The organism is Cohnella sp. SGD-V74, assembly GCF_003001675.1.
Taxonomy (GTDB): domain Bacteria; phylum Bacillota; class Bacilli; order Paenibacillales; family Paenibacillaceae; genus Cohnella.
This window is the reverse complement of sequence record NZ_PVYW01000015.1, coordinates 115344-230686: the sequence shown is the minus strand read 5'-3', so window position 1 is coordinate 230686 and position 115343 is coordinate 115344. Positions and strand designations below refer to the sequence as shown.

The following is a 115343-nucleotide window of genomic DNA, read 5'->3' as shown; positions in this document are numbered from 1 at the left end:
CATCGGCCAAGCGAGTATTCACGAAGATCACTAATCGATATGGATTCACTCTAATTAAAATAAACCCTACATTCCCGAGGAGGATTTACAAATGGTATACGGTCTGTTGGCAGCGGCAATTGTTTTTGGTCTTGGTGCGTTCGGCGCGAGTATCGGTAACGGTATGATCTTCAGCAAAACAATCGAAGGTATCTCCCGTCAGCCTGAGCTGCGCGGTTCTCTGCAAACGACGGCGTTCATCGGCGTAGGTCTGGTCGAAGCCCTTCCGATCATCTCCCTCGTTCTTGCGTTCATCTTGATGGGTCAAGCCGAGTAGTACGGAATAGGAACAAGGCGGGGAGTGCCGTTGCCTCCACGCCTTCGTTTTGCAAGGCACGAAACTAAGTTCACGAAAGCCGTATGAAAGGAGAGCGGATCCCCCTAATGAACATCGTATGGTCTAACTTTTTCGTTCAGTTGGTCGCGTTCTTGATCTTGTTCTTCCTGCTGCAGCGCTTTGCGTTCAAGCCGTTGTTCGGCATCATGGAAAAAAGACGCCAAATGGTCTTGGAGCAAATGGACAGCGCGAAGAAAAATCGCGAGGAAGCGGATCAATTCATAGAAGAGCAGAAGCAAGCGCTTCAGCAAGCTCGCAAGGAAGCTCACGACATTATCGAGCAAGCGAGAATCACGAGTTCCAGACAGGCGGACGATATTATCCAAACCGCCCGCAGCGAGTCCGACCGCCTCAAGGAAGAAGCGCGTCGCGAAATCGAAGCCGAGAAGAACAAGGCGCTTGCTGCCCTTAAGGCGCAAGTCAGCGGCTTGTCCGTATTGATCGCTTCGAAGATTATCGAGAAACAAGTCGACGAGCAGTCCCAGAAGGAGCTTGTCGAACAATACCTGCAGAATGTAGGGAATAAATCATGAGCCGCGGTTCGGTAATCGCCAAACGCTATGCGAAGGCGCTCTTCCAAGCCGCGAACGACAAAGGGCTCGTAGCCGAAACGGAAAGCCAGCTTAAGCTGATCGTGGACGTCGTAGAAAGCAGCGCGGAACTGCGCGCGTTTCTCTCGGCCCCGAACATTACGCTGGAGACGAAAAAGCAGACTCTGATCCAAGCGTTCGGAGCGGAAGCTTCTCCGATCGTTCTCGGAACGGTCAACCTGCTGATCGAACGCGGACGCGAGGGCGAGCTTGCTTCCGTGCTTGCCGCCTACTTGCAGGTCGCGGGCGAAGCGCTCGGGCGCGCGGACGCGCATGTCACTTCGTCGAAGCCGCTCAGCGCGGACGAGCAGGCCAGGCTGGCCGACAAGTTCGGCGCGCTGCTCGGCAAGACCGTCCGGGTTACGAATTCCGTTAATCCCGAACTGCTTGGAGGCTTGACCGTTCGCATCGGCGATACGCTGTACGACGGCAGTCTGAAGGGCAAACTCGAACGTCTGGACAAAACGCTGCAAACCGCGGCGATCTAACGAATAACAATACCATTTGCAAGCAATGGAGACAGGGGTGAACGAATTGAGTATTAGGCCCGAAGAGATCAGTACTCTGATCAAGAAGCAGATCGAGCAATATCAATCCGATATTCAAGTCGTCGACGTCGGCACCGTCATCCAGGTCGGTGACGGAATCGCGCGCGTGCACGGTTTGGAAAAATGTATGGCGGGAGAGCTTCTCGAGTTCGAAGGCGGCGTTATCGGCATGGCCCTCAACTTGGAAGAAGACAACGTCGGTGTCGTCATCATGGGTCCTTACACAGGCATCCGCGAAGGCGACCAAGTCAAGAGAACCGGCCGCATCATGGAAGTTCCGGTCGGCGAGCAATTGCTCGGCCGCGTCGTGAACGCTCTGGGACAGCCGGTTGACGGCAACGGACCGATCAACACGACGAAGACTCGTCCTATCGAATCCCCGGCTCCGGGCGTTATGGATCGTAAATCCGTTCACGAGCCGATGCAGACCGGTATCAAAGCGATCGACGCGATGATTCCGATCGGCCGCGGCCAACGGGAATTGATCATCGGCGACCGTCAAACGGGTAAGACGACGATCGCGGTCGATACGATCGTTAACCAGAAGGGCAACGGAGTTATCTGTATCTACGTTGCGATCGGTCAGAAGCAATCGACCGTGCGCGGTCTGGTTGAAACGCTGCGCAAACATGGCGCTCTCGAATACACGATCGTCGTAACGGCGAACGCGTCCGAACCGGCTCCATTGCTCTATCTCGCTCCTTATACGGGCGTATCGATGGGCGAAGAATTCATGTACAACGGCAAGCACGTTCTGATCATCTATGATGACCTGACGAAGCAAGCCGCCGCATACCGCGAACTTTCCCTCTTGCTTCGCCGTCCTCCGGGCCGTGAAGCTTATCCGGGCGACGTATTCTACTTGCACTCCCGTCTTCTCGAGCGCGCTGCCAAGCTGAGCGACGAGAAGGGCGGCGGTTCGATGACCGCTCTGCCGTTCATCGAGACGCAAGCGGGCGACGTCTCCGCTTATATTCCGACCAACGTAATCTCGATTACCGACGGTCAAATCTTCCTTGAAGCAGACCTGTTCTACTCCGGTCAACGTCCGGCGGTTAACGTCGGTATTTCCGTATCCCGGGTAGGCAGCTCCGCTCAGATCAAAGCGATGAAGAAGGTTGCGGGCACGCTCAAAACCGACCTCGCGCAATACCGTGAATTGGCTGCGTTCGCGCAATTCGGCTCCGACCTCGACAAAGTGACGAAGTCGCGTCTGGATCGCGGAATCCGCACGCTCGAAATTCTGAAGCAAGGCGTTAACCAGCCGCTTCCGGTCGAGCGTCAAGTCGTATCTCTGTATATCGTAACCAAAGGCCATCTGGACACGATTCCCGTACAGGACGTTCGCCGCTTCGAAGCGGAGTTCCTTGCTTACGTGGAAGCGAATCGTCCGGAAATCTTCCAGTCGATCCGCGATACGAAGGATTTGACTGCCGACACCGACAGCGCTCTGATCGACGCAATCACGACGTTCAAGAAGGGCTTTAACGCATCGGCATAATATAGAGTCGGAACATGGAACTCGAATCGCAACAATAAGCTTGAGCCGGGTTTGCCGTCGGCAAGCCTGGCAATAAGGTGGTGAAACGATTGGCTAAAGGGATGCGCGAGATCAAGCGCTCGATCAAGAGCAAGCAGAATACGAAGCAGATTACGAAAGCGATGGAGATGGTCGCCGCTTCGCGGCTGAGAAGAGCCCAGGAAGCAGCCGTCTCCGCTCGACCTTACACGGATAAGCTGAAGGAAGTCGTATCCAGCATTGCGTCCGCCTCGGGAGGCAGCAAGCATCCGATGCTCCAGAGCCGTCCGATCAAGAGAACGGCGTACCTGGTAATTACCTCGGATCGCGGTCTGGCCGGAGGCTACAACGCCAACATTTTGCGTAAAGTGCTGTTGACGATTAAAGAGAAGCATAACTCGAAGGACGAGTACGCCGTATTCGTGATCGGCCGCAAAGGGCGCGACTTCTTCCAGCGACGCGGAATTCCGATCGTCGAGGAAGTGACTGGACTGTCTGATTCCCCTAAGTTCTCGGACATTAAAGAGGTTGCGGCCAAAGCGGTTCGAGGCTTCGAAGAAGGCAAGTACGACGAGCTGCACCTGGCGTACAACGAATTCAGGAACGCGGTCACGCAAATTCCGACGCTTAAACGCCTGCTTCCGCTTGGCGATATCGCCGCGGGAGGCGAGAAAGCCGAATACGAATACGAGCCGTCCGCCGAAGAAGTGCTTAACGTGCTTCTGCCTAAATATGCGGAGACGCTCGTGTTCAGCGCGGTACTCGAGGGCAAAGCCAGCGAGTTCGGGGCACGGATGACGGCAATGGGCAATGCGACGAAGAACGCGACGAAGATGATCGCCGATTTGACGCTGCACTACAACCGTGCTCGTCAAGCCGCGATTACGCAGGAAATCTCGGAGATCGTCGCGGGAGCGAACGCACAGCAATAACAATCGTGACGATTGCTCACTGATCGCACTATTTTTAGGAGGTAAATCCATGAGCAAAGGGCGCGTTGTTCAGGTTCTGGGGCCTGTTGTCGACATCGAGTTCGACCACGGTCATCTGCCTGACATTCTCAATGCGATTAAAATTGAAGCGAAGGCCGAGAGCGCTAGCGGCACCGACGTCAGCCTTACGGTTGAAGTCGCGCAGCACCTTGGCGACAATCTGGTTCGCGCGGTCGCGATGTCCTCTACCGACGGTTTGGTCAGAGGAACGGAAGCGGTCGACTTGGGCGTACCGATCACGATTCCTGTAGGTCCTGCGACATTGGGCCGGGTTTTCAACGTATTGGGCGACTCGATCGACGGCAAAGGCGAAGTCGATCGCACGCATACGAACCCGATTCACCGTCAAGCTCCTTCTTTCGAAGATTTGACTACCCAGACGGAAATGCTGGAGACGGGAATCAAAGTCGTCGACTTGCTCGCGCCTTACACCAAGGGCGGTAAGATCGGTCTGTTCGGCGGCGCAGGCGTAGGTAAAACCGTTCTGATGCAAGAGCTGATTCACAACATCGCATCCGAGCACGGCGGTATTTCCGTATTCGCCGGCGTAGGGGAGCGTACCCGCGAAGGTAACGACCTCTACCACGAGATGACGGAATCCGGCGTTATCGCGAAGCTGGCGATGGTGTTCGGTCAGATGAACGAGCCTCCGGGCGCGCGTATGCGCGTTGCTCTGACGGGGCTGACGATGGCGGAATACTTCCGCGATCAAGAAGGCCGCGACGTTCTTCTGTTCGTCGACAACATTTTCCGCTTTACCCAAGCGGGCTCCGAAGTATCGGCGCTTCTCGGCCGTATGCCTTCCGCGGTTGGTTACCAACCTACGCTGGCTACCGAGATGGGTCAACTTCAAGAGCGTATTACCTCTACGAAAAAAGGTTCCGTAACGTCGATCCAGGCGATCTACGTTCCAGCGGATGACTATACCGACCCGGCTCCGGCTACGGCGTTCGCCCACTTGGACGCAACGACGAACTTGGAGCGTAACATCGCTGCGATGGGGATTTTCCCGGCGGTTGACCCGCTGGCTTCCTCTTCCCGGATTCTTGCTCCGGAAATCGTCGGCGAGGAGCACTACAACGTAGCGCAAGGCGTTAAGAAATTGCTGCAGCGTTACAAAGAGCTTCAAGACATCATCGCCATCCTCGGTATGGACGAGTTGTCCGATGAAGACAAACAGGTCGTTCAACGCGCTCGTCGCATTCAACTGTTCCTGTCCCAACCGCTGCACGTCGCAGAGGCGTTCAACGGCATCCCGGGCGTCTATGCTCCGATCAAAGAAACGATCCGCAGCTTTAAGGAAATCCTCGAAGGCAAGCACGACGATCTTCCGGAACCGGCTTTCCACAACGTCGGCGTTATCGAGGAAGCGGTCGAGAAAGCGAAGAAACTCGCTGCTGAGGTTTAATCCGGCGGCTGGTTTGGAGGGATCGATATGAGTACCTTACGGTTAGAGATCGTCACTCCGGAGCACAAGGTTTACGAGAAAGACGTGAATATGGTCGTCGTTAAAGGCGTGGCCGGCGAGCTCGGCATTCTGCCCAACCATATTCCTCTGGTTACGCCGCTGAAAGTGGCTCCGGTTAAAGCCAAGATCGGCAATACGAACGAATTCATTGCCGTTCACGGCGGTTTTATGGAAGTGCGCAAGGACAAAGTCGTTATTCTCGCCGAAGCTGCCGAGCTTGAGTCGGACATCGACGTTTCCCGCGCGCGTCTTGCGAAGGAACGGGCTGAGCGCCGTCTCGCGCAGAAGCAAGCGGACATCAGTGCGGCTCGCGCCGAACTGGCGCTGCAACGGGCCATCTTGCGGCTGGAAACGGTCAACGAGAAGGAACACCAGCATCGGAACCAATAATGGGCTTTATCGGCCGCCTGGCGGAGGATCGGAAACGATCTTTCGCCGGGCGGCTTTTTTTATCGTGCAAACCTCCTGTTATCCCACTGGGTCAGAAACCCTGTCGCAGACGATCTTCTTCATGTTTCGCGTTCTCGACCATTCGCACGGCTGCAGCGCGATTGGCCGCCGGCAGCTTGTTCAGCACCAGCGTTACGTAATTGGACACGGTTTTTGCCGACAGGCCCAGCGCCTCGCTGATCTCGGCGTTCGAGCATCCGTCGGCCATATAAGCGAGCACCTCTTTCTCCCGCACGGTCAATTGGGTGAATCGTTCGAGAGGGAAGGAAGACCGGGTCGCATAGTCGATCATCCGCGCAGCCACTTCCGCGCTGAAGATCGCTTCCCCCGCCGCTACCGCGCGAATTGCCCGAAGGATCTCGTCCTTGTCCGCATCCTTGAGAAAGTAGCCTCTTGCCCCCGTCTTCATCGCGGTAATGACCGACGCATCGTCCTGGTGCATCGTCAGGAACAGAATATGCACGCCAGGATGATCCTGCTTGATCTGTCTGGCTGCTTCTACGCCGTTCAAGCCGGGCATCCGGATATCCATAAGGATGACGTCGGGCGACGATGATTCGCAAAGGTCGACCGCTTCCTGACCGTTCGCAGCCTCGCCCACGACTTCCATATCGTCTGCCGTCTCCAGAATCGTTCGCAGTCCTTTGCGGTACATCGGATGATCGTCGGCGATCAGTATTTTCCACACCTTCACTCTGCTGCACTCCAATCGGTATGAATTTGCATAGGCAGCCAAGCGGCTACCTGGGTTCCTGCGCCCTCCAGCCGGGCAATCCGGCTCCGTCCGCCCAATTCGGCGGCTCTCTCCCGGATCGACATCAGACCGACTCCGGCTTCCCGGAATTCTGAAGCCGTCCAGTCGCCGGCCGCGTCCGAGAGGCCTATGCCGTCATCCGCAACCTCCACATAGAGTTCATCGGACTGATCTTCCGTCTGCAGGGCAAGCGTCACCGCGCAAGTGCTGGCGCGGGAATGCTTGACGACATTGACTAACGCCTCGGATACGATACGATAGGCGGCAACTTCCACGGCAGCCGGAAGCGGGGGCAGCTCGCCGGGCGACAACAGAACGAAGCGAATCGGCTTGTCGGGGCGGCCGCCGTGCGCGTTCTGTACATACATCAGACGATCCGCGCGCTGGCGTATAGCTTCGATGAGTCCGTACTGATCCAAAGCCGGAGGCCGAAGGTTATGGACGAATTCCCGAATGTCGCTTACGGTAACCCGAATATCGGCTTCAAGCTCCGCGATAATCGTCTCGGCCCGCTCGGGGTTCTTACGAATGTAACCGCCCGCCGCCGAAGCGGTGAGCGCGAGCGAAGCAAGCCGGGGAGCCAGGTCGTCATGCAGATTGTTGCGTATGGACCGCCTCTCCTCTTCCCGTGCGAAGATGAGCTTCTCTCGCGACGTCTGCAGTTCCTTCATCAGACGGCCGATATCGAGCGACTGCTTCAGCCCGTGGACGATTCGGGCGGATTCCCTCGCAAGCAGCTGAAGAAGCCGCTGATCGGCCTTGCGCAGCGGTTCATCGGGCGATCGCGGCAGTATATATAAGCTGCCGAGCTGGTCTCCTCCCATCACCAGCGGGAATCGGATGGCCTGCGGCTCGCGCGGCGAACCTGCCGCTGCCGCGTCCTGTTCGCGGCCGTTTACCAGAATCGTAATAGAGGCATGCGGCAGATGAAGCATGTCCTTCACCGTCGTCACAACCGTGGCGAGCACTTGCTCCGGCGCATGAGGCTCCTTCAATCGATCGCCCAATCCGACGAGGAAGGATACCGGATTCTCTCCCTTGCCGTACATGGTCCGGTTAATCAGCCGCTCCATAAGCACTTTCAGCGGGCTGAACAAGACGGCGACCAGTCCCGTCGCGATCAGCGAGTAGAAGCCGCTCCGGGCTTGGAACACCAGGGCGAGGTACCATACCGTGGCCATGTAGATCACGAAGAGGATAAAAAGCAGTCCGGCGTAAACGGCGCTTCGGCGCACGATAGGGGGAACGTTCCATAACCGGTCCTTCAACAAGGCGGAGCCGATCGTGATCGGAATCGGCAGTATCGTGAGACGGATCGCGAGATCGAGCGCGAAGCTGTCGCTCTTGTAGAGCTGCGGCCATACGAGAAGCGAGAGATTGACGCAGATGAGCGCGGCGAAAGCGCCGATAATACCGAACGCCACTTTACGGACCGCTTGCCTCGCTTCCGCTGAAGCATTGTCGCGGTACTGCGTATATTGGCTGTAAGCCAGTGTGCCGAAAAAGACGATCAGCCAGCCAAACGACAGCCCCAGCGGCCACTTGTCGACATGAACGGCCGGCAGCGGCAGATGGGCGGGCACATAACGGATGAGGAATGCGGCGACGGCGACCCAGCCGACCCACGCGTGAGTGATGCGGCCGCTCGGGAACCACAGCGCGAAGCACATGATTCCGAGTATCCCGGCGCTCTGCGCGAAGGGGACGAGAATGTCAGAGCCTGCCCACTGCTTGAAGACGAGGTCGCCGAAGGCAAACGAGACAAGCGTGAACGCCGTAACGGAGCCCAGGATGTCCTTCGGCTTCAAGAGCAGGATCAGCGCAGCCGTGAACGCATAGCAGCAGAAGAAGAACAGATCGATGCCGATATGCAGCATGGCCGCTCCCGAAGCCGTCAGCCCGAGCGCATCGCGCCATTCCCCGGAGAGGACGGATATCGACGCGTTCGGACAGCCTTGCGCCGAACCGATGCAGGTCTCATGCAGATATTCATAATACGAAGGCAAGGAAGCCAGGTAACATAAGACCAAGAACAGATTCAGGGCAGCGATTCCGACATAAAGCGCCAACAGCCGCCGGGAACGGCGGCGGCCGGACTTGCGATGCTGCGCTTGGAGGAATGGCTTAAACAAGGCCTTCAAGAACGGATTCACCTCGGTCGATTGCCGAATATCGTAGCGGCGGCGAAGATCGCGCCGTAGAGAAGGGACGCGGTTCCCCCTGCGATGCCCCAGCTTCCCGGATGTTCCGGAACCGCAAGGGCCGAAGCGCCAAGGTACAGATAGGTCAAGCTTACAATAAGGCCGAGCGCCGACGAGCCGGCCCGCCGCGAGGCGGTCAACACACCGCCGTACAGCAGGGTCAGCACCATCGCCGTGTGTTCTCCCCAGCGGAACTGCCCCGCCGTCTCCGACCATTGCTGGATGCCGGCATTAATCGCAACCGGCAGCAGGAAGATTGCCGCGATCGCCGTCAGCGCGAGAAGCGGGCGGGAATATTTGCCGGGCGGGTCAAGCCGGATCGCGCTGGACCGGTTGTGATAGAACGCGAACAGGATCGTCAGTGTGAGCAGGAACAGGACGAATATGAAGGCTTTCTCAAGTGCAAGGGCAGGCGCGGTAGCCGCCAATGCCGCCAGGAAGATGAGATGGCCGGCTGCATAGAAGTGAAGCAGCATCGGCTTCTCGAACGGGCGGCGCAACAGTGCGATCAGACTGCCGCCGAACAAGAAAGCGAGCAGCCCGCCGTGCGAAGTCGCGAGCCAGCGATAGGAATCGGGTACGGCGGTTTCGGCGCTGCAGCCTTCGCAATCGGAAGGCTGCCAAGGCTCCAGCGCCTCCGTAGCCCCCTCCAGGAAAAAGAAGCCGAATAACGTAAACAGTATTGCGAGAATAGGGAACCCGATTATTTTCCAGCGCTGCGGTCCCCCATTGACATGCACATCCGTTACATTCAAATTCATAACGCGCTATCCCCTCTCATTGGTCATGCAATCAGCTTAACGAAACGCTGTCCGCAACGAATAGAGGGGATATTCCCGATTGTCCGGGAAAAGGCGCTGGGAAAGTTATTCGCGTTCGCCAGGGCATTCTCCTGCCGCTCCGCCAGCGGTTGGCTCTGCAAGCTGGCTGCGCTGCGAGCGAATTCCCCGACCAACTTCCCGATTATCCGGGAACGTGTCTCTAGTGTGCGGGAATCGTCACAGCGTACGATGAAGGTACTGCTTGGCAGGCGATTCGGTTAGGTGGAGGGAAGCGCGGGCATGAGACAATTCGTATTCAAGACGGTCGCGATGCTGATGGTGATCAGTCTATTGGCAGGATTCGTTCCAGCCGCAAAGTATGGGGCGTTCGAGAGCGGCTACGCATGGGCGGCGGAGGAGAACACGACGAACGAAGGGCAGCAGGTGACGATCACGCAGCAGATTACGGCTGATGGAGACGCAGGAGAAGCCGCACTGGCGCCTCCTGAACTGGATGCGATCTCCCCTTATGTCAACACGCCAGATTATGCCGTTACAGGACGAGCGGCGGAAGGCGCCGAGGTTACGGTTGCGGTGATCTTCGGGGAAGAGGCTCCGATGCTGTTCTCCGGGGAGGCGTCGGAGCCCTCCGGGGAGCCGGGAATCGCGACGTTCCGCATCATGATCGCATTCACGGGAGAAGGAAGCTACGAGATCGCGGCATACGCCGTGAAGGACGAGGAGCGCAGCGTCGATTCGCTCGCGCAGCGAGTCTTCTTCGATAGGACAGCGCCGAATCCGCCGTTCAATGCGTTCGCGATCCTGGGCTCCCCGGATCAAGTCGTTTTGCAATGGGAGCCTGCCATGACGATGGATCCCGAAGGGAGCATCGTGCCCGATCCGTCAGTGAATCGATATCGGATTATTCGGGACGGCCAGCCGGTCGGGGAGACGGCGGATCTGATGTTCATCGACCCGAATCTGCCGGAGACGGCGCTGTTTCATTATGGAATTGAGGCGATCGACCATGCGGGCAACATCTCGAATCCTTATCGGGTGATCGCATCGACGTTCCATAAGAATGCTGTGAAAATTGCCGGCGTACCTGAAAATAATTCGCAAGGTCATATGGTGACCATGCCGGTTATGAGCAAGAACGGTTCAACGGTGCTATTCGTGTCCGATCTTCCGGATTTGCCGGGCGCCGGAGCTCCGGAGGCAGGGGATGTCGGCCTATACGCTTACGAGGTTGGTACAGGGGCAATCGCCCGGATCGGGAATACGGATTACTACCGGGACAATGTGCGGGGGATGGCTGACGTCAGCGCGAACGGACGTTATGCAGCTTACGTCGATATCAGCCGGAACATTATGCTGCATGATCGGCAATCCGGGCTCACGGTTCCTGTAACGAATACGGAGAACGGCCGAATCGATCGTGTATCGATGAGCGGCGACGGAATCTGGCTTGCTTTCTCTTCAGATGCAGATGGGATTACGCCGGGCGATAGGGACGGGCTGACCGATATTTTCCTCTATCATACCGGTACCAAGACGATAACGCGCCTTACGCCTGTTGCGGAAGGGGCGGAATCGATCGGGGAATACAGGGACCCGGTCGTCAGCGGAGGCGGCAGCTACGTCATGTTCACGGCAGTCTCCGATGCGTCGCCCGGACGGATGAGGGAATTATTCGTGTACAGCATCGCCGCCGATCGGACGGACAGGGCGGACATTCGGAACGAATCGAACGCGCCTTACGACGTGAGCCAATTCAGCGTCTCACAGGACGGGCGCTATGTAGCCTTCCTGGGAGCACTCCAGAATGGCCCGTATCGCATCTATGTCCATGATCGTCAGGAGAGGCTCACTCGCAGCCTGTATAACGGGCCTCCGCTGTCATCGACGATCGACATGAGCAGTCCGGTGTTCAGCGAAGACGGACGATACGTGGCAATGAGCTACATTAACAGGAATCCTGCAGCCGATCCTTCGACCGGACCGTTCGATTCGGCCTGGGGGGCGATCCGGTTCGAATGGCAGACGGGAGCCTATGCATATCTGGGCGATCGGGGCAAAATGACGAGGCAGCCCGGGTTAAGCGCGGACGGGAACCGAGCCGTGTTCCTGCTGGGCAGTCAGCAGGAAATCTATCTCGCCTGTCTGACGGATGTCTGCTCGGAGCAGCAGCCGGAGGACAAGATCGATCGCGTCATCCTCTCGGTACCGTCGCCCGTCGGCCGGCAGATTCCGCTAGAGGGCAGCCTCCAGATTACGGCGATCGGCGGTCCGGGTCAAGCGCTCCGCGCCTTGGTTGCCTATGAGACAGCGGGCGGAATGCGAACGGGCGAATTGCCGTTGACGGAGCGGATGGACGCATCGGGCATTTACAGCGGTACCTGGCAGATGCCGGACGGCGCGTTTCAGATTACCGGCGTCAGAGCGGAATCTGCAGCCAACCCGAGCGTCGCGCGAGAGGCGGATGCGGGAAGGCTGCCGCTGCGCGTCGCCGGCGAGCTGCGCGTCTTGCTCGATACGAGCTACTTGTCTCATCTGGGGGGATCGGTTATCGCGGCTGTAAGCGCTTCGGGCAAGGGAGGGGCCAGCGCCGTCATCGGCAGCGATACGCTGTATCGGCTGGCGCTGGCCGGCTCGGACGATTATCGTCTGACGGTTCGCGATCCGAACGGGGTTCAACTGCTGGATATGCAGTCTATTGCGGTTGTCGACGGACAACGCAGGGAGATTACGGTATCTCCAGTCCCATCGGCCAGGCTGGAGGTGCTGCTGGAGGATGATAAGGGCCGGCCTGTGGCCGCGGGAGCGGAAGTTCGATTTCGGAAAGGCTCTTCGGGAACGGAATTGTCGGCGCGAGCAGACGCATCGGGAAGCTTCCGCCTTCCGGGAGAACTCCGGGCGGGCGAAACATGGACCGTGACAGCTGTAGTCCCCGAGCCTTATATTGCCCCGGCCGCGAAGGAGCTGACGCTCGGCGCCGGCCGGAATACGCTGACGCTGGCGCTGGAGCGGGTCGCGGACGGCAGCGTGGAGGGGACCGTTGCGTATGAAGACGGAACGGCGGCTCCAGGAGTAACGGTCAAGCTTATTCATACGCTGCGGGGAACCGTCGATGCGGAGGCCGAGACGGATGCGAACGGGCGGTATTCGTTATCTGCGCCGCAAGGTCTGTACCGGTTCGAGGCCGCGCGTACGAAGCCGCCTCTCCTGCAAGTCGTCGGATTGCTGGGCAACATAACGCTGACGCCGGGAACGAATGCGACGCGCAACGTCACCGTCACCGCTCTTGGCGGCGCCCGGATCGAGATTAACGCGCGGGTGAAGCCGGTGGACGGCGACTGGCGCAAGATCGACCTATGGGAGAGGCGGACGGCGTCCGAATACGGCTTGAAGATTACCGGCAGCAATCCGGCCGCTTCCGTCTACCCGGGGATGATTACCCGCAACACGTATCATACGCGCGGCGTGGCCGGTGATGTCATGAAGGTTTGTATCGGCGGGGGGCATACCGATTATTCAACTGCCTGCAGTGAAGCGGTGCTGGATGACTATCTCCAGGCCAATGTGCACTTGGATATGATGGAGAAGGCGAGGATTACCGGCACGATCGCCGGGTATCTTCCGGGCGACGACGTGCGGATTGGCGTCGAGCTCGAGGAGGGCGGCAAGTTCCGCAACCTGCACACGATACCTGTCACCACGGGAGGGCGCTTGTCCGTGTCCCTGCATGAGACAGGAAAGATTCGTCTGCGCATTCAGAAGACCTTCCCGAACCGCAACGTGCCGCCCTACTATCCGACGGCTGTCGTCCAATACGTCGACGTCGATGTGGCAGAGGGCCAACTGGTGGAACTGCCGCCGATTGTGCTGCGGGACACGACGGACTGGTTCTACGGCGTGCCTGGCAACGGGCTGACGGCGCGCCGGGAAGCGATCGCGGGCGACAGCGTCAGCTTGCGGGGCAGCTACAGGCTCTCCGAAGATCGGCAAGCGTTGAAGAACGTGAAGCTGCGAATCGAAGTGCCGGCGGGCACGGAGATGCTCGAGGACAGCGTCGTCCTGAACGGCTCGCCGGTTGGCGCGCAGCGGACGGAGACGAACGTCTACGAGCTGCCGGTCGGGGACTTGATGCCGGGCGCCTTCGGGTCGCTCAACTACCGCTTGAAGCTGGAAGCAAGCGCGACGGAACGATTCGAGGCCTCGCTGCGAATTGCCTATGAGCGTGCGGATAACGGCGAGCGGCGGGAAGAATGGATCGGCACGACCTATGTGTACCCCGTGCAGTTGACCTTGACGGCGCCGGGACAGGTCGTTCACGACCAGGTGCCGGTCAGCGGCCGAGCGCCAGCCGGAGTCCGCGTATCGATATATGCGAATGACGAGCTTGCGGGAGAAGCCATCGCAACGGCAGGAGGGCTGTGGTTCGCCAAGGTCCGGCTGCCGCAGTCGCCGAGCGCCAAGGTGTGGGGAGACGAGGCGGTCTATCGCATGACGGCCGTTATGAAGAGCGACGACGTATTGATCCGATCGAATCCGGTATCCGTCTCGTACGATAAGGATCATGCGGTCATTACCGAAGTGAATATGACATCCATCTACAGCAATGTCAGCTTCGACCCTGCGGAAGGAGTGGCCCGATTCCCGTTCGTGGCCGATATGGGTCTCCCCCTCACCTTCCGGGTGAAATTCAACAACAGCGAGCGCGTCTCCAACGTTCGGATTCAGTTCGAGGACGGCGAACTGCGCGCCACTTATATCGCAGCAGAAGATGTATTCAGGGCCACGACGACAATGAAGGCGAATAAGCTTGGCGGCATCTACGTCACCTACGATACGGCGACTGAGGAGCTGTCGCCCGTACCGAGGCCGGACCCGGCCGACTTGGGCAAGGCCGTATCCGGCCTCCCGGACGCATGGCGGCTTGCTCAGTATGAGCTGGCGGACGAGGCGGAGGCGGCGAAGCATCTGGGAGCCAATCCGCTCATGGATCTGAGCAGCGGCGCCTATAATTCGCCTCTGGTCAAGGTGACGATGGGCAATAGCGACAAGTACACGGGCTATATGCGGGTCACGGCAAGACGCGCGACCGGTCCTGCCGGGGGGAAGCCGTACCGGGACGTGTCGAACGGCTTTGCGCAGACGGCCAGGGGCGTTGCGCTCACGACGCGGGCCACATTGTCGGAGAGCTTGCTGACGCCGACGGAGAAGGCGGCGTTCGCCGCTCTTCTGACCGGGCATAACAAGGACGATGTCGATCAACTCATTATTGGGCTTACGACCGCCTTCCCGGACAGTCTCAACGCGAAGGTCATGGATATTGCGAACAACCTGCGCAGCTATGTGACCGATGCGATGGATTTCAGCGATTATGCCGACGAGTTGATCTCGTTCCAGGATTATGTCATTCAGAACGAATGCCACGGTCCGACCAAAAACCACTATATCAACATGACGAATCTGCTGTATGAATCGGCGACCGACGGACTGCTGGCGAAGAACACGATTACCGGATACGCGCTCATCGCCACGCATCTGAACATTCCGCCCATGCTGGGCTTCGGAATCGGGGAAGGGCTGCTGGGGCTCGGCAATACGGTGAAGAATCAATGGAAGGAACGGTTGGACGCGTTAAAAGAGGATTTCAAGAAGGACCAGGAATGGCGGGATCGGATGGCTGCTGCCGGAGCCATCGATCGGTGCAAGACGCCGGAGGAAGTGGAGGAAGCGGAGAGGTTCGAGGAAGAGAACATGGTGGCCGACCCGACCTGGATCTACGACCCTAGCGGGTATGTCTACGAAGCCGTGCCGAGCAACCGCTTGGAAGGCGTTCAGGCGTCGTTGTACCGGCAAGATCCGCAGAGCGGAGAGTGGCGGTTCTGGGATGCGGAATGGTATCTGCAGCGGAACCCGCTGATGACGGATACGGAAGGTCGATACGGTTGGGACGTTCCGGAAGGCAAATGGCAGGTGCGCTATGAGAAGGAAGGCTACCAGACGGCGTACAGCGATGAGCTTATCGTGCTCCCGCCTCACTTTGACGTCAATATTCCGATGGTGTCTTACCAGCCGCCGACGGTCCAGGAGGTCGTCGCGGACGAGGCGAGGGGCGTATACCTCTCCTTCAGCAAGCCGATGCGCACGAGTTCCGTGACGACGGTCTCCGTGCTGATGGAGTCGGAGCGCGGCGAGCCGGTCGAAGGAGCGGTTGAGGCGATCCGGCCGGAGCGGACGGCGGAAGGCGTAGAGGTGGCGAAGCATTATCGCTTCATACCAAGCGGGACGCTTGCGGCCGGATCGGCCTATCGGTTCACGGTGCTGCCCGAAGCGCTAAGCTACGCGGAGGTGCCGATGCTGGCAGCCGAGAAGCGGGACTTGACCGTATTGCCGGGCGACGCGGCTCCGAAGGAAGCGGGAGCGGACTTGCAGGCGCTCCCGGGATCACGGTCGGTCACGCTGACCTGGCGGGCCGAGCAGTCGCCGCTTGTGAAGGCCATGAAGCTCTATTGGCGGGAGGCAGGCAAGTCCAACGACGCGTATACGAATGAAGCCGAGCTTCCGCCGGGCCAGAGATCGTATGCGCTGACCGGGCTGAACGCCGATACATCTTACGAGATCAAGCTGGTTACAGTCGGGGTGAACGAGAAGGAATCGGCGGGCCTGACCGCGAAGGCGCAGACGCCGTCCGAGGAACCGCTTGTGATGGACGCGACGCCTGCCGGGGATGTGACGAACGCAGTTGCGGCGAGGACCGGCGCGCAGTCGCTCGGCGTGAGGTGGACCGACCCGTCCGATGCCGATCTTCGGAGCGTCATGCTGGCATGGCGCAAGAAGGGCGACTCCGAATTCGGTGCGCAGGTTTCTGCGGCCCCGGGCGTCCAGCGAATGGATATCGCCGGTCTGGCGCCCAATACCGTCTACGAGATTCGCATTTCGACAGCGGATACGTATTGGAACGAGTCAGCCGGCATTGTACTGGAAGGCAGCACGCAAGCCTCGGTTAACCAGACCGGCGGCGGAGGCGGGAGCGGGACCGGTGCTGGGAACGTGTCAAACCCGCCGAGCGATGAGGAAGTGCTGGATGTGGGAGCGGGCGAGCTGATCTGGAGCTGGTTCGAAGACGATATTCTGCTGCGGATCGCGCCGGGCACGCTTCCGGCCGGCTCTAAGATCGCGATTCGCAAGCTGGGGGCAGGGCCGGAGACGGTGCTTCCTGCGCCGCTCGGCAGCTACAGTGATCTATTCCGGATCGCGGTCGACGGCTCGAATCGCTTCTCGCAGCCGGTGAAGCTGTCGATGCGCTATAGAACCGCTGCCGGCAGCGAATTCGATCTCCGCAAAGTCGGCGTGTTCCGGCGCAATGATCGCGATGGCAGTTGGTCGTATGTCGGCGGAACGCTGAACCGGCGAGCCGGCATCGTGACAGCAGAGATCGGCGAGCCGGGCATTTATGCCCTGCTGTCGGCGGGCACGCGCTTCAAGGACTTAAACGGGCATTGGGCGCAGGAGATGGTCGAAGTGCTGGCAGGCCGAACGATCGTAAGCGGCAGAAGCCGGGATGTATTCGCTCCGTCTGCGCGGCTTACCCGTGCAGAAGCGACGAAGCTGCTGGTGGAAACGATGCGTGGGAAGGCGACGTCACCGCAAGGAAGCCGTTCGTTCTCCGACGTTCGGTCCGAGGACTGGTTCTATCCGTATCTCGTTACTGCGGCTGCTGCCGGCTGGATCGAGGGCAGCGGAGACCGCTTCCGCCCCAACGATCCGATCAGCAGGGAGGAGCTTGCAGCGCTGTTCATCCGGGCGCTTGGCTGGCAGGAAGAGGCGGAAGCGCGGGCTGAGCAGCTGGCGAATACCGGGGGCACGGCGGCATTCGCCGACGGCAAGCAAGTCGCCCCTTGGGCGGCAGGCTACGTGGAGGTTGCGCGAGAGAAGGGGCTTATGCAGGGCAGTCGCGGCGGGCAATTCCTCCCGAAAGCGAACGCTACGCGAGCGGAAGGGGCGGTATTGCTGTTCAGGGCAATCCAGGGCATGGGATGGATTGAAGAATAGAATGAAGTCAACGGTTGGCGGGAGCTTGATCCCGGCCAACCGTTTTTCTGCGGAGAAGAGGAGACCTGGCCGTAAGAGCGGGAAGTGACGGTTATCACTGATTCTTTTTGGCGAGGAGGGGTACATTAGAGGGAGGAAGGAAAAGTTTAACGAAGGAGGGGCTGAGATGAGCGCGTTGACGGATTCGTTGAACGTTCAGCTGTCGAATTGGGCTGTGCTGTACATTAAGCTTCACCATTATCATTGGTATGTGAAAGGGCCGCATTTCCCCGTGCTGCACGCGAAGTTCGAGGAACTGTACGATATGGCGGCGCTGAAGCTGGACGATCTTGCGGAGCGGATTCTCTCAATCGAGGGAAGCCCATTGTCTACGATGAAGGAGTTTCTGGCGCATGCCACGATCAAGGAAGCGGATAAAGCGAAGAGCGAGAACGATATGTTAACGGCGACGATCGAGGATCTGAAAGAGCTGATCCAGGGGTTGAAAGAAGCTGCGGCTACGGCCGAGGAAGCCGAAGATACGGCGACTTCGGATATGCTGATCGGTCAGGTAGAGGAGCTTCAAAAACAGGTCTGGATGCTGAAGTCGACGCTGGCATAAACAAGGCGAGCGTTAGAGAGAACCGCTGAGGATACAGGCTCGGCGGTTCTTGCGCGCTCTGGACTAGGGAGGAGGAAGAAGCATATACATGTAATAGACAGCCCTGATATCCCGCGGCGATCCGTCCATGATCCGGGACATGCGGCGGTGTCGAGAAACGGGCGGGAGTTCGACAAATTCGGACAGCTTCCAATGAAAACGCTTTTTTCATGGACTTGAATGGGAGCATTTGTTATAATTATGGGGTAAATTTACCTGTTTGCGGAGGCGTTGCAGTGGAGAATTATATCAACTCATACGTCATTGTTACCGTCTTCCTGGTGCTCGGTATCGCTTTTCCGATCTTCGTTCTGTGGCTCGGCTCTACTCTTAGGCCTCGCAAGCCTACCGAAGAGAAGATGACCACCTACGAGAGCGGCAACGAGCCGGTGGGAGACAGCCAGATCCGCTTTAACGTCCGGTATTATTTGTACGCGCTTATGTTTGTTGTTTTCGACGTGGAAACTGTATTTCTGTACCCTTGGGCCGTAGCTTACAATCAGCTTGGTCTCTTTGCGTTGATCGAGATGTTGATTTTCGCGGGCTTGCTGCTCGTCGGCCTGGTGTATGCATGGAGAAAGAAGGTGTTCAAATGGAACTCGATTTAGCGAACGTATCTCCGGAGGACCGGAAGGAAGTGGAGCGCAACGTTTTCTTTGGCACCATTGAACAACTGAAAGGGTGGGCGCGAAGCAACTCGCTGTGGCCGCTCACCTTCGGTTTGGCATGCTGCGCGATCGAAATGATGGCCGCGGGCGGGGCTCACTACGATTTGGACCGTTTCGGGGTTATGTTTCGGACATCTCCCCGGCAGGCCGACGTCATGATCGTCTCGGGAACGGTAACGAAGAAAATGGCGCCGCTGCTCAAGCGTCTGTACGATCAGATGCCTGAGCCGAAATGGGTGATTGCGATGGGTTCCTGCGCGACCGCGGGAGGCCCGTATGTGAAGTCTTATTCCGTCGTGAAGGGCGTCGATCAGATCGTCCCCGTGGATGTGTACATACCCGGCTGTCCGCCGAACCCTGCCGCCCTGATCTACGGCATCAATAAACTGCAGGCGAAAATACGCTACGAGGCGAAAACCGGGAAGCAGGTGACTAGCCGATGAGCGAAGAAAACAAGCGGGACGACCGTTCCGCTGAAAATAAACCTCCGGAATCGGAAACGTCCGCTCAACCGCCGACTGAAGCCGGGGCGGAAGCGCCGGTGGAGCAGACGAAGGAAGAGGTAACGGAACCGCCAAGCGAAGGCGATGCGCCAGTTCCGGAACGTCGCAAGGAGACGGACGAGGAGAAGGCGGCGCGGCGTAAAGCTACGCTGGAGGCGCGCGAAGCGGCGAAGGCAGCAGCGGCACTGGCGGCGGCTGAGGCGGCGAAAGGCGGCTCGTCAGCGAGTGCGCAGCCGGCGGGAGAGAGCGCGCAGGGAGCGACAGAGGCTCCGGCCGCTGCGGCAGCAGGCGGATCATCGGCCAGCGAGGGCGATGCGCCGGTCCGCCGCAAGGAGACGGACGAGGAGAAGGCAGCCCGGCGCAAAGCCGCGCTGGAGGCGCGCGAAGCGGCGAAGGCGGCCGCGGCCCAAGCGGCGGCGCAAGGAGGCGCTCCGGCGGGAGCGGCTGGGGTCGGAGAGGGCGCGGGAGCGGATGCGCCGCCGCCGAAGCCGCCGTCGCCGAGCCAGCCCAGGCTCGACCGCGTTGCGGCGATGCTGCGCGAGCTGGTGGCGGAGGATGCGGTCGAGGAAGCTTATATCAATGAAGCGAACGATCACCTGCCGACGCTGGTCATCAAGAATGAGCGGTGGGGCCAGGCGGCGAGGTTGCTTCGCGACCATGCGGAACTGGCTTGCGCTTATTTGCGCAATGTGTCCGGAGTAGATTACGAGACTCATATGGAAGTCGTCTATTACCCTTGGAACATGAACGCTCGAGAAGGTTATTGCATCAAGGTGCGCACGGACCGGGAAAGTCCGTCCGTCGCGTCCGTTACTCCGATCTGGGAGACGGCGAACTGGAACGAGAGAGAGATTTACGATCTGCTGGGCGTCGATTTTCCGGGACATCCGGATCTGAGACGCATCATGATGCCCGACGACTGGGTCGGCCATCCGCTTCGCAAAGACTACGTTCCGCTGGACCCGGAGGTGTAAGATCACGTGATTCGTACTGAAGAGCTGCTGCTCAACGTAGGTCCGCAGCATCCGAGCACGCACGGCGTGTTCCGGATCATCGTCAAGCTGGACGGGGAAGTCATCACGGAAGCAACCCCCGTGATGGGGTATCTGCATCGCGGTACGGAGAAACTGGCGGAGAATTTGAATTTTACGCAGATCATCCCTTATACGGACCGGATGGACTACGTCTCCGCGATGACGAACAACTATGTTCTCTGCCACGCGGTAGAGAAGATGATGGGGCTGGAAATTCCCGAAAGGGCGGAGTTTCTGCGTCTGATCGTCATGGAACTGCAGCGCGTCGCCAGCCATCTCGTCTGGTGGGGAACTTATTTGCTGGACATCGGAGCCCTTAGTCCGTTCCTGTACGCTTTCAGCGACCGGGAACGCGTACTGGGGCTGTTCAATGAATTGTGCGGGGCGAGGCTGACGTACAATTACATGCGCGTCGGCGGCGTGAAATGGGACGCGCCCGAGGGCTGGATCGATCGGGTCAAGACGTTCGTCAAAGACATGCATTTCCGGCTGGACGAATATCACAACCTCGTCAGCGGCAACGAAATTTTCTTGTCGCGGGTCAAAGGGATCGGCAAGTACGACGCGGAGACGGCGATCAGCTACGGCTTGTCCGGGGCAAACCTGCGATGCACGGGCGTGCAGTGGGATCTGCGCAAGGCGGAGCCGTACAGCCTGTACGACCGCTTCCAATTCGACGTGCCGGTCGGCAAAAACGGAGACTGCTACGACCGTTATCTAATTCGCATAGCCGAGCTCGAGCAAAGCCTGCGCATTCTGGAACAGGCGCTGGAGCAATTCCCGGGCGACGGAGATACGATGGGGAAGGTGCCGCGCGCGATCCGGCCGCCGGCCGGAGAGATCTACGTCCGCATCGAATCGCCGCGCGGAGAGATCGGCTGCCACATCGTCTCCAAGGGAAAAGCCGAGCCTTACCGGCTCAAGTTCCGCAGACCTTCTTTCGTAAACCTGCAGATTTTGCCTAAGCTGCTCGTAGGGGAGAGTATGACAAACCTCGTTACGATTCTCGGCGGCATCGATATCGTGCTGGGGGAGGTTGACTGCTGATGCAACGCTTCTGGGATGAGCCCCTGAGCTGGGGCAATGCGGCGATCTTCGTTGCCGGGGGAATCGGCGTGCTGGCCGTCGTGATCCTGTTCGTTACCTATGCGATTTACTTCGAGCGCAAGGTCATCGGCTGGATGCAGTACCGCAAAGGTCCGAACCGCACGGGGCCGCTCGGCTTGCTGCAGACGGTGGCGGACGTTGCCAAGCTGCTGCTGAAGGAGGATACGATTCCTCGGAAAGCCGACAGAGGGCTGTTTATTTTGGCTCCGGTAATGGCGTTCGTTCCTTCGTTCCTCGTGCTCGCTTTCATTCCTTATTCGATGAATTTGCAATTCGCGGACCTGAACGTCGGCTTTCTCTATTACATCGCGCTCTCCGGAATTACGACGATCGCGATCGTCATCGCCGGCTGGGCGTCGAACAATAAGTACTCCCTGCTCGGGGGGATGCGTTCCGCGGCGCAGATGATCAGCTACGAGGTGCCGCTCGTCATGTCGGTCGTCGGCGTCGTCATGATGACCGGCAGTCTGAACCTGAGGGAGATTGTACTGGCGCAAAGCGGCTACTTCTGGGAGTGGAACTTCCTGCCCCAGATTCTCGGCTTCGGCATCTTCATCGTTGCGGCGGTGTCCGAGCTCAATCGCACGCCGTTCGACTTGCCGGAGGCGGAGTCCGAGCTGGTCGCCGGCTATCACGTCGAGTACAGCGGCTTCCGTTTCGCATTTTTCATGCTGTCGGAATACGTGTACGTGTACGCCATCGCCTGCTTGACGACGATTTTGTTCCTCGGCGGCTGGAACGCTCCGTTCCCGCAGCTTGATTTTATTCCGGGGCTGGTCTGGTTTTTCCTGAAGTTCGCGTTTATCGTCTTCTTCTTGTTCTGGATGCGGGCGACGTTCCCGCGGCTCCGCGTTGACCAACTGATGGGAATGGCGTGGAAGGTGTTGCTGCCGCTGGCGATTCTCAATATATTCTTGACGGCAATTGGCATTGAATTGATGGGATAGGGAGGCGGTCGCCATGAAAGGCATGCTCAAAGGATTAGGCGTGACCCTAAAAACGATGGGAACCAAGAAGGTGACGTACGCGTATCCCGACATCCCGATCCAGATGCCGGAAAGGTTTCGCGGGATTCAGTATTTCGACCCGGAGAAATGCATCGTGTGCAATCAATGCGCGCGCATCTGTCCGACGGACTGCATCACGCTGTCGGGCAAGCCGAATCCGGATCCGGAGAAAAAGGGCAAAGTCATCGATACGTTCGACGTCAATTTCGAAATCTGCATCCTCTGCGATCTGTGCACGGAGGTGTGTCCGACCGAGGCGATCGTCATGACGAACAATTTCGAGCTGGCGGCTTACAGCCGGGACGAACTGTTCAAGGATAAGGAGTGGCTGTTCGACAACAGCACGAACATTCGCCTGGACAACAACAACATCGGCTCTCCGAAAGGAGGCGCCAAATAAACGGTGTTCAACTTCAACATTGAATTCACGGGAGAATTCGTCGCGTTCTTCCTGCTGTCGGTGTGCGCGATCGTCGGCGCGGTGCTGGCGATTAATTTCACGAAGGTTGTGCACACGACTCTCTCGGTCGCTTTCACGTTTATCGCCCTGGCCGGGCTGTACGTCGTGCTGGAAGCGGAGTTTATCGCCTTCGTGCAGGTGCTTCTGTACGTGGGCGCCATCACGATTCTGATGATCTTCGGCATCATGATGACGAAGCACGACGGAGAAGGGCGCGAGCCGGCGAGGCCGCTGCTTGAGACGCTGTCGGCCGTCGGCTGCATCTGCTTGTTCGGCATTCTCTTCTTCGGAATCCGCAACGCGACTTTCCCGGTCCAGACGGTCTCTCTGGCAGAAGAGAATACGAGGGAAATCGGCATTCTCATGTTTACCCAATACGCGATTCCGTTCGAGCTGACTTCCGTTCTGCTGACGGTCGCCTTCATCGGAGCGATCGCTCTGGCGAAGAGAGAGGAGGACGCGGAATGAGCATGCTGTCCTCTTACTTGACGCTGGCGGCGGTTTTGTTCTGCATCGGGCTGTACGGCGTGCTGACGAAGCGCAACGCGATCATCGTGCTGCTCTCGATCGAGCTGATGCTCAACGCCGCGAACCTCAACCTGATCGCTTTCTCCAAATACGGAGCGCTCCCGTCGCTGACGGGACAAATCTTCTCCTTGTTCACCATCTCGGTCGCGGCGGCGGAAGCCGCGGTCGGCATCGCGATATTGATCGTCTTCTATCGCAGCCGCGTTACGGTGAACGTGGACGAATTCGACGAGTTGAGGAGGTAACTTCATGAGCACCTTCTTTACCGAATACGCCTGGCTGATTCCGCTGTTTCCGTTCGCCGCGTTCATTATATTGACGGGGATGGGCAAGTCGCTGGGCAAGGCGGGAGCCTGGATTGCCACGGTCGCTTCGTTCGTCTCCCTGGTGCTGGCCGTATGTCTCGCCACGGAGAGAATGTCGGGCAACGCGCCGGAGTACAGCAAGCAGTTCGAATGGATCTCGATCGGCAAGCTGAAGCTGATGGCCGGCTTCGAGGTGACGAACCTGTCCACGCTGATGCTGGTCGTCGTCACGCTGGTGGCGTTCCTAGTCAATCTGTACTCGCAAGGTTATATGAAGAAAGACGAGAGAATTTCCACTTTCTATGCGTACGTGGCCCTGTTTACGAGCTCGATGCTGGGCTTGGTGCTGGCCGACAATCTCTTAACCTTCTATATTTTCTGGGAGCTGGTGGGCGTATGCTCGTTCCTGCTCGTCGGATTCTGGTATCGCAAGCCGGAGGCGAAGGCAGCGGCCAAGAAAGCTTTCATCGTGACCCGGATCGGGGATCTGGGCCTCCTGATCGCTATCCTGCTGCTGTTCTGGTACATGCCGGGCAACGCGCTCGACTTCACGGCAATTCATAACGTGTTCGATACGCAAGGAGGCGTCATCTCCACGGGAATCACGACGTTGATCGCTCTGCTGATCTTCCTTGGAGCGGTCGGCAAGTCCGGTCAATTCCCGCTGCACGTCTGGTTGCCGGACGCGATGGAAGGTCCGACGCCGATCAGCGCTTTGATTCACGCGGCGACGATGGTCGCGGCCGGCGTGTTCCTCGTGGCCCGTACGTTCGATATTTTCGAGGCTTCGCAGGTCGCGATGAATACGGTGGCGATCATCGGCGCGTTCACGGCGATTTTCGCCGCGACGATCGGACTGGCGCAGAACGATATCAAACGGATTCTCGCGTTCTCCACGGTCAGCCAGCTCGGCTACATGATGCTCGCGCTCGGCGTCGGCTCCGTCGGGGGAGCGATGTTCCACCTGTTTACGCACGCGTTCTTCAAAGCGCTGTTGTTCCTCGGAGCGGGCAGCGTCATTCATAGCGTACATACGCAGGATATCCGGGAGATGGGCGGCCTCGGCGGCAAGATGAAGATCACGGCATGGACGTTCGGCATCGGAGCGCTGGCCTTGTCGGGCATTCCTCCGCTGTCGGGCTTCTGGTCCAAGGACGCGATTCTGACCGTCGCCTTGGAGGAGCAGCCGATTCTGTTCGTCGTCGGTCTGGTCGCGGCGTTCTTCACCGCCCTGTATATGGCAAGGCTGTTCTTCCTCGTCTTCGCGGGCAAGCCCAGGGAGGGGCAAGCGGCGAAGGAGTCTTCGGCCGTCATGACGATCCCGTTGATTGTGCTGGCGGTGCTGGCGGTTGTCTCGGGCTTCGTGGAGACGCCGTTCAACGGTTGGCTTGGAGGATGGCTGCTCGGAGGGGAAGCGGAGCATCATGTCAGCGGTCTCGTCATGATCGTCTCGGCGGCCGTCGGTCTGCTGGGCATCTATATCGGCTGGCTGATGTACGCCAAAGGAACGATCCGCAGAGACGCCGTCTCCTCGCGTGTTCCGGGACTCGTTAAAGTGCTGGAGAGAAAATATTATATCGACGAGCTCTACCAGGCCGCGTTCGTCAAGCCGCTTCAGGGGCTCGGCAAGCTGCTGGAACTGTTCGACGAATATGTGATCGACGGCCTTGTCCGGCTGTCCGGCCATGCGGTCGGCGCGGTCGGCAGGCTGAATACGAGGCTGCAGAGCGGGCAAGTTCAAGCTTACGCGCTGACCGCCGTGATCGGCATCGTGATTCTGATGCTCGCGATCGCCGGAAGGAGGTTCTGGTAATGCTGGAAGACTTGCCGGTTCTATCTCTGATTGCGTTCGCGCCGCTGCTTGGCGCCCTCGTCGTGCTCCTGCTGCCTGGCGGCAGAAGTCATTGGATTCGCGGAACCGCGATCGTATTCACGCTCATTCCGCTCGCTCTGACCTTATGGCTGTACGCTTCCTACAACCCTTCGGCGGGTGGGGCGGCGTTCTCGGAACAGGCCGAGTGGTTGGCGATTCCGCTGAACATCGAAGCGTTCGGAGAGGGAATCCAATCCTTGAAGCTGAGCTTCCAATACCATCTCGCGGTGGACGGCATCTCGATGCCGATGCTGCTGCTGACGAGCATCGTCTCGACGATGGCCGCGCTCGCTTCGGTGCACATCCGCAAACGGTGGAAAACGTACTATTTTCTGTTTCTCCTGCTGCTGACGGGAATCTACGGCGTTTTCCTGGCGCGGGATCTGGTCTTGTTCTTTATTTTCTTCGAAGTGACGCTTATTCCGATGTTCTTCCTGATCGGTATATGGGGATATTACGGCCGGGAGAAGGCGGCGACCCGGTTTCTCGTCTACAACGGATTGGGCTCGGCGGCGATGCTGTTCGCGTTCCTGATCCTGATCGCGACGCTTGGCTTCGGATCGTCCGACAACGCGAACTGGACGTTCTCCGGCAATTACGACGTTCTGCTCGGCAATTTGCGGGACGCAGGCGCCTATGCAAACAACGCCATGGAAACGATGTGGTTCCTGTCGGACAATATGCGCTGGGCGGCGTTCATCCTGCTGCTCGTCGCCTTCGGAATCAAGGTGCCGATCTTCCCGTTCCATACGTGGATGCTGAAGGTTCATACCGAGGCGCCTCCGGCGATCGTCATGATTCACTCCGGCATTTTGCTGAAGATGGGCGTGTACGGATTGATTCGCTTCGCGCTGTATCTGTTCCCGGAGCAAGCGAATTCGTGGACGACGGTGCTGGCCGTTCTCGGCGTCGTCAACATCGTGTACGGGGCGATTCTCGCCTGCGTGCAGAGAGAGTTCAAGCTGGTACTGGCCTACTCGAGCATCAGTCATATGGGCATCGTGCTGCTCGGCATCGCTTCTCTGGGAGAGGTCGGCCTGCAAGGCGCGATCTTCCAATCGGTGTCGCACGGCTTGATCTCGGCGCTGCTCTTCCTGATCGTCGGAAGCCTGTACGAACGGACGGGCACGACGGAGCTGAGCGAGCTGGGCGGATTGGCCAAGGTAATGCCGTTCACCTCCGGCATTTTGCTGCTGGCGGGTCTGGCATCCTTGGGGCTTCCGGGATTGTCCGGCTTCGTCGGCGAGTTCCTCTCGTTCCTCGGACTGTTCGGATCGATGAAGGTGCTGACGGCGATAGGCGTACTCGGAATTCTGTTCGCCGCGATCTACGTGCTGCGAAGCGTGCTGGCCATTACTTACGGGGAGCTGGACGAGAAGCATGCGGAATTGAAGGACGCCCGATTCGTCGAGGCTCTGCCGATGGTCGCCCTGTCCGCTCTGATCGTACTGCTCGGCGTATACCCTTCCTTGCTGACCGATCTGATGCAGAACGGCTTCGGCGCACTGCTGGAACAATTACAGACGAGGGTGGGGGGTTGACATGGAAACTAAGCTCGCTTTAACTTGGAGCGATTTGTGGTACGTGACCCCCGAACTGGTGTTGACCGGGTTTGCCGTATTCCTGACGCTGCTGGATTTGGTTCTGCCGCGCAGGGTGAGCCAGATCGCGATCGGGTGGCTGACGTTTGTCGGCCTGCTGGTCTCGGGCGTATTCGTCGTACTGCTCATGAACGAGCTGCCGGGAACCGATGACGGCGTCGTTCAGCTGCTGGCGGGAAGCTATCGCATCGACGACTTTGGCAATCTCTTGAAACTCGTGTTCCTCGGGTCGGCCGCGTTTATCGTCTTCTCGTCGCTCGGGGCGGTCAAGGACGAGGATGTCCCGATCAAGGGAGAGATGTACTCGCTCGTGCTTCCGGCAACGCTCGGAGCGATGGTCATGTCCTCGTCCGGAGACTTGATTACACTGTTCGTCGGACTGGAGCTTCTCAGCATTACTTCTTATATTCTGGTAGCCGTGAGGAAGAAAAACAGACTGTCCAGCGAAGCGGCGTTTAAGTATTTCGTTACGGGGGGGACGGCATCGGCGTTTATTCTGTACGGCATGTCCTTCCTGTACGGCATAACGGGATCGACGAACATCGAGTTGATCCGCGAGGGCTTCGGCTACGCGATGGAGAACGCGGAAGCGCTGCTCTACATCAGCTTCTTCCTGATGATCGCGGGTTTCGCGGTGAAGCTGGCGCTGGCGCCGTTCCATGCCTGGTCGCCCGACGTGTACCAAGGAGCTCCGACTCCGGTGACGGCGTTCCTGGCGGTCGTCGCCAAAGGAGCGGCGTTCGCGATGCTGTACCGCATTTTCGTCAACTCCGCGTATCTCGTTCCACCGGGCGAAACGTTCCTGCAGCAGGACGTGTTCCTCGGACTGAGCGTCCTTGCCGGCGCGGCGATGATCGTCGGTACGGCGGGCGCGCTGCGCCAGCGGAACGTCAAACGGCTGCTCGCGCTGTCCGGCGTTGCCAACGCAGGCATTCTGTTGATTCCGCTCGCGCTCGGCTTTGACGGGCTTCACACTTCGATGTTTTCGGAGTTCGTGTACTATCTGATCGCTTACGCATTCATGAACATCGGAGCTTTCTCGGTGCTCATGATCGTGACCCGAGACTCCGGCAACGAGACGGTGTCCGGCTTCGCGGGGCTGTATCACAGGGCTCCCTGGACGGCCGCGGCGATGACCGTGCTGCTGTGCTCGTTGGCGGGCCTGCCGGTGACCGGAGGCTTCTTCGGAAAGCTGTTCATCCTGTTCGGCACGATTCAGACGAAGACGTACTGGCTGGCGGCGATTCTGCTCGTCACGACGGTCGTGTCTTACGCGGTGTATTTTACGATCATTCGCCAGATGTACATGAGAAGCGGTTCGGCGGATTCGGGACTGAAGCTGACGGCGCCTGCGGCGATTACGATCTGGATCTGCGCGGCCGCGACGCTGGCGCTCGGATTCCTGCCGGTGCCGATTCTCGATTGGATCGACAGCGTGTTCTCCATAAGGCTGGATTTTCTGATCCAGTAATAAGGTAGCCGGGCGTGAAGCTTGGCGGAGGGGTTGTCTCGAAAGTCGTCACTGACTTGGGGACGGCCCCTGTTTTTATAATTATCTTGCCCACCGCCCTGCGAACACGCGGATTAAGCTCGGGCCGCGCGCTTATCGTAGTTGGCGGTTCCGTTCGCAGAACGACAAATTGCGACCTTAGTCCCTATTTTTCCGCAAGCGGCAGGGAATCAGCGGTTCGCAAGCGAAATTAGGAGAAGACGGAAGTTGAAAAAATTCTGAAAATCTAAGCTGCGCGAGGCCTATTCAGAAATTTGTCAGGCGGCGCAGATACAATAGTCCGTAAGCGATGGGGAAGACGAAAGGCGGGGATGCGAGATGGAGAGGACAGATGCGAAGATTGGCGCGACGAATAGCCAGTCCGGCTCGGGCAGACGCGCCGCGATAGCGGCCGTGTCCGCCATCTTGCTGGTCTCCGCCGTGCTCGCGTCTCCCCGGACGCAAGAGATCGAGAGCGCGAAATCGTGGACGAGCGTCCATACGCAAGCGATCGGAACGGACATGATCCGGAACGCGCCGGCGCTTATCCCGCCTCTGCCCGAATTTATCGGGCTGACCGGCATCGACGAAGCTTGGGCATGGCTGGACAGGGACGTGACGTCTACGATCGCGATTATCGATACGGGGATCGATTTTAACCACCCGGATCTAAAGCCCTACTTGCTGCCCGGCATTAATCTTGTCAACGGCCGAAAGTCCGCGCAGGACGACAACGGCCATGGGACGGCGGTCGCGGGCGTGATCGTTTCCGCCGCCAAGGCCGGGGACTTCTCCCCGGGCCGGGGCAGATGGAAGGGCAAGCTCATGCCGATCAAGGCGCTCGACGAATTCGGCGCGGGCAATGAGGAGAAGCTGACGCAGGGCATTCGCTACGCGGTCAACCAAGGCGCCGACATCGTCGTGCTGTCCCTGGGCCTCAGGCGCGATGCGCAGAGTTTGCGCGAAGCGGTCGCTTACGCGGAAAGCCGCGGCGTACTGCTCATCGCCGCAAGCGGCAACGATGCGGCGATCTTCGGCGATACGGCCGCCGTGCAGTATCCGGCAGCCTATCCGAGCGTCATTTCCGTTGCCGGCATCGAAGGGATGAGGAACATCTCGTCTTCGACCTCCGGACCGGAGAACGACATCGGAGCCGCCTGGAGGGTGCAGACGATGGCGATCGGCGGCGGGGGAATCGAGATGGAAGGCACGTCGATGGGCGCGCCGCAAGTCGCGATGGCGGCCGCGATGCTTAAGGCTGCCTATCCGGAGTGGGAGCCGCTGCGCGTCCGGGAGACGCTGCGAAGAACGGCCACTCCGCTGAACGTGCTCAAGCCTTGGACGCCGAACTCGGGCTACGGCCTGCTGTCGGCGGTGAACGCATTGCTGGCCGGCGACGCCTCCGATTGGCGGGAGCCGAACAATATGCGCTCTCAGGCAAGCGAGCTGCCGCTCGGCAAGGAGGTCGCAGGCAGATGGGACGGCAAATCGGATGCGGACTGGTTCGTCTTCGACGCGAAGTACGACGGCTTGTTCAGCCTCTCCGGCGATCGGGGCAAGTTCTCGCTGTACGACGGCGACGGCAAGCTGGTCAGGCCGAAGCCCGCGGAAGCCGTGCCGGATGGCGTGCTGATGCAATGGCCGGTGAAAAAAGGACGCAACTGGCTGCTGACGCAGCTGCCGGACAATTCGAAGGCGGAAGCCCAGGACTATCGTCTTGTATCCGGGTTCTCGATGAATCCCGACGCGAGCGAGCCGAACGATACGTCCGCATCGGCGGCCACGCTTCCCGCCCGCAGTCAGAAGTGGACGGGAACGTTCCACAAGCGGGGCGACGTCGATTGGTTCGCGGTGACGCTTCCCAAGCCGGGCAGCCTTAAGCTGACGGTGACGCCGGACACGACGCGAATCGATCCGGAGCTGCGCATCTATCCGGCCGGAGGCAAAATGGTTCTCGTCGACGAGCGCGGAGACGGGGGCATCGAGTACGGGGCGGTCTCCAATGCCAAGGCGGGCAAGTATTATTTCCGCATCTCCAACGCGGTATCGTCGAATCCGGAAGCGGTAATCGGGACATATACCGTCTCTCTGGAATACATTACCGAGAAGGAGGATTTATACGAACCGAACGAAAGCGCGCTTACGTCGACACCGCTCGTGATCGGGAAAACCTACCAAGGTCTGATCCAGACGACCAAAGACGAGGATTGGTACCGATTCGTGCTGACGAAGAAGACGAAGGTGAAGCTCGGCGTCGCGAACATCCCGTCCCCGATGGTCATGAACGTTGAATTGCGCGATAAAAAGCTGCAAACGCTAGAGCAATGGATCAACGGGAAGGAACAGAAAACGATAAGCGGAGAAATAATGCTGCCGCCCGGCACATATTATGTTCAGGTGACTGCGGACAGGTACAACCGCGGTCAGCATTACAGTCTTAAGCTGGAAACGGCGAACGAATAGCAAGGGGAAGGCTCGAATCGGGGCGAGGAAGCTCCGGTGAGGGCGGAAGGAGTCGGGAATGGGGAATGATTCGGGTTTGTTCGAGCTGGCGGGATGGAACGGGCTATTTTCGATCTTCGTGACGTTAGGTTGCGTCGTCATCGCTTGGATCGTCCTGCAGGAAGTCAGATGGGAAAAAATCGCTCGCGATCCGCGGGGCCCGAAGGTTCGGGTGCTGCAGCTGCTGACGGCGATCGGACTGGGGCATCTTGTCGCCCGGTTCGTGCTGGATTACTGGACTTGGGTCGGCACGCTTAAATGGCTGTTCGGCGGCGGTTAGCTTCTTTTTGCCTGGACGACCGTGATATTTCGCGATATTGGGCAATAATATACAAACCCAAGCATTCGTCCATCAGGGCTCGAACGAAGTCGAATGGCGGCTGAACGTCCCAAAAAATGCCGCTTGTGTCAATGTTGTGCGAAGTGGTATGATAAAATTTGGGTTTTTCGGAGTCGGGTACTTTTGCCAGTGCTTCGGAATGAATCTATTACGCGCGGAGGGAACCACCCATGAGCAAAATCATCGTCCGCGGCGGACGCACCCTATCGGGAACAGTCCGCGTGCACGGCGCTAAAAATTCCGTCCTTCCGATCCTGGCCGCATCTCTGCTTGCGGAGCAAGGATCAAGCGTCATTCATGACGTTCCCGCCCTGGACGATGTTAAGAATATCCTTCAAGTGCTCGCGGCTTTGGGGGTTTACGCGCAGCATCAAGACGATAGCGTACGACTGGACGCCGAGTCGCTGACCGCCTGGGAAGCGCCTTACGAACTGGTCCGCAAAATGCGCGCTTCGTTCCTGGTCATGGGGCCGTTGCTGGCTCGCGTGGGCCAGGTGCGGATCTCGTTGCCCGGAGGCTGCGCCATCGGCACTCGTCCGATCGACCAGCATCTGAAGGGGTTCGAGGCGATGGGAGCGGAGATCGGCTTCGGCCAAGGCTCCATCGAAGCGAAAGTGAACGGCAAATTGCGCGGAGCCAGAATTTATCTGGATATTGCGAGCGTCGGCGCCACGGAGAACATCATGATGGCGGCAACGACGGCGGTCGGAACGACCGTGATTGAAAATGCGGCCAAAGAGCCGGAGATCGTCGATCTGGCCAATTTCCTGAACGCGATGGGAGCCAAAGTCCGCGGAGCGGGCACCGGCGTTATTCGCATCGAGGGCGTGGAGCGGCTTCATGCGGCCGAGCATCAGGTGATCCCCGATCGGGTCGAAGCCGGAACGTACATGATCGCTGCCGCGATTACGGGCGGAGACGTCTACGTCGAAGGCGCGATTCGCGATCATCTCGGTCCGATCATCGCCAAGATGGAAGAAATGGGCGTACAAGTTGACTGCGACGAGAACGGCATCCGCGTATGCGCGGCGAAGCCGCTTCGCGCCGTTGATGTGAAAACTTTGCCTTATCCGGGTTTCCCGACCGACATGCAGGCGCAGATGATGACGCTGCTGCTGGTCGCGGACGGAACGAGCATCGTGACGGAGACGGTATTCGAGAACCGGTTCATGCATGTCGACGAATTGATCAAGATGGGCGCCGAGATTAAAGTGGACGGACGCACCGCGATCGTTACGGGCGGCACGAAGCTCTCCGGAGCAAGCGTGTGCGCGACGGACCTGCGGGCCGGAGCTGCGCTGATCTGCGCCGCATTGGCGGCCGACGGCAGCACGGAGGTCGGCGGCATCCACCATATCGAGCGGGGTTACGTAAATATCGTCAATAAGCTGGCGGGTCTGGGAGCGGATGTCTATCGCGCGCCATCGCCGGAAGACGTCCTCGAGGAGTCGGAAAAGGCGGCTCTGCAGCCGGACAACTTGATGAAGCAGTTCGAACAGCGCGCTGCGGCGTCGGCGGAAGTCGTCATCCGCAACATACAACCGACGCTGGCCTAATCAGCCGCGTTACGGAAGCTTATGGATTAACGGATCTTATACTTAGCCGCTATCGAATGTACTGCCCCCGGGCCTTTGTGGTCCGGGGGCTTTTGCGTGTGTTCTACCCTCTCACACTCTCGCATATTTTGAAAGCATCGGTTGGTAGCGGCGATCCGACGCCGCTTGCCGAAATACGGCCGAGCGGGGTGGACGGGTGAGAAGGAAGGCATACGGCCGAAAAGGTTGGGCTCGCAGAGGAAAGGTGTCTTGGGCGGTCATCGGGATGGCGTACGCCGCGGGCGCGATGATCGCGCTCTGCCTCTGGGTATCGCTTCATGGAGGCGCCGGCGATGCGGCGGGACAAGCTCCTCTGGCAGTACGGGACGAGGGGATCGGGGCGGCCGCGGGCTTATCTGGGCGCGCAGGCATTCGCGATACGGCCAATGAGGCGGGAGAGCGGGCGAAGGCGGACGGAGGGAATAAGGGGCGGATCGGCGCGGACGAAGAGACGTCCGAAGCAGAGGGCGGTGCTAAGAGTGAAGAGCGAGCCTCCTATGAGCAGCCTCGGATCTCCATATACTTGTCGAAGACGGGGAAGGTAGAGACGGTGTCGCTGGAGACGTACGTTCAAGGCGTGGTGGCGGCGGAGATGCCGCTCGAGTTCCGTCCGGCGGCGCTGGAGGCGCAGGCGATCGCGGCCAGGACGTATGCGGCGCGCAGGCTGTGGCTGGGAGAGCGTGCGGGAGAGGCGGCGCACGGGGCCGACGTGACGGATACGCAGGAGCACCAAGTTTATCTGTCCGTCGCGGAGATGAAAAGGTTGAAGGCGGACGATAGAGAAGGTTGGGAGAAGGTCCGCGCCGCCGCCGAAGCTACGGAAGGCCGGATTCTCGTATACGGGGACGAGCCGATCGAGGCGCTATTTTTCTCCACGAGCAACGGTTATACGGAAAATTCCGAGGAAGTGTTTTCGACCAAGCGTCCGTATTTGCGTTCGGTAGAGAGTCCGTGGGATTCGGCGATCTCCGATAGAGCCAAGGAAACGGTAGAGATGGAACTGGCGGAGGTGTACGATCTACTGGGGGTAAAAACGGCGCCGGTCAGCGGCGCGGGCGCTTCGGGTGATCTCATTCGGGTGCTGGAGCGGACGGAGGGACGAAGGGTGAAGACGATGCTGGCGGGCGATCGGCGTCTTGCCGGGACGGAGGTCAGGCGGCTGCTCGGGCTTCGCTCGGCTTCGTTCGAATGGAAAGCCGATCGCGGCAAGCTGAAGATAACCGTCTACGGGTACGGGCACGGCGTAGGCATGAGCCAGTGGGGCGCGGAAGGAATGGCGAGAGAAGGGTATGACGCGCCGCGCATTCTGGCACACTATTATACGGGAGCGCGGTTGGAGCAAGTTTCTAAGCTTGCGATTCCGTCCAATAAACGTCCATAGGTAAGGTAGAACTATAAAAATTGTAATCTTCCAGCGAATTCAGGTATAAAACCTCTTCACCTGGTAACAATGGCTTACTGAGGTGATGAAAACCATGAATGAAGGAAACAAAACGCCACGCAAAATCGAAGAATCCCACAAGTCGATTGCGGGCACGTCTCCCGCTGTTAGGCCTACCGGATGGAAGAAATTTCTCTCCAAGCGCTGGGTATTCCCTGCAGCGTACATGGCCGCGGCAGCAATTATCGTAACGATTCTCTGGCTGAACACGGGCAAGGATCAGCAAGATCCGGCAATCCCCGGTCAAGCAGGAGTCGAGAGCGAAGCCGCCTCGAGCGGACAGGAAAGTCCGGAAGCATCGGCCGTACTCGCGAACGGTGAAACGCTTCGCTGGCCGGTAGAGAAGATCGAAGACATGACGACGCTGATGCCTTTCTACGATGCTTCGGCATCCGTGGAAGAGCGCGCAGCCGCCACCGTCGAGTATCAGAACACGTTCACGCCGCATATGGCGACCGACTTGGCCCGCGAAGACGGACAGTCGTTCGAGGTTCTGGCGGCGCTGAGCGGAACCGTCAAAGTCGCCGCCCAATCGCCGACCAACGGCTATGAGGTGCAAATCGAGCACCCGAACGGTTTGGTGACCGTCTATCAAAGCCTTACGGATCTGAAAGTGAAAGCGGGAGACGAAGTAGAGCAAGGCGACGTAATCGCATCGGCGGGCCACAGCGAGCTTGAGCCGGGCGAAGGCGCCCACGTGCACTTCGAAGTTCGGGAGAACGGCGTATCCGTTAATCCGAACGAGCTGATCAAGTCGGAAGAGTAACAGGGCAGTCTAGAAAGGTAGAACATGAAAACGGTCGGTCAGGAGGTCTACTCCTGACCGACCGTTTTTGCTGTACGTGCTTAATGGCTTGGGGTGGGTCCCGGTGCGAGTGATAAGCACGCTGGACGTGCTTAATGGCCCGATCGTGCCTTAAGGTACAGCCCCTGCAGAGGTTGCTCTCGACATGAAACGGGGAGATATGTCATAATTTTGCAATAACGACATGGCAGGAATTCGATCAGGCGAAGGGGAGTACGGGGATGAGGATCGTGGGTGCCGCGGAACTGAAGCCCGGGGACGTACTGGAGAGAGCGGTGCTGAACCACAACGGTATGGTCATGCTGGAGGCTGGAACCGTTCTCACGGAGAACTATATTCAGAGATTAAAGACTCTTAGAATCAAGTACGTACATCTGTCCAGCCGCCACGGCCAATCCGACGAAGGCTACGAGAAGAAGAAGCGGAGCGGCAGCGCGCTCGCTTGGGAGCGGCCGGACATCGCGGAGATGAAGAACGACGATAAGCCCCGCAAGGAAGCGGGGAGGATTATCGGCGAGTTCGTAAGCCGAGGAGCGATGATGGAACAGATCGTGCTGCCGTTCCCGGAGGCCAACTTCCGCCAGGAGTTCCGCGAGATGGTGCTGGAGATCTCCCGCCAGCCGGCGCTCGCGGAGGAACTGGGCGTCATGCTGCAGACGGACCGGATGCTGTTCGAGCATGCTCTGAACGTTACGCTGTGCTCGAGCATCATGGGGGCCGTGCGGGGGCTGGACAAATCGCAGAAGTACGAGCTGGCGATGGGCGCGATGTTTTGCGACGTCGGCATGACGAGATTGCCTGCGGATTTCACGAAAGTGAACCGGAGCTTGAACGAAGAAGAGCAGCAGCTTTTGCGCCAGCATACGAGCGAAGGCTACCGGGTGCTCAAGGGGATGAAGGAGGTTCCGCTGCTGTCCGCGCAATGCGCCTTGCTCCATCATGAACGGTATCGCGGCTCCGGCTATCCTCTCGGCATGACGAACGATAAAATTCCGGAGTACGCGCAGATCGTCGCGATCGCGGACGTCTACAACGCGCTCGGCTCCCCTCGCCATCATCGAAACGCGTACGGGCCAGCGGAGGCGATCGAATATTTGTCGGCGTCGGGCAATTACGATTTTGATTGGGAGCTGATTCGCTCGTTCCTGGGACACGTCATCATCTATCCGGTCTCGACTAAGGTACAGTTGAGCACGGGTCAGCTTGCGACCGTCATGGAGACGGCAGGCCGTCCGATTCAACGACCGCTCGTCCAAGTGTACCGCGAGAGCGACGGAAGAGACGTCATTGTCCCGTATTCTTTGGAATTGCAATCGCATACGAACGTCGTCATCGTCAGCAAAGCCGACAAATAGCCGCCAAACCGCTCCACAGACGGAAGGGGAAAGTCCCTTCCGTCTTTTTTTCTAGGGCTAAAGATTCAGCTTTTCCGCCGTCGGACCTATGTTTTCCGTCAAAAAAGGGACTTTCCTAGCTTGTCAGGCTTGGCAATCTAGAATAAGTGACCGCGCCCCTCATATACTGTACCAATCTATTTCAGCAGGGAGGCGGGAGCGTGCACGATTATATCAAGGAACGCACGATCAAGATTGGCCGCTGCATCGTGGAGACGCGCAACACGGTTCGTACGATCGCCAAGGAGTTCGGCGTTTCCAAGAGCACGGTGCATAAAGACCTGACAGAACGGCTGCCCGAGATCAACCCCGATCTGGCGGACCAGGTCAAGCACATCCTTGAGTACCACAAGTCGATCCGGCACCTGAGAGGAGGAGAGGCGACGAAGATCAAGTACAAGAAGACGACCGTCAAAAAGCGGGAGGTCATGACCGCAGGAAAAGCGTAATTTGGCCGACGATGTCGAAAAAGCAAAGGCGTTATCGGCGTTCTGCGGGCGTTGAAGCGGCTTGGCGGAGACGATTCGGAGAAGGATGTCGGATTTTATCCTTTCCGAATCGTTGAAAAGAAGGATTTGCCGTGCATGCATCGAATATTATACTATTACAATATTAGACACTCCATTTTGGCGAGGGATAAAAGACGCATGTTTAGCAAAGACATCGGCATCGATCTGGGTACGGCGAACGTATCCATTCATGTAAAAGGCAAGGGAGTCGTACTCGACGAGCCTTCCGTGGTAGCCATTGAAAGCGATAGTCGCAAAGTGCTTGCGGTGGGGGGAGAAGCCCATCGGATGGTTGGACGTACGCCGGGCAATATTATCGCCATTCGTCCTCTTAAGGACGGCGTAATTGCCGACTTCGAAGTGACGGATATGATGCTGAAGGCTTTTATCCAGCGCGTCGGAGGCAAGAACTGGTACAGCAGGCCGCGCATTCTGATCTGCGCCCCTACGAACATTACGTCGGTGGAGCAGAAGGCCATTCGGGAGGCAGCGGAGAGAAGCGGCGCTAAGGAAGTGTTCCTCGAAGAGGAAGCGAAAGCGGCCGCGATCGGAGCGGGGATGGATATTTTCGAGCCCAGCGGCAATATGGTGGTTGATATAGGCGGAGGTACGACGGATGTCGCCGTTCTATCCATGGGCGACGTCGTAACCGCCTCTTCTCTTAAAGTCGCGGGGGACAAGTTCGACGCCGCGATCATGAGATACATAAAGAACAAATATAAATTATTGATCGGCGAACGGACGAGCGAGGATATCAAGATCAAGATCGGCACCGTCTACATGGGCGGCCGCCGCGAAGAGATGGATATCCGGGGCCGGGATATGGTCAGCGGCCTGCCGCTCACGGTCACGATCCATTCGGACGAAGTGCGGGAAGCGCTGTGGGAGCCGATCATGTCGATCATCGCTTCCGCGAAGTCCGTGCTGGAGCGCACGCCGCCGGAGCTGTCCGCGGACATTATCGACCGCGGTGTCATTCTGACCGGGGGCGGCGCGCTGCTCGACGGGCTGGATGCGCTGCTCGCGGACGAGATCAAGGTGCCGGTGCTTATCGCGGAAAACCCGATGCATTGCGTCGTTAAGGGAACCGGAATCATGCTCGATCATTTGGACAAGATGACCCGCAAGCTGGGATAAGCGGAACGCTCCGCGACCGGCCGGGGCTGCGAGCGGCTCAGGGAGCCGCGGCGGCCGCCGGTCAGTCGGGGCGGAAGCAACCGAGACCAAGCATACGCGAGGAGGACAGGCTTCATGTTAAGAGGGCTGTATACGGCCGCTTCGGGAATGATCGCCCAGCAGCGGCGGCACGACGTGATCACGAACAATATCGCCAATATCAATACGGTCGGCTTCAAGGGCGGCAATGCGGTCAATCGCACGTTTCCGGAGATGCTCGTCTATGCCATGGGCGGACCGAATCCCTCGGACGGCAAGCTGGGCAAGCTCAGCACAGGCGTATTCGCGGAGGAGAACCTGCTGAGCATGGCGCAGGGCGATCTTAGGGAAACTTACCGCAGCCAGGACTTGGCGCTCGTATCGGATATTTTCGTGGACGGAGTGAACTTCGACCAATCGGGCAAGTTCGTCGACGCGAACGGGCAGATTACGTATCAGCCCCAAGCCTTCTTCGCCGTGAACGTCGCGGGACAGGAACGTTATACGCGCGACGGCAGCTTCAAGACCGCGCCGGACGGCACGCTGGTGACGTCGGATGGTTATCCGGTGACGGGTGCGGACGGACAGCCGATCGTCGTGGATCGGCCGTGGGATGCGATTACCGTAACGGCGAACGGCCGGTTGGTCAACGGCGAGACGAGCGAGCCGCTGCCCGGCGCCCCTCAGCTTCGCATCATGCGCGTGGATAATCCGAATCTGCTCGTTCGCGAAGGAGACGGCCGCTTCCGCTACGCGGGAGAAGCGAACGGCCTCCGGCAGATCGAAGCGGAAGACCAGGTCGAGGTGCGGCAGGGCTTCCTGGAACGTTCCAACGTGGACATTACGCAGGCCTCGATCGATCTGATGGCCGCGTTCAGGGCATACGAAGCGAATCAGAAGGTCATTCAAGCGTACGATCGCAGCTTGGAGAAAGCCGTTAACGAGATTGGCAGAGTGTAGGAGGGGCATAGTAAATGAATAGTTCCATGATTACCGCATCCGTATCCATGGGTTCGTTGCAGCAGAAGCTGGATATGCTCGCCGACAACTTCGCCAACGCGAATACGGTAGGCTATAAGCGCAAGACGGCCGTGTTCGAGGACATTTTGACGAGTGTCAACAATCAGCTGAACGACTTCAACCAGCCGGGGAGAAAATCCCCGCTCGGTCTCGTCGAAGGCTGGGGAACGCGTCTGATGTCGATGCGTACGGATATGACCCAAGGCGCTCTTCAGGAAACCGGCGTCATGACGGACGTCGCGATCGAGGGCAACGGATTGTTCGAAGTCCGCACGGTCGACGGAGCTCGGGCGTTCACGCGCCATGGCCCGTTCCAACTGCTTCCCGACGGGGAGAACGAACGAGTTCTCGTCACGAATACCGGGCAGCGGGTGATCGGGGTCGGAGACGAGCCGGTCCGCATACAGAATGGCTACGACCTGCGGATCTCGGAAGACGGTACGCTGACCGCGGTTGCCGCCGACGGCATCGAGACCGTCGCGCTGGGGCAGCTTAAAGTGGTCGAACTGACCAACGCCGAGCTGCTGCAGACGCTGGCGGACAACCTGTACGGCATTCCGATCGGCGTGGATCCGAACGGCGTCGTTAGGGAACCGGCCGACGTGAATGCAGCCGGCATAGCGGTTCGTCAAGGTTTCGTGGAGCAATCCAACGTGAACATGGCGGATGAGATGAGCGATTTGATGATGGTGCAACGCGCATACCAATTGAGCGCCAGGGCGCTGTCCTCCAGCGAACAGATGATGGGGCTGGCGAACAACCTGCGCGCTTGATGCGAGAGGCGGGTCGGAATTAGACCAAGATCCGCGGCGTTGCTCGTCGAAGGAGACGAATTTTTCATGAAAGCACCTTCCCGTTCGAACGGCAAGAGCAAACCTTCCGCAGGCAAGGTCATCGCCCGAGTCGTTTGGATGAGCGTAAAGCTATTGATTATACCTGTTCTATGCGTTGCCGCACTTATCGTTGGACTCGCGATCGGATTTTCCGTCCTGGGGGACAAGCCCATGTCGGAAGTGTTCGATATGAAAACCTGGAAGCATATGTATGATCTCGTGTTCGCGGAGGGCGCTTAACGCATGGTCTGCGCCTAGCAACCGGGACTGCGACTCCCCGGCTTCTGCTCGGGGAGTTTTCATTTGTAGGGGTGAGCGTTATAATGGTGGGGAACTTGAGAGAAACGGGGGGAACGCGGGAATGAACGTGCCAAATCTGCTTACGATGTCCCGCTTCGTTTTAATTCCCGTGTTTTTGGTGCTGTATTTCGAAGGCTATGCGATCGCGGCGCTGCTCACGCTGCTGCTGGCCGGGTTTACCGACTTCCTCGACGGTTATATCGCCCGTCGCAAAGGACAAGTTACCGTAACGGGCAGCATGCTGGACCCGCTTGCCGACAAGCTGATGATGCTGGCCGTCATTCTCGCCCTGCTGATCAAGAGCGCGCTTCCTCTGGCCGCCTTCGTCGCGATGGCTTTCCGGGAGCTGGGGATGATCATCGGTTCGGCTATTTTTTATTTCCGCGGGCTCAAGACGGTACCCGCCAACGGAGTGGGCAAAGCGACGACGATCATCTACTATTTGGCGATTACGCTGCTGTTGCTGGATCAGCCGGGAGGCGTTCCAGTGCTGTGGGGAGGAATCGTTCTGTCTTTTGTGGCGTCGTTCATTTATTTCATGAAATTCAAGAGAATAAACGGGGTATCCTGAGGAGCAAGCAACAACCCGCCGCCGGATTGGACGTGTTCAACCGGCGGCTGGCGGCTTATATCAACCCCGGCTGCTGCAGCTCGTCCGAGGGATGCCTGTATTATTCGCCGCGCAGTTTAGGCTTATGCGCACGGACACCGTATATTTAGGAGGAATTGCCAATGCTCGATATCGTACAAATTCAAGAACTGATCCCGCATCGTCCGCCGTTTCTGCTTATTGACCGGATTTTGGAGCTTGAGCCAGGCAAGAGGGCGGTCGGCCTTAAGAACGTCACGATGAACGAACCGCATTTTGTCGGGCATTTTCCGGAGTATCCGGTCATGCCGGGCGTGCTGATCGTCGAAGCGCTGGCGCAGGTCGGCACGGTGGCCATGCTGGCTCTGGAGGAAAACCGGGGCAAGCTCGGCTTCTTCGCCGGCATCGACGGCTTCCGCTTCCGCGACCAGGTCAAGCCGGGCGACACGCTCATCCTCGAGCTGGAAGTGACGCGGCTTAAAGGCCCGATCGGCAAAGGCCGCGGCGTCGCTCGCGTGGGCGACAAGGTCGTCGCCGAGGGCGAGCTGATGTTTGCTCTTTCGGATCCTTCCAAGTAGAGCGACCTCGAAGCAACGTTACCTACGATGTCGGGAACCCTAAGCCGATTGAGTCGGGTTGCAGCAGCAAATGGTGGTACGTCGTGTGCTGTAAGCTGGCTCAGTCGGGTTACAGCAGCAAACGGTGGTACGTGGGGCTGTAAGCTTGTTCAGTCGGGTTGCAGCAGCGAACTGCGGTGCGTGGGGGTTGTAAGCCGGCTCAGTCGGGTTGCAGCAGCAAATGGTGGTACATCGTGTGCTCTAAGCTGGTTCAGTCGGGTTGCAGTAGCAAACGGTGGTACGTGGGGGGTGTAAGCCGGCTCAGTCGGGTTACAGCAGCAAATGGTGGTACATCGTGTGCTGTAAGCCGGCTCAGTCGGGTTGCAGCAGCAAATGGTGGTACGTGGGGGTTGTAAGCCGGCTCAGTCGGGTTGCAGCAGCAAATGGTGGTGCGTGTGGGTTGTAAGCTGGCTCAGTCGGGTTGCAGCAGCAAATGGTGGTACATCGTGTGCTGTAAGCTGGCTCAGTCGGGTTGCAGCAGCAAACTGTGGTACGTGGGGGTTGTAAGCCGGCTCAGTCGGGTTGCAGCAGCAAATGGTGGTGCATCGGTGCTGTAAGCTGGCTCAGTCGGGTTACAGCAGCAAATGGTGGTGCATCGTGTGCTCTAAGCTGGTTCAGTCGGGTTGCAGCAGCAAACTGCGGTACGTGGGGGTTGTAAGCCGGCTCAGTCGGGTTGCAGCAGCAAATGGTGGTGCATCGGTGCTGTAAGCTGGCTCAGTCGGGTTGCAGCAGCAAATGGTGGTGCGTGTGGGTTGTAAGCTGGCTCAGTCGGGTTGCAGCAGCAAATGGTGGTACATCGTGTGCTCTAAGCTGGTTCAGTCGGGTTGCGGCAGCAAACTGCGGTACGTGTGGGTTGTAAGCCGGCTCAGTCGGGTTGCAGTAGCAAACTGTGGTATAGCCAGGCTGCAGGCCGGCAGTATCGGGTTAGAACAGCTGCATCCCGAACAGCTTCGTGATCAAAAACGGACTTTTTGAATTACCTTTATAAGAGAAAGGATGGGGATTGATGTCTGCTGTAAATGAACTGTACCAAGGATGGTTAAACGACGCCAATATAGATGAAGCGACGAAAGAGGAGCTTAGAGGAATCGCCGGACAAGCCGGGGAAATCGAGGATCGCTTCTACCGGGAGCTGGAGTTCGGCACAGGAGGCCTGCGCGGCGTCATGGGAGCCGGAACGAACCGGATGAACCGTTACGTGATCGGCAAAGCGACGCAAGGCTTTGCGAACTTTCTCCGCACCCAGTCCTCGTCCCCTTCCGTGGTTATCGCGCACGACTCCCGCGGCAACTCCGACGTGTTCTCGCTGGAGGCGGCTTGCGTTTTGGCGGCCAATGGTATTCGTACTTATCTGTTCCCGTCTTTGAGACCGACTCCGCAGCTGTCGTTCGCGGTTCGGGATCTGGGAGCGACGGGCGGCGTAGTCGTGACGGCCAGCCATAACCCGCCGGAATATAACGGATACAAAGTATACGGCGCGGACGGTGGACAGCTCGTTCCCGATCAGGCGGAGCAGGTGATCTCGGAAATTCGTTCGATCGCTTCCTTCGATCAGGTGAAGAGGCTGTCCCGCGAAGAGGCGGAGGCGCAAGGATTGCTCGTGTGGCTGGGTGAAGAGGCCGATCAGCGTTTCGTTGACGCGGTGGCGGCTCAGGTCGTGCAGCCGGAGCTGATTCAAGGCGGCGCCGGAGCGGAGCTGGGCATCGTGTTCACGCCGCTGCACGGTGCGGGTAATGTGCCGATTCAACGCGTGCTGGCGCAAGCCGGGTTTACGAAGGTGAGCGTCGTGAGCGAGCAGGAGCAGCCGGACGGGATGTTCCCGACGGTCAAGTCTCCGAATCCGGAGGAGCAGGAAGCTTTTACGCTGGCGATCAAGCTGGCGGGCGAAGTCGGAGCCGATCTCATTATCGGCACGGACCCGGATTGCGACCGGATGGGCGCGGTCGTGAAGAACGACAAAGGCGAGTTCGTCGTGTTGACGGGCAACCAATCGGGCGCGCTGATGGTTCATTATTTGTTGTCGAATCTGAAAGCCAAGGGCAAGCTGCCTGGCAACGGAGCGGTCATCAAGACGATCGTAACGAGCCAGATGGGAGCGGACATCGCCGCCTCATACGGTTGCAAGGTGTTCAGCACGCTGACGGGCTTCAAATATATCGGAGAGCTGATGACGCAGTTCGAGAAGGACGGCTCTCATGAGTTTCTTTTCGGCTACGAGGAAAGCTATGGATACTTGACGGGAACTTACGCGCGGGATAAGGATGCGGTAGTCGCCTCCTTGCTGATTAGCGAAGCGGCCGCGTATTACAAGTCCCAAGGCAAGACGCTGTACGACGTGCTGCTGGAGCTGTATGCGCAGTATGGCACGTATCTGGAGAAGCTTGAATCCCGGACGCTCAAGGGCAAGGACGGCGTAGCGAAGATCGGCGCGATCATGAACGATTGGCGCGAAGCTCCGCCGGAAGAGATCGCGGGCGTTCGCGTGTCGAAGGTGCTGGACTACTCGCAGGGTCTGGACGGCTTGCCGGCCGAGAACGTGCTGAAGTTCCTGCTGGAGGACGACTCGTGGTTCTGCTTGCGTCCTTCGGGAACGGAACCGAAGATCAAGATTTATTTTGCGGTGCGCGGTCAAGGGCTGGACGAGGCTTCGGCTTCGCTGGAGAAGCTGACGGCGGCAGTAATGGCTCGCGTCGATTCGCTGGCTTAGGCGGAACGGCGAAACGCACGGTTTGTGCGGGATAGCGGTCTGAGGGGCCGGTAAGGCTTGTCAGAGGGAAGTTAGAAATGAAGGAGTGACTGTTGTGCCTCAGTGGCTGAATACATGGAACGCAAAAATGGCGAAATGGCTATGGTGGGTCGTGCTAGTTGGCGTCGTGGCGTCTTTACCGGTCGTCTACGCTAGGGAGCAGACGGAGACGTCGGCGGACAAAGTCGCGATCGTAATGGATTACCGGGACTTGCTGCAGGTGTCGAATTCGCAGGTCGATCCCCGGCGTTTCGTACAGGAGCAGATCGGGCTGCTGAAGGACGCAGGAGTCAACGGGATGGTCGTATTCGAGAGCACGCTGGAGGAGCTGAGCTGGGCGGGCGAAGTGAACGTGTACAACGCCACGCAAGCCGCGCTTCTGGAAGACCGCGTCTCTCCTCCGGAGGATAACGGTACATATGTCGTGTTCAATCATCCGGAAAACGAAGCGACGCTTCGTCCGATCATCGAGTGGGCGTTCCGTCATCATGGCGCGGAAGTGACGAATTGGTCGATCAAGGGCCATACGGGCTTGCGTCTGAGCATGGGCTACGACGATGCGCTGCTTCGTCCGATGCAGCCGAATCCGATCGCGATCAAGTCGCTTACCGATGCTGGCTTCCTCGTTTTCCCGAGGCTGTCCGATCGGTTCGACCCGTTTGATCAGACGGAAGTTGCGAAATGGCTGAAGTCTTATCAGGAGCTGGGAATCGATCGCGTGCTGTTCGACGGCGAGGCGGTTACGGGCTTCGGAGACGACGACAAGAAGAAAAAGGGCATCACCCGTTTTGCCGGCGAGCTGAAGAAGCACGGCATCGGAGTGGCGATTTTCGAGAACTTGCGCATCCCTCAGAAGGGGATGTCCAAGCTGGCCAATCAACTGGGCTACAATGCGATCCGCGCGCATTCCGTAGGCGAGGCGGAGATGACGGTCATCAAGAAGCCGGTGCTGGAAGACCGGTTGGTGCTGGCCGTGAAGGACCGCAACATTCGCCTGCTTTACTTGAATGCGGTCTCGGTTCGCGACGCGACGAAGGGGCAAGTGACGCATCCGCTGAAAAATATCGTGGACGTGCTGCAAGGAGAGAAAGACGACGACGGAGATACGGTTAGCGTCGGCGTCGTGAAGCAGCTGCACGACTTCGGCTTCGAAGTCGGAGCTCCGAAGGCGTTCCAGGTCGAGCACGCTCCTGCGGAGAAGGTGCTCCGCGGAATTGCGATGCTGGGAGCAATCGTACTGGTAGCGCTGACGATCGGCTTGTTCCTGCCGTCGCTGATGCTGCCGTCTCTGATCGCTGGAGCTGTGGGCGGCGCAGGGCTGTATGTGCTGAGCTCCACGCTGATGGTACAAGCTCTGGCGCTGCTCGCGGCAATCGCGGCTCCGACGGCTGCCGTCGTGCTGCTCGTCAAGCGTATCCGGGTGCTGCGCGACGGTGCGGGTGAGCAGACGATGTCGCCGCTGCACAGGCTGGGCGGAGCACTGCTGCTGTTCGTGCGGACAACGATACTGTCGCTGGCCGCGGTGCCTCTCGTGGTGGCGATGCTCAACCATATTTCCTATAGCCTGGTGCTTCAGCAGTTCCGGGGAGTAAGCGTCCTGCATCTGCTGCCGATCGCTCTGGTGGCGCTGTACGTGTTCCTGTACGGCTCGGGCAATACGGTCGTCGGCAACGCGAAGAAAATACTGGCTATGCCGCTGACGGTGCTCTGGATGGCAGGGGTCGGCGTGCTGGCTGCGGTCGGATACTATTATTTGTCCAGAACGGGCAATAGCGGACAGGTGACGGGCATTGAGCTGCAATTCCGTTCGCTGATGGAAAATACGTTCGGCGTACGTCCGCGTACGAAGGAGTTTTTGCTTGGACATCCGCTGTTCATCGTGGGCATTTTCCTGGCGCTGCGTTACCGCTGGGCGACGGTGCTGCTGGTAGCCGGCACGATTGCGCAGCTATCGATGGTGGACACGTTTGCGCACATTCATACGCCGCTGCTGTTGTCGCTCATTCGCGTGATCCTCGGCCTGGGCCTTGGCTTGGTGATCGGCCTGGTCGCGATCGCCGCTTGGCAGGTGCTGGAGCGTCTATGGAAACGCTGGGGCAAGCGGATTTTGGAGGATGCGGGGTAATTGTTTTCGCGGAACGTTAAAGCGTGAGATTCTGAAAAGCGGTTGATCAGTTGCTTAAGGAGATGATCGTATGCGTAAGCCTCGAGGGTATGCTCGGATCATCCGCAATGTTTCTACCGTTCAAGGACTGATTGTTCAGCCGACTAACTTGTCTCAAGATCAGATTGCTTCGGTCATGCGGGAAGGTCGTAAACGCATGGTTGAACGTTATGGAACTTCAGCAATAAACGAGTCAGTGCAGATGACACAAGAACATATCGAACGTACGAAAAGAGGAGTCCGGATTTAATCGGGCTCCTCTTGCTGTGAACGTGAGGAAAATGAAAATATTTTTATGGAAATGGGCACCCGGTATGGTGTAACGTTACTAGTAGTTGCAGGGAATGTTTGGGCAACTGTGGACGGCTGGGAAATCGAATGACATGATGTAGGACTTGGCGAATTGGAGCATCCTACAGGTAAATATAGAGATAAGGAAGCAACGGGGGCGGAGGACAATCGGACAGCGGGATGGAAAAGGGCAAGCGGGCGCGGAAACGCGTGCAGCTCAGAGCGAGAATGGACGGGAAGCCGGAGCAGGTGCGGGGAAACGGACTTATCGTCTCGTGCTGTCGGGGTACTACGGGGTCAAGAACAGCGGAGATGAAGCGGTGCTGAAAAGCATCCTGACTGCGCTAGAAGAAGCGGCGGACGCGGTCGGCGCGAAGGTGAAGCCGGTCGTGCTGTCGGGAGACCCGGAGTGGACGACCCGGCAGTACGGGGTCGAGGCGGTGCCGCGTATGAAGCTGGCGGAGGTTCGGAAGGCGCTGAAGGCGAGCGACGGACTGATCAGCGGCGGGGGGAGTTTGCTGCAGGATGCAACCGGCTTGGGCTCCATTCCGTATTATTTAGGGATTATGGAGCTGGCTCGCTGGTGCGGGAAGCCGACTTTTGTATATGCGCAGGGCATCGGGCCCGTGAATCGGGCGATGTTCAAGCCATGGATTGCGCGAGCGTTCAAGCGCGCGCGATATGTGTCGGTGCGGGACGAGGAATCGGCCGCGCTGCTGCGCGGCTACGGCGTTCCCGCGTCCCGCGTTGAGGTTGTGCCCGATCCGGTGATGGGTTTGCCGCCGGGAGGGAATGGCGCCGACGATAGTGGCGCCTTGGGAGTGGACACGCTGCCTGTGGTGGGCGTGTCCGTCAGGTTTTGGCGCAGCGACCGCGCGGATTTGGACCGCGCGGCTGCGGCGCTTGAAGCGCTGGCCGCGCGCGGCGTGCGGCTGCGGCTGCGCTTCCTGCCGTTCCATCGCGGCGCGGACGAGGATGCGTCCCGCTACGTGATGGAACGGCTGGCGCGCACGGGGGCATACTCCGAGCGGGAGCTCGAGTTGGCCCCGGCGCACGACGACCCGCAGCTGATGCTGCGGGAGGCGGGCCGATGCGCGCTGCTCATCGGGATGCGGCTGCATTCGCTGATCTACGCGGCGAATCGGGAGGTGCCGCTGCTCGGCATCTCGTACGATCCGAAGATCGACCAGTTCTTGCAGCGTCTTGGCGAGAAGGCGATCGGCTCGACGGAGGCGCTCGACGCTCAGGCTGCGGCGGCGAGAGCGGAGCAGATTTTGCGCGATCCCGGGCTGTGGCGGAGCGAAAAGCAGGGCGTGATCCAGAAGCTTAAGGAAGAAGCTGCCAAACCCGCGCAACAAATCATGGCGTTCATACGTAAATAATATGTAGGCTAACGTCGATTCAGGGGAATCCCGGTAGATGAGACGAAATGTCCGATAAGTTGGAGTTGACTTTTAGTGGATGCGAATACGAAGCCGTTTCCTACGGTTTCTTTGTATGGCGTGCCGTTTTCGAAAATGGATATGCAAGAAACCGTCGATTATTTGACGAAGGCGATCGAGACGAGAACGCCGCACCGGGTCATTACCGGCAATCCGATCATGCTGATGGTCGGGCTGGAGAATCCGTCCTTCCATCATACGCTCGCTACGGCGGATCTCGTCGTACCCGACGGCTCGGGCGTCGTCTGGGCGGCCCGCAGGCTCAACCAGCCGGTCAAGGAGCGGGTGCCGGGCTTTGATCTGATGCACGAGCTGCTGAAGGAAGGGGATATCCGCGGCTGGAGCGCGTATCTGCTCGGCACGACTACGGAAATCATCGAAGCGGCCAGGGAGAAGCTCAGCAAGCAGTTTCCGGGTGTGCGTTTTGTGGGCTGCAGGAACGGTTTCTTCAAGGACGGCGAGGATGAAGAGGTCGTGGCCGCGATTCGCGAGGCGAATCCGGACATGCTGTTCGTCGCCAGGGCCACGATGAATCAGGAACCGTGGATCGAGAAGCATCAGGCTCAGCTCGAAGTACCTGTGGTGATGGGCGTCGGGGGCAGCTTCGACGTGGTGTCGGGCAAGCTCAAGCGGGCGCCGGCCATTTTCCGCAAAGCGGGGATGGAGTGGTTGTATCGCTTGCTTCAGGAGCCTTCGCGGTTCAGGAGGATGCTGGTATTGCCCCGTTTTGCGCTTAAAGTGATTAAAGACGGAGATAAAGTCCTGAAAGCGGGCAATCCGTTATGAAAGGGCTCGTGAAAATCGCATAATTCATGAAAAACGGCTGAAAACGACGATTTGACCACCTTGTTGAATTTCTTGTGGCGGGAGTATAATTCATTCCGGTACAGAAAAAAGGGGAGTTGTGAATGTTGTCCGGTTGGATGCTAGGAATCGCACTTATTTCATTCATTGCGGCAATGGCTTTGGCGCTCGTGTTGACGCCGCTGGTCAAGAAGCTCGCTTACCGCGTCGGCGCGATCGACGTGCCGAATCATCGCAAGGTTCACACCAGGACGATGCCTCGCCTGGGGGGAGTAGGGATTTATGCAGCGTTCACCATCGGTTTGCTCTGCATGATGCCTTTCGTTCCGGAGGGCTATCTGAGCGCTTACGACCGCAATCTCATTAGCGCGCTGCTGGTGGGCGGCACTCTGATCGTGCTGCTGGGCGCGTTTGACGATAAATACGACTTGAACGCCAAGCTGAAGCTGCTCGTGCAGATCGGCGCGGCCTGCATCGTCGTCTTCGGCTTCGGAGTCAAGATTGACTTGCTGAACATTCCGTTCGGCTCTGCGATGCAGCCGCTCGGAGAATGGGTCAGCGTCGCGGTCACCATCGTGTGGATCGTCGGCGTGACGAACGCGATCAACCTGATCGACGGGCTGGACGGCTTGGCCGCAGGCGTGTCGGGGATCGCCATTGCCACCATTCTCGTGATGGGCATTATCATGAGCAACGAGGCGGTTATTCTGCTGGCGGCTCTGCTGCTCGGCAGCATCGGGGGATTCTTGTTCTTCAACTTCCACCCAGCGAAAATTTTCATGGGCGACTCCGGGGCTCTGTTCCTCGGCTTCGCGCTGGCGACGCTGTCGATGCTTGGGTTCAAGCAGATTACGGTCGTGTCGTTCGTAACGCCGCTGCTGATTATCGGCGTACCGTTGTCCGATACGTTCTTCGCCATCGTCCGCCGTTGGAAGAAGGGCAAGCCGATTTTCGAAGCGGATAAAGGCCATCTGCATCACTGTCTGCAGCAGCTCGGCTTCAGTCACCGCAAAACGGTGCTCATTATCTATGCGATCGCGGCGTTCTTCGGCACATGCGCGGTCATTCAGTCGGCCGTTACGAACACGGGACTGGGCAACTGGATCACGTTTATCGTCATCTGCGCGCTTGTGTTCCTGCTCCAGATCGGCGCCGAGCTCATCGGCATCGTCGACAAGACTCGCCGCCCGGTGCTGGACTTCCTGGCCCGGCTTCGGATGAAGCCTCAGACTCATTCTCGGAAATAATAAAGGCCAATCGGCAACCCCGAAATGCGCTAAAGCATTTCGGGGTTTTACTATGTCTTGAGGCTTAATTTAGGAGAAAAAGGCGGAAGATGGCTAAACTTTCATAGTTTCATGACCGATAACAGGTATACGGAATGTCTAAATCAGCTGGCAGAGCAAGAAGACGGGCGGTGAATCGGTAACGGCAAGCGAATACGGAAAGCCAGTGACGGGATCCAATGCTTAACAAGGAGGAGTAATCAAAGTGAAACCGACGATTAATCGCATCATGCAGTGGCTGCTCATCGCGGCGCTGGTCGTATCGATGCTGCCGATCGCTCCCTCGAAATCGGAGGCAGCCGATCCTATATACTTTCAGTTCCGGGATTTCAGTACATCATCTACTTCCCCTACGGAAGTAAACTCCAATCAGATCGAGATCGCCGGTACGTTCAACTCGGTAACGAATTTGTCTTACCGCATCGAGAAGATCGTTAACGGGCAGCCTGTCGAAGCTTCCAACAGTTCGACTCAACCGATTATTACGGGCGGCAACTCTTTCCGGTTCGCTGCGGTTACGATCTATGACGGCCTGAACCGGATTACAGTTCTTGGCGTGAACCAGGTCGGAAACGTCGTTTCGGGAGAAGCCTATGTCAACTTCTCCAACGTTCCGGTTATTACCGAAGTCAAGCTTACGGACGGCAGACCTTTATCTTCTTCGGCTCCTGTCGTTACAGCGCGTGCCAATGAGGCGATCTCCGTCAATGCTCCTAACGCCACCAACGTGACGATCAACGGCGTAGAGATGTTCGGAGGCTCGGGCACAACGTTCTTGCTGAATAACCTCGGTTTGAAACGGGGATATAATAAGCTTGTTATTCTGGCGCGAAATGGCACCAAGACATACGAGCTTACCCGTTACCTTGTTTATTTTAACGGATCATTGACGGCGTATGACGTGAACTGGGCGGGAACGGCCATGGATGGGGATCCCGTTTTCAGTACGGCGCCTAACGGCAATGTTACCTCGAAAGTTATTTTGAGGACGAACGCTTCGCCGACTGCAATTCCTCCGGAGTTCAGAGTAGAGCTTGTCGATAGCACCGGTGCGTCATTAACTTCCCCGATTGCAAGCGACGCGAGCTATGATCCGGTTGCGGGTGTCGTCGTGGATGGCGATTTGACGACTTATTCAATTACGACGGATACCGCGTTGAACCTGGGCGGTCTATCTAACGGCAAATACAATTTGAAAATCAGCGATACGAGCGCGAGCGGCACGCCGTTCATTCTGATTCCGTTTACTTATCGGGACGCTGCTTCCCCGTATATTACGGATATTAAGCAGGCTTATGATGTGACGGATAATGGTACTGCCATTACATTTGCATCGTCCGCTTCTTTCCCGAACAATGCCGCAGTGAGCATCGTTCCCTTGTGGCTTTTGCTTGATGTGGCTAATCCTTCGGGAGTTACGGCGACTGTAACTGCAAAACAAAACGGAGTTGCCGTCACGGGCTCCAACTTTGTTTACAGCACGAGGACAGCAAACCCTGGGCAAGTGGCAATCGTGATCAACAAAATGCCGACTGGGACGGTCGAGCTGACGTTTACCGTGACTAACGGAACGTTCACTGACAGCGTTGTTCGTACGATTGTGTTTGTACCGGCGCCGTCCATTCAATTGACCAACGTGTATAACGGACAAATTTTCGAATCGAATGCGCTCCCCGTTATCGAAGGTAAAGTTATCAACTTTAACCTGATCGACGCTGCGGAATTGAATAGCGTCTACATGAAATTGAACGGTCAGAGATATCGTATTAATACGTCAGGCGTAGGGGAGATCTTCACGGCTGTAACCACAGTCGGAGGAGTCAACTATAAACCCGGCGACTTCAGGTTCGATTCTACGGCTGCGATTACTGGCGGTCTCCAGCTTCTGCCGGGCGCTAACGAATTGATTTTCGAAGGGGTCGCGAACGGCGTACCTGTCTCGACGAACTTTACGGTTTACTTCTTCTCGAAGGATAACCCGACGATTCAGAACGTTCGGCCAGTTCCATTCGTCATTGAACCTTCGCTGGATTCGAACATACTGGATATTAAACGCAAATTCAATGACGCTGAAGTCAAGTTTGCTCCGACGGGAGATAAACAATTCACGACCACAGAAAGATCGCTGGATTTATTGTTTGACGTTCAAGCACTTACCAGCGCAGAGATCCAAATCGATGGTAAAAAAGTCGTCACAGCTACGGTAACGGATTCCGGTCCTACCGCGGGAACGATTGAAACCTTCGATTCCGAAATCGGGGATACGGTTAAGCTCTATATCGAAAATCCGAATACGAATTTGGCCGTTACGAGCTATTTGGATCCAGAATACAAATATCGGCTTCGGTTGTCTGAGGTCAAACTGCCGCAATCGGGTTCGACGAATATCACGATTATTGTACGCAAAGGTACGGTATCCGTATCCGAGACATTCACGATCATTCGGGACTTGTCTCCGTTCCAGATTTTGTCGCCGCAGCTACCGAACGAGAGTGTCATCAACTCGAACTTCCTGAAGGTCAGCATCAAGGCCGAGGGAGCGGATTCCGTACTGATCGGTAAGAACGCGATGGTGAAGGACACCGGCGATATTTTCAGATACGAATTGAAAGATCTGAAAGTCGGCAAAAACACGATCAAGTTCGTCGTTCAGCAAGGGACTCAGAAGATTAATGGATCCTTTGTCGTGAACTATGCGGGCGATAGTTCTGTTACAGCACAGTATAAATCCAAGCTTCCGACATCAGGCAAGATTTCATTGTTCAAGGGAGAGCTAGGGCTCACATTCCCTAAAAATACGTTCTTGAGACAGGCGAACCGAAATCCGGGACAAGATGTCAAGACGATCAACTTGTTCGACGCTCAGGAACTGTACTTCGGGATTGCGGACCGGGAAGACGGTCGAACGGTCAAGCGTTATAACGCAGTGGGCGAGGTAGATCTTCAAGGCAACCCGATGGATGGCATTCTCCAGGACATACCGGTCAGGGCGGAAGCAACGGATCGTCTGATTCCGAAAAACAACTTTACGTTTGCTTCCAACTTGTTCTGGGTGGATTCCGGCTACTTCAGGGGCACAGGATTAGTCAATGACTATCAGTTGGTCGATGCTATGCATCCATATGCGACAACGGATAATGGCGACGACGTATTCTACATTCGTTCTTTCTATCCGGATAAGTGGCTTGAACCGTCGCAGCGCGGTACGATTACGATCAAGTATGATTCGAACATCGTAGATGCAATTGCTCGTAACCTGAGCATCTGGCGTTATACGTCTCAAGGCTGGGTTAACGTAGGCGGCACTGTCGACACGAAAAAGAAAACCGTTACTGGCTCTTTTGACGGGTTTGGCTACTATGCGGTTATGTCCTTGCGCTACAGCTTTAGCGATATCGTTGGCCACAGCTATGCTCGTCTGGCGCTGGAAACGATGTTCTCCCGAGGCATTATGCTTAATAAAGACAACAATTCCTTCGGAGTATACGATAACATCACACGGGGCGAGTTCGCTCAAGTCTTGGTGAAGATGCTGGATATTCCGTTGGAGTACGATCCGAACAATATGACGTTCGACGATGTCATTCCGATCGACTTCCCGGATGCGTTGTGGAATTATCGCTACATTGAGACGGCAGTCAAGAAGGGATATATTCGCGGCAGATCGCCCAGGTTGTTCTGGCCTAACGATACGTTGACTCGCGAGGATGCCTCCGTCATGATCGCCAGAGCGCTGAATCTGGTGAAGTCCAATGCGAACATGGATAAGGACAAGGAAGCTCTGCAGAAGCTCTTCACCGATGCGAATACGGTTAGCGTATACTCCGCAAGCGCGGTGCTGGCGATGCAGAAGGCGGGATACATTTCCGGGATTCCGAATAACATTCCAGGCGGGAAGTTGTCTTATCGCTTCGAGCCGAATTCCAACCTGACTCGTGCCGATGCGGCAGTTATCGTGGAACGGATCATGAAGAAGCTTAAGAAGCTATAAAGGATATTGAGGGAGTCGCTTCAGGCGGCTCTCTCTTCTTCTGAGCCAGGTCATGCCATGTTGCAAGTTGGTTCTATAGGAAAAGATTTGACAATGATTTAAAGGAATGTCCAAGCTATACTAGAGTAGCGATTAGGCTTACATAACGAAACGGTTTATTCGCACCGAAAGTGAAGAAAATCTTTGATGAATTTGAAATCGGCCGCAACTTTTCAAGATTCCATGCGTTTAAAGTTGTGGGTCAACGAGAGAGGGACTCAGGAACTAACTCTCGCATTGCTTCTATGAATTTCTGCTTTACGCTGGGCGAGCGTCTCATGTATAATGAGGAAAGTGGCATAATTTACCCTGCCTGTTTTGTGCTTGTTCGGCATTTCATCCGCTAGTTTTCAAGTTTCTGCGACATGTATCTACTTAATAGACATGCCGTCAGACATCAATTATAGACAATGCTCTTCTCAAGGAAGGGGGTGAAAACGCCGATGAGAGATTCGAGCTATAATTTTCACACACAAACACAACAGATATTTTCTCGAGGAGGAGAAAAAAAGGTTATGAAGAAAAGTTTATCTATTCTGCTTTCCTTCGCCCTGGTATTCGGCTTGTTCGCATCCATGGCATCTGCAGCCGACACTGAGTTGACGACTGCACAGAAATACCAAGCACTTGTTGATAAAGGCGTTCTGAAAGGCAACCCTGACGGCGATGCTCGTCTGGGCAACACGCTGAACCGCGCTGAATACGCTACGATCGCTATCGCTATCGCTGGTCTGGCTGAAGAGAAGCCTGCTACGGCAACTTTCTCCGACGTTAACTCCAAGCAATGGTGGTACGGCGCAATCGAAGCTGCTGCTAAAGCAGGTTTGGTTGACGGCGTAGGCGGCGGCAAATTCGATCCTCGCTCCGACGTAACAATCGAGCAAGTGATCAAAGTTGCTGTTCAAGCTGCTGGCGCTACTCCAGTAGAAGGCGCTGAAGTTGAAGGCGCATCTGCTTGGGCTGGTCCTTACATCCAAGCTGCTCTGGACGCTGGTCTGATCGCTGCTGGTCTGGACTACAAAGCATCTGCTACCCGCGGTCAAACGATCGACGTTGGCTATGCAGTATACGAGAAGCTGAACCCGGTTGAACCGGCTAAGGTTTCTGTTACTTCCGCTAAAGCAACTGGCGTTGCAAAAGTAGAAGTTGTTCTGGACAAAGCTGTTGACGCCGAGAAAGCTAAGCTGACGCTGAAGCGTGGTACTGCTACTGTTGCTACCGAAACGAAATGGGCTGATGACAAGAAGTCTGCTACTCTGACTCTTTCCAGCACTAAGATTACTGAGGCGGACTATTCCGTAACGTTGAGTGGATTAGAAGCTGACCAAGTTGAAAATGCTACGGCATCTTTCAAAGGTGAAAAAGAAACGGTAACTAAGCTCGAATTTGCTACGACTAGCGATGAAATCGCGCACTCCAATGCGACTCGCATTCGTTTGAGAGCTGAAAACCAATACGGTGAATTGGCGTCGTTCAACGCTGCTTCTTACACGGTAAACGTTACGAACTACGCTGAACAACTGACGAAAGACAGCGATGGCTATCTGGTAGTTAAGCTGAACACGACTACAGCAACTCCTGCTCCAACACCTGGTTTGACGATGATTCCGATCTATGTTTACTTCAACGACACTCATCTGACGGCTAGCAAAACGTTCAAACTCGGTTTCGCTCCTTTTGTAACGAAAATGGAACTGGGTGAGCTGAAGTACCAAAACGGCAAAACTGCACTGGTTAACACGGGTGACGCTGCGGTTGCAACGGTTAAACTGTTCGACCAATACGGAAACCCAATTTCCAATGATCAAACTTTGGCAACACCAGTGACTTTCAACAATAACATCGTGCCTTATGCACAATATGCTAAAGTTGAAACTGGCGATTTCAACAACGATAATGAATACGATGTTCGTCTGTCTCTGACTGACAAAGAAGACAAAGCATCGACTCATACGTTGACTCTGTACTCCGGTTCCGCTAACGCGAAACTGAACTTCGATATCGGCACATCCAAAGTTGCTACGAAGCTTGAACTTGAACCGTATGACGGCACGCTTGCAAGTGGTGACAGCGGCAAGTTCGTTACGCTGAATGCATATGATGCTAACGGCGATAAGCTGACAGCTCAAGAGATTGTCGACAACACTAAGAATGATCGCATTAAAGTAACTGTATCCGGCGTTACAGGCACAGCTTCTATCGTTAAAATCGGACCTAACAAAGGTAAGATTGCTCTTCCGACGATTAATGCACCTGCTAAGTCCGTAGTATTCGTAACGGCGAGCATTCTGTCGCCAAACGCTAACGATTTCAAAACGCTGCAAATTCCTGTAGCAGATGCTCGTATTCCTGCAAGAGTTGATGTTACTAAGCGGCCACATGCTAAAACAGTACTGGGTACTAGCTCGGACTTCACGATCAAAGTTAAAGACCAATATGGTGATGATTTCGGCAGCACTGCAGCTGCAACGCCATATCAAGTGAAATTGGAGTTTGTAAACCACTATGTTGTAAACTCCGTTGTTTATGACTCTGGTATTCAGGTAACAGGCATTGGCGCTGCGATCACTGGTGCTGTTGGTAAAGATGGTACTAATGAGGCTAAGCCAGGCAATGCTCAAGAAGTAATCGTTCCATCTACTGCTTTCGGAACGTTGAATGACGGCGCAACATTCACAGCTACCAACTCTGTGTTCGGTGAAGGTACTCTTAAAGCTACACTTGAACAGGAAGTTGCTGGTTCTTCTCCAGTGACGTATAGAGCGATTGCTCCAACAGTAGCTGTATCGATCGAGTCGATTGATCCGACTAAAGTTCCGTTGAACTATAGCCTGGAAAACATCTCCTCGTTGTATGCAGCTATTGACAGCGGCTTGTTGACAACTCCTCAAAAAGTTGCGACTGCTGGTGTTGTTGCAAAAACCCTGTCTCTCGTAGTTAAAGACAACGCAGGTAACTCCGTTGCTTACCCTGACTCCATCGCATCTGTAACGGTTGAAAACCCGAACGTTGCTAATGTTGGTACAGCTGGCAGCAAAGGCTATGTAATTGGTAACAAAGCTGGTGAAACGACTGTAACGGCAGTTGTTTACAAAGCGGTTAACAATGAACAAGCAGTTCTGACTGCTAAAGTGACGGTTAAGAATGATCTGGTTGTAATCGATAGCGTATCGGCTAAAGGTAGCAATGATGCTGCTGTAACTGCTGGATCGTACATCTACACTAACATGGATCTGAAAGTTAAAGACCAATATGGTGTTGAGTACGCTGGCGTTAACATCAATGCATACGATGCTCTTACGGGTATTCGTTACTCTGTATCCGAAGTTACGGGTGCTAACGTTTCGATCAATGCATTGACAGGTCAAGTCAATACCTTTACTGTTACATCTGGCGACGGCAAGTATGAGTTTATCGTTACTGCAACTGCTCCTAACGGTAAATCCGCTAGCACGTTGATCCACAACTAATCTTATTGCATTGAAAAGGATGAGGCTAAGCCTCATCCTTTTTCTTATACATATTTGTAATTAGCGCAACTTAGTTGCGCTTTCAGTCGTTTAATAAATAGAGGAAAATAATTCGAGGAGATGTGGGTATGAGGCCGAAGTATAAGATAGTATCATTGATTGCTACGCTTTGTTTACTACTAGGAATATTTCAAAACACGATTTATGCGGAGTCGCCGAAAGACGATTATAAGGTTTTACAACCGACCTCACTCGGGACAGTTAAGCTTAAAGAGAATGTCACGGCTATTGTGAAGAATGTACAAATTATGCCCTCGGATAATCATCAAACAGTTGGCTTAACGGTAACAATTAATAATCAAAGCAATTCGGATATAAATTTAATTGATTATTGGATTCATATTTATACAAAATCAGGCACAAAATTAAACGTGCAAAATACTAATACTAAAACTCTTAAAGTTGCAGCAAAAACAAGTGAAGATCTAAGTTACTATGCCACTGTGGGTAAGGACCTAAATGCTGCTGACTTAATAGTTAAAGTAATACAATGGGATTTCTCGTCATCTTCATATACGCGAGTGCTGGGTGAGATTGCAGTTCCAGCGAGATATAATCCTGTAACCCCATCAGGAGAGGCAAGAGTTGTTACAGCAGATGATGTTAGTGCTACTGTCAGAATAAAGAGTGCTACGATTGGCAAAAGTGAAAGCTATTATCGACCAGATCTGAAGGTTACAATTAAAAATGACGGTAAAAGAACCATTGTTCTTCCAGACTATCAGCTCTACATAATGACCAAGGACAAACTCATGTATCCACTGAGCGTATCCAATCTTAAAGGTACTGTTCTAAATCCTTTAGCTGAACAAGAGTTTCCAATGACAGTAAATATTCCACTTGGAGTAAAAACCGATGGATGGAAACTTGTGATTATGTATCCAATCAATGAAGGTAAGGGACTATTCCCATTAGCACAGTTTGAGCTTCCTCAATCCAATGTAACTGAGGGAGAGGAAATTGGGAAATATTACACATTCATTAATGCAAAAGGTGAGTATTCGATTAAACTTGATTCAATAAATCGCCTACCAATCGATGAAGATGATTTAATCATCGCAAATCTAACAATAGCAAACAGAGGGAAACAAACTCTTCCTATTCCTTCTCTCGCTGGAACCTATTTGTTAAATGAATCTATTGAAAAGTTAGCGACGATAAACCAAAATAATAAGGTGATTGCAATTAAGCCGGGAGCGACTGAAAGCATTCAACTCGTGAGTCGCGTTCCCTATACATTTGATATTGAGAAATTAAAAATAACTATTCAACAAAAGGAAACGGGTGAAAATAAAACTGAAGAGCTCATCGAATTGGTTGCATTTAACCACAAGGGTGCATTTACTCGAATTCCATCTGTAAGACCAGACGATGGCTACAAGATTAATGATATTGGGTCGAGATCAACGGTAAAAGTCACTCGATTTAATCAGTTTGAAGGTACTTCAGCAAATTTAATATCTGCACGACTTGAAGTGACAAACCAGGAAAAACGTCAGTCGCTAATCCAACAACTAGCTGGATATTTTGAAAAAGAAGATGGAACAGTATACCCAGCAAACATTGAGAGTGTACAGGATAAGTTATCTCCGGGTGGCAAGGCAATTGTAAATGCATGGGCGATTGTACCGAAGGAGATTGAGACTGGGGATGTTCGATTAGTAATTGGTAAAGCGTTACTAGAGACATCTGCAGGTTCAGCTAATAATGAGACAACGAACAAAGAAAAGCTTGTTGGTTACGCTCAACCTAGTTCACTGATTTTGCCACAGCTTTTTAAGGCACAGGACAACCTTAAGAATATAGACCTCCAATCTTATGAATTATCCTTTACGAATGTGTCGACTCAAATTGCATTCCAGGAATCACAAGTAACCTTTTTATTTGATTATGTATTGACGCAGGACTTAATCAAAAAATCCAATATGAAGGACCACAAGATTATTATTGAAATTCAGGATGCTAATCCAAAGTCTGTGTTCAAAAAAGAGTTCTCCTTGCCTGTAGGTGAGACTGGCTCTGATAATCAAAGTGCACAACTGCAGCTTGGAGAAAATCATGCAGAAGTCACTTGGAACAATGTCGAACTTACACAGTTGATCACCGCACTTAAGGACTATCAGTTAAACGTATACTATCAGATTACTCCTGGGTATAAGACTCTAATCGCGTCTCAAAAGATTCCGTGGTTAGTAAATAGATCCCTATAAGAATAAGAGCGAGCAGGCTTAAAACCTGCTCGCTCTTATTCTACTCGATAGCCTTCTGAGCTGTTAGATCGTCTAGCCTGCTAGTGATTAATGATTGCTCGACTGTTTGGGCGTTTAATAGGGAGTCGTATAAATCCGAATCGGCTTTTGATTGTTTTGCAAGAGTAGCCAAGTAAAATAAGGCAGCTTCATAGTCATTGTTATCGTCGAATTTTGTATCAATTCTTATTTTTAAGTATTCCTCTGCTTGAGCGTAGTGTCCCAGATAAAAATGGATTTGGCCGATCGTTAAAGCTAAATCAGGAGTAATGCCAAATGTTCTTCCCTGAACTTGAGCATCGGGCAGATTCTCTAATTCTTTAGCCTGTGATTGGATCCGACTTTCAATGTTTAATCCTTCGTTCCAATTGATCAGGGCATCTTCAGGTGTGTTCAGATTTGCAAGGCCTGACTGATAGTATGCACTAGCTAATGCCTCAAATGCAGTTATATCCCATGGTCTTAATAATAATGAATTCTCCATTAAACTAATTGCTTCATCATAATTCTTGTCAAGCATAAGCAGTTGAAACTTACGAGTTGTAAAGAGCTTATACGTGGGTTCGAGGTTTTGTCCATTCTCAAGCATTTCAGAAAAATCGCTTTTGTATTGAGTATTCCCTGTTTGTGAGTAGAGTTGCAAGTATACTTGCAATTTAAGGTCCAGATATTCAGGATGCTTTTGTTTTGAGATCGCTTGATCAAGTGGAGATACAATTTCGTTTAATGGTTTTCCTGAAAGTGCGTTTTCTTTGGCAGTGGCGTACTGTTGCGATCCCGTATAGTACAAAACAGAAAGTATGAAAAAACCGATCGATCCGACTAGTAAAGTTAAGGGATAAATATAATTCTTCATCTTTAAATTCTCTTGAAATTTAAAAGGAGGAAGTTCGTTGCCAGCAAACAGTCCGCCAAGACCAAGGTAAAGAATTGTTCCAATAATGATAAAGCTCATGTTAAAGTCGATAGCACTGTGTAGCAAAAGGGCGGTAACTAAAATGAAAAATCCCAAATAAGGAACTTGGTCTTCCTCAGCTTTACGACGATAAGAACGAATGAAATGATAGAAAGCGCACGCTATAACTACGAATAATGATATAATTCCAATCAAACCCGATTCAACAAGCACCTGTAGGTAAAAACTATGTGCTTCTCGGCTGGTATATGGAGTAGATTGATAAACCTCATACAATGCTTTCCATGCGCCTCCGCCTGCACCGGTTATAGGATAGTCTTTCCATAAGCTAAGGGCATCTTCAAAAAAGGTACCTCTAGTTAGTACACTATTCTGATTGAAATTAATTTGGGCAATCTTTGCTTCGATATTATCCGGGAGAAGTTGACGCAAACCCACATTGCTAAACAACAAACAAACAAGGACTAATCCAAGTGAAAGAACAACAATTGGAATGTACAAGAAGGAATATTTTCCGTCTCCCCACTTCAGGAACTTTTTTTGAATATGTCCTTGTACATACTTGCGAACCAGGATACAGAGCCCTGCACAGACAATGCTAGAAGCAATTAGCACAGTCCAGCCCAAGAAGGCTTGTGCTCCATTGAAGTCTACTTGTAACGCAATTCCTTTATTAAAAATAAAACTTGATATTAGAACTGAGATTACAAAAGCAATAGCAAAATATAATATAAGTAGTATTTGATACAACGGTTTGATAAGAATTAGAACGATAATGAATAGAATCGGGAGCATGACAAATGCGCCTCTAGAACCGGTAAGGATAAATGAAATCATGATAGGAACTAGGGGGATGGAAAAAAATTCGGGTTTTAAGAAATGGCGATTGAAAGTCATTATAATTAAGTTAATAAATAACACTCCTAATAACAGCGCCGCATAGGTGTTAGGGTATTGAAAGACGGAGCTAAGGCGAGCATCTTGGCCTTGATTTAATACAGCATCATTATAAACGTTACTAATGTAACCAGGCTGCTCCGACCAGTTAAAGATTCCTCCGAAAGAAGCATCTCCAAACCAATTGGCAAGGCCGAAAATTATTACGAGATAAGAGATACCCAAAATAATGCTAATTAAAGAGCGTGCGCCACGTGAGCTAGAAGAAACCGTTATAGAGATAAGAAAACAACAGGCATACCCGATTTGAATGAATAACCCAAAAAACGAGTAATGCGAGGAAGCTGCAGTGACCAGCGCAAATGCGTATGCAATAGGTGTTAAAAAGATAAATAAATGAATAACTGAAAGACGTTCTTTATAAAAGCTCTTATTTCGGAAGATCCCCCATACAACAATAGGGAAGATCAGGGAGATGCATATTCCCCATATGTAGATGGGCGCTTCAAAAGAGACTTGCTCTCCGCTGAATAGTCCTTTTTTAAAGGATAAAATCAAAAGAACAAAAAAAAGGGCGAGAAGCACTGATTTATGAATAGGAGTTGGTAGACTTAACAGGTGGTTCCCTTCAGTAGACTTCTTTTTTGCTTTTGCCATTACAGTAATCCCCCATTGGAAATTTAGTCACGTTAAGTTTATCATAGAAGGGAAATTAGGCAAAACAATTCAATACTTTAAAATAGATTTAAGCATGTAAGACTAATAGAAAATGTCGATTAATGTTATAATGTTAAGTATAATGGTCTTACAGAACGTGATTGATGATGTTCAATCGGAGAGAAGGAAGAAATGGTAAACTTTGCACTGGTAGGTTGTGGGTTTATTGCCAATAAGCATTCCGAGGCAATATCGGAAATTGAAGATGCGTGCATTTACGCTGTGTGCGACAAAATTGAACAAAACATGGTACCGTATAAAGAAAAGCATAGTGCACTAACATATAACGACTATGATCTTCTGCTCCAAGATCCAAATGTTCAAGTGGTAAATATATGTACGCCAAGCGGGACACATGCGGCCTTAGCTATAAAGGCGGCAAAAGCAGGCAAACATGTAATTCTTGAAAAACCTATGGCGTTGAACGAGAAGGATGCAAATGATATTATTTTGGCTTGTAGAGCAAACAATGTTAAACTGGCGGTTGTTCATCCTAATAGATTCAGACCTGCTTTAATCGAACTGAAGAAATTACTTGAAAGTGGCGCTTTCGGAACAATTAGTCATATTAATGCAACTGTTCGTTGGAACAGAGATAAAGCCTATTATAGCCAAGCGCCTTGGAGAGGCAGTAGGGCTATGGATGGCGGTGTACTTATGAATCAGGCTATTCATAACCTTGACCTTCTTCTGTGGCTTATGGGGCCAGTAGAGCAGCTCAAAGCATTTACATCGACAAGATACCGTGAAATTGAATGTGAGGACGTCGCTGTTGCAATAGCAACATTTAAGTCAGGCGCTCTAGGAGTTATCGAGGCTGCGACCACAATTTACCCAAAGAACTTGGAGGAATCAATCAGTATTTTTGGCGAAAAGGGGACAGCAGTAATTAGAGGCGTCCATGCAAATGAGTTCGAGCATCTATCCGTAGAAGGATTGTCTGAGGAACAAATTGGTAAAATAAAAAATGCTGCGATGACAACGCAACAAAAGTCAGGACATGCATACATAATCGAGGACATGATAAACTGCATCAGCCAGGATAATGAGCCTCTAGTCGGTGGAGAAGACGGAAAGAACGCTCTTGAATTGGTCCTAGCTATTACGAAAGCTGCTGAAAGTAAGATATAGATAAAATCAATCACAAATTGTATAGGAGAAAATGATCGAGATGAACATTCAATTAATAGACTTGAAGAAGCAATACGAAAGTATAAAAACGGAAATTCACACTGCTGCATTGGGTGTGCTGGACAGTGGAAGCTACATTCTCGGTCCCGATGTACAACGATTTGAAAATGAAATAGCCGAATATTGTGGAACAAAATATGCAATTGGCGTTGCGAATGGAACGGATGCCTTGTTGCTTACTTTGGATGCGTTGGGGATCGGTCCTGGCGATGAGGTTATTACGACGCCGTTTACTTTTTTTGCGACGGCGGAAGTGGTCTCGCAGATGGGAGCAACTCCAGTCTTCATCGACATTGATCCGAAAACTTATAATCTGGACGTTTCGAAGATTGAGCAAGCCATTACGGCGAAAACGAAGGCGATTATTCCTGTACATATTTTCGGGCAGCCAGCAAACATGGATGAGATTCTGTCAATAGCGAGCAAGCATAGCCTACATGTCGTGGAAGACGCTTGCCAAGCGATCGGATCACAGTATAAAGGCCGTCCGATCGGTTCGATGGGCGCTGCCGGTTGCTTCTCGTTCTTCCCTACCAAAAACTTGGGAGGATACGGCGATGGGGGCATTATTGTTACGAATAATGAACAATTGATGAGTCGGCTGCGGATTCTGCGTGCGCATGGAAGCAATCCGAAGTACTATCATTCTATGATCGGCTACAACAGCCGTCTGGATCCGTTGCAAGCAGCCATGCTTTCCGTGAAGTTAAAGTATCTCGATGGGTGGAATGCGAAACGGAAAGAGCTTTCGCTGAAGTATAACGAAGCTTTCCGCGATCTGCCGATCACATGTCCATATGCCGCGGAGGACCGGAAGCACGTTTATCACCTTTATATTATTCAAACCGAATTCCGGAACGAACTTATCAGCCATTTGGAGAAAAACGGGGTTGCTTCAGGAATCTACTATCCGGTCCCGCTACATAGGCAAAATGTTTACTTAGAGCTTGGCTACGAAGAAGGAAGCCTGAAGGAAGCGGAAGAAGCGTCTAACCGAACGATGGCGCTGCCTCTATATCCAGAAATGACTGAGGAAGAGCAGCAATACGTCATAGATACTGTTCGGGACTTTTTTAATAAGAAGGTGAAATCATGAGCGCAGTTTCGACTGAAGAACAACGGATCATTTCTTTGGCCAACCAATTAATGGCGAAGCTAGAGAACAAAACGGCAGTGATCGGCGTAGTTGGACTGGGCTATGTGGGTCTGCCGCTAGCGGTAGAAAAAGCGAAAGCAGGGTTCCGAGTTGTCGGATTCGACGTGCAATCCAGTCGGGTAGATATGGTGAATCAAGGCGTTAACTATATCGGAGACGTGGTAGATTCTGAACTGCAGTCGATCATAAACGACCAGATGCTGAAGGCGACGACGGATTACTCCTTCATTAACGAGGTAGACGCAGTTGCTATCTGCGTACCAACGCCGTTAGATGGCTACCAGCAACCTGATACGAGCTATGTCGAGTCGTCCACGGAAGCGATCATGAAGCATCTCAAGCCGGGTATGCTCGTGGTTCTGGAAAGCACAACTTATCCGGGAACCACTGAAGAGATCGTTAAGCCTATCCTCGAGAATTCAGGGCTGAAGTGCGGTGTGGATTTCTTCTTGGCGTACTCTCCTGAACGCGTAGATCCGGGTAATAAGCACTTTAATACGAAAAATACGCCTAAAGTCGTCGGAGGCATTACAAAGCTCTGTACGGATGTCGCAGCGGCAATGTACGGCGCGGTGCTTGAAGGCGCCATTCATAAGGTTTCAAGCCCTGCCGTTGCGGAGATGGAGAAAATCTACGAGAACACGTTCCGACATATCAATATCGCTCTGGCGAACGAGATGGCGATCCTGTGTAACCGGATGGGAATCGATGTATGGGAAGTAATCGATGCTGCTAAAACGAAGCCTTACGGCTTCATGGCTTTTTATCCGGGTCCGGGACTTGGGGGGCATTGTATCCCGATCGATCCGTTTTACTTAACATGGAAAGCACGCGAATATAATTACCATACAAGGCTGATCGAGCTATCTGGGGAAATTAACAATGCAATGCCGGAGTATGTGGTTGAGAAAGTAAGCCATATTCTCAATATGGATAAAAAATCCGTAAATGGTTCGAAGATAATTATCGTTGGGGTGGCGTATAAGAAGGATATTGATGATTATCGAGAATCCCCCGTACTGAAGATCATAGAACTTCTTGAGCGCAAAGGTGCGGAATTCGTTGTCTTTGATCCGTATGTGAAGAGCTTTAAGCATAACAATAAAGTTTACGAGACAGTAAGTAGGGTCTTCGAAGATTATGCTTCTGCAGACCTAACGCTTATTACAACAGATCACTCCAATGTGGATTATGAGTCGATATTGCGCAATTCAAAAAAGATTCTAGACACACGAAATGCGATGAAGAACTTATCACCTGGTACCGACAACTATTTCCGTCTGTAGAAAGGAATTGACATGAAGAAAATCGTTACAGTAGTCGGAGCTCGTCCTCAATTTATTAAAGTTGCGCCCGTCTCACGAGTATTAAGACAGGAATATCATGAAATAATCATAAATACAGGTCAACACTATGATTCGAATATGGCAGATGTTTTTTTTCAGCAATTAAACATCCCATTGCCGGATTACAATTTGGGCGTAGGCTCGGCTACTCACGGAAAACAAACTGGGCAAATGCTGCAGAAGATCGAATCCCTGCTAAACGATGAAAAGCCGGAGGCGGTCTTAGTATATGGCGATACGAATTCAACGCTTGCTGGGGCGCTTGCAGCGTCTAAGATGCATATTCCAATCATTCACGTGGAAGCCGGACTTAGAAGTTATAACAAAAAAATGCCAGAAGAAACCAATCGTGTTCTGACGGATCATATATCAACGTTACTTTTCGCTCCTACGGATACCGCGGTGTCTAACCTTTCCAAGGAAGGGATTGTGGATGGAGTTTATCAAGTGGGCGATGTGATGTATGATGCGATGATCTACAATATCGAACTGGCGCAACAACACTATAAAGTCCAGGATTTTGGATTGAAATCGAAGCAGTATTATTTATCGACGATTCATCGAGCTGAAAATACGGACAACAGGGATGTGTTGAAGAATATATTGTTGGCATTATCAACTTTGAACGTCGACGTTATCCTTCCGCTTCATCCTCGAACAAGAGCAAAAATGATCGAATACGGCTTGGGGGATATTCTGGAATCATCAAATCTTCGTGTAATAGAGCCTATATCTTATTTAGAAATGATTTTTTTGGAAAAGAATGCGAAAGGAATCATTACAGATTCGGGAGGCGTTCAAAAAGAAGCGTACTTCTTGCAGGTTCCGTGTTATACATTAAGGACGGAGACGGAGTGGGTTGAAACGGTTAATTGCGGATGGAATCAATTACTCCCTCCAGACACTCCGGACCTTGCACATGCCATATCAAAAGAATTTGATCGTCCATATATCCCAAATCTATTCGGTGAAGGGAGAGCCTCGCAAAAGATAGTAAGTAATATTCATACGCTTTGGTGAAGATTAAATTATGTCTACTGAGGTAAATCAGTATCAACAGCCACTATCAATGAAGGTGATTCGGACCGACAATGATAGTGGTTTTTTTCATAGCCGGTGCTGGAGTGAGAGAGTCAGTGTCAGATAAATCATTCGGTTTGGCACGGCTCGATCGAATGGAGAATCGTGGCTCATAACAAGTTTGTAGGTAGCTAAAATTTTAATCATGATAGCCCAATGTTTGATTTAAGTCATGTCCACCTAGACTTCTAAAAATCTCATCAACTTTTTCACTCCAATATGCCTTCCATTCCGTTCTTTTGCCCGATGAGGTAATGGTTTCTGTTGATTTAATCGCCTCGATATCCTCAGCATTCAAGAGAGAACCATTTCCCGTAGTAAATTTCGCAATTTCCCCGATTGCTTGCTTTTTTTTGAAATCTCCGTTATCGCCAACGATATCTTCATAACGAACGGTTAATACATCGTTTTCATAAAGCCACCCGAGCATCGGTTTAGATAAGTCAAAAAAAATACTGCCGTCAAACTCTGCGAATAATTCCATCTGCCGACGCTTGTCATCTAATGAGCCCCAGTCTTTTTCTATTGCGGATCCGAAACCATTCTTGGCTGAATATCTCATGAATGATACAAAACAATCCCGTATATCACGAATTAGAAAAATATTTTTAAAACCGGACGAGATAGAAAACACCTCCGGGTCAGCAGGCAAGTGGGAAAGCACATACTCGCCACTTCTCACCAAGTGGATGTAATCCAACAAATTAATTACTTTGTTTTTTTGCGCCAAGTTTTTAAGAATATAGCTTTTATGATCAAATCGTAAATCGGCAAACCCCCACTTTGCGGCGTGGATCCCTGAATCTTCAAACCTTAAACGTTTTAAGATTTCTCCCATCATGTAGGTACCGGCTTTGGGAATCGAAAGAACTAATACTTTATCGGTCCATTCAACATGAGTGGAGTTAAAATAGGTTTTTTTATCCGCTCCGATATATATAGGGAAGTTACTTCCGGCAAGTGCTGAAATCGACTCGTAAATCGTATTTAATTCAGAAAGTTTATTGCGGGCCTGGTACAATTCATTTGAAATCTCCTCTTTCTCGAGAAACAGGCTATTATATTTATCATTACGAATTAAAGTGAAACCAAGTTTGTGGAAAAGTCTTTGTATCATAGAAAAAACCAACTCCTGATTTGAGAGTTTGTTGTCCTTAATGATTAGGCTAAACCATATTCGTTCTTTCCAAATAATTGATAATGATTTCTACTGATTCTTCAACAGTTAACCTATCCGTTTCAATAGTCAGTTCCGGGTTTATAGGTTCTTCATAAGGAGCACTTATCCCTGTGAACTCTTTAATGATTCCCTCGCGGGCTTTTTTATACAGACCCTTAGGATCGCGATTTTCACACTCATGAATACTGCATTTTACGTAAATCTCGATAAATTCATTTTCTTCAAAGTTGATTCTTACCATTTCGCGGTCTTTTCGATATGGCGAAATGAATGCCGATAATGTCATCAAACCTGCATCAACCATTAGCTTTGATACTTCGCCTATTCGGCGGATGTTTTCTGTACGATCTTGGGGACTGAATCCAAGATTTTTGTTTATACCATGACGTACATTGTCTCCATCCAAGACATAAGTGTGAATACCTCTTTGATAGAGTGCAGCCTCAACTGCAACGGATAAGGTAGATTTTCCGGCGCCGGATAAACCGGTGAACCATAACACGGCACTTTTATGCCCTTTTATGGATTGGCGATTTTTTTTAGTTATTTGCCCTTCATGCCAAGAAATATTTGTTGACCTCACCATACCACCCCATCATTAAACGTAAATCTATAAGTTGCAAAGTTCCATTATACTACCGTCACTGGGCGTAAAATCAACATCACTATCAATAAAAATTCGGAACCATAATTCTACATTTAACAACATCCATATCAAAAGAGGTTGATTACCTGAATTAATCAATCTTTTTAATTCCTCCGGATTGAAAAGCCCTCTTTTCGTTGAACGTTCATCAAGCAAAATGTTCTCAAGTAGTTCTTTATCGTTTCTCATCCAAAATTCAATCGGCGTAGGAAAACCTTTTTTATCTTTTCTACTTATAATCTCTTTGGGGATAATACCCTTTACAGCCTTCTTCAAGATATACTTTGGTTCATCATGCTTTACTTTAATATCCAATGGAATGGTTGCGGCTAACTCGACAATTCTGTGGTCCAATAGCGGAACCCTGGATTCAAGCGAGACTGCCATACTAGTGCGATCCTCGACGTGCAGCAAAGCTGGCAAATAGCTCTTCAAATCATGATATAGCATCTTATTGAAAGTACTAAGATCCTGCTTTTTATTTATATACTTAAGGAAAGTTTGCTTACTGTCATAGGAGACGATTCGCTCTTTGAACTTGTTCGAGATTACGGGGTGCGTGCGATCGATGCGGGTATTGATTTGGGCCCAAATATCATTAAAAGTTAAATGGACTGAAACTTGATTTTTCAATGTATTTCTCAGTTTTTGAATCGTTCTTTTTATTCCGTGTTGATTGATGTTATTCCGCAGTATTCTCAATCTAGAGATGATTTTGGGCGCTAATTTTTGACTTTTTAGCCCGGAAGAGACGTAATAACGGTTATAACCCCCGAATAATTCATCTCCACCTTGTCCTCCCAAAATAACACGGACATGGTTACTTGCTTTCTCACTGACCAAAAATTGCGGTATCATGCCCGGTCCGGCACAAGGCTCGTCCATATGCCATATTAACCTCGGCAAAACCGTTCTATAATATCCTTCTTCCGGGCTAACCTCGATATAATTCGTACTCGCAAAATTAGCAACGATCTTAGCATATTTGGTTTCATCAAAGTATTTTGACTCATTAAATTTCCCGGTGAACGTCATCATGTGATTGGTTGTTTGATTCGATGACAAGCAGCTCACTGTACTGGAATCCAAGCCGCCGCTTAAGTGACAGCCAATTTGGACGTCACTTCGTAATTGCAACCTTATTGAATCCGTAAGAAGGTTCTTTAACTCAATAATGTAATCCTTTTCCGATTTATTCTTTATTGTATAATCGACGTCCCAATATTCCGATATTGTAAGTCCTTTATGAAGATTAAGAGTACCAAAATGACCTGGAAGAAGTTTATTAATTCCATGAAAGAAAGTCTTCTCATCCGGAATGTACATATAATGAAGATAATCCGAAATTGCCTCGTAATTAGGTTCCCGCGGAATAGAAGCATCGGCAATAATCGCTTTAATCTCGGATGCGAATATAAAACGAGAGTTATCAAAATAATAGTAGAAGGGTTTAATTCCGATGCGATCCCTTGCAAAAAATAACTCCTTGGTCTTGGAATCCCAAACTGCAAAGGCAAACATGCCGTTCAGATCTTGTAAGCATGCAGAACCCTTTTGTAAAAATAACTGCAATAATACTTCAGTATCGGATTTCGTAATAAAAGTATGTCCATCTGCAATAAGACGATGTCTTAATTCGACATGGTTATAAATTTCACCGTTAAATGCAATGGTATAACGGCCATCAACCGTTGTCATAGGCTGATGGCCGTTCTCTAGATCAATAATACTTAATCTTCTGAAACCTAATCCAAAATTATGATCCGTATATATTCCGGAATCATTCGGTCCCCGATGAGTCAGTACATCTCTCATTTTAATTAAGTTATTTTCGTCTATTGGGTTTCTGGTAATATCGTATATCCCAACAATTCCGCACATGATTATATTTAACCTCATTTATCAGAATTGTCACTTTGACTTTTAATGGGAGGACTAGAATTTCGACAGGACTCGCTTGATTCCCTCTGCCAAAGTCACTTCCGGGACTACACCCAAAAGGTTTTTCATCTTATCCAACTTTGGCCTTTTGATCAGCGTCATCTTGTTTGGCAATTCTATGAAATTCGCATATTCCTCCAGATTAACGTTCAGTTCCGTTGCAACTAATTTTGCTAGGTCTTCAGTTTTAACAAACTCATCCGACCCGATATTTATAATTTCGAATTGTTCAACATAAATTACTTTTTCAAGCGCTCTTACAGCGTCATCCAGATGGAACCAAGCCCTTTCGCTACCAACATGTACTTCGATTTGTTTGCGATTGGACAAGCCTTCAATAAACCGGATCATTGCCGAACGATGATCTCCTCGCGTCTCATCTTCATGGTAAAACATGAAGGGACGTACAGCTACCGCTTTTAATCCATTATTCAGTGCTTCATATTGCACTAGTTTTTCTCCGAGGTATTTCGTTAAACCATATCGATTATTAGGTTGAGGTACCGTAGTATCTTCGTCCAAATATCCTTGAATATTGCCATATACTTCGGAAGTTGAGAAATAAACCAACTTGGAGTCAAACTTTTTGCATAATTGGATGACATTATTTACGCCCACAAGGTTTGTCTCTACAGCTAAACCGCTGCTAGCTTCGCAAGTTACACGACTAACCATTGCAGCTAATAAATAAACAACATCGGGTTTTTCTTTCATAAATACTTCCATCAAATCAATTGCAATATTAATATCCGCTTGGTAATAATCTGTTCTCCAGCCCGGAATAATATCACACTCAATTACATGATGGTTTTGTTTGCGAAGGTGTTTTACTAATTCTTTCCCGATATTACCTTCCGAACCGATTGCCAAAATTTTCATAATAAATTCCCTCCGAAATTAATTTATGCCCGTACTATATTTATGTAAGCTTTATAAAACTGCCACAAGTAATATAGGGGTCTTCCAATTTTTCTTATTAGGTACTCTGAGATAGTGTTACATGTTTTTCCCATTTTATCAACAAAAGATCGAGTACGATCGTCTTGATGCTGCAGCGAAATGGAGTTATGCAGACACTTGCAAACAATCTCATTAGCAAATCTCTTGTATGTGTATTTGCCGCTTAGAACAATGTCGGAATAGGCTCTTTCAGTGATTTCATTTCGTTTCTTGCCATTTTTAATTATGCCTATAACTTCTTCTAAATTGCTATAATCTCTTTTTAATTCAACGAAATGTAAACCTGGTTTAAGGATATCATTGTAGTGACCTTCAAGAAGCACTTGACATGTCTTCGTTAAACATGCTTCCAAATGTCTAGGCGAGATTGCAAATAAATTCAAATTTCCATCGAGACCTGGGAAGCAATGCGCCTCTAACTCCGAATAACTTGCATTCGGGTTTTTCAATAAAAAATCTTCAGTCTTCTTTCTGATGTCGCCAGTAGGATCCAAGATACTGGCTCCACCTTCTACACCTATCGTAAACCTACATTTTAATAAAAATTCTAACCACTTATCCCCGTAAATTGTGTCCTTTTCCTCATTGGATATGTCGGAGTGAAGTCCGTTTGAATCGCAAACTTGCTTGAAAACTTCGCCAATCTTAACTTTAGTTAATCCATGTTTACCCAGCCAAGGGGGTGCCCTCCAGGCCCTGTAACCGATATCGACTTCTCTCTCTTGAATCTTCTTTTGTAAAGTATGAACCTTATCGACGGTCTTGTCGTCAATATATCCAGTAAGCACTTGTTCAATCTTTACGTTTTCAAAATCTACATTATTGTAGATTTTTTTCCATTCGGACACAGGAGAGACGGTGAATATGAAATCGATACTGAAACGATTGATCAGAACATTTAGGCAGTCCGTGTATACGAATTCATCCTGAGGTAGGATAGCCTTTATCGCACTAGACTTACTAAAAAAGACCAATTTGCTCATTAGTTTCTCAAAACGCCGTGAATTCCATCTGGCACCAAGAAAAGTTGTATGGAAGATAATTAAATCGAATTTGACTTTTTTTAAGTACCAAGGGATCTTTAATACAAACAATGCGTTTAGGTAATAGATTTGGTGGTTGGTATAATTCTCAAAAGAATACAAGTGTTCATTAATCGAGTTGCGAACAGGATAATGTAAACTACGGTAAATAATTAATATGTTGTAGGACAATGGTTCATCCCCTAGCTACCTATATTTACTATATAGAGTTACATTATTGATAGTATAACATTATTAATAGTATAACGTATTGATTCTACCCGTTATTAGCAGTACATGTCAATTAAACATGTTTGTAAAAGAATATTCATAGTAAATCATTGGTTATAGGCTTTCCGTTGCCCTTAGTCTATCGTAAACTAAATACAGCCTTTAACTATTAGGTGTAATTGCTTGATAGATTACCGGAATAAGATTAATATGAAGGGCGACTGACGATCCTTCTTCCCAGATTCAAGATATTCAAAAAGGTGGGCTCTATTCATTATGTCATTATACTCGATTCTCCAGTGGATCTACTTGGGTTGGATTGATATTAAGGGGCGATATAGGAGAACTGTACTTGGCCCATTTTGGCTTGTTGCAACGACTTTTTTGTCGATTGCAATGATGGGTGTGATCTATAGCACAATATTTAAAGTGGAAATTAATGAATTTATTCCTTATATTGCCGCCGGTATAGTTGCATGGTACTTTATAAGTGGGGTCATTATGGAATCTTGTAATGGCTTAATCTCTAATAAGTTTCTGTTACTGTCCAAGCCAATACCCATTTTTTTGATTAATATGCGTATTTTATCGCGTCATGTGATTATATTCTTCCATAATATGATTGTTTTAATTCTATGCCTGCTTTATTTTGGTCGGCTTCAAGATGTATTAATTTTTCCGACTATTCTTGGCATTATTTTTAATTGTGCAATTGTTATCGCGCTAGGCATCTTTTTATCTTTGATTTGCGCTAGATTCAGAGACATTGTGCAGGTCATAACATCGTTAATCAACATTCTTTTCTTGATAACCCCAATCGTATGGAATAAAAAAGTTCTTGAATCGAGGGATTTCTTAGCTGAGTGGAATCTATTTTCACATCTTGTTGACTTAATAAGGTCTCCCCTGCTAGGTCAAATACCGTCTATCGAATCGTACACGATTTCATTTGCTTTTTTTGTGTTTATCGCACTCCTGGCCTATATTTCTTCAAGAAAACTACGAAACTTTATGTATTGGTTGTGATCTTATGGCAAGTATTACACTTGAGAATGCCGGCATTGATTTTCCAGTCGGGTTAATGGAATCCGGAAACTTACGCTCATGGATTGTTTCTAGATTCAACTCGGAAAAGCAAAAACAATCCAAGTTAACTTTCGAAGCGTTGAGCCCCATTAATGCGAGTTTCCACGATGGTGAAAGAATTGGCCTTATTGGTTCGAACGGCGCAGGAAAAACAACGTTTCTAAAAATGCTGGCGGGAGTTTATTTGCCTACGAGGGGGAACATATACAAAGAGGGAAATACATCGACCTTATTTGATCTTTATCTTGGCATGGATGATGAGGCCAGTGGGTATGAAAACATTCGGATTGCTAGTTCTGTGCTGGGGTTTAAGCAAAAAGAGATAAGTCATGTGGTTAAAGATGTAGAGCAATTTACGGAATTGGGCGAGGCATTATACCGACCGCTCAGGACTTATTCAGCGGGAATGCGGGTCCGATTAGCATTCTGCATTGCGACTTCGATTGATACGGATATCATGCTGATTGATGAAATCATCGGAGTAGGGGATAACCATTTTTTGGAGAAGGCAAAACAAAGAATGCTGAATAAAGTAGGCCAAACAAAAATGCTTTTTCTAGCTTCCCATGCGTACTTTGTTCTAAAGGACTTTTGCCATAAGGGTTTGGTGTTCAGCAAAGGAAAAATCGTATATGAAGGCAACATCGATGAGGCGATTGATTATTATGATCGGAATAAGCATGTCCTTTAGATTAAGCATGCAATCATTAACTATAAGCGTGGTGTACTATGAACATCCTTTTGCTTTGTAATTATGATCCATATAATGCTGCAATGGTATCAGATCATATTAACGCATTTTACAATTTTTCAATGCACAACATTTTTGTATACACAAATATGGTTAAAAATGGCGGAAATCTCGACGAAGAATTGGAGTTGGATCAATTTGACGCGGTTATCGTCCATTATTCCATTTTTCTATCCGGGGATGCATACGCTTCCCAAAAGACCAGATATCGGTTGAAGAAATATAAAGGAATCAAAGCTGTATTTATTCAGGATGAGTACCGCTCAATCCAAAGAACGATAGATTCCCTAAATCAAATTGAAGCGGATATTCTTTTTACCTGTGTACCAGAAAAGCATATAGAAGATGTCTACCCAACCAACCTATTGCCAAAGCTAAAGAAAATTCAAGTTTTGACAGGATACATTAACGAAGACTTGCTTATCTATCCTCCAAGAAGGCTTTCCAAACGGAAATTTGACATTAGCTACCGCGGCAGAAAATATCCGGCTTGGCACGGACGAATGGGGCGTGAAAAGTGGATCATTGGCGAGCGATTTAATGACGAGGCGAAAAAATACGGGCTTAGAACTAATATCAGTTCGGATGAGAATGATCGCTTATATGGATCCCAATGGATTGAACTAATTCGAAATTCGAAAGCCGTATTGGGTGTGGAGAGCGGAGCGAGTATATTTGATTTTACGGGCGAAGTTTCAGCTAGAGTAGAAACTTATGTCGCTTTGACTAAGAAGGCAGTCAAAAAAAATGAAGAGCATCACTATGAACAACTCAAAAAGAAGTTCTTTGAAAACATAGAGGACGTTTACGATTTATCGCAGATCTCTCCAAGAGTACTTGAAGCTATCTCCCTACGTACTGCATGCGTATTGTACAAAGGGGACTACTCGGGATTATTGACTCCCTGGCGCCATTATATTCCGTTAGAGAAAGATCACAGCAATATGGATCAAGTCATTGCATGTTTAAAGGACGATGAGCGGTTAGCTGAAATCATTGCAAATGCGTACGCAGAAGTCGCGCTTAATCCTAGCAATAGCTATAAGAGCTTTATAAAGAATTTTGATGAGATAATTGAAGAGCACTTTTTTCATAATATGGAATTTGTTAAGGATAATTATGTTGAGAGTGAAGTGACTAAAGGGATTACAGAGGTTTCTGCGGCTTTACAAACACATCGTAATTCAGAGCCTGACCCTAAAGAATTTAATAAGAAGTTTCCGTTTTTTTATGTAAAAAATCCGCATGCATTTCTTATTCCAAAGCGATATTCCTTAATAAGGATACTTTGGTCGAAGCTGCCCTATAAAATTAAGATGCGGCTAAAGAAGGTTGTTTTTAAGTGAAAATAAACGATCATCCAACTTATAATAATGTTAACCAACGGGTACACAACGATGAAACCTGAGGTTTGGATCATCAATCAATATACCGTAACTCCCGAATATCCAGCCAGTACGAGGCATTACGAATTGGCTAAGTACATGTCTCCTTATTTCGATGTCACGTTATGGGGCAGCAACTTCATACACCACAACAAAACGTTCCGTTTTGAAAAGCGGTTCAAAACCTACGAAGAAACGCTGGAAGGCTTTCAGATGGTATGGTTGGCGAGCAAAGCTTACAGAGACAATGGTGCCGCTCGAATCTTAAACATGATGCTGTATGCAGTCACCTTATTTTTCAAAGGGGTATTTCGAAGGAAGAAACCGGATGTAATTATCGGTTCATCTCCGCCTTTATTCGCTGCCTTTGCTTCGTGGATGATTGCCAGATGCCGGGGAGCGAGATTTGTCTTGGAAGTGAGGGATTTGTGGCCGGACTCCTTGGTCCATATCGCTGGCGACAACAAGAAGCTTATAGTCGGCATGCTCAAGTGGATGGAAAGATTTCTATATCGTCACTCCGACAACGTGATCGGACTCACCGAAGGAATTGTGGAGAAGCTAGTCGAACGAGGCGTTCCGCGGGAAAAAGTTGCGTTTGTTCCAAACGGCATTGATTTGGAGACCGAGGGACGACAATGCGCGGATAGGCGTGCGCTTCGAGAGAAACTAGGTTTCGGGCCTGCCGACAAGATCATGATGTATGCTGGAGCTCATGGGCCTGCTAATGATCTGGGGCAACTGCTCGAAGCCATGAAGTGCCTTCAAAATGAGAGCAGCCTCAAACTCGTCCTGATGGGCGAGGGGGTCGAGAAGGCAAGGTTAATAGAATTGTCCAAACAGCAACATTTACATCAAGTTGTTTTTCTCCCTGCGGTCCCGAAATCTGAAGTCCAGACGTATTTATCCATCGCTGACGCCTATATTATTTGTTTAAAAGATATTCCTCTGTTTGAAGGGGCGTTACCGAACAAATTGTTCGACTATATGCTGCAAGACAAGCCGATTATTTCCACGGTTGCAGGCGAAGTAGGGCGGTTTCTTGTTAGGCACGGATACGGTAGATATGGCAATATGAAAGAGCCAGGAGAAGCTTTCTTGGCAACGGTGATTCGCAGCATCACGAACGATAAGCCGCCGAAGCAAAAAAGCTCCGAGTACGTGAGAATGCACTTCTCACGCAAGGCGCAAACGGAAAGCCTCGCAGCGATGTTACAAACCCTAGTGCATAAAAAATAATAGGAGTGAATGATATCAATGGCGAATTACATTCATCCCGATACATTTATAGGCGAGAATGTGACTTTCGGTTACAATTGCATCGTCGAAGCGGGGGTCCGTATCGAAAACAATGTTACGATCGGCCACAACGTTATCATCTATGCAGACACGGCAATCGGAGAGGGCAGCATCATTCACGACAACGTCGTCATCGGCAAGAAGCCGATGCGTGCAGCAAGATCGATCATGAAAGAGCAAAAGCATTACGAGCCTGCGGTTATCGGAGCAAGGGTTACCATTGGAACCAACGCGGTAATCTATGCCCAGTCGAAACTGGAAGACGAAGTGTTCGTGGCCGATCTCGCAACGGTCAGAGAAAATGTATCTATCGGAAAACAAACAATCATAGGCCGAAACGTGGCAGTAGAGAATGAATCAACGGTAGGGGCATACTGTAAAATTGAAACAAATGCCTACATTACCGCGTTTTCTACTATAGAAGACTATGTATTCGTAGCTCCTGGGGTTGTAACAAGCAATGATAATTTTATCGGGCGTACGGAAAAGCGTTTTGCTGAATTTAAGGGGTGCACGATTAGAAGAGGCGGTCGAGTAGCGGCGAATGCCACCTTGCTGCCGGGAGTGGTTGTTGAGCCGGAAGCCGTTGTCGGAGCGGGGAGCGTTGCCAGAAAAACTCTGAAATCGGGAATCATCTATGTCGGTAATCCGGCAAGGGAACTCCGAGCGGTAGATCCTGAGCAACAACTGTCAGAGTCTGAATAGCTGTTTTCTCGTCTATCGACAAATTATGATACAATGAGGGCATCAGCTTTAAGTCGGGAGATTGTAGGATATGCCTAATATTCAAGCAAAGAAAACGTTCAAGTCGCTATTGCTAATCGTTGATGTTTTGCTCATTTTATTGGCTTATTTAGTAGCCTTCGTCTTGCGTTACGATGATATCCCGCAACGCAACTGGGATTCTTTTCAGTCGCTTATGCCTTGGATCGCGCTGCTGGGTCTTTTTTTTCTATCCATTAATGAGCTCTACTCGATTAACCGGAAGACGATCTGGGATATGATGCGCAGCTTATTCGTTTCTATGACTTTGCTTGCATTCTTGACCATGTCTATTTCCTTCTTGTTTCGAGAGTTCGCGTTGCCACGATCGGTTATTTTGATCGCTTATTTTCTTACTCTTATTTTCTTGAGCACGTGGAAAGCTTTTTTCGTTTTTCTCGGGCATAGGAATGAGACGGTTAAGACTTTACTCGTAGCCGAAGAGGAAGAGGCGGGAAAGCTTATCTCGCAAATCAAGATTGCCGCGCTCAGAACCAAAATCTCCCATATTCACCCTAATACGGAAATAAATAGAATATTTCAACTTATCGAATCCCATGACAATATTATGTTGAGTTCTAACATGGATCAGGAGCTCAAGTCGCTCATTTTGTATCACGCTATGAAGAGAAATAAAACGATTTATGTAGTGCCCTCTCTTTATGATTTGTTACTGACCAAATCGACGATAACTTCGGTGCATGATTCGATGGTTATGGCGGTTAGACCCTTCGGCCTTACAATCGACGAAAGAATCATAAAACGCGCTCTCGATATCGTATTGTCGGTAATAGGATTAATCGTGCTATCGCCCGCTATGCTGTTTACCATGATCCTGATTAAAATCGACAGCCCAAAAGGCAGCGTATTCTATAAGCAAACGAGAATCGGGCAAAACAATAAGGAGTTTACTATTATTAAATTCAGATCTATGGTACAGGATGCGGAAGGTTCCACCGGTCCTACGCTTGCTACTCATAACGATCCCCGAATTACGAAAATCGGCCGTTATCTTCGAAGATGGCGCCTGGATGAGCTTCCGCAGATCGTTAACGTGCTGAAAGGCGAAATGTCTATCGTAGGACCAAGGCCGGAGCGCGAATTTTTCACGAAATCGCTAAACCAACAATACGATTCTTATCAATATCGCAATACGGTAAAACCCGGAATAACCGGCTACGCTCAGATTATGGGGAATTACACGACCAATGTACAAGATAAGCTGGTGTTCGACCTATACTATATCCGAAACTATTCTCTATGGATGGACATCGTAATCATGATTCGAACGCTATCTGTAGTGATGGACCGCACCAAGGCTGAGGGACATAGTCCTAAATCGGATCATTCCAATGCTAAATCTGCAATTCGGATCGATTCTTAAAGTAGTAATTAATCATCTCTTCTAGCCCATGTTCGAGGCTGTACTTGGGTTCCCAGCCTAATTCGTGACGAGCTTTATAGTTGTCCATTCGGCTGTGGACAATATCCCCAGTTCTTGCGGGACAATAAGTTGGTTGAAACGGACGTCCGGTTAACTCACACATGGTTTCTAAAAGTTGATTAATTGACGTTTGGCGACTACAGCTAATGTTATAAACTCGGTTCGTCCCTAAGGTGATGGCTTGGAGATTGGCGCTCACGATATCTTTTACATAAATAAAATCCCGAGAGTGGTTGCCGTCACCATAAATAACTACATTTTCACCTCTCAGCAATCGGCTTAGAAAGGCGGAGACGACACCTCCTTCACCTTTCGAGCTTTGCCTTATACCGTAGGCGTTTGAAAAGCGAAGAATGGTGTATTCAAGGCCATATTGTTCGGAAAAAAGTTCAATGTATTTTTCCGGAACGAGTTTGGATAATCCGTAGAAAGAAATTGGGTTATTAGGATGTTCCTCGGTAAGCGGTAGATTTTTCGGCGTCCCATAGACTGCGGCCGTAGAAGCATAAATCAATTTTCTTACCCCATAGTCGGTACAACATTGAAGGACTCGCAAGGTTCCGATAATGTTTGCTTCAGCATCAAGGCTTGGATTCGTTATCGACGTCTGAACATCAACTTGTGCTGCATAATGAAAAACGATTTGGGGACGAAATTCCTGAAACGCTCGTTCTAACGTATTATCGAGAATATTTAAGTTATAGAATTTTACCGATGAACTAAGTGAGCGGCGAGCTCCGGTAGAGAGGTTGTCAATAACCGCAAGGTTGTATCCTTCTTGCAGCAACGCATCCACTAAGTTTGAGGCAATGAAGCCTGCACCGCCAATAACCAGCACGTTCATAAGATCGATCCTTCCAGTTTGGCAATTAAGCATGCTAGTATTATACCAAACAAGTGAATAATTCACGATGAAGGGCGATGCTTCTAAAGCTGAATCTTCCTTCTATCGCAACTAATAGTAGAATAACACGTACAATCTGATAGAACTTGTCGAAACGGGAGAGATGAACTTGCCAAAGACAAAGAAGTGGACGATCTGGGCAGCGACGGCGTTACTGGCGATTATAATTGGAACGATTAGCATAATGTCGACGGTCGAAGCGGATGGGGGTTCTACGCCGGGTTCGGTGGACGATCCGTTGGTGACGAAAGCTTATGTGGATGCTGCTGTTGAGAAGTTAGTGAAGCAGGAACTGGAGAAAATCGGATCGACCGGCGGTGGGGGATCTACTGCGCTTGAAGTCGTTACGGTACCCTGGGGATCGAAGCTCATCGTGGGAGACGGCGGCGAGATGATCGTACGTTCGGGGAAAGCGATCGCTTACAGCTCGGATGCCAACGGTTTGTCGGATTTGACGGACGGTACGGACATTAAGCCGGGCAAGGCGGTAGGCAATAATCATCTCATTCTTAACCCGAGAGGGGAAAGAGGAGTCGAGGCAGATCCTAAACAAGCGAAAGGGCTGATCGTCCTCGTTCGGGGCGAGTACAAGCTTCTGCAATAGCTATTATACCTTCATATGCCGACTGCCGATCCTTAGGGACGGCAGTTTTTTATGCCTTCAAGCCCATGACCGAGAAGGCCTCACTGAATACCCTGTAGAATGCCGTATTACGGCAACTATCGAATACGGGTGATCGAGTGAAAGTCATGGAGGGAAAGCTTGCAGGCGTTAAATTAATCGAACCGACCGTGTTCGAGGATTCCCGCGGTTATTTTCTAGAGAGCTATCAAGCGAATCGTTATACGAAGATCGGTCTGCCGGAGTCCTTCGTTCAAGACAACCATTCGTTGTCGAAGGAAGCTGGAGTGATTCGTGGGCTGCATTATCAGCTTCATCCACAGGCTCAGAGCAAGCTAGTTCGTGTGACGGCGGGGGCAATCTATGATGTCGTAGTGGACATCCGCCAAGGTTCACCTACTTTCGGCCAGTGGGAAGGCTTCGAGTTGTCGGCGGAGAACAAGCTGCAATTGTTTGTTCCGGCTGGTTTTGCTCATGGGTTCTGTACGTTGGTTCCAAATACCGAGGTGCAGTACAAGGTGGATCGGCCATATTCCAAGGAGCATGATAGAGGAATTCTCTGGAATGATCCGGCGATTGGGATTGTGTGGCCAACGAGTAATCCTATTCTCTCGGACAAAGATGCGGGGCATCCGGTTTTAGCGCAAGCAGAGTATAATTTTAAGGTTTAAGGGTGGTTCAGCATGAGATTGTTTGTTACGGGCGGTGCCGGATTTATCGGCAGTAATTTCGTTCATTATATGCGAAATCAGCATGAAGATTATCAGCTAGTCAATGTCGATCTGCTCACCTATGCAGGAAATCCGGATAACTTGCAGGGAATAATGGAATGGTCGAACTATCGGTTCATACAAGCAGACATCTCCGATGCAGTAAAGATGGAGACGATCGTCGGTGAAGGCTTCGATGCGATCATCAATTTCGCCGCGGAATCGCATGTGGATCGAAGCATTGCCCATCCGGGTTTATTTGTGAGAACGAATGTTACAGGAACGCAAGTTCTACTCGATCTAGCGAGAAAGTACAATGTTCCAAGGTTCGTGCAAATTTCGACGGATGAAGTTTACGGTACGCTTGGAGACGTCGGACTATTTTCCGAAGAGACGCCGTTAGCCCCCAATAGTCCCTACTCGGCCAGCAAGGCCGGGGCGGATCTGCTCGTTCGTGCCTATCACGAAACGTACGGAATGCACGTCAATATTACGCGTTGCTCCAACAATTACGGGCCATATCAATTTCCGGAAAAGCTAATTCCACTCATGATAACCAAAGCGCTAAGGGATGAACCTCTTCCAGTGTACGGAGATGGTTTAAACGTAAGGGATTGGTTGTACGTGGAGGATCATTGCCGTGCGATCGATCTGGTTTTGCACAACGGGAAAAAGGGTGAAGTGTACAATATCGGCGGCAATAACGAGAGGACAAATCTTCAGGTCGTGAGTACGATTTTGAAGGAACTGGGGAAACCGGATTCGTTAATTGGCTTTGTCGAAGATCGCCTGGGACATGACAGAAGATATGCGATAGATGCCTCCAAAATTCGCCGAGAACTTGGTTGGCAGCCTCAATATGATTACGAATCCGGCATCAAGAAAACGATCGAATGGTATCTGCAGCATGGAGAGTGGCTGGAAAGAATCGCTTCCGGAGCTTATCGACAATGAGCAATCAAAGACAGATCCTTCTGGTGACCGGTGCAGGGGGTCAACTCGGGCTAGAGCTCGTTCATATGAACGTTGGCGATATCGAAATCATCGGGAAAAATCGATCCGAGTTGGACATTACAGACTTTGAAAGCTGTGAGAAGGTATTCAGGTCGCTAAAGCCGGACATCGTCGTTCATGCAGCGGCTTATACGGCTGTCGACAAGGCTGAGTCCGAACCGGAAGCGGCCTGGGCGATTAATGTCGAGGGAACATGTAACGTGGCAAAGGCAGCAGAGGCTGTTGGAGCTAAGTTCTGCTATATCAGCACGGATTATGTGTTCGATGGAAAAGGAAACATGCCCTATGCGGAAAACCATCCGACCTCCCCGCAATCGGTCTACGGAGTCACCAAGCTGGAAGGCGAGCGGAAAGCGAGCGAGTTTTCCTCGAAATGTTTTATTGTTCGAACGTCTTGGGTGTATGGAAAATATGGCTCCAATTTCGTGCATACGATGCTGAAGCTTGCGACAAGCAAAAAAGAGATAACGGTTGTGGATGATCAGATTGGATCGCCGACCTACACTTATGATTTAGCCCTATTTATTGCCGATTTGGTTCGATCCGAAAAATATGGCGTGTATCATGCTTCCAACAGTGGAAGTTGTTCGTGGTATGAATTTGCCAAAGCCATCTTCGAAGAAGCGGGAGAGGAATCGATCGTCGTTCATCCATGCTCCACGGAGCAATTTCCGAGGCCGGCGCCCCGTCCAACCTTTTCGGTGCTCGGCCAAACGGCTCTAATCGAAGCAGGATTCACTCCGCTTAGGCCATGGCGTGATGCTTTGCGCGAATATTTGTCGCAGCATGCCGACTCCTACATTTTCCCCGGCAAACCATAATGTAATACGCCTTGAAGAGGAGAAGCCGAGCCATAATAACGGCATCAACTTCAAGGAGGAATCGATCATGGCCAGAAGGAGCAACAAGCTTGTCGTACCGGAATGCGCGAACGCGATTAATCAGATGAAGTACGAAATTGCATCCGAGCTCGGCGTACAAATCGGGCAGCATGCGGAAGGCTTCGATACGGAATTCGCGGGGGAACTGGGGAGCATAGGAGCGGCCGCATTCGGGCAAGCTTATCTTGGCGACTTATCCTCGAGGGAAGCGGGATCTCTGGGCGGCGGAATTACGAAACGCCTTATTCAGCAAGCGCAACAAACGCTCCTATAAAATAAGGCTGAAGCTGCTGGCATGACGGGGCTGCTGTCCGTTGACACCCCTCGACAATTCCGGTATCATTATAAATCGAAGGTTAACTTTAACAGCCTTTTCCAATTGGGAAAGGTTGATTTTTATATGTGGAGGTTGGAGACTTTGGCGATTAAGGGCCGGCATCTCTTCACGTCTGAATCGGTCACGGAAGGCCATCCGGATAAGATTTGCGATCAGATTTCCGACGCGGTATTGGATGCTTTCTTGGAAGCTGATCCTTATGCTCGCGTAGCGTGTGAAGTATCCGTAGCTACAGGACTTGTACTCGTGATCGGTGAAATCAGCAGCAGAGCCGATTTTATCGATATCTCTTCCATTGCACGCCGCACGATTAAGGAAATCGGGTATACTCGCGCGAAATACGGGTTTGATTCCAGCACCTGCGCGGTTCTGACTTCTCTGAACGAACAATCCGCGGATATCGCCCAAGGTGTTAACGCTGCGCTCGAATCCCGTGATGGGAAGGACGTGCAGCAAGAAAACGAAGACATTGGCGCCGGTGATCAGGGCCTCATGTTCGGATTTGCTACGAACGAGACGCCTGAGCTGATGCCATTACCAATCGCATTGGCCCACCGTCTGTCCCGTCGTTTGTCGGAAGTGCGCAAGAACGGCAAGCTCGCGTATCTCCGCCCGGACGGCAAAACTCAGGTTACGGTACAGTACGATGATGGCAAGCCGGTGCGCGTAGACACGATTGTCGTATCCACGCAGCATTCCGAAGACATTACGCTGGAGCAAATCCAGAAGGATATTCGCGAACACGTCATTTATCCAGAGGTTCCGGCTGAGTGGTTGGATGACGAGACGAAGTTTTTCATCAACCCGACGGGCCGTTTCGTAATTGGCGGACCTCAAGGGGATGCCGGTCTGACAGGGCGTAAAATTATCGTCGACACGTACGGCGGTTATGCTCGCCATGGCGGCGGCGCTTTCTCCGGCAAGGATCCGACTAAAGTCGACCGTTCCGCGGCTTACGCAGCTCGCTACGTGGCTAAGAACATCGTTGCTGCCGGCCTCGCCGACAAATGCGAAATTCAGCTTGCTTACGCAATTGGAGTAGCGAGCCCGGTATCGATTAATGTCGACACTTACGGCACAGGCAAAGTAGATGAGGAGAAATTGGTCGAACTGATCAAGAGTAACTTCGATCTTCGCCCTGCGGGGATCATCAAGATGCTGGATCTGCGTCGCCCGATCTACCGCCAGACAGCTGCATACGGTCACTTTGGCCGCACGGACGTCGATCTTCCTTGGGAGCGTCTGGATCGCGTAGAGGCTTTGAAGCAAGGGGCTTTGGTGTAAAGTTATTGAAAATACAGAAGCGCATTGTACCGGAAATCGGGACAATGCGCTTTTTTATGTCGAAAACTAATGATGTGCTGCATTTTGGCCGAAGAAATAGGTAAGTATGTTCATTTTCGGGAGGTCATTCGGTTGCAACGAATTCGCACTCTATCTCTTATTTTAACAGTTGCGCTACTTTTACAAACTTTTGCTTTCCCGGTTGCCGAAGCAGCCCCCAGTGGGCCGGTAGTTGTCGCTATGACTCCGAGCAATGGCGCAACGGCTGCTGTCACGACGACCAATCTGATGCTTACATTTGATGAGGAGATTGTCCGGGGAGCGGGGATGATCGAGCTTCGCGATGCCGATAGCGGAACGCTCGTAGAGCAGTATGATATTTCAGCAACTACTCCTCCTGTCGTTCAGTTGGATACTCAAAATAAGTCCATTGTCATTACGCCAACTACAGCCTTAACGTCAGGAGCACGTTATTCGGTTATCGTGCCTTCTGATGCGGTTCGCAACTATTCTAATAACGCATCATTCGTAGGGACTGCTTGGAGCTTCCGGGCGGAACAACTCGTTCCGGTTGCCATGAACTTCGTGCCTGCGAATGGATTTGAGACGTTGGATCCGGTGAATCCGGGCAACCTTTCCTTTGAATTTGTAAGAAAAGTCGTGAAAGGCTCTGGTTATATTCAGGTTAAAAGAGCTTCGGATAATGTTACGGTGCATTCGGTTAGCATTCAGGCAACGGACGTGACAGTTGCCCAGGTTGGGGCGAATTGGAGAGTCAACCTGGCCCTTAAGGGATTGGAATATGGGAAGTCCTATTATGTCCTGATCGACTCCGGGGCGCTCGTTGATCCGCTAAACGGGGCGTATTCCGGAATACAGTCGTCCGGCGGGTGGACGTTCAAAACCAAGTCCGCACTCGATACAACCAAACCGAAAATCAAAACCTTTAATCCAGCCAATAGCGGGGTTCTGGCGGATGTGAATGCCACACAAATCTCGTTCGAATTCGATGAACCCGTCTTTGCCAACACTAACCGAAGCGTCATTCTTACAACTTCGAGCGGTGCGCTGGTCTGTACAGTGCCCGCCATTGCAACCGTCGCAAATACGGGCAGTACCAACGCCGTTCTTAATCTTGCCGGGGCATCGTGTCCCAAATTCGTTAACAACACGGACTACACCGTACAGATCGGATCCGACGTTTACCGGGATGCAAGCGGAAACTATTTGGACGCCGTAACTTGGAAGTTCAAAGTTCTTAAGGACTCTACGCCTCCAGCGATCAGCGCTTATTTCCCGACTGTGTCGGCGACTGCGCTCAGTACTTCCTTAAACGAGCTTAGTTTGACCTTTAACGAGCCGCTAGGGCCGTTGGCCTCGGGGGCGACGGCGCAAATCTTCCCGCAAAACGCGCAATCGAGCAAGAGAGATTTGACGATGTCGATTGATCCGTCGAATAACCAGAAGGTTATTCTGAAGCTGACGGGGACTACAAAGCTGAGCAATTCGACTCTATACTCGGTGACCGTTCCGGCCAACGTCATCCAGGATACATCGGGTAACTTTTTCGGGGGCATAACGAATCCGTACCAATGGTCCTTCCAGACAGGAACGAACAGCGTCCCCGTCGTTAGCAGTTCGTCGATTAATGGAACATCCATCGTTTTAAAGTTCAGCGAGAACTTGGATTCGACAAAGACGCCAAACGCAAGCAATTTCTACGCTACCGTCAATGATGCTGCAAGAGCAGTGACGGGTGTATCCGTAAGCGGCAACGAGGTTCGTTTGACTTTGCAAAGCAGTGTGCTGGTTGGCCAAAACGTCAGGCTTTCCTATTATCCGGATACGGTTGTTGCCAGAAGATTGCAGAATACAAGTGGCATAGAAGTCGCTGCTTTCAATAATCTGCTTATAACGAATTCGACGGATTCCACCCTGCCCAAGCCAGAGAACGGGTATTTCTATGGAAGTTCATTAACTTTGACGTTCAATAAAGCTCTGGCGGAAGTGGCTCCGCAGTTTCAAACCCAGATTCAGAGCCAGTTTACCGTGAAACAGAACGGCAACGTCATTGGGATTAACTCCGCGTTTTTGAGCGGTAACTTCTTGACGATGACTTTGAATTCCGCATCGACCAGTTCGTTGCCAGTATCGGTATCGTATGCTCCGGGCTCTTACCCGCTTCGTGATCCAAGCGGAAGCATGGTTCCGGCGTTTACGGATTATTATGTTAGAAATCAATACGACAACGAGCCGCCGCAGTTGCAATCGGCCGTCTTAAACGGCACTAAGATTGTCATGACTTATAACGAAGGGCTGAATCCGAATAGCGTTCCGCCAACCACTGCGTTTTCAGTAGTTACTACGGGGGTAACCCCGCCGACTGTGACGAAGGTCGCGGTAGCGAATAATACGGTTGAGCTGACGTTGTCTCAGAGCGTCTCGTCTAATGTTCCTGTCTTGTTGTATTATTACCAAAGTTCGCCGGCGATCCTGGATCTGTCCGGCAATATTGCTCCGGCGATCGTGGGCTACAACTTTACTTCAGGTTCCAGCGATGTCGCTCAGTTGGCGTCGTCCAGTATCTTGAATAACCAGTTGACGCTGGTCTACTCTGCTCCGCTGAATCCGAATACGGCCCCGTATGCTTCGCAGTATACGGTCAAATATGACGGGGCAACGATTCCTGTGACCGGCGTATCTGTGGCCGGAACTCAAGTCGTTGTGAATTTGTCGTCTGCAGTTGGCGCAGGTCAAACGGTGACGGTGAGCTACATTACGTCGGGGAACCCGTTAAGGGATACGCTTGATCGAATCGTTGCCGCGCTTAATAATATTACGGTAGGCGCGCAAACGGGTACGCCGATCGCCAACTTGCCGGATTATCTGGAATCCGACGGAGCGGGAGCTGTCAGGCTGGTCGTCGGCAAGGCGGTAACGGCAACAGCGGCGGTTACTCCATCCGGAAAAGCCGCAAAACGTTATGTGGTGGATGCAAATAAGCTGGCGGCCTCCTATGCTTTGATTAAGTCGAATAGCGGCGTTACCGTTCCGCGGGTATCGGTTCGTATCCCCGCGACGGAGGCGGGAGCGCTCGTGAGTCTTCCGATTCAATCGCTGATCTCTTCGGCGACAAACGTATCCAATGCGGAGTTCCTGCTCGATTTTGGAGATGTACAGTTTAACCTGCCGTTAAATGCGATCAACTTTACGAAACAACTGCAGCAAATCGGAGGCAATAATTCGAGCGATGCCGCTCTGCTGTTAAGCATCGAGAAGGTATCGGATACTTCGTTCATTGCGGCGCTTGCCGGTCAGGGCGCACAGAGAGTGGCTGCTCCTGCAGATTTTACCGCGTCGATTCTATTCGGCGGAAGAGAATATCCGATTACTAACTACGATAGGTACGTAACGCGTTCATTTGTAATTCCTGCATCCGCTGGATCGCTTGATAACTTGGCCGTCGTATATCTCGATCCTGCAACAGGCAAGATCAGCTATGTGCCGACTACGGTTACGAATAATGGGACCTCGTTGTATGTGAATTTCATGCGTAAGGGCAACAGCAAGTATGCGGTAGTTCGCAAAACGATGCAGTATGCCGATATGAGAACGCATTGGGCAAATGGGGACGTATCGTTACTTGCTTCGAAGTTTATCGTGGACGGGACTACGCCAACGACATTCTCTCCGAAAGCTAACATTACCAGAGCGGATTTTGCGCAGTATATCGTTCGGGGATTAGGCTTGAGCGGCGATCGTTCGGCTGCGGGCAAGTTCTCGGACGTGCCGGGCTCCGGCGCATCTGCCGCATACATCGGGGCAGCGAGCGCAGCAGGAATCGTCCAAGGAGGAACGGACGGCAAGTTCAGGCCGAATGCGCCGATTACGCGCGAAGAGATGGCAACGATGATGGTACGGGCCATGGCTGTCGCCGGAGTTCAACAGTCCGCCGACAGCTCCAACCTGAACCGCTTCAACGACAGGGGAAGCATCAGCAGTTGGGCGAGAGACGGCGTGTCGATCAGCGTGCAGGCTGGCATTATCGGGGGAGTGACGCCTACCACGATGAAGCCGAAGAGCAATGCGACCCGGGCGGAAGCTGTCGTTATGATTAAAAGGTTGTTGGAGTTCGTAGAATTTATTGATTCCTAAGAACGATTGAGAGAAGGTTTTCGATGAATCACTCTCGAATTGCCGAGGCAGGGTTGGCCAAACCCGGAACAACCCTCCGCTATCCTTTCGATCCGGATCTGCCCGTGCTGTTCGTTGGGAGCAAGATGTTCGCGCTGCTCGGGCATACGGGGGATCGGGAGAGCATTAACCTGAAGGCGGATCCGGAAGAGGCATGGCTGCTTAGGCAGCAATATCCTGAGGCGGTGCTGCCGGGATACCATATGAACAAGAAGCATTGGAACACGGTCGTCCTGGACGGAACGGTGCCGGAAGATGAAGTGTTCGCGATGCTGGAGCAATCCTATCAACTCGTGAGGAGTAAGCTGCCTAAGCGAGAGAGGGACGAGATTCCGGATTAAGAGAGAAAGAGCGGCGAGCGATCGTCGTTCTTTCTTTTTCCCTATATAAAATTTCAAGATAACGGATCCGGAGTGTAACTTTTGGCCTCTTAATGAGTCTAATAGAGTAGGGATAATAGGAAGTTTGCTAGCAACGTCTGCCAACGAGGCGCCGGAGCGGGACTTCTCCCAAAATCCAATAGACTTACAGGAGAACAGAAGTACATGCGATTATTCACTTCACAAGCCCGACAGAAGCGTTCCAGATTCGTGTTGCCTTTTCTCGCAGGAGTGTTGGTGTTCACCGGTCCCGTCAGCACGGGATTCATCTCCGTTCCCCACGCCGTCGCCGCGACGCAGCAGTCCGCGGTCACCTATAAGCTCTTCAAGCAAAATGAAACGATCGTAACTTCCGGAGTTCGTCAATTGACCTACGCCTGGATCCCGTCCGACACTTCGATTCCGACCGAAGTCTTGCACGTTCTGCAAGTGGACCTCAAAAATCCGTACGTTCAGCTCAATGCGATGGGAGGGCCGAAGGGAAGCGTGACCGCGAAGCAGTCGGTTGGCGCAATGACGAAAGAAACGGGCGCAGTTGCGGGCATTAACGGAGACGTGTTCCGCACGGCAAGCGGCACGGAAGGCGTGCCGATGGGCGCACAGATTACTTCGGGACAGCTCCTTGTCAGCACAGAGCAACTGCAGGGAATGTATGCGTTCGGGGTGACGAAGGATCGCCAGCCAATTATCGAAAATTTCGTGTTTACCGGTACGGTAACGGCGGTGGACAAAGGAGTCTCTTACCCGCTGGCGGGGTTGAACAAGTCGGCTTATCGCACGGAGCCGGACAAAGCTTACAGCCATGTTAACGCGCTGTACATGTATACGAGCGCCTGGACTGCTGCGGAGCGGCCGGCGAACAGCGCGGCTACGCCGAACGAGGCGCTGATCGTGGACGGTGTCGTGACCGAGGTTGCCGTAAGAGGAGCGATCTCGACTCCGATTCCCGAGAACGGATTTGTGCTGCGGGGCCACTACGGCAAGGATTCCGGCAACTTCGTCGCCAATCTGGCGGTCGGGGAGCGGATTAACGCGGACTACTCTCTGACGACGGCCGCAGGCAAGGTCTACAACCCGTCCGACTTCCAGATGATGGTGAGCGGACATACGCTGCTGATGGACCAGGGGGCGCCTGCCTCCTTCACGAGAGACGTCAATGGACTAAGCGGGTATGCGGATCGCGCCCGTACGGCCGTAGGCTTTTCCAAGGACGGTTCTACGGCATACTTGCTTACTGTCGAAGAGAACGGAGGCCGCAAAGGCGTCACGCTGAAAGAACTGCAGCAGATGCTCAAGGAACTCGGCGTCTGGAAAGCCGTCAATCTCGACGGGGGCGGCTCGACGACGATGGTGACGCGGCCGTTGGGGGATTTCCAAACGCAGCTCACTCATCCGACTTCTTTCGGGACGACGCAGCGTCTGGTGACGAACGGGATCGGCGTCTATACCACCGCACCGCAAGGCTCGTTGAAAGGCATCGTGGCCAGCGGACCGGAAACGCTGTTCATCGGGCAGCAGGCGAACTACTCCCTCAAAGCGTACGATACGTATTACAATCCGATTGATCCGAACGGCCTGACGCCGGCCTGGAGCATCGACAAGCAGTTGGGTTCGTTCGCCAACGGCACGTTCCAAGCCGCGAAAGCCGGATCGGCTACGGTCAGCGTGAAATCGGGAAGCGCAAGCGATTCTCTGAAGCTGGAGATCGTCGGCGAAGCGCAGGTCGCCAAGCTGATCGTCGAGCCGAGCTCGACGCTGCTGAAGCCGGGAGCGGTGATCAACGTTCCGGTGAAAGCGCAGTTGACGGACGGGCGGTTGTTGTCCGTACCGGCGTCGTCCGTGACGTGGGAGTTCCGCGGATTCACGGCAACGGCGCAAGACGGCAAGCTGACGGTGAACAAGGTGCAGAACAACGTGGCCGCGGGTTACGCCATCGCGCGGTATGACGGCTTCGGAGCGGTAGCCGTGCTGGCGCCGGGAACGGAGCAGCTGCTGGAGGACTTCGAGAAGGCGGCTTACAACGTAGGCTTCTCTGGTACCCCTGTCGAGACGGCCGGATCGGCAGCGATCGTCACCGGGATCACCGGACGCGAGACGTCGAAGGTGCTGGCGATGGACTACGACTTTACGGTCGGAGCGGGCAAGAGGTACGCCAACGCCGTTCTGAACGACGGCAAAGGCATCGCGATCAAAGGCTCTCCGAGCGCCATCTCGATCGACGTGCTGGGCGACGGCGGCATGCACTGGCTGAGGGCCGAGTTCATTAATGGTGACGGCAAGCCGGCTTACGCCACGATCGCCGATAAAGTAGATTGGACCGGCTGGAAAAATATCCGCTTCGACCTGGCTCAAGCGGGACTGAAGGGCGAAGCCAAGCTGACCAAGCTGTATCTCGTCAATCAGGAGAATGATCAGGACGAGCGCTCGATGCTGGGCCAGATAGCCTTCGACAATCTCGTGCTCCAATATCCTCCGGGACAAATTGAAGTCTCCAAGCCGACGATCGTCATGACAGTCGGGAAGAAGCAGGCTACGGTCGACGGGAAGCAAGTGACGCTTCCGGGGGCTCCTTTTATCCAGAAAGGAACGAACACGAACTATTTGCCGCTCCGCTTTGTCGGAGATACGCTTGGGGCTCAGGTAGTTTGGAACAATGCGGATAAGAGAGTAACGGTGCTGCGCGGGGACAAAATGCTGGAGCTGTGGGTCGGCAAGGACACGATGACGGTAAACGGAGTACGCCAGGCGATGCCGGCGGCCCCCCTGCTGATCAAGGGCAGCGTCTATGTTCCGGTTCGTCTCGTATCCGAGCAGCTCGGGCAGAAAGTAGATTGGGAGAACAAAACTCAAACGATTACAATTCGTTAATTTTAGACCGAAAGTCCTATTCCTCTCTCGATGAGACTTCAAAATATGGTATGATGTAAACATTGCTAGCAAGTGAGATCGGCTGTAGTCTGATAGAAGATGATTTTAGACGGCGTCTTCGAGTAGGGGAGTAATTAGCGTGGATTATCATGTAGACCAGATAGACCGCGTCATCCAGAATGCGATTTCCGTCATGGAAGACAGCAAGGTCCAAGTGTTCGAAATCTGCGAGGCTGCCCGTCGGGAGCTGCTCTCCCTCACGCACGAGTTGGAGACCGTTCTGCAGGAGACGTCGGATACGATAGACAAGGTAGATCGCATAGAACGGGATTACCGGCTGGCGAGAATCCGGCTCACGGAAGTGAGCCGGGATTTCGTCCGGTACTCCGAGCAGGACATCAAATCGGCATACGAGAAGGCGACGCAGCTCCAGCTCGACTTGATGGTCTACCGGGAAAAGGAAAGCTATCTGAAAGCCCGGAGAGACGAGCTGCAGATGAGAGTGAAGGGCGTAGAGTTGTCTATCGAACGCGCGGATACGATCAGCCTGCAGATGAGTGTCGTGCTTGACTATTTGTCAGGGGACTTGACCCAGGTTACGCGAATACTGGAATCGGCGAAAAATCGTCAGATGATCGGTCTCAAGATCATTCTGGCCCAGGAAGATGAGCGCAAGCGAATTGCTAGAGAAATTCACGACGGACCGGCCCAGTCGCTGGCGAATCTCGTTCTAAGAACGGAAATTGCCGAGCGGATGCTGGACACGAACGATCTTGAACTCGTGCGCAGCGAACTGATCGATCTGAAGTCGCAAATCCGGATCGGGTTGGAGGAAATACGGAAAATCATTTTCAACCTTCGTCCGATGGCTTTGGATGATCTCGGTCTGGTGCCGACGCTTCGCAAGTTCGTGCAGGACTTCGAGGAGAAGACGAGAATTCGTTCTGTATTTGAGACGTCGGGCAAGGAGAAAAGGTTGCCGAACGCGATGGAAGCGGCCATGTTCCGGCTCGTGCAGGAAGGCTTCAACAACGCGCTGAAGCATGCGCAGTCGACGTTCGTCTCGCTTGAGCTGATCTTTCTGGACGACACCGTCCGGATGTTCATACAAGATAATGGAGTCGGGTTCCATCCGGATATCGTGGAGGCCCGTTCCAAATCGCATTCCCATTTCGGCTTGATCGGGATGAAGGAGCGCGTGGATTTGCTGCAAGGCAAGATGGAGATCGAATCGACGATCGGCCAAGGCACGGTAATCAAGATCAATGTTCCCATAAAAGCGGATTCAAGAAAGGAGTTAATCGCGCATGGAGAATAAGACAGCGGCACGTACGATTAAAGTGCTCCTAGCCGACGATCATCAGCTCTTCCGCGAAGGATTGAAGCGGATTCTGAACATGGAGAGCGATCTGGAGGTTATCGGAGAGTGCGGCGACGGAATTCAGGTGCTGGAGTTCTGCAACCGGGAGAAGCCGGACGTCGTACTGCTCGACATTAATATGCCGATCGAGAACGGCGTGGTGGCGACCGAGAGGTTGCGCGATATTTTTCCGGAGATTAAGGTCATTATCCTCTCGATTCACGACGACGAGAGCTACGTGTTCGAGACCCTGCGCAAGGGCGCGACGGGGTATCTGCTCAAGGACATGGAAGCGGAGTCGCTGGTTAACGCCATCCGCACAGTCGCGGAAGGACATGCTTACATACATCCGAAAGTAACGGGCAAGCTGATCAATCAGCTTCGCCGCATGACGTATCTCGACGAGATCGGCGCCACTTCGGGGGCAGCTGCCAGCCGGGAGACGGTGACGAAGTTCATCCCGCGCGGGAACAACCCGCTCACTCGCCGCGAGGCAGAGGTGCTCCGGCTTATGGCCGAGGGCAAGAGCAACAAGACGATCGGGGAGAACCTGTTCATCAGCGAGAAAACGGTCAAAAACCACGTCAGCAGCATTCTGCAGAAGATGGAAGTGGACGACCGCACGCAGGCCGTCATCAATTCGATCAAGTATGGCTGGGTGACTTTGTAATACATAATAAGCGAATCGCGGTTTCCGGCTTAGGGCTTGGGGATCGCGGTTTTTTTTTGTGGGGTGGGAGGCATGTCAGCGAGCGAGTTTGCCCAGTGCGGAACCCTCGATGGACCGGCGGCATATATTGTGGAACGAGTAGACGGTAAATGGGCTGGAGCGGATATCCGGCGTCGGGTCGGCCGTCGCTCACCTTCATGGCAAAGGAGGAGACGCCATGCTTCCCGAGCTGTTATGGATCGTCGGTTTATACGTTGCCGCCGCGGCATTCGCGCGCTGGATCATTCGTCGAAGCTCTGGCGGGGGGCGCCGCCATTACGTGCTGGTCGCGGGAAATCATCAAATGCAGATAGAAGGGTATATCCGGGCGATTCAGCTTTTTTCGAGAAGGACGGGAACGGAGATCGGAATAACGGTCGTGCTTGATCGGTCTACGGATGAGACGGAGCCGATTTTGGAGCGTATGGCTCGTAAGGATTCGGGCATCGAGTGGATGAGGCGGGATTGTTCCGAGAGCAGCGGGCATAGAGAGTGTGGTCGGGGAGAAGAGTCGATCGGATCGATCGCTGCTGCGGAGTCGCGCGTTGTGTGGGTTGAGTTGGCTCGTCAGGAGGATGTTCGGCGGTTGCCTTTATAGAAAGTGTGAGAAAGAGAGAGACTGGGGAGTAGAGAGAGAAGCTGGAGATGCGTTGCATGTTGAGGAAATACATGATACGATATTAGAAAATAAATCAGGCTCGGCCGTGAAGCACACGCCGCTCTTTCTCCGGATGGGGAATGGGCGGCTTTTCTGTTTTGTTGGTCGGTGGTGGGGGAGGAGCGAGGGGATGAATGTAGATCACGATATTCTCCGATCTGGTCGGGGGAACGACGGAACGGGTCGATTTAGCCGTGGAGACGATGTTGTTGGAGGAGGGGGGAAATAGGGAGCGACAGGAAGACAAAACACTGATTATTATCCATCTGGAACCGCAGTCCTACTATCAAGAGGATTTCCCTGAAAGGATGTTCCTGTACTCCAGCAAGCTGTACGAGAAGTACCGTCGTCGGATTCTTCCGATTGCGGTTTTCAGCCACACACGGCAGGAGAAAGAGCCGAATCGGTTCGGCTGGTCTTTCCCGTTCTTGAAGGTGATGAATTTCCGATATTATTCGCTCCAGTTGCGCAAGAAAGGCTGGCGCCGATTCGTTCGGACCGATAACCCCGTGGCTGCTGCGCTTTTGAGCAGTATGGGATATAATAAAAAGCAACGGGTTGCGGTAAAGTTTGAATTTCTTCGCATGGTGACTCGTCTGCGGTTGGATCCTGCCCGGATGAAGCTGCTGACCGTTTTTTTCGAAACTTATCTACAATTAACGACTTCTGAGAACGAGCAGTTGCTCAAGAAAATAGATCGAACTAACCTGAAAGAGGAGGTTGCGATGATGGAATGGATGACGTCCTGGGAGAAGATGGGTTTGGAGAAAGGCTTAAAACAGGGGAGAGAAGAAGGTGTGTTGAAAAGCAAAGAGGAAATTGCTGCAAAAATGCTGGCCAAGGGACTTGATCCGGCCATGGTGGGAGAAGTGACCGGATTGTCTGCCGACAAGATTAACAAGCTTAAGGAATCGGTTCATTAGTTGGTTATATCCAGATAAATCAAGGTGAAGCACACCTCGAATCGCCGTATAGGCTGGGGTGTGTTTTTTTGTGTTGTTGGAATGGGGAGAGACGACGCTAACGTGGGGAAGATGGAAGGATCAGTATTCGAACTGGAGGAGGGGAGTTGGATGAAGGTTGTTTTATATGCTGTACGGGCTGCGCGCGGGCAGAAGGCGCTGATCTCGATCGACTGGGAGACGGATCGGAAATATTGGAATGACAGAGCGAGTGAGATTGTTCGTCTGCGCGAGGAGATTCCTCTGGGCGAGGGAGAACGGATGTGCCGAATGTTAGAGGAGGAATGGGCGAGTGAGACGCGATCTCCTGCGGGCAAAGGCTTGAAAGAAGAATCGGGTGATAGGGAGAGAGCCTGGCGAGGGGCCGAGGAGAAACAATTCGTGCATGGCGGCTGGGCGGAGCGACTGGTATATCATGCGAGATCGGCCGGGTATGCGGGCGAGATGGAGAGAATTAAGCTGAGAGAGGGGGCGGCGGCGGAGCCGCGCCTGCTCGAAGCGGCAGGAAGGGCGGCCGCGCGTTTGGCCGGCCGTTCGCTGCTCCGCGAGGAAGCGCAGCAGCTGTTGGACGCCGAGCTGCCGGGCAGCTCGGGCGTCTCCGCGTTTGCTGCGCTGCAGCTCGCGGCGCTCTTGGGGGCCGTGCAGCTGACGGCTGCAGTGGCCCCCGATGCAGTTGCAGCCCCCGCGTCGGCGGGGCTGCGGGGTTGGGCCGAGCGGGCGCTGCGGCGCGCTCGGCTGTTGCGGGGGCGCGGGGCGGGCGGCCGCGCCCAGGTGTTGCGCTGCCGGCGCTGCGGCAGCGCGGATAAGCTGCGGCGCACGGATTGCGCCGCGTGCGGGAGGCAAGCCTGCGCGTATTGCGAGGCTTGCTTGACGATGGGGCGCAGCCGCGAATGCGAGTTGCTGGTCATCGGCTTGCCGACCGCCGGTGCTGCGCTCTCGGTACCTGTGCCCGCTGAAGCGCCATTGCTCCCAACACGTAGACAAACTGCCACAGCACCGTTCCCAACTTCTATTCCAACGGCTAGTCCTGCACCTGTTATTCGAACAGCTAGCGTACCTTCCCACTCAAAAAACATCCGTCAGCACCTCATCAAGCGCTGGGGGCTCAGCCCTGCGCAGAGCGACGCTGCTGCTCAAGCCCTCGCCTTCCTAGAAGCTCCGCGGGCTTCCAAGGGCCGATCATTTTTACTCTGGGCGGTTACGGGAGCGGGCAAGACGGAGATGATTTTTCCCCTGCTTGATTCGGTGCTCTCAAGAGGAGGCAGAGCGCTGGTGGCGACGCCGAGACGGGACGTTGTGCTGGAGTTGGCGCCAAGATTGGCCAAAGCGTTCCCGGACCGAAATATTGCCGTTCTGTACGGAGGGAGTCCGGATCGTTGGAGGGAAGGGGAACTTACGCTGGCGACTACCCATCAGCTTCTCCGTTTTCAAGGGGCTTTCGACCTCGTACTTATCGATGAGTTGGATGCTTTTCCTTATCATAACGACCCGATGCTCCATTACGCCGCCGCCAAATGCGGAAAGCCCGATGGCCGAACCGTCTACCTCAGCGCTACGCCTCCGGCAGCATTGCAGCGTGAGGCGTCACGTGGGAGGCTGGCGTATGCAAGAGTTCCGGTCCGCTACCATCGCTATCCGTTGCCGGTTCCCGCCAGACTGAAGCTGCCGTCCGTGTATCAAGTACTCGCCAAACAGACAATCCCGCAAAGACTGCTGCAACCGATTCGCCGATCCGTCGACCGCGGTGCCCAAGTATTCCTGTTCGTGCCTTATGTTAAGCAAGTCGAACCGATGGTCCGGCTGCTCCGCAATCAGGCGAAGAATCTTGGTCTACCCGGGAACGCCATCGCCGGAACCTCTTCCCCGGACGAAGAACGAGGGGAAAAGGTCGTTGCTTTCCGCGATAGAACCATCCAACTCCTTGTTACAACGACGATTCTGGAGCGGGGGGTCACGATTCCTCGCAGTGACGTGTTCATTCTGGACGCTCATAATTCGTTGTTCGACGCGGCTTCGCTCGTACAGATGGCGGGAAGGGCGGGACGCTCGGGAGACGACCCGTTCGGAGTCGTCTATTACGGCGCTCCGGAATGGACACGGTCACAACGGAACTCGATCCGGCAAATCCGGACGATGAATGCCGCAGCAAGACGAAAGGGTTATTTGAAAGCCGACTAGCCGGCCCGAACCATTGCCCAGAGAGTATCATTCTAAAAGCCGACCCGCCCTCACGTAAGTCGAAAAGTGTAACTTTTCCAGCCCATACCTCGTCCAAATAGGAGTGATTAACGAATGCGATTGAATGTTGGCTCTTGGTTTGCCTCGACAAAACGCGAATGTCCAATCTGCGGCCGTGATGCGAGCCAGGGCGCGAGTGCAGCTGCCGCTGTGCCGATTCCGATCAGGCATCCGGCGCCGAAGCGGGCTCTGGCATCTTTATGCGGTCTATGCCGACAAGCGATTCCCTGGATCGTGCATCCGGTCTGCCGCGTCTGCGGACGGGCGGAATCGTGTGAGGATTGCATCCGAAGAACGCAGCGATCCTACGCCATCAGTCGCTGTGCGGTTCGCTATACCGATGCGATGAAGGACTGGCTTGCCCTCTACAAATACCGGGGCAACGAGGGTGTCGAGACGATTTTGGCCGCCATGCTGGCATTCGCATTGGAGCGTCTGCAGGCCGCGACCTCCCAAGCTTCGTTTCCTATCATCACTGCCGTTCCGCTGGCCCCTGAGAGGCTAAGAGAGCGAGGCTTTAACCAAGCCGAGCGATTAGCCTGCCGATTGTCCGAATGGTATGGTATGGCCTATCGCCCACTTTTGCATCGTCTCCGTCACACCGAGAAACAAAGTCTCAAAACCCGTCGCAGCCGCGTCGTCGACATGAGAGGCAATTTCGCAGCCGTCTCAGCAGCTTTATTTTCCGGAAATATCATCTTGTTGGACGATGTGTATACGACCGGAAGCACGCTCGACGAGTGCGCTCGTGTCCTCAGACAGGCTTCCGAACCGCATGCGGAGAGCCGAATCTACGGTCTGCTCTGGGCGCGTTCCTAGCAGAAATCGTGAGAGATTCCATAGAAACTCGCTTTTCGACGGCGTTCGCCTTATGCTATGATAGGGTGACTTCGGGTAAAACCAATCGAAATAATGCCTGTCCCAAAGGAGGAGACATGGAACGTCGAGCTAAATTAAACGAAATCGACATCGTACGCGGCATCGCGATTCTGGGCGTGCTCATGGTGCACTCCACCTCGTTCGCGACGGTAGATATGAAGCATACATCCCTTTATGGGGTTTATAATTTCTTGAACATTTTTTCTAAAATCGGCACGACTTCGTTCATTCTGCTCAGCAGCTTCGTGCTGTTCTACAATTATTATCCTCAGCCGCTCACGGTTCAGCGGTTCAAGAAATTTTATCGCAATCGGTTGATGTATATTGTCGTTCCTTATTTGCTGTTCTCGCTGCTGTACTTCGTGTTGAGGTGGTATCAGAACGGGTTCGCCTGGGAACTGTCGCAGATGTGGCCGAGCTTCTGGAGCAAAGTGGCGCAGGGGCAGGCCTATACACATTTGTATTTTGTGTTTATCAGCATCCAGTTATACGTGTTGTTCCCGGTGTTATTGCTATTGATGAAAAAGTACAAATGGCTGGCGGCGTCCGCGATATTGATCGGCGTCGGGCTGCAGTGGGCATTCTTCCTGCTCAACCGCGAATACTGGCAAGTAACGAACCGGGGCAGCTGGTCCTTGTCTTACTTCGGGCATTATTTTCTCGGGGCATGGCTGGGCATCTACTTCGATCGAATTAAAGGCTGGCTGATCATCGCCAAAGAAAATATAACGAAAACGAAAGTGGCCGCGTGGATCGCTCTATGGGCGGTATGGCTCGGCTCCGGCATCACCTATGTCACGATGTTCTACAATGCGCGAATGTACCAGACGAGGTATCACAATGCGCTGTACGACGGAATTTGGGACCTCTATACGATGATCACCCCTCTGGTATTGATGCAGATTGCCTTCCTGATCGGCGGAAAAATGAACACTTCTTTCTGGGTCGGACGACTGCGTCATCTGGGAATCGTTTCGTTCGGAGTGTATCTGGTGCATCCGCTGATCTTGCTCGTCTATCGGCAATTTCCGCTCTCCGGCGGCAGTACGCTCGTTCATCATGCCTGGTATGCCGGCGGCTTCCTGCTTGCTCTGACGATCTCCTGGCTTGCCGTTACCGCGTTGAGCCGACTGACCGGATGGTCCTGGCTGCTGTTCGGCAGCGTGCCGAACCAGCTTAAAGCGGCTTATTCGGAGCCCAGACGTACCGATACGCCGGCGGTTAAACCGACAGCATCCGTGTAACAAACGAAGTAACTGGCGGATGCTTGTCTTTTCTAGTATAATTTAGGCAATTAGAGTCGATTGATGTCGGAGATGGGGGGATGATTACGTGAATTTAACCTACTGTCCGAAATGCGGCAAGCTGTTCTCTAAAAGCTTCCGCGAGGTCTGCAACAGTTGTCACCAAGAGTTGGAAAAAGATTACGAGCGATGCGCGGAGCATCTGCGTAAGAATAGAGGCATGGACATCCAGCAGCTGTCCGAGGAGACGGAGATCAGCATCAAGCAGATTACGAGATGGGTTCGCGAGGGCCGGATTTCGTTGATGGATGCTCCTAACTTGTCCTACCCGTGCGAGTCGTGCGGTACGCTTATTCGCGAAGGGCACCTGTGTGAGACTTGCAAGAAGCGCTTAACTCGGGACGTAAGGAACGCCACTTCACAAACGGGGCCGAGGTATAATCCCGACGATGAGCGGCAGAAGGGCACATACCAGATCGGCGATCGTCTTCGCGATCGCGATAATTAACCGCAACGACTAAACATTTCATATGAGCTGACCGATAATAGGGATAGATATTATCGGTCTTTTTTATTTATTGAGGTGATCGTCATGAAAATAAATGATACTCAGCGTATCGGTGCTTATCGCACTTATCAACAGCAATCGGATATTCGCGCCAACCAGGTTTCCGGCAAGCGTCGGAAGGACGAGGTGCAGTTTTCGGCGGAGGCTATGGAGCTCTTGGGGGCTCAACGTGCCGAGGATCCGAACCGTTCCCAGCGGATCGAGACGCTTAAGAAAGAAGTGGCTACGGGAACCTATCATGTAGATTCCGGCAAACTGGCCGAGAAGCTGTTGCCTTTCGTTCGGGAATAGTCTGTGCAATCAAGATGACGGAAGGTGATGAGTATGTCTTTTCATGCGCTGTGCGAGGCTCTGGAAACGTTGCTGTTGCAACACGAGCAGATGAGCGCGTATGCTGAGCGGAAAAAAGAATCCTTGGTTGCCAACGATATCGATGTGTTAAACGAGATGGTGACCAAGGAAGCGCGATTGATAAAACTGATTGCCGAGGCTGAAGGGCGCCGTCAGCAAGCCGTTAACGCGATCTTGAGAGAAGCCGGGTTTACCCCGACTCCTTCGACTACGGTGGCCAGTTTGATTCGAATGATTACGAATGCGGAAGACAAGTTGAAGCTCTCGGAGCTTGCAGATAAGCTTAGCGCCGCAGTTGAGCGTGTTCGGGCTTTGAATGAGCTGAACATGAAGCTCACTCGGCAATCCATCGAATTTAACGATTTTTCCTTGAATCTCCTGGCAAGCGCCTACGACGATCAAGATTATGTTTATAAAAAACCGACCGAGTCGGCTTACGGGCAAAGCAAGCTCAGCTTTTTCGATTCGAAAGCCTGATTCCTACTAACTCGGGACGAAATGGGGAAGATATTCCATGATAAGATCCACGTTCCATGCGATTGAGACGGCTAAGCGAAGCCTGTTCACTCAACAAGCCGCATTGCAAACCACCGGACATAACGTCGCCAACGCAAATACGACCGGTTACTCCAGACAAGTAGTCAATATGACGGCTTCGAGACCGATGGAAGCCATTGGGATGTCAAGTTCTACGACCCCGGGACAACTCGGCACCGGCGTTGAGTTTAGCTCGATAACTCGAATCCGTGAGGGATTCTTGGACTCCCAGTTCAGGAACGAGAATAAGACGCACGGCAGCTGGTCGATCCAAGCGGATACCTTGCAAAAGCTCGAAACGATCGTAAACGAGCCTTCCGATACCGGGCTTCGTGCCGTATTGGATAACTTCTGGAAGTCGTGGCACGACTTGAGCGAAAACCCGGAGGATATTACTGCGAGGAAACTGGTGCGCGAGACGGCCAAGGCTGTGACGGATGCTTTTAATCAGACAGCGCGTCAATTGGACGAACTCAGCGCGGATATTACCGAGAATATCGGCGTGAAAGCCAATCAGATCAATACTGCGCTTGAAACAATATCAAGCTTGAATTTGCAGATTCGCAAGATCGAAGGCTTGGGGGATAATGCCAACGATCTCCGAGATCAAAGGGATCTACTGATGGATGAACTATCCAAAGTCGTGAACGTGACGAGTGTAGAAACGAACGATGGCAACTATCAAGTCATGATGGGCGGAGCCGTGCTGGTCGATAATGGGGAATACACTCCGGTGACTGCTGAAGGACTGCTGGCGAGCTTTGCCGGTGGAGATTTGAACGGCGGCGAAGTTCACGGAATGATCATCTCCAGAGACCAATATGTCGCGAACTATCAGCAGCAGTTGAATACGCTTGTCAACGGCCTGGCTAATGGAGATATTACCGTCACAATTCCAGCAGGTTCTGTCTTGCCAGACGGCATCACCTTAAACAATATTACCTACTCCGGGACTGCTCGTACGTTGACCTCTCCTTTGACTGTTACGGTGAAAGGTCTTAACGGTCTGCATCAACTCGGCTATACGATGATGGATCCTCCGCAAGCGGGAGGTACCTTCTTTGCCTCCAAAGACGGTGGGCCAATAACGGCTGGTAATGTGACTTTAAACGCAGATATTCTTGCCGATGCAGGCTACATTGCTTCTTCTATGAGAACTTCGGGAACTCCCGAGGCGGTTGTCAAAGGGAACAAGGATCTGGCCATGCTGATTAGTCAGTTTAGCGAGATGAAGATCGACTTCTCCTCGGTTGCTACCGGTGCGGCAACTGCGCAAGGTTCCGTAAACGACTTTTTCCGCTCGATTGTCGGTCAATTGGGTGTTGAGGCAGAAGAAGCCAATCGTCAAACGACGAATGCAAAAATTGTAGTCGACCAGGTTGACGCCCGTCGCCAATCCGTTAGCGGCGTATCGCTTGACGAAGAAATGAGCAACATGGTCAAGTTCCAGCATGCCTACAATGCGGCAGCACGCTTCATGACAACAATTGATGAGACTCTGGATAGAATAATTAATGGCATGGGAACCGTTGGCAGGTAACATTTTCACAGTGAAAGGGTGAGATAAAATGTTGGGACGCGTCACGCAGGGGACAATAACAAGTCAACTCCTACGTAATATTAACAAAAACCTCTCCCAAATGCAGGGGCTTCAGGAGCAGTTGTCGACGGGCATGAAGATCAATCGCCCGTCTGATGATCCGGTTGGCATTACATACTCCTTACGCTATCGAAGTGATTTGTCTCTAAATGAGCAATATCAGACGAATGTCAATTCCGCGGCTTCCTGGCTGGATTTTAACGATACTTTGCTTACTCAGGTTGGAGACATCGGAAAACGAATTAAAGAGTTGGCCGTCAAGGGAGCGAATGGAACCAATCCCCAAGTGGCGTTGGATAATATCGCAAGCGAAATGAAACAACTAAAGGAACAGCTTGTGGATATTGCGAATAGTCAATTTAAAGGTAAATATGTGTTTAATGGACAATTCACGGATAAAATTCCTTATGATAATGCAACCTCACCCACGGATGTTGTAACAGATACTGGGAACCTCAATTATGCAATCAATACAGGCATTGAATTAACGGTAAATCTGACAGGAAACAATGTGTTTGGTTTTCCGCCACCAGGAGTAACGGCGCCGCAGAATGAGGACGATAATTTGTTCTATGTCATTGATCAGATGGTTGCTAACTTGGAGTCTGGTAACTACGAAGGGGTAAACGGACAGATAACCGCGTTGGACAGCAGACTGGACAAAATTCTCACACAGCAAGCAGAGGTTGGTGCCCGCGTCAACCGGGTGGAGTTGATGGAGCAACGGTTAAAGGATCTGAATGTGAACCTTGAAACGCTGCAGTCCAAAACCGAGGATGCAGATATTGAGGATTTGATTATCCGCTCGAAGGTGAACGAGAGCATCTATCAAGCTTCGTTGTCTGTTGGAGCGAAAGTCATCTCGCCATCGCTTGTCGACTTCTTGCGATAAGTCTGGAGAGTGAGGAGGTTTGAGGCATGGTACCGTTCTTATCGATTCAATCCCAAAGGGGATTGATTGGTGTTGAATCCGAACTCGGACAGTTTCAAATTCGTCGGCCGAAGCCGGAACTGGAAGTACAATCGACGCCAACCGTCATTTCTGCCACTAATCGTCCAGGTGATCTTCAGATAGATCAATCTTTGACTAACGATGCTTTAACTGGTGGCAAGGCGGAAGCTTTCTGGAACCGTGTATACTCCCAATATAAACAAGTCGCTCAGCAGAACATTCAGCATATTGTCGAGAAGGGGAATCGGATGGGGGATCTTACCAATCGCGATAATCCTATTCCCGAGCTTGCTTTAAGCGATTTTATCGAAGGGGCGCCTGATTTACAAATCTTCGGATTTGCCTCCTTGGCAAATGTTGATTTTCACTATATGCCTAATGATATCAATCTGCAGGTAGATGTTGGCCAAGTGAGGATTCAGTCTCAAGTTCATCGACCGGAAATTCATTATGAACGGGGGAACGTGAACGTGTACATGCAGCAATACCCAAAAGTCACGATTACGCCTCCCGAGATCAATATAATTGCATAAGTTTTTAAATTAAGCTATAAGCGATATACGCTTATGGCTTTTCTAATTTTAGGGTTAGGAGGCCGGGAAATGCATAATCAAACTGAAGCAGGATTACCTCAAATGAATGAGAAATTGATTTACAATTTTGAGGAGGGGCTCCCGGGTTTTGCTCACTGCAAGCGTTTTGTTCTGGCGGAAGAGGAGGCTAACAAACCGTTTGGAACATTAAAATGCCTGGACAGTGAGGAGACGAGCTTCGTTATCGTTGATCCGTTTTTTTTCTTTAAGGAATATGAATTTGAGTTGCCGGAACACGCAATAAAGGAACTGCAGTTGGTTTCCAGCCAGTCTCTAATTATTCGCGTTATCGTAACTTGGCGGGGGAGTCTGAGTTCGGCTACCGTAAATTTGGTTGCTCCCGTTATCTTGAATGCGAACGTTGGCTTGGGTAAGCAGATCATTCTATCCAATACGTCTTATACGGCAAGACATCGACTCTTCGAGCCAAGATAGAAAGATAAAGGAGGTGTTCCTATGCTTGTGCTTTCCCGTAAAAAAGGACAATCGGTTATTTTGCAGGAGAATATAGAAATCACCGTGTTGGAAGTAGAGGGCGATGTAATAAAGTTAGGAATCGCTGCTCCAAGGGAAATACAGATCCTGCGTAAGGAACTAGTAGACTCCGTGCAGGAATCGAACCGAAATGCAGTATCCAATAAGGTGGATGTGAGCTTTCTCTCCGAAGAACTCAAAAAAATCAGCAAAAATTTCTAAAAGGCTATTAAGCTTCTTTGTCTCTCCGCCGATAATGAATACAGAGCCTGAATATAGGGCGGCCGACCTATAGATTAGGTAATGGAGAAATCGCATGGATGCGAGTCTCAACAACATTCAGGGAGGAATTCGATTATGCGTATTAATCACAACATTACTGCAGTAAACACTCACCGCAACATGACGTTGAACAACGTTGCAACGAGCAAGAACATGGAGAAACTGGCTTCCGGTCTCCGCATCAACCGTGCTGCTGACGATGCAGCGGGTCTGGCTGTATCCGAGAAGATGCGTGGCCAAATTCGCGGTCTCGAACAAGCGCAACGCAACGTTCAAGACGGTATTTCTTTCGTTCAAACGGCTGAAGGTGCAATGAACGAAGTTAGCGCAATGCTGACTCGGATGAAAGAATTGAACGTTCAGAAGCTGAACGGAACGTATTCTTCGACGGATAAAGCTAACATCAATGAAGAGTTGACTGCACTGGGTGCTCAAATCGACAAAATCATGACGGAAACGAAGTTTAACGGAATTAACATCACGGCTGGAGCTTCGATCCAATCCAATGATGTTACTGGTGGCACAATCTCGATCGGTTCTATTTCTACAACTGGTTTCAACGCGCTGGGAAGTACTACTTCTCTGGCAAGCATCGAAACGGCAATCGAGAACGTGGCTACGCAACGTGCTAAACTGGGTGCTGTCCAAAACCGTCTGGAGTACACTTCCAACAACTTGGGCACAACGGTTGAGAACCTTACGGCTGCTGAATCCCGTATTCGTGACACGGATATGGCTAGCGAGATGGTTGCTCTTACCAAGAACCAAATCCTGCTTCAATCTTCGCAAGCGATGCTTGCACAAGCAAACTCCGCTCCGCAAGGCGTACTGTCCTTGCTCCGTTAATTCAAACAAGAAAAAGAGGCTTCGGGATTACCCGAAGCCTCTTTTTCTATTATTGATGCTAAATAAAAGATAACTTGTAGTCGATATATAAAGTAGATTGCCAATCTGGTACGGAATGAGGGATTGACATGCACACGGTATCAAGCGCTACAGCGTCGCCTGTTCAAACTCCTGCAGTGAAAGCTGGCCTTGAAGCAGAAGCTCCCAAACAGCAAACAGTATCGCAGTCGTTGCCGCGAACGGGAAAACAATTGGAGATTGCAGAGAGACAAGGAGTCAAAGTATCCATTGGGGAAGAACAACTTATTCGAGCCGTGGATCGGGCCATTAAATCTTTGGAGGGTCCTACTACCTCTTTTGAAGTTAAGGTTCATGAGCAGACTAAGGCTGTAATGGTGAAAGTCTTTAACAAAGAAACGGGAGAACTGATTCGCGAGATCCCTCCTGAGAAAACGCTTGATCTTGTCGTGAAGATGATGGAGATTGCTGGAATTTTAGTAGACGAGAAAGTATAAAGAAAGGGAGAGATCAAATGGTTACCAGAATCACAGGAATGGCATCTGGACTGGATATCGACCAGCTTGTCAAAGACTTGATGAAGGCCAAACGGGCGCCGCTCGATAAGCTTACTATACAGAAGACAACGCTTGAATGGCAACGAGAGCAGTATCGCGAGATTAATGCCAAGATCGTTGATTTCCGCAACAACAAACTATTTAATTATGGTTTGCAAGGAACTCTCAATGCTAAACAAGTTACCACAACCGGGAATAGCACTGCTGTTAGTGCGAGAGCAAATTCGAATGCGGCAATCGGTACGCTGACGATTGAGGTCACCGAGCTTGCAAAAGGAGCAACATGGAAAACCACTTCAGGTTCCGGCATCGGCGAAGTTGACCTGAATACGAAACTAAAGGATTTGGAAGGTAGCTTTAGCTATACGTCGGACGCTAATGGAAAAATCACCATCCAGACTGGCGGGCAGCCGATTATACTGGATGAAAATACAGATACGCTGGCTACTATGGTTTCAAAGTTGAACAGCAGCAAAGATGCGAACGTAAACGTGTTTCTGGACAGCCACACGGGAGCGTTATCGATTACTTCCAAGACAACCGGCGATGACAGTAGTATCAATCTTGTATCCGATATCTTCGATAATTTCTCTTTGGAATCCAAGGCAGGTAATGATGCAGAGTTGCTCATTAACGGAATATCAACTAAGAGAACAAGTAACACTTTTACGGAGAATGGGGTGGAGATCACCCTTAACAGTAAGTCGAATGGTAATCCAACTCAATTGACAGTAGGCACTGATACGAATCAAATGATCGATACGATCAAAGCTTTTGTTAAAGATTATAACGATCTGTTGGATTCAATTAACAAGAAACTTGGAGAAGAACGTTATCGAACGTACGTGCCGTTAACCAGTGAACAGAAGAAGGAAATGTCGGAGAGCGAAATTGAATTGTGGGAATCCAAGGCAAAGAGCGGTTTGCTAAGAGGGGACTCGACATTTACGGCATTAGTCAATAGCTTTAGGTTGGCCGCGGTTACGGATGTAAATGTTAACGGAGTAAATGTGAATTTGTCCAGTTTGGGTATTTCTACAGGTGATTATACACAGCGTGGTAAGTTGGTGATTGATGAGGCCAAATTGCGCAGCGCGCTGGAAGCTAATCCTGATCAGGTAATCGGCTTTTTTTCACAAAGAGTAAGCGAGAGCGATAAGACTCCTCCTGGGGTTTCAGCAACCAATAAGAACAATGGATTATTTAACCGTCTTTCTAATATTGGGATGTTCTCCATTCAGGAGTTGGCTACGAAAGCCGGTACATCCCGGGTAAGCACGGCAACGGATGCTGCTTTCAATGCGGACAGTAATATTGGTGAACAGCTAAGACTGCTCGATATCCGACTGACGGAGATGAACAAGCGTATGCTCCGGGCAGAGAATCAATACTACAAACAGTTTGCGGCCATGGAAGCCGCAATTAATAGGTTTAGTGCTCAGTCTGCAAGCCTGTTTAATAATTACTAAAGGGGTTTTTAATGAGCACACTAGCGTTAGTAATGATTGCCTTGAATGAAGAGGTTAAAATACAGCGATGCATAGAAAGCGCAATTTCTTATGTTGATGAGATAATCGTTGCGGATACTGGTTCAACGGATCGAACGAAAGAAATTGCGTCGGGGCTCGGAGCTAAAGTTTATACTTATGTATGGGAGAGCGATTTTTCGAAGGCTAGGAACTATGCCATTAGCAAGTCTTCTGCAGATTGGGTGCTGGTACTGGATGCTGACGAGTGGATTGATGCTATAGACCATTCTCGGATACGTCAGTTTATCGAAGAAGCGAATGCGGTTGGACGTATAGAGAGAATAAGTACAGTCTTTGACGAAGGGGAAACCCATGAAACCAGAGACTACATTACCCGGTTATTCCCTAGACATCTAGAGTATTACGGACGGATTCATGAACAGGTGAGTACGTCCCTTGCTCGACGTAATGTGCCTATTGTCGTTCAGCATGACGGGTACTTCAAACTGAAGAAATCAGATCGTAACGTGCCGCTTTTACTTCTGGAGCTTCAGGAGAATCCCGAGGATCCTTATTATCTGTTTCAATTGGCTAAAGAATATGATGGACTGGAGAACTGGGCAGAAAGCAAACTTTATTTTGCTAAAGCCTATGCAGCGCTTCAAGGTGTGGAACGTTTTGCTCCGAATGTCGTTACGGAGTATATGTACTTGTTAATGAAATTAAAAGAATATGGTAAAGTGTTAGATATTCTGCAACAGAAACATGCTTGGCTAATGAATTTTCCTGATTTTCATTTTGCCTGCGGGGTATTTTACTTGGATCTGGTCCTCTCCAATCCTGCCCAGTATATGGAGTATTTACCGCTTATAGAACGTTCCTATCAACTGTGCCTTGAAGTGGGGGAATCGGAGTTGTATGATAGTGTAAAGGGAACAGGTTCGTATGCGGCCTACTATAATTTGGGTAATTACTACGAGGTGCTTGGAAAAGCGGAACAGGCGATACAATGCTACCGTAATTCGGCGGCTATGGGGTACAGCAAGGCAGGGCAGAGATTAATTGAAATGAATGAGGAGTGAAGAGAGTGATTTCTACACCGTTTCATAAATACCAACAATCTTCCGTTCAGACTGCTTCTCCTGCTCAGTTGATTCTTATGCTGTATGACGGAGCTATTCGGTTTATTAAGCAAGGGATAGACGGAATTGAAGCAAAAGATTATCAGAAGGCAAATCATAGCCTCATTAGGTCACAGCATATTGTGAATGAATTAATCGCCTCTCTTAATCACGAATATCCAATTGCGAATAATTTGTTGGACATCTACGACTATGCAAACCGAAAGCTGATTGAAGCTAATATGAAGAAGAACAAACAATCGGCGTCAGAGGTTATTTCTATATTAAGTGAGCTGAGAGAGGCGTGGGTACAAATCATTAAATCCACGAATCCAAAGGAATCTGACTAAATGGACCAGTTGATCGAAGAGATTTTATTGGAGACCAAGCGTCTAGGCAACGAAGAAATAGCCTCAGATTATGAACAGTTCGAAGCGTTGGTTGAAAGAAGGCAAGAGCTTACGGAGCTTGTTGAAGAACGTCGAGCAGAACTAACTGTAACTCAGAAGGCGATAATTAGAGAATTGCTGACGTACGATTCTTTAATTCTCGCGAAGATGAACAGGCTTAAGGATGAGGCGGAAAGCTCGATCAGACGAATGAATGAGACCAAGAAGCAACAAGCGGCTTATAATCATGCGGGTGTGTATGATAGCTTTCTGATGGATAAGAAGAAATAACAAAGTCCTCGGCGTGCTTGCCGAGGACTTTGTTTTATCTAAATAATAAATCAAGGCGGTTGTACTCGGGATTAAGCGCTATTAATCGATTTTTGAGCGTCTGCTTTGTCAAAGGATCCTCGCACATCTCATAATAATGGATATAATGACTGTGCTGGGAAGGCTCCATTGCTAGGGCTCGTTCCCACAACGAGTATGCTTCCGTTAAGCTCCCTTGATGGGAGTAATACCAGGCCAGCTTTGCCATACTCGAGGCAGTCAAGGCGTCCTGCTCAGTTAGGAAGTTGTAATATTGAAGAGCCGTCGGAATATGATGGATCTCTAAAAAGTAGCTTGCAAGGCGGTTGACGATCTGCGGTGTTTCATAATGACTTAATACGAATTCATAAGCATTCCACTGTTGTAAATTATAAAGCTCGACTAGTGATTCAAAAGGAAGATCTTCCGCGGCAAAATCCTGAACGTTGCCATTAAGAAGATCCTGGACAAAGTTCGCCACTTGACTATGCTGCTCAATGTATTGGAGCCAATCGGTGCGGTTCCAAATCAAAATGCCCATTGCAATCTGCTGTGCAATTCTATAAGGCAACTGGTCTTCATGAAGGATTTCAAGGCAGGCCCCGAATAGCGGCTCATCATTATGCAGCATGGCATATTGGAGCTTTTCTGACAGATTATAAAGTCCGCTAGTTATGTTGTTTCGACAATAGTGCAAGGAAAAATCCTTGTGACAGGATCGAATGGCTACCTTTCCGACTATTGCGTAGGTTTTCCGATTCGTGTCCGTTTGAAGAAGCTCCTCAAGGATTTTAACGACATCCTCAAAGCTATGATTAAGAGAAGATAATTGAATAAATTTGTTGATTGCCTCTATGTCGTGTTTGTTGTTCATTAAAAGCTTCGCTAAATAAGGGATTGCTTGAATGTAATTCTGCTCGTTTTCATTAATTTGGACTAAATGCCAGAGGGGGCCTCTGAAGCCAAGATCAGAGCTTACCAAGGAAGACTTTTGACCGCTTGAAGCAATTTCAACAATTCGATGGGCCTCTTCGAACTCCCTTTTGGCGGTTTTCCAGAAACCAAGCTTGTATAAGATACTTGCGTATAAAGAACGGACATCTGCGTAATGGAAGTAAGGAACTAAATTATCTTGGGCGAACGTATATGCCTGAAAAAGGTCGTTGGTATTAAGGTGCAGTTCAAGTATCGAAACTAAATTATGCTTATACCATTCCTCGCTCTTGTCCCCACTAATGTGTGCGGCCTGAAGATGCGTCAAAGCTTCTGCATGTTTCCCCATGAAAAGAAGCTGTCTTCCCAGCATGCATTGATCGTAAGGGGAGAGCTGCTGCCGTTTTTCCATCTCCGAAAAGATATGAAGGTTTCGTTCGTGTTTATTTTTGGATTGAATAGTTTCCTCGGTGTAACCGGAATGAAATATCTTAATAGGAATAGGAACAATCTTAACCGATCTACCAGCCTGTGGAGTTGGTTGCTCATGTATAGGGCGAACATACTGAATATTCATATGGTTCGCGAACACCCGCAAAATCGGTTCTTCGGTGGCCGGCTTGTTGGCTTCTTTATAACTAACGACCGTGACCCGATATAAGGTGTCATTTGAAGGTTTCTGCTTAGTCAAGAAATTTCTTAAATCGGATATATTGGGCTCGTCTACGAATTCATCGGCATCCATAACCAAAATGAATTGCCCGGTTGCATGTTTAAGGGATTCATTCCTCGCTGCGGCAAAATCATTGATCCACTCAAAGTCATATATTTTGTTCGTATACTTTTTGGCAATTTCTTTGCTGGAATCCGTAGAACCGGTATCCACGATTACAATCTCGTCTACAAAACGGGAAACGCTTTGCAGGCAACGGTCCAGAACGGCCTCTTCGTTCTTGACGATCATGCATAAGGAGAGGAGTGGTTTCATAGTGCCTCCAGTAGGTTAAGGGTATGGTTTCAGCTTAATACAAAAACTTATAAACTCCAAGAAATATAAAGGAGAAATGCCGCAAAATAGAGGGTTTTGTCGAAATTGCGCCGAAATGTTCTATAATGAAAACTTTAAGCAAGTCTAATGAAAGAGATGAGATCAATCGTGAATAATCAAAGCCTCCAGCCGGAATATATGACCCGATTTCAATGCATTGGCGCAGAGTGCGAAGATACTTGTTGTGCCTTCTGGAATGTGACCGTGGATAAGGAGACTTATCATAGATATCAATCTGTGAAGCACCCTGCTCTGCAAAAGAGGTTAAAAGACGATGTCGTTCCTAGAAGAGAGAGCGAAAGATCGAAATTAAACTATGCCAGTATGAGATTAAACTCGGAGACGGGGGCCTGCTCATTTCTGGACCATGGTTTGTGCGCCATTCAAGCTGAACTGGGAGAGTCTTATCTGTCCCCTACGTGCGCGACATATCCCCGCAGAATCAATGAGATCGACGGGACACAGGAAGTGTCCGCAGCCCTATCCTGCCCTGAAGCGGCAAGACTGGCACTGTTAGAGCCCCGGGGGATTGACTTTGAATACGTTCCGCGCCAAGAAGCGGCGAATACGCAATGGAATGCCAGATTAACCTCGCAATCCGCTGCCGCTCCAGTCACACTAAAATATTTATGGGATTTAAGGGTACTGGCTATTGAAATCATCCAAAATCGCCAATTCGGACTTTCTCACCGCATCATGCTGCTTGCCGCCTTTGCGGATCTGGTAGATGAAGCAGCCTCCGGGCAAGCTGCCGAAGATCTGACGCCTCTCATCGAACAATTTAGAAACGGTCTGGCCGCACAATCAGAACTTACGATCCCGCAAACCTTTCCGGTTAACCATTCCTTCCAGCTCAAGCTGCTAAATGAACTTTTGGTCGGAATAATGAATGAAAACCAAATCATAAACGTTCGGTATCGGGATTGCTTGATGAGCTATCTGAGGGGAATGCAGCAGGCAGAGGGCTTGAGCTTCGAGCGCGTTTTGTTGTTCTACGAAAAGGTGTATAGGGACTGTCATGATACGTTTCTCAATCAGCACGAGTACATCATGGAGAATTACATTGTTAACCTGATGTTCTCAACGCTGTTCCCCGTATCCACGGATGGGAAAATGTTCGATCAAGTGTTATACATCGGGATCTTATATGCGTTAATTCGTATGCAGCTTGTCGGGATGTGTGCTGACCAACGGAAGTTGACTGAGGAAGATGCGGTAAGGCTCATCCAGTCCTTTACTAAAAACTTCGATCACTCCCGCCACTTTAAGAAGGAAATAGTGGAAGTGTGCAAAGCAGAAGGAGTTACAGCCTTGGGGCATTTGTCTTTGCTGGTCATGTATTAGCCTATCGACTCCAGTATAATTTGCGGGTATGCAAGAAGGCGTGTAAATATTTTCAAAGACTAATTAGCTCATATCGGGCTTGAAAGATGTCGATATATGTAATATAGGACACGACGAA

Annotated in this window: 95 protein-coding genes (1 of these 95 only partly in view); 84 read left to right on the top strand and 11 right to left on the bottom strand. The window is 51.9% G+C overall.

What is annotated here, in order from left to right:
• The 8 genes from atpB to B0G52_RS22425 form a co-directional block, all read left to right on the top strand.
• Positions 1-34, top strand: partial view of a F0F1 ATP synthase subunit A gene (atpB, locus tag B0G52_RS22460; RefSeq protein ID WP_094047625.1) — the 3' end only. The gene continues 722 nt to the left of window position 1, outside the view; 34 of the gene's 756 nt are visible here — the last part of the coding sequence; its start codon lies off the left edge, out of view; its stop codon occupies positions 32-34.
• A 57-nt stretch (positions 35-91) separates the two neighbouring features.
• On the top strand, positions 92-316 hold the full coding sequence (gene atpE, locus B0G52_RS22455; protein ID WP_094047624.1) for a F0F1 ATP synthase subunit C: 225 nt from the start codon (positions 92-94) through the stop codon (positions 314-316).
• A gap of 107 nt (positions 317-423) precedes the next feature.
• Positions 424-909, top strand: coding sequence for a F0F1 ATP synthase subunit B (atpF, locus tag B0G52_RS22450; protein ID WP_094047623.1), 486 nt, complete (start codon positions 424-426; stop codon positions 907-909).
• Positions 906-1454 carry a F0F1 ATP synthase subunit delta gene (locus B0G52_RS22445; protein ID WP_094047622.1) on the top strand — a complete coding sequence of 183 codons (549 nt, stop codon included), beginning with the start codon at positions 906-908 and terminating at the stop codon, positions 1452-1454. Before atpF ends, B0G52_RS22445 begins: the two co-directional genes overlap by 4 nt.
• A gap of 46 nt (positions 1455-1500) precedes the next feature.
• Positions 1501-3015 (top strand): F0F1 ATP synthase subunit alpha, encoded by a 1515-nt coding sequence (gene atpA / locus B0G52_RS22440; protein WP_094047651.1) that lies wholly within the window; start codon positions 1501-1503, stop codon positions 3013-3015.
• A gap of 89 nt (positions 3016-3104) precedes the next feature.
• Positions 3105-3965 carry an ATP synthase F1 subunit gamma gene (atpG, locus tag B0G52_RS22435; RefSeq protein ID WP_094047621.1) on the top strand — a complete coding sequence of 287 codons (861 nt, stop codon included), beginning with the start codon at positions 3105-3107 and terminating at the stop codon, positions 3963-3965.
• 49 nt (positions 3966-4014) lie between these two features.
• Positions 4015-5433 (top strand): F0F1 ATP synthase subunit beta, encoded by a 1419-nt coding sequence (atpD, locus tag B0G52_RS22430; protein ID WP_094047620.1) that lies wholly within the window; start codon positions 4015-4017, stop codon positions 5431-5433.
• A gap of 27 nt (positions 5434-5460) precedes the next feature.
• On the top strand, positions 5461-5883 hold the full coding sequence (locus B0G52_RS22425; protein ID WP_094047619.1) for a F0F1 ATP synthase subunit epsilon: 423 nt from the start codon (positions 5461-5463) through the stop codon (positions 5881-5883).
• Between the two features lie 91 nt (positions 5884-5974).
• On the opposite strand, the gene B0G52_RS22420 is transcribed toward B0G52_RS22425, so the two are convergent.
• The 3 genes from B0G52_RS22420 to B0G52_RS35650 are packed head-to-tail and all read right to left on the bottom strand — an operon-like array spanning position 5975 to position 9659.
• The gene (locus tag B0G52_RS22420) at positions 5975-6637 is read right to left on the bottom strand and encodes a response regulator transcription factor (RefSeq protein ID WP_094047618.1); all 663 of its coding nucleotides are present in this window, start codon (positions 6635-6637) and stop codon (positions 5975-5977) included.
• Positions 6634-8838: a sensor histidine kinase gene (locus B0G52_RS22415; protein WP_158223827.1), complete on the bottom strand. Its 2205-nt coding sequence runs from the start codon at positions 8836-8838 to the stop codon at positions 6634-6636. The genes B0G52_RS22420 and B0G52_RS22415 overlap by 4 nt, the downstream gene beginning before the upstream one ends.
• Before the next feature lie 8 nt (positions 8839-8846).
• On the bottom strand, positions 8847-9659 hold the full coding sequence (locus B0G52_RS35650; RefSeq protein WP_158223826.1) for a hypothetical protein: 813 nt from the start codon (positions 9657-9659) through the stop codon (positions 8847-8849).
• A 300-nt stretch (positions 9660-9959) separates the two neighbouring features.
• Here B0G52_RS35650 and B0G52_RS22405 point away from each other — a divergent pair, with 300 nt between their 5' ends.
• The 35 genes from B0G52_RS22405 (at position 9960) to B0G52_RS22240 (ending at position 60541) form a co-directional block, all read left to right on the top strand.
• Positions 9960-17723: an S-layer homology domain-containing protein gene (locus B0G52_RS22405; RefSeq protein ID WP_094047615.1), complete on the top strand. Its 7764-nt coding sequence runs from the start codon at positions 9960-9962 to the stop codon at positions 17721-17723.
• Between the two features lie 166 nt (positions 17724-17889).
• Positions 17890-18324: a Dps family protein gene (locus B0G52_RS22400; protein WP_094047614.1), complete on the top strand. Its 435-nt coding sequence runs from the start codon at positions 17890-17892 to the stop codon at positions 18322-18324.
• A 275-nt stretch (positions 18325-18599) separates the two neighbouring features.
• Positions 18600-18971, top strand: coding sequence for an NADH-quinone oxidoreductase subunit A (locus B0G52_RS22395; RefSeq protein ID WP_233162929.1), 372 nt, complete (start codon positions 18600-18602; stop codon positions 18969-18971).
• Positions 18956-19474: a NuoB/complex I 20 kDa subunit family protein gene (locus tag B0G52_RS22390; RefSeq protein WP_116060706.1), complete on the top strand. Its 519-nt coding sequence runs from the start codon at positions 18956-18958 to the stop codon at positions 19472-19474. Before B0G52_RS22395 ends, B0G52_RS22390 begins: the two co-directional genes overlap by 16 nt.
• Positions 19471-20508 carry an NADH-quinone oxidoreductase subunit C gene (locus B0G52_RS22385; RefSeq protein ID WP_094047611.1) on the top strand — a complete coding sequence of 346 codons (1038 nt, stop codon included), beginning with the start codon at positions 19471-19473 and terminating at the stop codon, positions 20506-20508. Before B0G52_RS22390 ends, B0G52_RS22385 begins: the two co-directional genes overlap by 4 nt.
• A gap of 6 nt (positions 20509-20514) precedes the next feature.
• The gene (locus B0G52_RS22380) at positions 20515-21615 is read left to right on the top strand and encodes an NADH-quinone oxidoreductase subunit D (protein WP_094047610.1); all 1101 of its coding nucleotides are present in this window, start codon (positions 20515-20517) and stop codon (positions 21613-21615) included.
• Entirely contained in the window at positions 21615-22622 is a 1008-nt protein-coding gene (gene nuoH / locus B0G52_RS22375; protein WP_094047609.1) for an NADH-quinone oxidoreductase subunit NuoH, read from the top strand. The genes B0G52_RS22380 and nuoH overlap by 1 nt, the downstream gene beginning before the upstream one ends.
• A 13-nt stretch (positions 22623-22635) precedes the next feature.
• Entirely contained in the window at positions 22636-23082 is a 447-nt protein-coding gene (nuoI, locus tag B0G52_RS22370; RefSeq protein WP_094047608.1) for an NADH-quinone oxidoreductase subunit NuoI, read from the top strand.
• Positions 23083-23085: 3 nt separating this feature from the next.
• Positions 23086-23610: an NADH-quinone oxidoreductase subunit J gene (locus B0G52_RS22365; RefSeq protein WP_094047607.1), complete on the top strand. Its 525-nt coding sequence runs from the start codon at positions 23086-23088 to the stop codon at positions 23608-23610.
• A gap of 2 nt (positions 23611-23612) precedes the next feature.
• Positions 23613-23915, top strand: coding sequence for an NADH-quinone oxidoreductase subunit NuoK (nuoK, locus tag B0G52_RS22360; protein WP_369827110.1), 303 nt, complete (start codon positions 23613-23615; stop codon positions 23913-23915).
• 4 nt (positions 23916-23919) lie between these two features.
• Positions 23920-25788: an NADH-quinone oxidoreductase subunit L gene (gene nuoL, locus B0G52_RS22355; RefSeq protein WP_094047605.1), complete on the top strand. Its 1869-nt coding sequence runs from the start codon at positions 23920-23922 to the stop codon at positions 25786-25788.
• Positions 25788-27389 (top strand): complex I subunit 4 family protein, encoded by a 1602-nt coding sequence (locus B0G52_RS22350; protein WP_094047604.1) that lies wholly within the window; start codon positions 25788-25790, stop codon positions 27387-27389. Before nuoL ends, B0G52_RS22350 begins: the two co-directional genes overlap by 1 nt.
• Position 27390: 1 nt before the next feature.
• The gene (locus B0G52_RS22345) at positions 27391-28920 is read left to right on the top strand and encodes an NADH-quinone oxidoreductase subunit N (RefSeq protein WP_094047603.1); all 1530 of its coding nucleotides are present in this window, start codon (positions 27391-27393) and stop codon (positions 28918-28920) included.
• A gap of 357 nt (positions 28921-29277) precedes the next feature.
• A complete protein-coding gene (locus tag B0G52_RS22340) occupies positions 29278-31401 on the top strand; it encodes a S8 family serine peptidase (protein ID WP_094047602.1) in 2124 nt (707 codons plus the stop codon).
• Positions 31402-31459: 58 nt separating this feature from the next.
• On the top strand, positions 31460-31720 hold the full coding sequence (locus tag B0G52_RS22335; protein ID WP_094047601.1) for a DUF1146 domain-containing protein: 261 nt from the start codon (positions 31460-31462) through the stop codon (positions 31718-31720).
• 230 nt (positions 31721-31950) lie between these two features.
• On the top strand, positions 31951-33336 hold the full coding sequence (gene murA, locus B0G52_RS22330; RefSeq protein WP_094047600.1) for a UDP-N-acetylglucosamine 1-carboxyvinyltransferase: 1386 nt from the start codon (positions 31951-31953) through the stop codon (positions 33334-33336).
• A gap of 196 nt (positions 33337-33532) precedes the next feature.
• Positions 33533-34756 carry a stage II sporulation protein D gene (gene spoIID / locus B0G52_RS22325; protein WP_233162927.1) on the top strand — a complete coding sequence of 408 codons (1224 nt, stop codon included), beginning with the start codon at positions 33533-33535 and terminating at the stop codon, positions 34754-34756.
• A gap of 94 nt (positions 34757-34850) precedes the next feature.
• Positions 34851-35582: a M23 family metallopeptidase gene (locus B0G52_RS22320; protein WP_094047599.1), complete on the top strand. Its 732-nt coding sequence runs from the start codon at positions 34851-34853 to the stop codon at positions 35580-35582.
• 260 nt (positions 35583-35842) lie between these two features.
• A complete protein-coding gene (locus B0G52_RS22315; protein ID WP_094047598.1) occupies positions 35843-36976 on the top strand; it encodes an HD-GYP domain-containing protein in 1134 nt (377 codons plus the stop codon).
• 200 nt (positions 36977-37176) lie between these two features.
• Complete coding sequence (gene spoIIID, locus B0G52_RS22310) at positions 37177-37464, top strand: sporulation transcriptional regulator SpoIIID (RefSeq protein WP_094047597.1); 288 nt, start codon at positions 37177-37179, stop codon at positions 37462-37464.
• Positions 37465-37662: 198 nt separating this feature from the next.
• Positions 37663-38661: a rod shape-determining protein MreB gene (gene mreB, locus B0G52_RS22305; protein ID WP_094047649.1), complete on the top strand. Its 999-nt coding sequence runs from the start codon at positions 37663-37665 to the stop codon at positions 38659-38661.
• A 114-nt stretch (positions 38662-38775) separates the two neighbouring features.
• Complete coding sequence (locus B0G52_RS22300) at positions 38776-39639, top strand: flagellar hook-basal body protein (RefSeq protein WP_094047596.1); 864 nt, start codon at positions 38776-38778, stop codon at positions 39637-39639.
• Between the two features lie 14 nt (positions 39640-39653).
• Positions 39654-40472 (top strand): flagellar hook-basal body protein, encoded by an 819-nt coding sequence (locus tag B0G52_RS22295; RefSeq protein ID WP_094047595.1) that lies wholly within the window; start codon positions 39654-39656, stop codon positions 40470-40472.
• A gap of 66 nt (positions 40473-40538) precedes the next feature.
• Positions 40539-40772 carry a DNA-directed RNA polymerase subunit beta gene (locus tag B0G52_RS22290; RefSeq protein ID WP_094047594.1) on the top strand — a complete coding sequence of 78 codons (234 nt, stop codon included), beginning with the start codon at positions 40539-40541 and terminating at the stop codon, positions 40770-40772.
• A 121-nt stretch (positions 40773-40893) separates the two neighbouring features.
• A complete protein-coding gene (locus B0G52_RS22285; RefSeq protein ID WP_094047593.1) occupies positions 40894-41403 on the top strand; it encodes a CDP-alcohol phosphatidyltransferase family protein in 510 nt (169 codons plus the stop codon).
• A 161-nt stretch (positions 41404-41564) separates the two neighbouring features.
• Positions 41565-41999, top strand: a complete 435-nt coding sequence (fabZ, locus tag B0G52_RS22280) for a 3-hydroxyacyl-ACP dehydratase FabZ (RefSeq protein ID WP_094047592.1) — start codon at positions 41565-41567, stop codon at positions 41997-41999.
• A 1045-nt stretch (positions 42000-43044) separates the two neighbouring features.
• Positions 43045-44745 carry a phospho-sugar mutase gene (locus B0G52_RS22275; protein WP_094047591.1) on the top strand — a complete coding sequence of 567 codons (1701 nt, stop codon included), beginning with the start codon at positions 43045-43047 and terminating at the stop codon, positions 44743-44745.
• A 94-nt stretch (positions 44746-44839) separates the two neighbouring features.
• A complete protein-coding gene (locus B0G52_RS22270) occupies positions 44840-46909 on the top strand; it encodes a DUF5693 family protein (protein ID WP_094047590.1) in 2070 nt (689 codons plus the stop codon).
• A 70-nt stretch (positions 46910-46979) separates the two neighbouring features.
• Complete coding sequence (locus tag B0G52_RS35340; protein ID WP_143762618.1) at positions 46980-47198, top strand: hypothetical protein; 219 nt, start codon at positions 46980-46982, stop codon at positions 47196-47198.
• 316 nt (positions 47199-47514) lie between these two features.
• On the top strand, positions 47515-48621 hold the full coding sequence (csaB, locus tag B0G52_RS22265; RefSeq protein ID WP_255407503.1) for a polysaccharide pyruvyl transferase CsaB: 1107 nt from the start codon (positions 47515-47517) through the stop codon (positions 48619-48621).
• Between the two features lie 75 nt (positions 48622-48696).
• Entirely contained in the window at positions 48697-49467 is a 771-nt protein-coding gene (locus B0G52_RS22260; protein WP_233162923.1) for a WecB/TagA/CpsF family glycosyltransferase, read from the top strand.
• A 137-nt stretch (positions 49468-49604) separates the two neighbouring features.
• Positions 49605-50732 (top strand): glycosyltransferase family 4 protein, encoded by a 1128-nt coding sequence (locus tag B0G52_RS22255; RefSeq protein WP_094047646.1) that lies wholly within the window; start codon positions 49605-49607, stop codon positions 50730-50732.
• A 244-nt stretch (positions 50733-50976) separates the two neighbouring features.
• A complete protein-coding gene (locus B0G52_RS22250; RefSeq protein WP_094047589.1) occupies positions 50977-54762 on the top strand; it encodes an S-layer homology domain-containing protein in 3786 nt (1261 codons plus the stop codon).
• Positions 54763-55244: 482 nt separating this feature from the next.
• Positions 55245-58271 carry an S-layer homology domain-containing protein gene (locus B0G52_RS22245; RefSeq protein ID WP_158223825.1) on the top strand — a complete coding sequence of 1009 codons (3027 nt, stop codon included), beginning with the start codon at positions 55245-55247 and terminating at the stop codon, positions 58269-58271.
• Between the two features lie 128 nt (positions 58272-58399).
• Positions 58400-60541: a hypothetical protein gene (locus tag B0G52_RS22240; protein WP_094047587.1), complete on the top strand. Its 2142-nt coding sequence runs from the start codon at positions 58400-58402 to the stop codon at positions 60539-60541.
• 40 nt (positions 60542-60581) lie between these two features.
• On the opposite strand, the gene B0G52_RS22235 is transcribed toward B0G52_RS22240, so the two are convergent.
• A complete protein-coding gene (locus tag B0G52_RS22235) occupies positions 60582-63050 on the bottom strand; it encodes an O-antigen ligase family protein (RefSeq protein ID WP_094047586.1) in 2469 nt (822 codons plus the stop codon).
• 192 nt (positions 63051-63242) lie between these two features.
• Between B0G52_RS22235 and B0G52_RS22230 the strand changes: the two genes are divergently transcribed.
• From B0G52_RS22230 to wecB, 4 genes are read left to right on the top strand one after another with little or no spacing between them, the layout of a single operon-like run.
• Positions 63243-64241, top strand: a complete 999-nt coding sequence (locus tag B0G52_RS22230) for a Gfo/Idh/MocA family protein (protein ID WP_094047585.1) — start codon at positions 63243-63245, stop codon at positions 64239-64241.
• A gap of 40 nt (positions 64242-64281) precedes the next feature.
• Positions 64282-65397: a DegT/DnrJ/EryC1/StrS family aminotransferase gene (locus B0G52_RS22225; protein ID WP_094047645.1), complete on the top strand. Its 1116-nt coding sequence runs from the start codon at positions 64282-64284 to the stop codon at positions 65395-65397.
• Positions 65398-65426: 29 nt separating this feature from the next.
• A complete protein-coding gene (locus B0G52_RS22220; protein ID WP_198960706.1) occupies positions 65427-66743 on the top strand; it encodes a nucleotide sugar dehydrogenase in 1317 nt (438 codons plus the stop codon).
• A gap of 12 nt (positions 66744-66755) precedes the next feature.
• A complete protein-coding gene (gene wecB / locus B0G52_RS22215; RefSeq protein ID WP_094047583.1) occupies positions 66756-67823 on the top strand; it encodes a non-hydrolyzing UDP-N-acetylglucosamine 2-epimerase in 1068 nt (355 codons plus the stop codon).
• 199 nt (positions 67824-68022) lie between these two features.
• On the opposite strand, the gene B0G52_RS22210 is transcribed toward wecB, so the two are convergent.
• The 5 genes from B0G52_RS22210 to B0G52_RS22190 are packed head-to-tail and all read right to left on the bottom strand — an operon-like array spanning position 68023 to position 73824.
• Entirely contained in the window at positions 68023-69000 is a 978-nt protein-coding gene (locus tag B0G52_RS22210) for a sulfotransferase domain-containing protein (protein ID WP_094047582.1), read from the bottom strand.
• Positions 69001-69049: 49 nt separating this feature from the next.
• Entirely contained in the window at positions 69050-69649 is a 600-nt protein-coding gene (gene cysC / locus B0G52_RS22205) for an adenylyl-sulfate kinase (protein WP_094047581.1), read from the bottom strand.
• A 24-nt stretch (positions 69650-69673) separates the two neighbouring features.
• Positions 69674-71590 carry an asparagine synthase (glutamine-hydrolyzing) gene (asnB, locus tag B0G52_RS22200; protein WP_158223824.1) on the bottom strand — a complete coding sequence of 639 codons (1917 nt, stop codon included), beginning with the start codon at positions 71588-71590 and terminating at the stop codon, positions 69674-69676.
• A gap of 54 nt (positions 71591-71644) precedes the next feature.
• Positions 71645-72529, bottom strand: a complete 885-nt coding sequence (locus B0G52_RS22195; RefSeq protein ID WP_198960703.1) for an NAD-dependent epimerase/dehydratase family protein — start codon at positions 72527-72529, stop codon at positions 71645-71647.
• Between the two features lie 23 nt (positions 72530-72552).
• Positions 72553-73824, bottom strand: a complete 1272-nt coding sequence (locus tag B0G52_RS22190) for a hypothetical protein (RefSeq protein ID WP_094047578.1) — start codon at positions 73822-73824, stop codon at positions 72553-72555.
• 315 nt (positions 73825-74139) lie between these two features.
• On the opposite strand from B0G52_RS22190, the gene B0G52_RS36685 reads away from it, so the two are divergent.
• From B0G52_RS36685 to B0G52_RS22160, 6 genes are all read left to right on the top strand, one after another.
• On the top strand, positions 74140-74889 hold the full coding sequence (locus B0G52_RS36685; RefSeq protein ID WP_094047577.1) for an ABC transporter permease: 750 nt from the start codon (positions 74140-74142) through the stop codon (positions 74887-74889).
• A 4-nt stretch (positions 74890-74893) separates the two neighbouring features.
• A complete protein-coding gene (locus B0G52_RS22180) occupies positions 74894-75640 on the top strand; it encodes an ABC transporter ATP-binding protein (protein ID WP_094047576.1) in 747 nt (248 codons plus the stop codon).
• A gap of 38 nt (positions 75641-75678) precedes the next feature.
• On the top strand, positions 75679-77046 hold the full coding sequence (locus B0G52_RS22175) for a hypothetical protein (RefSeq protein WP_094047575.1): 1368 nt from the start codon (positions 75679-75681) through the stop codon (positions 77044-77046).
• A gap of 126 nt (positions 77047-77172) precedes the next feature.
• Complete coding sequence (locus B0G52_RS22170; protein WP_158223822.1) at positions 77173-78324, top strand: glycosyltransferase family 4 protein; 1152 nt, start codon at positions 77173-77175, stop codon at positions 78322-78324.
• A gap of 18 nt (positions 78325-78342) precedes the next feature.
• Entirely contained in the window at positions 78343-79089 is a 747-nt protein-coding gene (locus B0G52_RS22165) for an acyltransferase (protein WP_094047573.1), read from the top strand.
• 70 nt (positions 79090-79159) lie between these two features.
• Complete coding sequence (locus tag B0G52_RS22160) at positions 79160-80530, top strand: sugar transferase (RefSeq protein ID WP_094047572.1); 1371 nt, start codon at positions 79160-79162, stop codon at positions 80528-80530.
• On the opposite strand, the gene B0G52_RS22155 is transcribed toward B0G52_RS22160, so the two are convergent.
• The gene (locus B0G52_RS22155) at positions 80502-81434 is read right to left on the bottom strand and encodes an NAD-dependent epimerase/dehydratase family protein (RefSeq protein WP_094047571.1); all 933 of its coding nucleotides are present in this window, start codon (positions 81432-81434) and stop codon (positions 80502-80504) included. The two genes, B0G52_RS22160 and B0G52_RS22155, sit on opposite strands and share 29 nt — an antisense overlap.
• Positions 81435-81603: 169 nt before the next feature.
• Here B0G52_RS22155 and B0G52_RS22150 point away from each other — a divergent pair, with 169 nt between their 5' ends.
• The 30 genes from B0G52_RS22150 (at position 81604) to B0G52_RS22005 (ending at position 111882) form a co-directional block, all read left to right on the top strand.
• Positions 81604-82098: a hypothetical protein gene (locus B0G52_RS22150; protein WP_094047644.1), complete on the top strand. Its 495-nt coding sequence runs from the start codon at positions 81604-81606 to the stop codon at positions 82096-82098.
• Between the two features lie 146 nt (positions 82099-82244).
• Positions 82245-82787 (top strand): dTDP-4-dehydrorhamnose 3,5-epimerase, encoded by a 543-nt coding sequence (gene rfbC / locus B0G52_RS22145; protein ID WP_106359411.1) that lies wholly within the window; start codon positions 82245-82247, stop codon positions 82785-82787.
• A 12-nt stretch (positions 82788-82799) separates the two neighbouring features.
• A complete protein-coding gene (rfbB, locus tag B0G52_RS22140; RefSeq protein WP_094047569.1) occupies positions 82800-83780 on the top strand; it encodes a dTDP-glucose 4,6-dehydratase in 981 nt (326 codons plus the stop codon).
• A complete protein-coding gene (rfbD, locus tag B0G52_RS22135) occupies positions 83777-84661 on the top strand; it encodes a dTDP-4-dehydrorhamnose reductase (RefSeq protein WP_094047568.1) in 885 nt (294 codons plus the stop codon). The genes rfbB and rfbD overlap by 4 nt, the downstream gene beginning before the upstream one ends.
• Positions 84662-84728: 67 nt before the next feature.
• On the top strand, positions 84729-84995 hold the full coding sequence (locus B0G52_RS22130; protein WP_094047567.1) for an alpha/beta-type small acid-soluble spore protein: 267 nt from the start codon (positions 84729-84731) through the stop codon (positions 84993-84995).
• A 144-nt stretch (positions 84996-85139) separates the two neighbouring features.
• Positions 85140-86342, top strand: coding sequence for a methionine adenosyltransferase (metK, locus tag B0G52_RS22125; RefSeq protein WP_094047566.1), 1203 nt, complete (start codon positions 85140-85142; stop codon positions 86340-86342).
• Between the two features lie 84 nt (positions 86343-86426).
• A complete protein-coding gene (locus B0G52_RS22120) occupies positions 86427-90497 on the top strand; it encodes an Ig-like domain-containing protein (protein ID WP_158223821.1) in 4071 nt (1356 codons plus the stop codon).
• 23 nt (positions 90498-90520) lie between these two features.
• A complete protein-coding gene (locus B0G52_RS22115; RefSeq protein ID WP_094047564.1) occupies positions 90521-90877 on the top strand; it encodes an MmcQ/YjbR family DNA-binding protein in 357 nt (118 codons plus the stop codon).
• A gap of 204 nt (positions 90878-91081) precedes the next feature.
• The gene (locus B0G52_RS22110; protein ID WP_094047563.1) at positions 91082-93784 is read left to right on the top strand and encodes a stalk domain-containing protein; all 2703 of its coding nucleotides are present in this window, start codon (positions 91082-91084) and stop codon (positions 93782-93784) included.
• A 139-nt stretch (positions 93785-93923) separates the two neighbouring features.
• Positions 93924-95102 (top strand): sensor histidine kinase, encoded by a 1179-nt coding sequence (locus B0G52_RS22105; protein ID WP_094047562.1) that lies wholly within the window; start codon positions 93924-93926, stop codon positions 95100-95102.
• Complete coding sequence (locus tag B0G52_RS22100; protein ID WP_094047561.1) at positions 95092-95814, top strand: response regulator; 723 nt, start codon at positions 95092-95094, stop codon at positions 95812-95814. Before B0G52_RS22105 ends, B0G52_RS22100 begins: the two co-directional genes overlap by 11 nt.
• Positions 95815-96031: 217 nt before the next feature.
• The gene (locus B0G52_RS22095; RefSeq protein WP_094047560.1) at positions 96032-96451 is read left to right on the top strand and encodes a hypothetical protein; all 420 of its coding nucleotides are present in this window, start codon (positions 96032-96034) and stop codon (positions 96449-96451) included.
• Positions 96452-96705: 254 nt separating this feature from the next.
• Positions 96706-97434, top strand: a complete 729-nt coding sequence (locus tag B0G52_RS22090; RefSeq protein ID WP_143762616.1) for an RpnC/YadD family protein — start codon at positions 96706-96708, stop codon at positions 97432-97434.
• A gap of 150 nt (positions 97435-97584) precedes the next feature.
• Entirely contained in the window at positions 97585-99651 is a 2067-nt protein-coding gene (locus B0G52_RS22085) for an ATP-dependent helicase ComFA (RefSeq protein WP_233162921.1), read from the top strand.
• A gap of 114 nt (positions 99652-99765) precedes the next feature.
• Positions 99766-100530, top strand: coding sequence for a ComF family protein (locus B0G52_RS35335; RefSeq protein ID WP_143762615.1), 765 nt, complete (start codon positions 99766-99768; stop codon positions 100528-100530).
• 116 nt (positions 100531-100646) lie between these two features.
• Positions 100647-101834, top strand: a complete 1188-nt coding sequence (locus B0G52_RS22075; RefSeq protein ID WP_094047557.1) for an acyltransferase — start codon at positions 100647-100649, stop codon at positions 101832-101834.
• Positions 101835-101922: 88 nt separating this feature from the next.
• Positions 101923-102342 (top strand): TIGR03826 family flagellar region protein, encoded by a 420-nt coding sequence (locus tag B0G52_RS22070; protein WP_094047556.1) that lies wholly within the window; start codon positions 101923-101925, stop codon positions 102340-102342.
• A gap of 84 nt (positions 102343-102426) precedes the next feature.
• Positions 102427-102693 (top strand): flagellar biosynthesis anti-sigma factor FlgM, encoded by a 267-nt coding sequence (flgM, locus tag B0G52_RS22065; RefSeq protein ID WP_094047555.1) that lies wholly within the window; start codon positions 102427-102429, stop codon positions 102691-102693.
• Positions 102694-102726: 33 nt separating this feature from the next.
• Positions 102727-103230, top strand: coding sequence for a flagellar protein FlgN (locus B0G52_RS22060; RefSeq protein ID WP_158223820.1), 504 nt, complete (start codon positions 102727-102729; stop codon positions 103228-103230).
• A 40-nt stretch (positions 103231-103270) separates the two neighbouring features.
• A complete protein-coding gene (flgK, locus tag B0G52_RS22055; RefSeq protein WP_094047642.1) occupies positions 103271-104830 on the top strand; it encodes a flagellar hook-associated protein FlgK in 1560 nt (519 codons plus the stop codon).
• A 28-nt stretch (positions 104831-104858) separates the two neighbouring features.
• Complete coding sequence (gene flgL / locus B0G52_RS22050) at positions 104859-105782, top strand: flagellar hook-associated protein FlgL (protein WP_094047553.1); 924 nt, start codon at positions 104859-104861, stop codon at positions 105780-105782.
• A 26-nt stretch (positions 105783-105808) separates the two neighbouring features.
• Positions 105809-106375: a DUF6470 family protein gene (locus tag B0G52_RS22045; RefSeq protein WP_094047552.1), complete on the top strand. Its 567-nt coding sequence runs from the start codon at positions 105809-105811 to the stop codon at positions 106373-106375.
• Between the two features lie 69 nt (positions 106376-106444).
• Positions 106445-106870, top strand: coding sequence for a flagellar assembly protein FliW (gene fliW, locus B0G52_RS22040; RefSeq protein ID WP_158223819.1), 426 nt, complete (start codon positions 106445-106447; stop codon positions 106868-106870).
• A gap of 21 nt (positions 106871-106891) precedes the next feature.
• A complete protein-coding gene (csrA, locus tag B0G52_RS22035; protein WP_094047550.1) occupies positions 106892-107131 on the top strand; it encodes a carbon storage regulator CsrA in 240 nt (79 codons plus the stop codon).
• A gap of 135 nt (positions 107132-107266) precedes the next feature.
• Entirely contained in the window at positions 107267-108037 is a 771-nt protein-coding gene (locus tag B0G52_RS22030; protein WP_094047549.1) for a flagellin N-terminal helical domain-containing protein, read from the top strand.
• 128 nt (positions 108038-108165) lie between these two features.
• Positions 108166-108552, top strand: a complete 387-nt coding sequence (locus tag B0G52_RS22025; RefSeq protein ID WP_094047548.1) for a flagellar protein FlaG — start codon at positions 108166-108168, stop codon at positions 108550-108552.
• 17 nt (positions 108553-108569) lie between these two features.
• Complete coding sequence (gene fliD, locus B0G52_RS22020; RefSeq protein WP_094047547.1) at positions 108570-110081, top strand: flagellar filament capping protein FliD; 1512 nt, start codon at positions 108570-108572, stop codon at positions 110079-110081.
• An 11-nt stretch (positions 110082-110092) separates the two neighbouring features.
• Positions 110093-111163, top strand: a complete 1071-nt coding sequence (locus tag B0G52_RS22015; protein WP_094047546.1) for a glycosyltransferase — start codon at positions 110093-110095, stop codon at positions 111161-111163.
• 5 nt (positions 111164-111168) lie between these two features.
• Positions 111169-111552, top strand: coding sequence for a flagellar export chaperone FliS (gene fliS / locus B0G52_RS22010; protein WP_094047545.1), 384 nt, complete (start codon positions 111169-111171; stop codon positions 111550-111552).
• Complete coding sequence (locus B0G52_RS22005; protein WP_094047544.1) at positions 111553-111882, top strand: hypothetical protein; 330 nt, start codon at positions 111553-111555, stop codon at positions 111880-111882.
• A gap of 34 nt (positions 111883-111916) precedes the next feature.
• Here the strand turns inward: B0G52_RS22005 and B0G52_RS22000 are convergent, their stop codons facing one another.
• Complete coding sequence (locus tag B0G52_RS22000) at positions 111917-113821, bottom strand: glycosyltransferase family 2 protein (RefSeq protein ID WP_094047543.1); 1905 nt, start codon at positions 113819-113821, stop codon at positions 111917-111919.
• Between the two features lie 168 nt (positions 113822-113989).
• Here B0G52_RS22000 and fliB point away from each other — a divergent pair, with 168 nt between their 5' ends.
• Positions 113990-115225: a flagellin lysine-N-methylase gene (fliB, locus tag B0G52_RS21995; RefSeq protein WP_094047542.1), complete on the top strand. Its 1236-nt coding sequence runs from the start codon at positions 113990-113992 to the stop codon at positions 115223-115225.
• The last annotated feature ends 118 nt before the right edge of the window (positions 115226-115343 follow it).

Excerpts from the sequence above, each read along its gene's own strand:
- atpE (WP_094047624.1), top strand. The coding sequence starts at position 92 with ATGGTATACGGTCTGTTGGCAGCGGCAATTGTTTTTGGTCTTGGTGCG.
- atpF (WP_094047623.1), top strand. The coding sequence starts at position 424 with ATGAACATCGTATGGTCTAACTTTTTCGTTCAGTTGGTCGCGTTCTTG.
- B0G52_RS22445 (WP_094047622.1), top strand. The coding sequence starts at position 906 with ATGAGCCGCGGTTCGGTAATCGCCAAACGCTATGCGAAGGCGCTCTTC.
- atpD (WP_094047620.1), top strand. The coding sequence starts at position 4,015 with ATGAGCAAAGGGCGCGTTGTTCAGGTTCTGGGGCCTGTTGTCGACATC.
- B0G52_RS22425 (WP_094047619.1), top strand. The coding sequence starts at position 5,461 with ATGAGTACCTTACGGTTAGAGATCGTCACTCCGGAGCACAAGGTTTAC.
- B0G52_RS35650 (WP_158223826.1), bottom strand. The coding sequence starts at position 9,659 with ATGAATTTGAATGTAACGGATGTGCATGTCAATGGGGGACCGCAGCGC.
- B0G52_RS22405 (WP_094047615.1), top strand. The coding sequence starts at position 9,960 with ATGAGACAATTCGTATTCAAGACGGTCGCGATGCTGATGGTGATCAGT.
- B0G52_RS22400 (WP_094047614.1), top strand. The coding sequence starts at position 17,890 with ATGAGCGCGTTGACGGATTCGTTGAACGTTCAGCTGTCGAATTGGGCT.
- B0G52_RS22390 (WP_116060706.1), top strand. The coding sequence starts at position 18,956 with ATGGAACTCGATTTAGCGAACGTATCTCCGGAGGACCGGAAGGAAGTG.
- B0G52_RS22385 (WP_094047611.1), top strand. The coding sequence starts at position 19,471 with ATGAGCGAAGAAAACAAGCGGGACGACCGTTCCGCTGAAAATAAACCT.
- nuoH (WP_094047609.1), top strand. The coding sequence starts at position 21,615 with ATGCAACGCTTCTGGGATGAGCCCCTGAGCTGGGGCAATGCGGCGATC.
- nuoI (WP_094047608.1), top strand. The coding sequence starts at position 22,636 with ATGAAAGGCATGCTCAAAGGATTAGGCGTGACCCTAAAAACGATGGGA.
- nuoK (WP_369827110.1), top strand. The coding sequence starts at position 23,613 with ATGCTGTCCTCTTACTTGACGCTGGCGGCGGTTTTGTTCTGCATCGGG.
- nuoL (WP_094047605.1), top strand. The coding sequence starts at position 23,920 with ATGAGCACCTTCTTTACCGAATACGCCTGGCTGATTCCGCTGTTTCCG.
- B0G52_RS22350 (WP_094047604.1), top strand. The coding sequence starts at position 25,788 with ATGCTGGAAGACTTGCCGGTTCTATCTCTGATTGCGTTCGCGCCGCTG.
- B0G52_RS22345 (WP_094047603.1), top strand. The coding sequence starts at position 27,391 with ATGGAAACTAAGCTCGCTTTAACTTGGAGCGATTTGTGGTACGTGACC.
- B0G52_RS22340 (WP_094047602.1), top strand. The coding sequence starts at position 29,278 with ATGGAGAGGACAGATGCGAAGATTGGCGCGACGAATAGCCAGTCCGGC.
- B0G52_RS22335 (WP_094047601.1), top strand. The coding sequence starts at position 31,460 with ATGGGGAATGATTCGGGTTTGTTCGAGCTGGCGGGATGGAACGGGCTA.
- murA (WP_094047600.1), top strand. The coding sequence starts at position 31,951 with ATGAGCAAAATCATCGTCCGCGGCGGACGCACCCTATCGGGAACAGTC.
- B0G52_RS22320 (WP_094047599.1), top strand. The coding sequence starts at position 34,851 with ATGAATGAAGGAAACAAAACGCCACGCAAAATCGAAGAATCCCACAAG.
- B0G52_RS22315 (WP_094047598.1), top strand. The coding sequence starts at position 35,843 with ATGAGGATCGTGGGTGCCGCGGAACTGAAGCCCGGGGACGTACTGGAG.
- mreB (WP_094047649.1), top strand. The coding sequence starts at position 37,663 with ATGTTTAGCAAAGACATCGGCATCGATCTGGGTACGGCGAACGTATCC.
- B0G52_RS22300 (WP_094047596.1), top strand. The coding sequence starts at position 38,776 with ATGTTAAGAGGGCTGTATACGGCCGCTTCGGGAATGATCGCCCAGCAG.
- B0G52_RS22295 (WP_094047595.1), top strand. The coding sequence starts at position 39,654 with ATGAATAGTTCCATGATTACCGCATCCGTATCCATGGGTTCGTTGCAG.
- B0G52_RS22290 (WP_094047594.1), top strand. The coding sequence starts at position 40,539 with ATGAAAGCACCTTCCCGTTCGAACGGCAAGAGCAAACCTTCCGCAGGC.
- B0G52_RS22285 (WP_094047593.1), top strand. The coding sequence starts at position 40,894 with ATGAACGTGCCAAATCTGCTTACGATGTCCCGCTTCGTTTTAATTCCC.
- fabZ (WP_094047592.1), top strand. The coding sequence starts at position 41,565 with ATGCTCGATATCGTACAAATTCAAGAACTGATCCCGCATCGTCCGCCG.
- B0G52_RS22275 (WP_094047591.1), top strand. The coding sequence starts at position 43,045 with ATGTCTGCTGTAAATGAACTGTACCAAGGATGGTTAAACGACGCCAAT.
- B0G52_RS35340 (WP_143762618.1), top strand. The coding sequence starts at position 46,980 with ATGCGTAAGCCTCGAGGGTATGCTCGGATCATCCGCAATGTTTCTACC.
- B0G52_RS22255 (WP_094047646.1), top strand. The coding sequence starts at position 49,605 with ATGCTAGGAATCGCACTTATTTCATTCATTGCGGCAATGGCTTTGGCG.
- B0G52_RS22245 (WP_158223825.1), top strand. The coding sequence starts at position 55,245 with ATGAGAGATTCGAGCTATAATTTTCACACACAAACACAACAGATATTT.
- B0G52_RS22240 (WP_094047587.1), top strand. The coding sequence starts at position 58,400 with ATGAGGCCGAAGTATAAGATAGTATCATTGATTGCTACGCTTTGTTTA.
- B0G52_RS22235 (WP_094047586.1), bottom strand. The coding sequence starts at position 63,050 with ATGGCAAAAGCAAAAAAGAAGTCTACTGAAGGGAACCACCTGTTAAGT.
- B0G52_RS22230 (WP_094047585.1), top strand. The coding sequence starts at position 63,243 with ATGGTAAACTTTGCACTGGTAGGTTGTGGGTTTATTGCCAATAAGCAT.
- B0G52_RS22225 (WP_094047645.1), top strand. The coding sequence starts at position 64,282 with ATGAACATTCAATTAATAGACTTGAAGAAGCAATACGAAAGTATAAAA.
- wecB (WP_094047583.1), top strand. The coding sequence starts at position 66,756 with ATGAAGAAAATCGTTACAGTAGTCGGAGCTCGTCCTCAATTTATTAAA.
- B0G52_RS22210 (WP_094047582.1), bottom strand. The coding sequence starts at position 69,000 with ATGATACAAAGACTTTTCCACAAACTTGGTTTCACTTTAATTCGTAAT.
- cysC (WP_094047581.1), bottom strand. The coding sequence starts at position 69,649 with ATGGTGAGGTCAACAAATATTTCTTGGCATGAAGGGCAAATAACTAAA.
- asnB (WP_158223824.1), bottom strand. The coding sequence starts at position 71,590 with ATGTGCGGAATTGTTGGGATATACGATATTACCAGAAACCCAATAGAC.
- B0G52_RS22195 (WP_198960703.1), bottom strand. The coding sequence starts at position 72,529 with ATGAAAATTTTGGCAATCGGTTCGGAAGGTAATATCGGGAAAGAATTA.
- B0G52_RS36685 (WP_094047577.1), top strand. The coding sequence starts at position 74,140 with ATGTCATTATACTCGATTCTCCAGTGGATCTACTTGGGTTGGATTGAT.
- B0G52_RS22180 (WP_094047576.1), top strand. The coding sequence starts at position 74,894 with ATGGCAAGTATTACACTTGAGAATGCCGGCATTGATTTTCCAGTCGGG.
- B0G52_RS22175 (WP_094047575.1), top strand. The coding sequence starts at position 75,679 with ATGAACATCCTTTTGCTTTGTAATTATGATCCATATAATGCTGCAATG.
- B0G52_RS22165 (WP_094047573.1), top strand. The coding sequence starts at position 78,343 with ATGGCGAATTACATTCATCCCGATACATTTATAGGCGAGAATGTGACT.
- B0G52_RS22160 (WP_094047572.1), top strand. The coding sequence starts at position 79,160 with ATGCCTAATATTCAAGCAAAGAAAACGTTCAAGTCGCTATTGCTAATC.
- B0G52_RS22155 (WP_094047571.1), bottom strand. The coding sequence starts at position 81,434 with ATGAACGTGCTGGTTATTGGCGGTGCAGGCTTCATTGCCTCAAACTTA.
- rfbC (WP_106359411.1), top strand. The coding sequence starts at position 82,245 with ATGGAGGGAAAGCTTGCAGGCGTTAAATTAATCGAACCGACCGTGTTC.
- rfbB (WP_094047569.1), top strand. The coding sequence starts at position 82,800 with ATGAGATTGTTTGTTACGGGCGGTGCCGGATTTATCGGCAGTAATTTC.
- rfbD (WP_094047568.1), top strand. The coding sequence starts at position 83,777 with ATGAGCAATCAAAGACAGATCCTTCTGGTGACCGGTGCAGGGGGTCAA.
- B0G52_RS22130 (WP_094047567.1), top strand. The coding sequence starts at position 84,729 with ATGGCCAGAAGGAGCAACAAGCTTGTCGTACCGGAATGCGCGAACGCG.
- B0G52_RS22115 (WP_094047564.1), top strand. The coding sequence starts at position 90,521 with ATGAATCACTCTCGAATTGCCGAGGCAGGGTTGGCCAAACCCGGAACA.
- B0G52_RS22110 (WP_094047563.1), top strand. The coding sequence starts at position 91,082 with ATGCGATTATTCACTTCACAAGCCCGACAGAAGCGTTCCAGATTCGTG.
- B0G52_RS22100 (WP_094047561.1), top strand. The coding sequence starts at position 95,092 with ATGGAGAATAAGACAGCGGCACGTACGATTAAAGTGCTCCTAGCCGAC.
- B0G52_RS22095 (WP_094047560.1), top strand. The coding sequence starts at position 96,032 with ATGCTTCCCGAGCTGTTATGGATCGTCGGTTTATACGTTGCCGCCGCG.
- B0G52_RS22085 (WP_233162921.1), top strand. The coding sequence starts at position 97,585 with ATGAAGGTTGTTTTATATGCTGTACGGGCTGCGCGCGGGCAGAAGGCG.
- B0G52_RS35335 (WP_143762615.1), top strand. The coding sequence starts at position 99,766 with ATGCGATTGAATGTTGGCTCTTGGTTTGCCTCGACAAAACGCGAATGT.
- B0G52_RS22075 (WP_094047557.1), top strand. The coding sequence starts at position 100,647 with ATGGAACGTCGAGCTAAATTAAACGAAATCGACATCGTACGCGGCATC.
- flgM (WP_094047555.1), top strand. The coding sequence starts at position 102,427 with ATGAAAATAAATGATACTCAGCGTATCGGTGCTTATCGCACTTATCAA.
- B0G52_RS22060 (WP_158223820.1), top strand. The coding sequence starts at position 102,727 with ATGTCTTTTCATGCGCTGTGCGAGGCTCTGGAAACGTTGCTGTTGCAA.
- flgL (WP_094047553.1), top strand. The coding sequence starts at position 104,859 with ATGTTGGGACGCGTCACGCAGGGGACAATAACAAGTCAACTCCTACGT.
- B0G52_RS22045 (WP_094047552.1), top strand. The coding sequence starts at position 105,809 with ATGGTACCGTTCTTATCGATTCAATCCCAAAGGGGATTGATTGGTGTT.
- fliW (WP_158223819.1), top strand. The coding sequence starts at position 106,445 with ATGCATAATCAAACTGAAGCAGGATTACCTCAAATGAATGAGAAATTG.
- csrA (WP_094047550.1), top strand. The coding sequence starts at position 106,892 with ATGCTTGTGCTTTCCCGTAAAAAAGGACAATCGGTTATTTTGCAGGAG.
- B0G52_RS22030 (WP_094047549.1), top strand. The coding sequence starts at position 107,267 with ATGCGTATTAATCACAACATTACTGCAGTAAACACTCACCGCAACATG.
- B0G52_RS22025 (WP_094047548.1), top strand. The coding sequence starts at position 108,166 with ATGCACACGGTATCAAGCGCTACAGCGTCGCCTGTTCAAACTCCTGCA.
- fliD (WP_094047547.1), top strand. The coding sequence starts at position 108,570 with ATGGTTACCAGAATCACAGGAATGGCATCTGGACTGGATATCGACCAG.
- B0G52_RS22015 (WP_094047546.1), top strand. The coding sequence starts at position 110,093 with ATGAGCACACTAGCGTTAGTAATGATTGCCTTGAATGAAGAGGTTAAA.
- B0G52_RS22005 (WP_094047544.1), top strand. The coding sequence starts at position 111,553 with ATGGACCAGTTGATCGAAGAGATTTTATTGGAGACCAAGCGTCTAGGC.
- B0G52_RS22000 (WP_094047543.1), bottom strand. The coding sequence starts at position 113,821 with ATGAAACCACTCCTCTCCTTATGCATGATCGTCAAGAACGAAGAGGCC.